Here is a 114,181-nt window from a genome sequence, read left to right as displayed (position 1 = left end):
TCTACTTACTTACGAAGGTAAGGTCGCCATGGTCAAAGTTGATAAGAAAACAGAGGCCCTTCGTTACGAAAAAGCGCGTGAAGAAAAAGAAGTTTCTAGAGAAAAGGGACAAGGACCTAAGTTAGAATCAAAAAAGCAGTATAAAAAAGAACTATTAGAAGATTCTCCTGAACACTTGGAAAAAGCTCTTTCGACAGAGAAAGTTGTAGAAGTGCAAAAGGGACAATTCTCTGGTGTTTCTCAAACTCTTACAAGGGCCAGTGAGCCTGTTAAGATTTCTCCCGTTCAATTCACTGTTCTCTATAAGAACACTGGACTTAGAGAAAAGGGTGAACTTAAAGCTAAGGTCGTCTCACTTAGTGAGAAGGATAAGTCTAAGACAATTGCTCAAGCGGATCAGACAGCTCCTCCTGAGGGTTATTATGATGAGCAATCGGGTAAGTATGCTCCAAAGTCTGGTGGACTTCTCGATTTAAGTTCTGGTCTTTATATTCCTCCAGCAAAAGATGCTCCTTTCGATCCTAAAAACAAAGTTTACGTTCCAACAAAAGAAGGGCGAATTGATGTTGTCACTGGAGAGTATGTCGCTCCAAAGGGTCTTAAGCTCGATCCTGTAGCAGGCTTTCTTCCTATGGTTGAAGGTGATGATAAACTTCTTGCGATGTCTGAAGGCTTAAACGAGTCTAGTGCCATGGAGCTTTGGAAGCCAAAGAAAAATGAAGAAGAACTCCATATGCTCTCTCTCTTATCTCTTAGAGAGGCCATTTCTCATCAAGCAATAAAACTGACATACTTTGGATTTGAATACGAATTGACAAATTCAGGTAGTTCTAATTCTTCAAATTTTCAAAATAGAGAAGGTGGTCAAAAAGGAATGTTCTTAGACTACTATCATAAGTCTGATGGAACATGGCAATTAACAAATGAATTAGGATTTAGAAAAGTCGATATTAATAAAGATCAATCAGGGTTTTCACAAGATTCAAGAACGCTTGTTACTATGGGAATTGGTCTTCGTCGCTATCTCACTTCGAGATACCTTGTGGTTTCAAAGCTTTCTTTGGAACAAGAATTCTTCTACTCTGTTGATGATTCCCAAGGCTTTGATGAAAATAAATATAAGCGTATCACTCTTTTTAAGTGGCGAAATTATATCACTGGAGAAATTGTTAAGTGGAATCGATTTGCCTTAACAGGTCTTGCTGGTCTTCTTCTTATTCCTGAAAAAGAATCGGGAGACTTTACGACAGATATGACTTTCGGTCTTAATTTAGAGTTTGGAATTCGCTACTGGTCTAGTCGTATGAGTCACTTTGATTTCAATATCGCAAGTGAGAATTATGAGCAAGATATTGAGTCTGATAATTTAAACTCTACTCAAAAACATGCGACAAACGGACTTAAGCTATCTTATACAAGATTATTTTAGATTAGAGAGAGAGGAGTTCGCCATCGAGCTCTTCTATATCTCTTTGGTCAATATTGACTTGTTCTTCAAGAGGTGTGATTCCTTGAGCTGACTTCAGCTCATCGACGAAGTTTTCAATTTCAGGGTGAAGCTTGTCTTCTCGTTTTGAAGTCTTAGGTAAATTATCCCAAATGAGAGTTTGCATTTGCAGCCAACAACTCATTCCATCATAGAGCTTACAAGTTTTTTCAATACTCTTTTTAAGAAGTTCATTCTCGTTGGCCACCATATTCATATGACCGATCATAAGTTCAATTTCAAACGGAGCTTTAAGTTCGTAGAGATTATTAAGTATAAGAATTTGATCATTGGCCTGTTCAAATTTTTTCGCCTTAATTTTAAAGGCCGTATCAAGTGCGAATTTCTTTCTTTGATCAAGGGTAGGGTTGATCGATTTTTTCAAAAGCCTGATTCCCTCTTCCCATTGTCCAAGAAGCCAAGCAAGAGGGATTGCTCTTTCTAGGGCGTTTTTAGAGTTTTTCTTTGTTTGAAGGGCCAGCTGAAAGTGACCAAAGGCCAGCTCGTATTTCTTTTCTTCTAAATTGATATTTCCCTTAATATTTTCAGCGTTCGGTCCATTGAGATCTTCAATAAATTGCATGGCCTTTTCTTTATTCCCCATTCGATAGTACATGAGACCAATAAGCTCTCGTAGCTCTTCTGATTCATAGAGATAGGCAGGAAATGTGTGAATGAAACTCTCTACATAGTTTTCTCTGTTGATGAAAAGTCCTGTTTTAAGCCATATTCTAACGTACTCTTTAGTTGAGAGAATCCATTGAAAATCACTAAGAGCATTCCCTTTAAGAAGTCTCTCTCTATCAAAGTGTAAAGAGTAAATTGTCTCAAGCCAAAAGTGATCATTGTTTGTGTATTTAAATGTCGAATTTTGGCAAAGAATAATATCTTTTTCAAGATTCTTACTCGGTCCCTTTGGTATTTGAGCGATAATTTTTAACATACAAACTTCTTTGTAATATTTAGGATCATCGAAATCGTAATGAGACAAAATCTTTAGGGCCTTGTTGTAGTCATTTTCTATAAAGTAGGTGAGTGCTTGAAACCTTAGAACAATGGGACGAAGTTTTGTTCTTTTAATATCAATTTTACTTAAAAGATAGTGCGCCTTTTTAGTATCTCCACGAAGCAACATCTCTTTAGCGGCACTGATAATTTTGATGATTTTCTCTCGTTTTTGCACATCTCCTTTTCTTATAAACTCCTCGATTTCGTGATTGGCAAGAAGGGACCAGTCGGTCTCTACTTCTTTTAAATTTCTATGGGAAATTGACTCATTTGCAAGAGAAATGTCTATAAGGGAAAAGATGAATAGGAGAGTTAAAAAAAATGTCTTCACTCTAATAATTTCGGAATCTTTTCCGATAACTTAAGTAGATTTCAAGGATGAATCATGATTAAAAAGATCGGCTATTTGTGCCTTTTCCTATTCAGTATCAATGTAAACGCGCTCGTTCCCCTAGAGAGTTTAATTCTTGGTGACTTTAGTCAAAAATATGATCTCGCTGTTTCTGATCCTCTCCACTACATTTATAATTTCGCCTCTTATGCTAGCAACGAAGAAGAATTTAACAAAGATAAAGAACACTTGGTTGTCTATCGTGGATTCTATGAAGAAGGTCAAAACTTAGTTAATTTCTGTGAGAAAAAAACGGAGCCCGTTATTTATTCTGCTCCTTTTGATCGCGATCAGGTTAAGAGAACACTTGTTTCTACCGCCCAGTATATAGGCCTTGATATTACCGTTCGTGCGCTAGCAAAATACGGACAGTTTTTTGAGTTTAGTGAACAAGAATATGAGAATTTAACAAATCATCTCGTTGGTAATTATTGTTCAGAAAACCTTTCTGTTATCAGTAAGAGACAGCTTCGAAAAGTGATGTTCAAGCATTTTAAAGATGATTCTGGCGCTCTTGCTCTTCCAACAGTTAAGGGAAATAGGTACTTCGCTCAAAAAGTCGAAGGGCTTCAAACGGAAGATAAAAAGAGAAGAAGAGAACTCTACTATACAGTTAATCTTTTTAAATCATTTTGCTCATGGAGTGGAGATGCTGATGATTTAGGAATTATGGTTCATCTAATTCAAAACCCTCTGTTCTACAGTTTTGTAGAAAGACAGTTAACCGGAAAAAAACTCACATACGACAAACTTAACTCGCGCGTTAAATTAGAGCGCTCGGAGGATACTGTTCAAGTTGGTTGTCAGAATTTAATTTGTCGCAAAAAAACTTTCGAACAATTTAATATTCAGTTTCCAAAGTCAGTAGGTCATTCGTCTATAAAAAACGATTTAAATGGGCTTTACTGTGAAGACTTCTCTAAAATGGATTTTAATTTCAAAATTAAGGATCAACGTTTAAAGAAATTCATAGATTCAACAAGTTTTGATGAAAAAAATCTTATGATTTCCCACTTAATTGCCTTACTTACAGGAGTTCCCGATTTCTTTTTGTGGCAAAGGGATTTCAAAGATCTTGAAACGCTCTCGCGTTTAAGTCTCGAACAATTCTGGACGAGATGGGCCCAAAGCTTCACGGATAAATTAGGAAAAGATATTTACTATGAAGAAGCTCTCACTATGGAGCTTGTTGATCGAAATTTATATTATCATCCAAGTCGCCCTGATTTTAAGATTGTTTTCGATGTTAACTTAGGAGAGTTTGATAGAGTAAATCAAATTGCCGGAAAAGTGAAAAGTTCATTTGAAATAAAGTTAACGTTGAAGTTCTTAAAGTGGGCGAGAAAAGTTTGGCAAAATTATGATCCTCGTGAACCTCAGGTAAAAGAAGAACTCGATAAACAATTTCTTGTTCGAATTGCTCCGCTAGTTCAAAAGATACAAAAGAAATTTGTTTTTGCTCCTTGGTCACAAGGATTAGAAAAGATAATTCTAAAAGAGATCCTCTATCAAATTTCTCATTATAGTGGAGACTATTTTAGTCGGACTCACTCTGGAATCATTACCATTCCAATTGAGATTAATTTTGCTCCTTTCGCTCTTGGGTACATGCGTTATCAACAACTTACTCAAAAGGCCGTTGAAAAAGAAGAGCGTGAAGAAAAAATCAGACAATCTAAAAAGAGAAAGTGAGTATTGGAAAGCTCATACCTCCATGTTATGATGCCTGCGCATGAGTACTGGAAAAAAAGATGATGTTCTTGTAGAAGTCCTTCCAAAAGAAGACCTCGAGGATCTCGTACAATCAAAACATTCAAAAGGGCCCGAGGATGATGTTATAGACATTAGCTCAATTGATGATGCTCTTTCTTTAGATGAGCAACTTAATAAAGTAGAAGAGATTCTCGCTGAATCCAATCTTCCGGCCCTCTATGAAAAGGGTGATCTCCAAGAGGTCAATAAGCCTGGAGATCCTCTAAGACAATATATTCAAGAAATTAGTCGTTATGAGCTTCTTTCACTGGATCAAGAGAAGGCCTTGACAAAGGCCCTCAGTGAAACAGGTGATATCGAAATAGCTAAGAAACTTGTAACAGCAAACCTTCGATTAGTTGTGAAAATAGCGATGGAGTATCGCAGCGCTTATCAAAATGTCATGGACCTTATTCAGGAAGGTAATATCGGCCTTATGAAGGCCGTTTCCAAGTACAACCCTGAAAAGGGTGCTAAGCTCTCATACTACGCTTCATGGTGGATTCGCTCTTATATTTTAAAATTTATTTTAGATAATTTTCGCCTCGTAAAAATTGGTACGACCAATGAGCAAAAGAAACTCTTTTACAATCTTATGAGAGAAAAAGAGCGCTTGCAGAATATGGGAATTAAACCCGATACCAAAACGCTCTCACAAAATCTTGGCGTTTCTGAAAAGGCCGTCGCGCTTATGGATCAAAGACTTGATAGTGGCCATGCAGGTGAAATTAGTTTAGATAAGCCGCTTGGTGATCAAGATGATAGGGCAACTCTAAGTGATATGATTGACGATGGAAGTGATGATTTCGTTGAAAAACTTGCACACTCTGAAAGTGTTGAAATTCTTCAGGATAATTTGAAGAATTTTATTGAGGGCCTTAAGCCAAGAGATAGAGAAATCTTTAAAAAACGGCTACTTAGCGAGGTTCCTCCCTCCCTTCAAAGCATTGCTGATGACTATGGGGTCTCGAGAGAGCGCATTAGGCAAATTGAAGAGCGACTTCTCAAGAATTTAAGGGTTTACATGAGTGACCATTTAGGTTAAAAACACTCATTGATATTATTCGTCTTACTCTCGGTTTTGATGTTTCTCTAGCATGAATACTGGGAATAAGATCTGTAAGACTAAGGAGATTAGAGATGCTTACAAAAGAACAAAACGCAGCAATCGTTAAAGAATTTGGAACTGAATTTGGTAAAGGTGAAAAAGACAGCGGTTGTGCAGCAGTTCAGGTTGCGATTCTTACAACAAGAATCAACGGTCTTAAAGACCACTTTGGAAAACACATCCATGACTACCACTCAAACAGAGGTCTACTTAAGATGATTGGTAGAAGAAAGAAGCTTCTTAAGTATGTACAGGCTAACTCAGAAGACCAGTACAAAAACTTAATTAAAAAGCTCGGTCTAAGAAAGTAATTACAAAAAAAGGGGAGCCTAAGGGTTCCCCTTTTTATTTAAACTTATTAGAATAGAAGAGAGATAAAAAGGAATAGGGGAATTTGAAGGATATTTGAAAATTAAGGACGAACTTCTTCATTTTGAAATATCTTCCAAATTCTAATCCAAAAAATCTCAAACTATATTCAGAAACTATATTTAACACTAGGGCATAGGGCCCTAATGTAATGGAGTGCATTTATGATGAATAGCAATAAAAAAGTGTTTACGTTTAACTACGGTGGCAAAGAAGTCACTATTGAGACAGGTCGCCTTGCTAAGCAAGCTGACGGTTCTGTTCTTGTATCATGCGAAGGAACTCAAGTTCTTGTTACAGCATGTTCAGCTAGCGAAATGAAAGATGGGCAAGATTTCTTCCCACTACTTGTAGAATATACTGAAAAATTCTATGCCGCAGGGAAATTCCTTGGTGGTTACTTAAAAAGAGAAGGTCGTCCTTCTACTCAGGAAACGCTTAATGCTCGTCTAATCGATAGACCATTAAGACCACTTTTTCCTGAAGGATATATGTATGACACAGTTATTTCATGTACAGTTATGTCATATGATCCAAAAGGTGACCCAGAAGTTCTAGCTGGACTTGGTGCTTCAGCAGCTCTTTCAATCTCTGATATTCCATTCCAAGGACCAATTGCAACTTGTAAAGTTGGTCGTATTAATGGTGAATTGGTTCTTAACCCTTCTCTTGAGCAGTGGGAAGAGTCTGATCTTGAAATCGCAGTAGCTGGTTCAAGTGATGCAATTCTTATGGTTGAAGGTGAAGCTAATATCGTACCTGAAAAAGAAGTTCTTGAAGCAATCTTCTATGGTCATGATCAAATCAAAGGTTTTGTTGAATTCCTTAAAGGTATTCAAGATGAGTGTGGAAAAGAAAAGCGTGAGTTCATCTCTGCTGCTCCAAACACAACTCTTTTAGAAAAAGTAAAAGCAGACTTCTCTGCAGATGCTAGAGCAGCTATTGAAACTGTTGATAAGATGGAAAGACAAAAAGCTGTTAAGGCAATTGAAGCTAACGTTAAAGCTGCAATGGCCGAAACTCCAGAGGCCTTTGGTTTAACAGCTGATAGCTCTTTTGGAAAAGAAGCTTACAAAGGTGTTGATGAGCTCATGTATGAAATGATGAGAGCTGATATCCTTGATGAAGAAAAAAGAATTGGTGGTAGAAAGCTTGATCAAGTAAGACAAATTGAAACAGAAACAAATATTCTTAAAGCACCACACGGTTCAGCTCTTTTTACAAGAGGTGAAACTCAGGTTCTTTCTACTGTTACTATCGGTGGAGCAACTGGGGACCAAATGGTTGATAGAATTGTTGGTCTAAACTACGACAAATTCTACCTTCACTATAACTTCCCTCCATACTCTGTTGGTGAAGCTCGTGGTGTAAGAGGTGTTGGTCGTCGTGAACAAGGTCACGGTAACCTTGCTCAAAGAGCTCTTAAATCAGTTATCCCAAGCGCTGAAGAATTTGCTTATACAACACGTGTTGTTTGTGAAGTTCTAGAGTCAAACGGATCAAGTTCTATGGGTTCTGTATGTTCAGGTTCTATGGCCCTTATGGATGCTGGTGTTCCAATTAAAGCTCCTGTATCTGGGATTGCTATGGGTCTCGTAACAGATGGTGAAAGATTTAAAATCCTAACAGATATTCTTGGAGATGAAGATCACCTTGGTGATATGGACTTCAAAGTTGCAGGTACTGCTACTGGTATTACTGCAATTCAAATGGATATTAAAATCAAAGGTCTTACTCGTGAGATCGTTGAAAAAGCTATTGCACAAGCTTGTGAAGGTCGTCTGCACATCCTTGGTGAAATGGCCAAGACTGTTACTGAGCAAAGAATGGAGCTTAAAGACGGTGTTCCAAGAATTGAAACATTCAAAATTAAGCCAGACAAAATTGGTGCTCTTATTGGTCCAGGTGGAAAGAACATTAAAAAGCTTCAAGAAGACTTCGAAGTTAATATGGAAATTGAAGAAGATGGAACTGTTAAAGTTCTTGGTACAGATAAAGACAAAATCTTTGCTTGTATCGAACTAGCTTCTCTTCAAATCAATGGTCCAGCAATTGGTTCTGACTACGAAGCGAAAGTTGTAACAATTAAAGATTACGGTGCATTCGTTGACATCGCTGATGGTGTTTCTGGACTTGTTCACGTTTCTGAAATTGCTGAAGAGAGAGTTAAGGATGTTAATGACTACCTAACTGAAGGTCAGATGGTCAAAGTACGTGTTGTTGAAGTTGATAAGATGGGACGTATGAAACTTTCTTGTAAGGCGGTTGAGCCTGTTGCAATGAAGCCTGAAGCGAAAGCTAAGGCCGAGGCAGCTAAAAAAGAAGCGAAGCCAAAAGAAGAAAAGAAAGTAGAGAAGAAAGAAAAAGTAGAAGAATAAAAAAAGCGGGCCTTCGGGCCCGTTTTTCCTTGTGTTGAGGTTGTTGTGACAAATAGGGTAAATCTCCAAGTTAAAAAATTACCACATTACGATAATAATTATCCTCTTCCTTCTTATGAGACAGAAGGGGCAGCGGGAGCTGACCTTCGTGCTCAACTTGGAATTGGAGAGAGTCTTGTCATTAAGCCTGGTGCAAGAGTGCTTGTTCCAACAGGTCTTAGTTTCGAGATTCCTGTAGGATATGAAGTTCAAGTTCGACCAAGATCTGGACTTTCTTTTAAAACATCACTTCTCGTCGTTAATAGTCCTGGGACGATTGACTGCGATTATAGAGGTGAGGTGAAGATCATCTTAGGAAACTTTGGTGACCAAGATGAAGTGATTGAGCATGGAGATCGCGTTGCTCAAATGGTAATCGCTCCAGTTACTCAAGCAGTTCTTATTGAGAGTGAAGCTCTCTCTGAAACGGCCCGTGGTGAGGGTGGTTTTGGTTCAACAGGTAAACAATAGAGGTTTAAATGGATTTAGTTGTATCTTACGATAAGGCCACTGATAAATTCAATGCTTGGGACCTAGCTAAGGCCCAAATTACACCTGAATATGTAGAAAAATTTAAGGTAAAGGCCGAAATCGCCTATGATAGAGATGGCGCTAAGATGGAGGCCACTGGTAAAGGTTTTACACTCTCTCTTGTCTTTGATGAGAATGAATGTAAGGTAGCGATTAAGCTCTCAATGTTTCTTAAGCCCCTTAAGGGAAAGGTTCTTGAGGCCGTTGAGAACAAGCTCAAAAAGACGATTTAAGGATAATAAAAATGCATAAGGTGACTATCAGACCTACAGGTCAAGTTTTAGAAGTTGATGGAGAGACAAATCTTCTCGATGCACTAAAGGCCCACGGTCATTTTGTTAAATCTTCTTGTGGTGGCCACGCAAGTTGCTCTGACTGTATCGTAAAAATCATTGATGGAGATGACAATATTAACACTCCACCATTTGAAGAAGTACAGCTTATGGGTAACGTCTATCACATCACAAAAGAAAGACTTTCATGCCAGACTTATGTTCAAGGTCAAGTGACAATTGATATTTCTGAGCATGACAAATCAGCAGTTGAAAAAAGATTGCAAAATAAATCGAGTGGCTTTTTAAAAAATAAGGCCCCGGTTTCGACAAGAGTTCGTAAGAAAGAAGATGTCGATAAGATTATGACTGAGAGACAGGCCATTCGTGATGAGCGTCGCAAACGCGATAACGAGTGGGAAGGTCACTGGAAAAAAGACAAAGATGAACAAGGAGAAAGTGCTCCTCGTATCAAGCGTCTTGGTGGTGGTAAGAAGCCTAAGCTTTTTAGAACAGATCATCTTGAGAATCTAGATGAGCAACTTCAAAAAGAGCGTGAAGAGCGCGAGGCCCACCGTGAGAAAAAAGAATTTAGGGAAAAAAGAGAGAAGAGCTTTCGTCACAAAGGTCCAAATAGAGATCCAAGTGATAAGAAAGCAGGATTTCCAAAACCTAAAAAAGACTTTAGAAAATCGAGAAAAAAATAAGGCCTTCATATGAAGGCCTTTTTTTTAATATTTCTTTAATACATCTGAAATTTTTTGAAGGTCTATTTTTCTTTGACCTTTGTCGATAACAATTTTCTTATCATCGTCTAGAATTGCCCAAAGTTGAAAGTAACCTTTATTTTGAAAACCTCTAAGGTTTGGATCACCTGTCATCTTTGCGACGTTAGGAGTGTCCATAAAGTGCTCTACGTAGAGCTCGTCCGTATTCTTCAAGGTCTTTTTAAATTTGATCTTGAGTAGTCCATAGAACAGTCTATGCTCTAGTATGATTTCCTTTCCTTGCTTATAAATAAATTTCTCATAAAAGAAAAAGCAAGTAAGGATAAAAGGCACCAAAATAATTGTCACCCTAACTGTGTAGGAGAGTGCTATATTGATTTGATCCCCAGTTGCAGCAAGCCTTGTGAGAGGATCGCTGACGGCCAGGTACATCGCACCAATGACTGTCAAGATTGCAGCGAGGTAACCCCAAAAAATAAGAGGAAGACCATAGGTTTTTAGTACAATCTGTTTTGCACCATTTTTCTCTTTAATTTCAACTCTATCTATCTCTTCTTCAGAGACAGGAAATATAAACATTAAGCCCATGCACAATATTTACTCTATTAGCCGTATTGTGGCAATAGATGGGCGAATTCATTGAATAAATTAATATAAGGAAAGTTAAGATAAATGATTCTTATTTCTAATGAGAGGGAGTATGACAGTAAACTCGGCGTATTCATTCTCTTTACTTGTAATTTCTATATGGCCTTCGTGAACTTTGTTAATAATATCGAAACTCAGCGAAAGACCTAGACCAGTTCCTTCTCCAGCTGCTTTGGTCGTAAAAAATGGGGTAAAAACTTTGGCCTGATCCTCTTTTTTAATACCCAGTCCATTGTCACGTACAATTAAATAGAGGCTATGATCTCTTTTAAAAACGCGAACGAGAAGTTCAGGGTTATATTCAAGCCCCAGTATGTCTTTTTTCTTTTTCATACTGTAAAGAGCATTGGTGAAAAGGTTTAGAAATACAGTCGCTATATCAACCTTACTAATAGAAATGAGTGGAAGTTCTGCTTCGAACTCTCGATGAATGATGGCCTGAAATCCATCGTATTTTGACTTAATTGCTTGAGATGCGAAGTTGATATTTTCTTCGATAACTTCAACAATATTTTCGTCTTTAAAGCTTAACTTACTCTCGCGTGAGTGCTCTAGCATACTGGTGATGATGGATTCAGCTCTTTTTCCATGTGTAAAAGTCTCTAAGCACATGGCCTTTATTTCTGAAATTTCTTCAAGAAGTTCCTTCTTCTTTTCCTGTTCAATATTTGATTGATCAATCATCTCTTTTAGATCGATAAGTCCAAAACGTGAGGCCTCAGAAAAGTTGATAATGAAGTTGAGTGGGTTATTCAGTTCGTGGGCAATACCTGAAGTTAGAGACCCTAAGGAGGCGAGTTTCTCTTGGGCGATGAGTTTGTCTTGCATAGTATTGATCTCATCGATTTTCTCTTGAAGAATAAACGTTTTATTTTGGAGTTCTTTAGTTCTCTTGTGGACCAGTTCCTCAAGATGCTCTTTGTAGTCTTGTAGTTTATATTCGGCCTTATCCCTCATAGCGATATAGTTTTTAAGATTTATCCGCATATTATTAATGGCCTTAATTAAGTCATCAATTTCATCTTCTCCACTATCTATTTTTTCAACTTCAATTGGACGATCTAAACTTCCTGGAGAGAGTTTTCCGGCGTAATCAGCGATACGCTCAATTTTTTTCGTAATGACAACGTTAATGATGATCAAAATACAAAGAGAGACGATGAATGTTTTTACTGATTGGGTCATAAGAATGATGAGAACTCGATCCCATAAACGCTGATAAATCTTATTCAAATTCACTTTTGCTACGAGGTTTCCTAATGTTATTTCCTCGTTGAGCTCTCTATAGGTTAGGGGGATTGTTCTCGATACAGTATTTTTCAAATCTTTGGTACCGGTTTCATAGAATGAATACCTCTTTCCATCTCTTATTTCAAAAACACCAATATATTCAATGTCAGGAAGTTTCTTCATTCCAGTCGCTTGGATAACAAGTTGTTTCTTATCGAGATGCCAAAGCGAATTTGCCAGTGACTTTGTGTAGATGGATTCAATCTGATCGAGTGTTCGATTGACTGTAGATATATCTTTTTTGTAGTCAATATATAGCTGAAAGGCCGTTCCTAAGAAACTGAAGAACGTACTACAAATGAGAATGTAGCGAAGAAGCTTGTATTGGAGCTTCGTTCTATTTGGCCGTTGCGCATCTGACACTAGATTTTCCTTAAACACTTCCGTCTTTTTAGATATTTTCACTCTTATCGTCATAGTTTCAAACAAAAGTTATCTTTAATTATAGAATAGTAAATTGACCAAAATCTAATCATTTATTGTTCTAAATGTGATTAAAAAAAAGACAAAAAAAAGGCCCCTCAATAGAGGGGCCTTATTTAAAGAATGACTTTGTTGATTATTTAATCGCTTCTCTAATTTTCGCAGATAGGTAGTCCATAAGCCATACAATAGCTGCGATAACGATAACAAGAAGACCAACTTCATTCCACTTGGCAAGACCTTGGTACTGCATAAGCATTGTACCAATACCACCACCACCAACGAGACCAATAACTGTCGCCATACGAACGTTAATATCCCAACGGTAGATTGTGAATGATAGGTAAGGAAGAATAATCTGAGGAACAACACCGTACCAAATTACCTGTACTGGGTGAGCTCCTGTTGCTGTAATTGCTTCGATTGGTCCGTTTGAAATGTTCTCAATTTGCTCCGAGTATAGCTTAGAAAGTGAAGCTACAGAGTGAAGACAAAGAGCGAGCATACCAGAGAATGGTCCAATCCCAACCCATACTGAGAAGATAATTGCCCATACGAGTGGTTCAATTGATCTTGAAATGTTCAGTAGGAATCTTACAAAAGAATAAACGGCCATTGTCAGTCTTGAACCATTCATGAGGTTTCTTGCAGCGAAGAAAGCTAGAATAAAGGCAACTGGAATAGCGAAAGCCGTCGCAATGAAGGCCATGTAAATTGTCTCAACAGCTGCCATAACCGCTTCAGAAATAATTCCAAAGTTAGGGTTTAAAAGAGCTGTAAAGATTCTCTTTGCTCCAATAAGACCTGAAGTCGAAAGGAATTCAGAGATTGAAACTTGAGAAACAAAAAGTCCTGAAACAAATGTTAGAATAAGGATGAAGACCCCAAAAAGAGAAGCAGGCTCTCTCATAATCGGCTTATTCTCATCTCTTTTCATAAGTCCTAGACAAGCTCTACCAGCAGACATTTTCGTCATAAAGAGAGCGAGAGAAACAACGACACCAGCTCCAAGAGCGATTAGTGGTTGATTCCAACTGAACTCTGGGAATCTCTCCCCAAGAATAATTTTTTCGTAAACAATCTTCCAAGAGGCCAAGATCGTGTATGACCAAAGAAAGACATCAATAAACAATGCCCAAAAGTAAGCTTTCACTGTTTTGAAAGTCAGACCTGGGTCTTGATTTAAAGTAGGTGTATTATTTGTACTCATATCCATTTTCTCACTTTTCCTTAGTCAATTGTCACTTCTACAGCTTCTTCACCGTAGATTGTTTTAAACCAGTTTTCATCAATATCTAGAGGTTTCCCTTCATAGATAAGCTTTCCTTGTTTAAGTGCAATTACACGGCTAGCGTATTGGCGTACAAGTGAAAGGAAGTGAAGGTTACAGATAACAGTAACACCTAGTTCTTCGTTTACTTTTTTGAGGTATTGCATAACTGAGTGTGACGTTGCAGGGTCAAGAGACGCTACAGGCTCATCAGCAAGAAGAACTTTTGGGTTTTGCATAAGTGCTCTAGCGATAGCAACACGTTGTTGCTGACCACCTGAAAGGTTGTCTGCGCGAACATTTTCTTTCCCTTCGAGTCCAACGATTTTGATGTACTCTTGAGCTTTCTTCTTGTCTTCTTCAGCATAGACTCCAAAAATTGAATTCCAGATTCCCGTTCTTCCTAGAGTTCCTGAGAGAACGTTCGTTAGAACTGTTCTTCTTGGAATAAGGTTGAAGTGTTGGAAAATCATCCCAATTTTAGATCTTACAGATCTTAGAGTTTTTCCTTTAACGTGAGTGACATCCTCTCCTTCAAAGAGGATTTTTCCTGAAGTTGGCTCGTGAAGTCTGTTAAGACATCTAAGCATTGTAGACTTTCCAGATCCAGATAGACCAATAACAACTAGGAATTCACCTTTTTGAACTTCAAAGCTTACATCCTGAAGGGCGTGACATCCGTTAGGATAAACTTTGTTCAAACTTTCAATCTTAAACATTATACTCTCTTTGTTTATTTTTTAAGCAAGTCTGCTGTTTTTAAATTAAGTGCCTTAATCATTCCACGAAGTCCATCGTATTCTTGATCATTTGTATCAACGAGACCTTCAACACTGTAGATGTTAGTGAAGATGTCTTTTCCTTCTTTAGTTGCGATGAACTTCTTTACCGCAGCGATGAATTTCGTTGTAACTTCTTTATCAAGACCTTTTCTAAATACGAATGGGTCGTTTGGAATTTTTTCAGTTGTTGTAATAATTTTTACTTTGTCTTCAACATCTGGGAATTGAGTTTTTACACGAGCTCTCGCATCTCTAATTTCACCAGTTTCAGAAGCTGCTGAGTAGTATGTCGCTCCAGCATCAACTTGTTTTTGATAGATCATTGTTACAACGTTGTCGTGCTTAATAGCGAAAGTTTGGTTACCAAGCTTTACTTCGTTGTCCTTAAGGATTTTAAGAGGAAACATGTATCCAGAAGTTGACGATGGGTCAGTGAAAGCGAATTTCTTTCCCTCTAGGTCGGCAACACTGTTGATTCCACTATCAACGTGAGCAATGATTTGACCTTGGTAGTAGTCGTGTCCGTAACGTAGAACTTTAAGTTTTGCTTCAGCTCCATATTTTTCGTTGGCCATGAGGTAACCAAAAGAGTTCATAACAGCAATGTCAGCTCTCTCTGAACCAAAGGCCTCTACAACGGCAATGTAGTTTGTTGGGATACCTGATTTGAAAAAGTAACCAGTTTCTTTTTCAAGGAACATGAGAAACTCAGTTGAGTTCGATGCAATTGTGTCGGCATCAACAGATGGTGTGAAGTAAAGTTTAATTGGGTTGCCCTGGCTTCCTAGCTTCTCATCTTTTTGACAGCTAACTCCAAGAGTTGCAAGCGTTGCTATAAGCAATGCTGCCTTGATCGTTCTTAACATGCGTGACTCCCTTATAAATTTAGCAAGTTATGTAAATTTTTAAATTGCCCCTAGATATCATGAATTTCTTAATTTTTTTAGTCAGGATTTGCACAAAGTTTCATTTTTTTTTGTAAAATTGTCCTTTTTTTAGGGGCAACGACATTTTTACACGGTGCAAATAAAAATTATTCCTACTTAGTTTGACAGCTTATTGAATGAATCCAACTGCCCCAACCGGCAGACTTAATTTGGACTTTTTTCATGCAGTCACCATATTCATCTTGAAATTCATCACAGCGCCAAGGTCCTTTTTCAAGTGGGTCCTTATTACTAAAGGCATAAATGAAAAAATCTCTATCAACTGTTTTACCAACGATGTGTCTTTGTTTCTTTGGAATATTGATATTGCGAATTGTTTTAATCGCACTCTCTCCTAGGGGCTCGTAGGCCATGTGAACAGAGACAGGGAAGTCGCAATTATTTTCTAAAATAATCTGATCAAACTCCGGAGAGTTTGTCGGAGAGAGATTGTAGTGGTCGATGGTAAACTCATCGGCCATATCGTTTAGCCAGTTATTGATCGTTTTGATGTGGTGATTTCTAAAAAGGATTCCACCATTGAATTTATCTCCTGCATAGAGACTCATTCCAATAATCTTTTTTCCCTTTTGAATCGGAGCGCCACTCATACCTTTGACGACATCACAATGGAATCGAAGATCTGTCATATTCACAACACTCATAGGACAACTTGTTCTTGCGAGTTCGTGCTTGTGCTCATCATTTTGTGAAAGATTGTAACCAAAGAGGCTTCCGTTAAATGATTTCTTTGTAAGGCGGCTATCATTGATACTTAGCCATCCGGTTTTTATACCAATATCTTCTTTAAGATAGATCACGGCGAAGTCGAGGTCTTGAATTTTCTTTTTGGCGTAGAGTCCAAGCATGTGAACTTTTACCCAGTCTATAGTGTGAAAAGGATGGTATTGGCGATCGAGTCCTGGAGTAAAGGCCAGGTCATCAATCCACTCATTTTTTTCAACATCAAAAACACAGTGAGCTGCTGTTAAAACTTGTGATGGGCCAATGAGGACACCGCTACATTGACTACCTACGCGACCAATGGCCCTAACTGGATAGTAAGAAGTTTTAGTGACTCTTTTGAGTGGGAACTTATCAAAGATTCCTTGTCCCATAGGATTCGTTAAAAGATATTTAATTGGTTCATATTGACCATAATCTTTTGCAGTGAGGAGGTTTTTCTTTTTTTCGACAGCGAGAGCTGGAGATGATGTTATCCCAAAGATGAAAAGAAGAAAAATTATCCAAGACCCATGATTCATAGAAAACTCTTATTTTTTAAAAACTTATGGCCCTTATTTATATAAAAAGAGACGAGTCTGCAAATATCTTCTGATAAAAAAAGACAAGTATCTGAAAAGTCGAAGGTGTGCTGTGGAAAATGGGGCATAATAAGGCCATGGCCCTTAATATAATTCCATTTTATCCAAGGCCGCATCCTACAAACGTCAGTTTTGAAAAGCGCTTGGAGTTTAAGCCCGATAGTGAAGGCATGGACCCTCAGAAAGAGGAGCGGGAGAAGAGTTATATCTTTGATCAGGCCTTGGCCCACGATCATATAATGGTTCGGCTTAAAGCACTTGAGCGAGAGAGGAAAAAAGACCTTAATTGCTTGTATTGAATTTCCAAGTAAAATGGAGATATGTTGAAGAAATATATTTTAGTTAGTTTTCTCGTTATTTCAAGAGTTTATGGTCTAGAACTCTATAAGCAAACCGACAATACGGGCATGGGTAAGGTGGAGAGATTATCTCACATCGAATCTTATTTGCAGGGTCAGTCCAAGCATTTGAGAGATAATGTTGAAAAAAAAATAAAGAACTTGGAGCAGGGCTTCGACAAGTATTTGAAAACTAAAAAAGAAGGTCTGACTAAAGAAGATAAACTCTTCATCGAAAAGAAGCTTTTGGCCTTGAAAGAAGAAGTCTTATCCAAGGCCCTTGTTCAAAGAGAGAAGAAAGACGAAGAGTTTAAAAATGAAATTAAAGCAATGCTCGAAACTCAAAAAAAAGAGCAATTAAAACTAAATGAAGTTGTATTGCAAAGGCTACTCGCCATAGAAAAAATGAACTCGGCCATGGGCGAGCAACAGAAGAAGTAGGAGTCGGATTGGAATTTATCAGAAACGTTCTTATTTTATCTCTCAACACTGATTGGGCCTTTGATTTGCGTGAAAGTCTTGTCAGAGTGAGTAAGGTTCGTGCTGATGTTGCAGGGATTCGCTCTGTTGCTACAAAGTATTTATCTGAGAAAAATTATACGGCCATTATTATTGAAGATTCATTTGGTGAGAAAAATATCAATACACTCTTTCGTGCTCTTCTCACATCGAATATTAAAAAACCTGAATTCGTCTTTTTAAGTTTTGTCGATTTTGATCTTGTGAGAAAAATTAATATCCCTGATGAACTTAAAAGTGAGTTTCTCATGTACTCTCACCCTATGGTGATCGAGGACTTTTCAAGCATTGTAAAAAAGAAACTTGTTCCGATGGAATTAGAGGGCAATAAACGCTCTTTTGATCGAGAGTTTGTTGAGATTCTTATGAAGTCATGTCGTAAGACATTCGAAAAACTAGATGCCTTTGGTGTTCTTAGAGTGCAAAGACCAAGGCTAATTAAAAAGGGTGAAGAGCTAGAAATTGCCATTCGTGGAAAAGTAATTATTAAGTCCCAATTTTTTAATGGTTCTCTTCTTTTAAGTTTTCCAGAGGAAACTTATTTGAATCTCTATGAAAAAGTTGTAGGAACTTTTTACGAAAAAATTAATGCACAAAATGAGGACTTTGCAGGAGAGATGGCCAATATGGTTTATGGGCAGACCAAGAAGACTCTCGAACAAGTTGGTGTTCACTTAGACATGGCCATTCCTGTGACCGATAAAACGGCACAACTTCCAAGTGGACATCCGATCTTTGTTATTCCTGTTGAAACTGATCTGGGCTCATTCTATGTTAAACTTGCTCTTAATTATTTTTAATTTGTCCAAGAAGTTTAGCATGTGGGTAGATGATATCTAAAAGATCAATACGGATATTCATCGGCCAGCTAATAAAAGAGTGAAAAAACAAATCCGGAAGTTTTTTTTCTAGTTCATAAATTTCTCTAAGAGTTTCATTTTTAAAGTCATTTGCCAGTACAGATATTTTCATCTTCAAAATTTTCTCAAGACGAAAAATAAAGAGACGACAATGGTCGGCCAGGTAATCAGGAAGTTCCTGTTCAAGTGATTTGAATTCAACAAGAAGTTCTTTTCTAATTTTTGTGTGCTTGTCGTGGATAAACTGCAAAACATTGAAATAAAAAGTAGATACTTTCCCAAGAGGAGAGTCTTTAAAGTCACTAATGGCCATTTGAAGGTTGTGATAGGCACCATGTGTGTCTTTTAAATCAAAGGCCACTTGAGCTTGCATGAGAGCGCCGTAGGCCCTCTTAAAATTTTTATCATACTTTGGCGCAGCCTGTTTTTTTATGCTGATATGGGGCTTTAAAGAGAAGAGGTCTTTTAAAAAGTGAACTTCTCCTTCATATACTTTTGGAGCTGAGCCTGCAATATAGTAACTTTCATCTTTATGAGTATTAAAACTGGAAACACCCACTGAACTTGGTGTTAGAGGATCGAGATAGATCTCTTTTTTATTTTTATGATAAAGAGGTGTGGCCACCATCTTTATAAATTCGTAATCTGTTTTCTTCTTTTTCTTAGTATAAACTTCAATTTTATCGCTTGCAGCCCGTGTTCTTATTTCATTGTAAAAGTCAATTCCAAGGGGAAGGTGAATACTCTTTTGTTCAATATCTGTTCGCAAGTCGTTATTGATATAGAGTGTTTGACCAGGCTTTTTTTGATGAATTTTTGAACGAGTTTCATTGCCGAGAATATCAAGTTCTAAAACGCGAAAATCAGCTGTGGCAATATTAATATTCCAACTCGTGATTGTTGGATGTTTTTTAGAATAGCTGATGATATCTTCAATGCTCTCACATTTTCTTAGAATTTCATAAACGTAGTGAAAAATAGATGTCCCTTCTTTGCAAAAGGTATCTGAAAATTTTTGATGGATGGCCAAGCATAGTCCATCTTCTCTTTTTGTTGTCAAAGAGGGATAGGGAAGTCCCGCTGTAGTGAAGGAGCTAAACTTAGGCATATCTTTCATCTGGTAGCGAACAAGTCTTTCATAACGGTCATAGGTTCCTTGAAGTGGAAAATCGAGCACTCTCGCGTGTGTGATTGATTGATCGTCATTGAAGTGAAAAAAACTTGAACAGCCTAAGAGATTTGTAGGAATGCTTGGAATCCACTTACTCATAAAACACATCAGTTCTGGAATGAGCATGCAAAAAGCGATTTCTTTTTTATTTCTACTTAGCCCGTCACTGTAAGCGCTTATATAGCGATCAAAGATATTGCCATTGGCAAAAACTTGATCGGAGAGCTCTCGAGCAACCGAGTGAATTAGTCGATTTGCTTGAGGTGAGGGGGTTGAAAGAACTCCTTGTAAATGAGAGATGATCGTTTTTGCCTCTTCTTTGTCGCGAAGTCCTAATTGGTAAAAACACTCGAGGGGATCGCCGATGAGATCTATAACGGGAAAGCTCTGTTTTCCTTTCATTTTCTTCCTATTTGCGGGAGTTTAAGTATGGATAATATCATAAACGGTGATCTTTCATCTAGCAATCAGATGATCAATATCGCCCTTCTCTTACTTGCGGCCATGAGAATTTGGCTTGAGATTATGGGTTTTGATTTCAATTCTCTTCCAATGACAAAAGGTCTTGCGCGAATGCAGGGAAAGAGTGATCTCAATTCATTTCATCGAATGGGACTCGTTTTCAGCATTGGCTATATCGTTTTGTTTGCTCCGAGTGTCTTTTTCTAAGAGGCTTTTTTCACTGAGCCCTTCGTAGAGTTCAATGGTATGCTTGTAGGGGAGAAATTCATCGGGAACGATCAATTCCTCTTCACTTGCTTTTTTTCTAATATAGATTTTCACTTTGACAGCTCTATGTTGCCTCTGAGCAATAAGAGATTGGAGCTGATAGATCTTATTAAGAAGTTGAGACTCTTGCTTCTTAGTTAATTGAAAGGCATCGAGACTCTTCAGTATACTCCACATTTTTCTTGGCTCTGTTCTTCCTTCAAGTATTCGTGCTAGTCCCAGATAGATTAACGGATCAGATTCAAAATTATCACCCATTAGGACAATCTCATCTGGAATACTTGTCATATGAAGAATATCGAGAAGATGATTCAGTTTATAGAGGCCTTGAATCTTTAAATCTTTGGTTGTTAAATCATCTTCAAAGAGAGAGAAGATTTTACGATAATCTTTGAGAAAAATTCCAGCCGTATAAACTTTATTTTGGTAGAGCCAGTCTCTCATGGCATCCTCGTAAAAATGGGGCGAAGCCGAGAGAATGAATGGATGAAATCCTTTTTGAGTATAATTTTGTAAAATTTCAATGCTCTTTGGGATCTTTGGAAAACTCTCAATAGGGCTTGTCAAAGAGCGGTAGAGTTCTTTTGTCGTCGAGTAGCGCGTATCGACAAGAGTCTTGTCAAAATCGCAAATAACAAGTTTTTTAGGGCCCTCTACATTGATAGGGATAAAACTTCCAAGATGGTATTCAAGTCCTGGTGTTTTTCTTGTCTCATATATCTGAAGAACGTGTACTTTTTTACGCTGTTCTGTTGAAAGAGGAATTTTGAAATAAAAGTTTCCATAGGAGTCTGACTCATAGCTTTTAACGTAAACTTCGTTCTGATTTTCATCCAAGCACACGATCTTCATGGTAAAATCATAGGCATTGAGTAGCTTATAGGCCTGAATAGGAAAGCGTGGTTTGATAAGATCAACTTCCACTTTATCCATAAGAAGTGTCTCGCGCATCGTTACTGATGCTTTTAACGCGATCGTGTCGTCTGTTTTAATGGCCAAAAAATGAACGAGATGTGGTCTTTTCATTGAGTAACTCTTGGAACATAATACTAGATATTCAAAATCAAATCTTATCAGATTTCTTTTGATTCGTGCAAATTAAACAATAGAACAAGGAAACTCTATGATAACTCTCGCAAACATGCCAAGCATTCAAATCGAATTTCTTGGTGAGGTGCCCCTCTATATTGGCCTTGGAATAGAAATTGTAACGGCCCTCATTCTTGGTGCTGCAATTGGCTATGACCGCGAGAAGAAAATGAAGTCTGCTGGTATCAAAACAAATATCATGATTTGTATCGGTGCTGCACTGTATACGGCCATCTCAATGCTCAATCAGCAACATGCTGGAGGTATGGCCGATCCAAACCGTGTTGGGGCACAAATTGTTAGTGGTATTGGTTTTCTTGGTGCTGGAGCGATCATTCAAGGAAGAGGAAATGTCATTGGTCTAACGACTGCGGCCACTATCTGGGTTGTCGCGGCCATCGGAATGACTGTTGGCTCTGGATACCCTCTTATTGCAGGAATTTTCACTCTCACAACTCTTATTGTCTTAAAACTTCTTAATCCTCTTTATAATCTTGTAGAAAGTAAAAAAGAGTACAAGTCTTATCACTTAGAGATCCTCTCTCGCGGTCGAGTGAAATCGACGACAAAGAAAATCATCCTTACTTATGTCGATGATATTTTCAAAGTTAGTGAAGAAGTTCTTGATGTTAATCAAGATACTCGCCTTCTCAATTTCTATTTCAAGTTGCACCCGCGCCGCATGCAGGAGCTAACTAAAGAAATTGGTACAGTGATTCGTGTTGAGAAAGTAAAATTTCACGTCAACGAAGATATGCTTGAAGAGGAAGAATAAGTTTATTAGCGCTTTGCTATGAGAAAGCTTAAAACGCCGTCTTCATACTTTCTTTGAACACTTCTTGGGTCGATTAAGTCTTTAACGTTGAGCGTTTTAGACATCACTTCTGAGCGTCTGGACTTATTCACTGTACCATCTTGATCGATCGCCGTATCTTTAAATCTTCTTGTGAGTGTGAGTGTTAAATTTCTATCTTCAGCAGTTAAAGAAACAGTTTCTTGTTCATAGGAAGGAACTTCAAGTTGGACTTTGTATCCATTTTCCATTGGCTCAATTGTTGGGTTCAATTTCGTGACATTATAAAAGTCATCTTCTGATTTCATTGAGACGTCTTCTTTGAATTTACCGTATTTTTCGGTTAATCCTTTTACTTCACTACTAAGTCTTTCTTTGACTCTTGAAAGTATTGACTGATGGGCCTCTTCCATATTGGCAAATTTCTCTTTAAAAGAAATGTCTTTCTGTTTAAGAATCTCTCTGTGGTGTTGGTCGAGATACTGAAGTTCTTTTTGGTAAGACTGCTTTCTTTGATTAACTTCAATTTGATTTTTAGCTTCGACGTAGTGAACTTTATCGTTGTGATCTTGTTTTTGTATCAGCAGGCGATCCCTAAATTCTTTTTCATTGTGTCTTCTTTGCAGATTATACGATCTTTGTTGTTCGTGAAGAGTCTTATTTGTATCGCGAGCAAATTCATCTGATCTGGACTTGGCCTTTAGGCTTATATCTTTAATTTGTTCGTCGGATTTTAACTGGAGACGATCGACTTCAAGATCTGTCTGTTGAATAATTTCATCGGACTTATCTTTAGCATTTGAATAGAGGTTTTGAAATTTATCCTCATTCACGAGGTTCATATCTTCAATTTGAAGTTGGCTTATTTTTGATAAATTATCTTTTTCAGTTTGAAGTTTTGTTGCACTCTCTTTGAGAGAGTCACGAATACTTGCTAGCCTTTCTTCTTTTTGATCAATGGCCTTGGCGATATCTACTTTTTGCATTTCTTTTTGTTCGTAGATCATTTGATCATTGGCAAGCTTTTGCGTTTTTAATTTCTGATTATAGTGAGTATTTAATTTGTTAATTTCACGCTCTTTGGCCTTAACGAGGTCTTCTTGCGACTTTGTGAGTTTTTTTAGGTATTGTTTGGCCGTTTGTTCCTGCGTTACTTTCATTTATTGTCCTTGGAGTGCGACTTCTTCTTTAAAAGGGTCGATATTCTCTAAGGGGGCTTTGCAAAGTGCAGAGCTATTACCAGTATAGCCTTTACAAGTCCACGAGCGTAGTAAGTCTATTCTAATAGAATCACTTCCCCCATGATAGCTTAAGTAGCTAACTGGATCTAAAGTAGAGGTGACAAGGTAGTTACCTTGTTTAGAGTAACGCTCCATTTTACTTTTAACTTGATATTGGTAGACTCTATATTCTGCACTTGCCGATAAACACAGAGTGAAGAGACTAATGAAGCATAGGTGTTTCATCGAGAATCTTTCCTTCTACGAGTTTAATAAGAGTTTTCATGACAAGTTCTCTATCAGTTTCTTTCATTGTGAAAAGAACCGTCTTCTGTCTTTCAATCGTTCTATGTTGAGTCAATCTTTTTAAAAGACCTGCAGCACGTTCTTGATCTTTTTGTGACATAGGAGAATTGTTTTTAGAGAGACCCAACATCCAACTTTCATCAAAAAGAGGGTAGAAGCCCATCTTTCCGAATTCGATAAGTTTTTTGATTGATTCTTGTCTCGATGCTTGGAAAATATTCAACTGTTTCTCCTTTTTATAGTCCTCCATTATTTTATTAAACTTAAGGATTATTCATGAGAGGGAAAGACTTTCCATTTTCGAGATTTCAAGCGATTAGAATCTTTGTAAGTATTTTTTATAATCGGGCTTATTTGACTAAAGCCCTCAGGAATTGGTTAGATTTGATAAATAACCCAATCTTTGTGTATGATATTTATGCCTCTAGAGAGGGGAATTTACGTTATCGTCAAGGAAGATGAAAAATGAAAAGAACAGACCTTATTCTCTTATCAACTTTAACATTAGCTCTACTTTCTCCAGCGCAAGCACTGGTCGATTATACTGAGACGACACCAAGTCAGCCACGCGTGAAGAGAAATTCGCCGGCACCAGCAAGACGTATTGCACCGAAGGTAAATACGAGCACTCAGGCTCAAAGTTCAAGCTCCAATGGCGCTAGCTTAGGCCTTTTTAATATACAATCAATGTATCATTCAATGAAGGTTGAAGGTGAATCTGGGCAATCTGATATTCAAAAAATGAAACTTCATGCTCTTTTCCAGACTCATTATAATTTATTCGTCGATGCCGATTACGACTTTTATCAATCTAGTGATGAAGAAATTGGCACGAGTGGTGATTGGCAAGCAGGTCGTGGTAAGGCCTTACTTGGTTTCAATTGGCTACAGTTTGGAAGTGTGGCCGATCTGGCGACAATTGATCTTATTGGTGGAATTAGAAGTAGCTCTTCTAGTGATCTGGCCAGCTCTAGGCTTGATAAAATTGTTGGAGTAGAGACTACAAAGAGATTTTATCAATTTGCTGTTGGTTTTGGTTATGAATTGTGGCTCACAGGTACTCCTGATAGTGAAGAAGAGATGAAAATTGGAAATGTCTCACTTTTAAAAGCTTCTCTTGGTTGGGTTGTCTCACGAGATATTCGCTTTTCTTTAGAGGGCGCAACTGTTTCTATTTCTAAGGCGAGTGACTCAGATGAGGGTTTAAAACTTGATGAAGATATTAAGTACAGTTATGTCTCTCCTATGTTAAGCTTGGGGCTGTCGCCATTTGTAAATGTCAATATGGGGGCGACTTTTAGAACAAGAAGGGCCAAAGATGTGCAGAGACTTGTTCCTGCTAAATTATGGGAGCTTCCTGGTTTATATGGGAACACGCTCTTTGCAGGAATTGAATTTAGTATTTAATTATGGTTAAAAGATTAGATAGTCCTATATATCATTGTCATAATTGTAAAAAGATTATGAGTGACGTTACTGAGCTTCTCTTTGTTGAAGAGAATTCTTCGAGATCATTTTGTAGTGAAGAATGTATCGATCAATACTTTTCCCCAATGGCCAAGTATTATCAAGAAATTCTTTATAAGCTTCGTGATGATCTAGGGATAGATGAAGAATATTTAAGTGTTCATTGTGACAATGTTCAACTTTTAAATGAGACGTGCTCTCGCCCTAATGAGATGTGGCATCTTGAAAATAAAATTGGCGATGAAGTCTTTGTTCTAATCAATGAATGTGATGGCTTTCATCATATTGTTTTTTGTACTCTCTTTAATAGGGCCGTCTCTTATATCTTTTTACAGACAGCTACAAGCAATCCTTTTATCTTGGAACAATTTAGGATTGGAGAGTCTGTTGACGATATTGACTCTTTCTTTTCTACAGATGAAATAAGTGAATTAGAAGAGATGGGAATCAACGATGATGTCCTAGTCGAACTTGAAAGAAAGAAATCGACCTATCTAGCAGAGCTTATGGTTGATCAGCTTCCAAGTGATATTCAAATGGAAAGTTTCCACTTATATGAACCTTTTTTCGAGCAGTGCCTTGAAGACCCTGATGAAATTTACCAATTTAAAGATCAAGAAGGGGATGAGGTATATTCACATATTAAGGCCTGTGAAAATAATGGACAGAGTTTTTTCTATATTATCGTCTTTATGACATTTAGTGAGAATGAAATTGTTCAGGCCTTGCCAATCATATCTGTGCCTACTTTGGATGGTTCGATCGTTGAAAAATATCGCCAAGGCACAAGACTTATGGGTAGCCCAGTAAATTAAAATAAAAAAAGGCCTCTTAAGTAAGAGGCCTTTTTTTAAAATCTTTTGTAAGAGTATTCGCCTTTGGATTTAAAGGCGCTACAGTATGAACTGTTGTTGTAGAGCTCAAGAAATTTAGAGCAGTACATATAGGCATCAGGGGCAAGTACCCACTGATAAAAAGGCTTACCATAGAAATAGGCCTTATCTTTCATCATCATAACTGCATTTATCGCAAGTCCTGAGTATCTACCGTTATCTCTATCTTTATGGAGAGTTACTTTATAAATTTTTGACGACTGCTCTGGGACAAAACATCTAGGGTTACCAATGTAGAATGATTTCCCACCATTTTCATAGGCCGGAAAGAAACAAACCTGAGACTCAGTAATCGCCGTTTTAAATTGAATATATAGGTTGGTTGATTTCAGGCAAATATTATAGCTTCCTAAATGAGATGAGGACTCAGAGTAATTTGTTGTCGCGTCAGTTGACCAATTACAATCTTTAATCTCATCTGGGATAGTACTAGTTGAGTCATCAGTTGTGTCACCCGTATCAGTTTTCGTATCGGTTCTATCACTGGCATCATCCGTAGATGAATTCGTGCTATTTGTAGAACTATTTGTAATGGCCCCTGAATAGAAGGAGCGATTATTTTTGGGTTGCTCACATGAGTAGAGCAGAAATGATAGAAGTAATGGAAAAACTAATTTTTTCATTAAGAACCCTTTTAAAGCGAGAACTATTCACAGTTCTTCTCGGATGATTATAGTCTTTTTTTTAGTTTTTTTCTCATGTTTAGCTCTAAGTTACCGAAAAGATGAATATGAAGGTCATTTTTTTTCTACTTGCATCCACATTAGTTATTGTTTCATTTGTCGTATTTTTGACATTTGCTCCTTACCATTTTTATTTCACGACTGTGAACGAAGGTTTAGTCTCGGAATACTTAACAATGAAGGGACAAGATAAGCTTAGGCTTAAGCCAGAAGATGAATTCCTTAGCACGGAAAAATTAGTCTATAAAGAGAATGAAAATCAATGGAGAAACTTTCACTTTGGTGATTTAAATGTTCCCTTTCCTCTTAGTCACCCCATGTTTCTTTTAATTCCTCATATCGACTTTAATGGTGCATACAATGAACTTGGTGCAAAGTATTTAACGAGAAAAGAAAAGGACATCGCAAATTTTTTAATCCTAAAGAGTGAGGCCTTAGAGCTTTCTATGAATCGTCACCGTATTTTTGATCTTCCTTATTTTAAGGCTATGATTCAAAAGAAAACTCAAGACGATATATGGCGTGATCTTTTTACTCTCAATGTGACTCTACCAGATAAAGGTAATAAGAGTTATATAGAGTATGCTAAAGTGCTCTATGAAATTGATTATCGAACACTTGTTTATAATCTCTATATACTTAAATTGCGCGAGAGATATTTCCCCGTCAATATGATGAAGTTTTCACTTTTTAAAAAGGGAGATATAGGTGTTGTTCGTTTAGAATCACAAAAAGAAGGTCGCCTCATTGAACTTTTTCTCATTCCTCATAAAGGGCGTATATATCGCATGAAATTTGAGTATGAGCAGTATGATGTTTTGGCCGAAACCATTCGTGCTCGTATTTTAGATGGGCTTAAGTATACAAAGAGCTCTGAGGATACGACCAATGCCATTTATGCTCAATACAAGAAATTAGAATACAGAGAGAGAATTGATCAAAAGGGAATGGTTTATCTTTACGCTGCTTGGTCTCACGTGCCAGAAAAAAGAGAATTTTTAAAAGAGATGATTCGCTTTTTAGAAAGAGGGCAAGGTAATCAGGTCTACTTGAAGGCCCTTTATGATTATGCCTATCGGCTCTATGGAACAAATTTCTCGCTTAGTGACAGTGAGAGAGTTGAGACAAATGAGCAAAAACTAGAGCGTCTTATTAATGAAGAGAAAAATGCTGAATATGAAAAGGCAAAAAATGAGCGTGTGGATATCCAAGACGGAGAGTTTGAAAGTAATGAAGATAAGATAGATTACTTTTTGAAAAAGGCCAAATCTTCTGGAAAAAATAGTGATGAATCTGATGATATCTTGAGATCGCCCTAGTTAAGCTTTATTTGATGGAGGCGAGCTGACACCAGAAAGCTCATTCTTTCTTACAATCGAGTTTCTAAGCAGAGAAAATGTGCCCCCAACTACCATTGACGTTTTTTAAGTTCTAAACTTAGTCTGTTATCTTCTAGGAGGGAGAGATATGGGCAAGTTTAAAAAAGTTTTCTCAATTGTTCTTTTTTCGACATTACTTGTCTCTTGCGAGGAAGTCGAAACCTGTAGTGATAGTTTTCTCGCTGATAAAGAAAATCTCGAAGAACAGTTTATTCAATTACATAAATCCGATTCAACAAAAGAACAAAGTGAATTGTTCTTTGTTTCTTTAAGTGAATTTCTAAAAAAGCATGAAGATAAATTATGTGAACACGATGGTGAAGAGTTAAATGTTCACGCTAAAATTAAAGACTTCATCGCTTCTCAAAAAACACAGGAAAAAGAAATTCTCTATACTCCTGAAGTTGTCTATGGCCAAGATAATCGAATTGACGTTGATCTACATCCCAATCAAAAGCTTAGAGAGTACGATCGAAGTGTGGCAACTCAGATAGAGAAAAAATACATCGATGCCAACTTCTTTATTGATGCACCTACGATCAAGGAGTCTTGGAATCTTTGTCCAAGCGAGAGATTTCTTGCTCAGATGAATCCTGGAAACTGTACAGGATTTTTAGTGGAAGAGGATTTAATTGCCACGGCCGGACACTGTATGACAAGTCTTGAGACTTGTGAAGATTTTTACTGGGCCTTTGATTTTAAAGATTCCACAACACAATTTGATTCTTCGCAAATCTATCGCTGTAAAGAGATAGAAAAACAGGTGCTCGATCACTCAACGATGCTAGATTATGCTCTTGTTCGTCTCGATCGTCCCGTTGTTGATAGAAAACCCCTGCGAGTAAGAACTAGTGGTCGCGTTTCAAGTGGAACTCCTCTTGCCGTTATAGGCAATCCAACTGGTCTTCCTTTAAAAATCGCCGATGGTGCACAGGTGCGTGATGGAAATAATGATATTTATTTTAAGGCCAATCTTGATACATTTGGAGGAAATTCCGGTTCACCTGTTATCAATACAGATACCGGAATTGTAGAGGGAATCCTCGTTCGCGGTGAAACTGATTATCGCTACGTGAATAAAGATGGACTCTTTTGTCGTGAAGTCTATACCTGTGCAGATGATGGATGTGATGGGGAAGAGGTAACGCGCATCACTCAAGTTGATGGCATCACACAAGATGAGCTTCTTAGCTATGAAGATTTCATATCAAAGTTATTTAAAAATCCTAGTGACCGTGAGGAGTTAAGTTTTGTCTTTGGTATGGACGTTGTTAAGCAAGGTGATTATGCCGTATCCTCTGTTGATTTTCTTTCAATCTGTCTTGTTCATATCTATAAGCAAGGACTAGAAAAAGAGTGGATTGATCAAAGAGAAGGCAAGTGTGATGATACTTTGAAAGTTGAAATATACAATCTATTTAACGAACTCTCATACTAGATCAGTATGAGAGTTCGAAAGAATTATTTTTTAAGTGATTCGACTTCATTAAGGGTTACAAAGCTGTAGCCCATTTCTTTTAATTTCGGTAACAGAATTTTCAACATTTTCGCTGTTGATACGTGAATATCGTGTAAAAGAACGATTCCACCTTTTTTTCTTTTGATTTCGTTTAAGTACCCTTGCGCGCATTCGGATGGAGAGAGCTTATAAGGAGAAACCCAGCAGGCCCAATCAGCTGCTTGAGTAATTTCATTTCCTTTTACATTCATTGATCCACCAACGTCCCACATGACGGGTCCAACATATTTTGAGAGCTCATCTTGTTTGTTTAAATAACTTGAAAGGGATTTATGCCATGAGTTTTCAGGAGCTCTAAAAAAGAGACGATCCGAGCTTCTATAGTATGGAGCTAGGATATCGTGCGCCTTAGAAATTTGATTCTTTGCCGTTTTCTTACGCGACCAAAAAGAGACTTTTCCGAGGGCCTGATGAGAGTATGTATGATTGGCCAGTAGGTGACCATCATCATAAATCTCTTTCATCACGTCACTATTTTCCTTAGCAAGGCTTCCTAGAACGAAGAATGTTGCAGGAACTTCATACTCTTTTAATGTCTCAAGAATATCTCTTGTGGATGTTCTATTTGGACCATCATCAAAAGTAAGAGCTAAAACTTTTTTTCCAACTAAGCTTGAGCGCTCAATTGGGAAGCGTGACAGTGATTTTTGTACAGCTTGTGCCTGTAGAGCAAAGGCCGACATCATTATAAATAAAGTGAAATTTTTCATTAAATTGTGCCCCCGTAGATTTTTTTGGACTATCGCAAATCTCTGAAATTGGGTCAATTTGACGAGTAAATTCTTCAATAAATTGACCGAATTTTCATAATATTTTGACGAAAGTTGTTTAAAATTAAGGCATCCTACCCAAAAGGAGGTACTTATGAGTCTTGTTACAAAGAAGTGTACACCTTGTAGTGGAGGGGTCCCCCCTCTTGAAAAAGATGAAATTGAGGTTCTTATGAAAGAGCTCTCTCCTCGCTGGAGACTTACTCATGGCGCAAAGAGGCTCCTTAGAAAAGAGAGCTTCGATGACTTTTTAAAACCGATGGAGTTTGCCAATGAAATAGGGAAAATGGCCGAAGAGCAGTGGCATCATCCTGAGTTGCATGTTGGCCATGGGCATCTTGATATTGAAGTATGGACACATAAAATAAACGGACTAGTAGAAAGTGATTTTATATTCGCTTCAAAAGTCGATCGTATACTGGAGGGTTAAGTGAGAAGTTTCTTTGTTTTTATTTTGTGCTTTGTAAGTTTATCAACTTTAGCACAGGATCAAGATAAAGCTGGGTTAAGTACTCAGGAACAAATGAGAGAGGCCATGAAAAGGGCCTTGGAAGAGAATAAAAGAATCATGGATAAGATGATGAACTCTGATTTTTTTCAGTCCATGGATTCTTTTAAGGATCAGTTTTTTAAAGACTTTAATAATAGAGATTCTTTTTTTAAAGGGGATACTGATTTTTTTAAAGGAATCGAATTTGAGAGCAATCTTTCTAAAAAGTGGGTTGATAAAGAAGAGGAGAGAGTCCTTGTGATTGAGATTGGTGAAGGAGACCGCCCAATTGATATAAAGATTGAAAATGGTCAGATCCAATTAAAAGGAGAGGTGCTTAAGAAAGAGGAATCCCAAAGTGAAAATGGCATGCGCACGAGGCAGTATACATATCAATTTAATGAAAGTTTCCCTATTCCAAAGGGGCTTTCACATAAAAAGGTAAAGTTTGAAAAGAAAGGTAAAGAGCTTTGGATTCGTTTTGCTAGACTTGAAAAAGTAAGCATTGAAAAAGATAAGAAGAAGCGAAAACCACTTGATAAAGACTTTGGACTCAGTATCTAAAAGAGCTGCAATTAAGCAGCTCTTTTAATTTTCGAACTTACAATTTCTATTTTTTCTAAAAGTTTTTTAGCATTAAAAGGTTTTGCTAGAGTGTACTGAATGTTAAAGTCAGCTGCGACTTGAACATTTTCAGGAGTAAACTGTCCTGACATCATGATGATTTCGGGTGTTCTCGTTGTTTCAGTTCTAATGTGCTTAACGAGTTCAAGCCCATCGAATTTGGGCATATTAATATCAAGTATAATGATATCGTAATGATTTGCCTGTAGTTTGTTCTTTGCTTCGATACCATTATTAGCAACGACAACTTTTCGAAAGAGACCCGTATCCTGTAAAAGAGCAACGAGAGAATCTGTAATCATCTTTTCATCATCAACAATCATAATATTCATTTTGTCTTCCTATTCCATTTTTACAATTCATCGTGTAAATGATTTGTAAAATAGCTCATGATATCGCGGATACTTATGATCCCGATTGGTTTTTTATCAAGATTCACAACAGGAAGGTGGCGAAACCCCTCTCGGCTCATTAGAGAGAGTGCAACAATAAGAGATTCATTAGCAGCTACCGTTTTTGGATTGGCAGTCATGTAGTTACTAACCTGATCTGAGAGATCAACTCCTTTCCCCATCACCTTCATCAATAAATCTCTTTCGGTAATTATTCCAAGAAGATTAACTTTTTCATCAATAACTAGAGCAGATCCAATTTTAAATTCTTGCATCATTTTTATGGCCTTCTCTAAACTGTCGCTTCCTTGAATATATTTAGGATCACTCATACCCATTTCTTGGATTGTGTGATCGAGTAGATCTAACAGTTGGTTCATACTAACTCCTTAAAATTTGGTCACTATCAATAACTATTTTATCTTAAATCAATCTTGTTCTATCTCAATTTTATCGAAATTAATTAAGCATTAATTCACTGCTTACAACTACTTGATTTGCATTAATTAAAGTTTATACTTGATTGTATCGATAAAGTATTTGGAGGTCTTATGAATCATAAGATGATGTCAAAATTTGCTACCATTACCTGCTGCTGCCTACTAAGTCTTTCTTCATTCTCACTGAAGCAGACGCGATTTAAGGGCAAAATGAATACTGTTCCCCAAAGGGAAGTTTCAATCATTGTGACCGATGAGGGATTTTATCCCAATAAGTTCATGGCCTATGCTGGTGAGCGCATCGACTTTTTTGTCACTTCAACCACAGAGAGACCCAGTTGTTTTATGGTTAAGAACAAAGAGCTCTTTATGGCGGCTAAGAAAGGAAAAATCAGTGAGGGAAGTGTCTTTTTTACTCAGCCTGGACTCTATCACTTCTATTGTCCTTCCATGAAAAATATTAACGGTACAATCACTGTTATCGAACATCCCGATGTCATTGAAAAGAGGAAAGCACGTGATCTGGCCTCTGAAAAAAAGGTTAAGGTATGGATTCCAGAAGACGAATAGTAGATAGGTAAGGAGAGTTCATGTCTGGTGTATTTCAAGATGCTATTCGCTCCCTCTTGTCGCCAATATCTGATCTATTGGATGATGAAGGGGTTTCAGAGGTTATGATTAACGGGCCTCATGAAATTTTTGTAGAAAAAAAAGGTTTGGTTTTTAAAGTAGAAAATCAATTTTCAAGTGAAGATGCCTTAGTCTCTGCAATGAGGGCCATCGCTCAATCTGTTCATCGTGTGATCGATGAAGAAAACCCACGACTTGATGCTAGACTTCCAGATGGATCAAGAATTCACGTTGTTCTACCACCAATGGCAAAAAACGGAACAACTGTAGCTATCCGTAAATTCTCAAAAGAAAAACTTACTCTTAAAGACCTCATCAACTTTGGCTCACTCTCTGATGCTGGAGCAAGGTTTTTAGACATGTGTGTTTATCTTGGAAAAAACGTTTTGGTTTCTGGGGGAACTGGGTCTGGAAAAACCACGATGCTCAACGTTCTTGGTGGGCGTATTCCAAAAACTCAAAGACTTATTATTATCGAAGATGCGGCCGAGCTTCAAGTGAAGGCCGAGCACGTTGTAAATTTTGAAACAAGAAAAGCAGAACCAAATAGTGGATTAACTGAAGTCACCATTCGTGATCTTGTTATTTCTGCCATGAGGCTTCGCCCTGATAGGATTATCGTTGGTGAGGTTCGTGGAGATGAGGCCCTAGACCTCGTTCAGGTAATGAACACTGGACACGACGGTTCAATGGGAACGGTACACGCCAATACTCCATTAGATGCATGCACGCGTTTAGAGACGCTCTGTCTTATGGGTGATACCAAGATTCCACCAGATGCTGTAAAGAAAATGATTGGCTCAGCAATGCAAATTATTGTTCAGTGTAGCCGCTATCATGATGGGGGAAGAAGAACATCCCATATCTCTGAAGTTCTTGGTGTTGATAGCAAAGGCAATTATATTACCCGCGATATCTTTCGCTGGATGCAAACGGGAAAAGATCCTGAGACTGGAAAGTATTTAGGGGAGATGGTTCCTTGTAATTATGTACCAAGCTTCTTTGAAGATATTGTCGTTAATAAACTACCTTTTCCAAAAAGTATGTTTATCGCCCCTGATTGGGTAAATGAGATTAAGAAGAAAGCTGCCTAGAGCTAGACATATTGACGAAGTCGACTAAATGTCGACTTCAATTCCATCGTCACCAATTTCAAATGTAAAGACATCTTTTCCAAGCTCTTCCGTTTTGTCGCAGATATCTTGGATATCTCCCACCTCAATTTCTGGATCTAGATCGTAGTCTAGAGAAACACAAGTAACGATTGTAATGGCCATTTTGTAATCGGCTTCACCCTTAAATTGATCGAGATTGAACTTAATGAGATATTTTCCAGAGAATTTATCAATATCAAAATCAACTAACATATTTTCCGTGCCTTTTTAAAAGATATTTTTATTGAGTATAGCTCTAAATGTGTGAAAAAGGGAAGATGCTTTCTAGAAAAAAAGTGTCGTTTCTGGGGAGAAAAATAGGGCCTAAACCTTGATAACCAAAGACCTTTTAGTATATGGTCGAAGAATCAATTTATAGATAAGGGATAGTTATGGATATCAATCAGCGCGTCGAGAACTTAATCAGTGATTTTTCTAAATTTGATGATTGGGAAGATCGCTATAAATATATTATTGGTCTTGGTAAAGAGCTCGCTCCTATGGATGAAGAGCTTAAAAACGAAGCAAATAAAGTTAAAGGTTGCCAATCGCAAGTTTGGCTTTTCGCAGAATTAAATGAGGGAAAAATTACTTTCTCGGCCGACAGTGATGCGGCCATTGTAAAGGGGATTGTTTCAATTCTCGTTCAAGTGTACTCGAATTCAACACCTGAAGAAGTGCTACAAACAAAGCCTGATTTTCTCGATACGATTGGACTTCGCCAGCACCTTTCTATGAGTCGTGCCAATGGACTCTCGAGCATGGTTAAACAAATTTCTATGTATGCTTTGGCCTTTCAAACAAAAATTAAAATGGGGATGGCGTAATGATGTATCGTCCAAGAAGAAATCGTAAGAGTGAAGCGATTCGTTCACTGGTAAGAGAAAACCTTGTTACACCTAATGATCTCATTGCCCCTTTATTTATTATGGAAGGCTCTAATCAACGTCTAGAAATTGAGTCAATGCCTGGTTATGCAAGGCTCACAAGAGATCTCATTGTTAAAGAGGCCAAGGCCCTCTATGAGCTGGGGATTCCATGTGTTTCTCTTTTTCCAGCTATTGATGAGCGTAAAAAAGATAGTATGGCCAGTGAGGCCATGAATCCAGATGGTCTTCTGCAGATGACTATTCGTGATATTAAGAATGCTCTTCCGGATATGCTTGTTATGACAGATGTGGCCATGGATCCATACTCAAGTGATGGACACGATGGAATTGTTTGTCCTCAAACGGGAATTATTAAAAACGATGAAACTCTAGAGATCCTTGCCAATATGAGTATCAATCAAGCTCAGGCCGGTTCTGATATTGTTGGTCCAAGTGATATGATGGATGGTCGAGTGGCCTATATTCGTGATGCACTAGATGACAATGGTCATAGCGATGTTGCGATTATGAGTTATACAGCTAAGTATGCTTCAAGTTTTTATGGACCTTTTCGTGATGCACTTGATAGTGCACCTAAGGCCGGAGATAAGAAGACTTATCAAATGGATTTTTCAAATTCTCGTGAGGCCATTAGAGAAACTGCTCTTGATGAATCTGAGGGGGCGGACATTCTTATGGTCAAGCCTGGGATTAGTTATTTAGATATCATCAAAGAAATGTCTCAGACAACGACTCTTCCAATTGCTGCTTATAATGTTTCAGGTGAGTACTCAATGGTTAAGGCCGCCAGTGAAAGAGGTTGGCTAGATGGTGAAGCGATCATGGTTGAAATGCTTACAAGCTTTAAGCGCGCCGGTTGTGACATGATTCTCACATACTTTGCTAAAGAAATGGCAACCCTTATTCAAAAACAATAAATAAGAATACTGGCCAGAAATGGCCAGTTCTTACATCTTCTCTCATTCTCTGTAAAAAATTCACATCTAACTTAATGAAGCGTTTCAGTTTAGGTAAATAAAACTGTCTTAGTAATATTTAAGTTGGTAAAAACATGCTTAGAATTCAGCAACTCATTTTTCTCTGTCTCTGTTTTGTCTTTGGAGCTCAAAGTAGCTTTGCCTTTGTAACAAAATCAGATTTATTGAAAGATGCAGTCGATGATATTTTGAAAGTTATGCCCGAATCCATGCAAAGGACGATCTCAAAAAGCTCTCTTCGCATCGAACTTAGCACGCTCAACCAACGTGCACTAAATACTCCTTGTGATAATCTTCCTTATAATTATGGGTACTATGAAGGAAATACGATTTTAATCGATCGTGCTCTTTTTGAAAGCTCTATAGAGGAAAGTGAGGATAGTGAAGACTTTTCTTGTAAACACAAAACTTTTGAAAAGACTTTAAAGGCCACTCTTATTCACGAGCTCTTTCATTACTATGATTTAAGAAAGGCCAAGAGTGTTCGTTTAGAGAATAATCCAACTCTTCTTTCTCTTGGTTTTTGGAATAAGAAGGGAAAAAAGAACTTCAATCACTTTGCTAAGCGCTCTATGGATCGCTACGAATATGAAAATAGAAGAGAGTTCGCAGCTGTGAATTTTGAGTACTTTATCCTGGATTCCTCATATAAGTGTCGAAGGCCTAATCTCTATCGCTTTTTTCGTGACCACTTCAATTTTAATCCATCAAATGTTTCCTGTGAAAAATCTGTTTATCAAGTTTCAATGACCGATACTCGATCTAATGAAATCGTCGAAATCGACAAGTCAAAAGTTCGAGAGATTCACTACCTCTTTGCAAGTGAGGGAAGTGCTATTTATAGCCGCTTTGGACATGCGATGTTTAAAATTCTTCTATGTGATCCCTCTGTTGATCTCGATACTTGTAGAAGAAGAGGAAAGAGTGTTGTTCTTGGATTCCTTGCCGAAAACGTTAATGTAAAACTAAATCTCTATAAAGGAATTTTTGGAAAGTACCAATCGAGACTTCTCGTTAGTGACCTTGTTAGCATGAAGATGCAATATAATAGGGAAGAGTTTAGAAATTTAGAAAGTTACCCTCTCCAATTTAACAAAGTGCAACGCGACCGTTTCATTGATCACTTTGTTCGTATTTATTGGGAATATGCAGGGAAGTATTACTTCTTCACTAATAATTGTGCAGATGAAGCCTTTCGGCTTCTTCAAGTTGCCTTCAACTATAAGTGGATGTATGAGAAAAATGTTTTAAGTCCAAAATCAATTCTCAAGTATTTAAAAAAGAAAAATCTTGTTGATTCAAGTGTTTTAGAAGATAGAAGTTATGCAAGAAAGCATGGTCTTTTTTATCCAAGCTTTCTTGAACCACTCTCTAAAAGCTACAAGTATGTTTATAATCGCTATCCACGTTACTTCAAAGTTAAAAAGACAAGACGAACTGGTGGAGAGAAGTCACGAGAGATGACTTATTATGATCGTTTGAAAACTGTCGACGAATACTTAGAGCTCTCATTAGAGCAGAGAAAAGAAGTTCTCTCTAATCTTATAGAGGCAAATCCTTCGAGAAAAGTTCTTCTTAGTATGCTTCCCGTTGAAATGCAGGCCCACCACTTAGAGTCCAATAGGATTTTAGAAGAAATTCAAAAAGAAACCTCAATCAATTTATTGGATGAGTCTTCAGCTGATATTTTTCAGGAAATCGTTCGTCTTAAAAATATTATCCTCTTTGAAACAGGTGTGGGGCAAAGTGGTTATGGAATCCTTCAAAGTAATGATTCTGATGAGCAATTATCTGATGATCAAGTTCCGGAAGTTGTTCTCGAGGCCGAGGCTCGATTAGTTGAATTAAATGAAACAATGAAAGATATTTTTACAGATTTATTTGAAGAAAGATATACGAGATTAGAGGAATCTAAATCTTTAAGCGCAACTATTAAAGAGGCACTAACAAGTGCACATTAATCAAAGGGAGAGTTTTATGAAAAAGTTAGTTTTAGCAGCAATCGTTTTAGTAACATGTGTTGATGCAATGGCAAGAACTTGTCGTACAAGAGTAAATCGTTACGGTGAAACTGTAAGAGTTTGTCGTGGATCTGATCGTGGTGGACAATACGATGATGGTTTCTTTGATGGTCTTATTGCTTCAACTGCGATTCTTCTAACATCTGATATTCTTAACAACGGATATAAGAAAGATTACGTCGATAGTGAAATTGCAATGGCACTAGCTATGGAAGGACAGGGAATGGATGCTGATCTATCTCCAGAACTTCAAGAATTTGTTGAGCAAACAAGAGAATTAAATCCTGAGCAGGAGCTTAGTGATTTTGATATCCTTGAAGCTTACCTACTTTTCAATGAGTAATTAAGACATAAAAAAAGGCCACTGTTAAAGTGGCCTTTTGTTTTGATTGTTTTTATTGTCATCAATTCTAATTGGGACATACTTCTTTTTTAGTCTTCGCTGTTGCCCTAGACTTGCTAAGCCTGCTAAAGCCGCTAAGAGTGCTAGTAGCACATAAGGAGCGTCGAATACTTGAATCATAGGGCACCTCCACCATATTTCCCACTTTCATTATAACCCTTTTCGACAAAATTAACCAATGAGCTTAGTTATAATTGACAAGAAGTTTACATAGATTCGGGGTGTTATATTCATTTTTCTCTCTTTTTTTTATTTATTTCTTCTTTTTGCCGATAGGTTCACCATATAACGATAAAAGAGTAAGTTTTTCTAGCTCCTGCTTTGCGCCTTTTTAGGGCGGTTAAAATACTGTTAGAATGTCTCTTTTCAACTTGTTAGCTTAAGGATGACTCTATGAGTTTTTGCCAAATCTTAACGGCCAAGCAAAAGGCCTTAGAAATCAATCTCGATCACCACATATATGGGAACCTCGCTGAAATCGGTGCCGGGCAAGAGGTTGCTCGCCATTTTTTTCAGGCGGGAGCAGCTGCGGGAACGATTGCAAAGACGATCTCTGCCTATGATATGGTTGTGAGTGACTCAATTTATGGCAAAGAAAAGAGTGGTCGCTATGTTTGTGAGGATCGACTGGTGCGTATGCTCGATCGTGAGTATGATCAGATCATTAATCGACTTGGAGAAGTTCGTGATGAGAGTACACAGTTTTTTGCTTTTGCTAATACTGTTGCAGCTAAATCTTTTAGCGGAAAGGGCGAGTGTCACGGTTGGCTAGGTGTTCGCTTTCAGCATAAAGCGAAGGCCGATTTCTCAGAAGTTATTCTACACGTTCGTATGCGTGACCAAGAAAATATTCAACAACAAGAGGCCCTTGGGATCATCGGTGTCAATCTTATCTATGCTTGTTTTCGTCATATCGACAATTCTAAGGCCTTTATTTCATCTTTAATGGATGGACTAAGTACGAGAAGAATTCGTATTGATATGATTCGAGTGAGAGGAGATGCTTTTAAAGGAATCGATTCGAGACTTCTCGCATTAGAGTTAGTTAAAAAGAAATTCTGCAAGGCCATCATGTTCGATGAGCAAGGCCGTGTTCTTCAAGCAACAGATGAAATTTATAAAAAGAATCTCTGTGTTCTAAGAGGTTCGTTCAGGCCGCCTACACACGTTAATATGGACATGCTCCGCAGCGGTCTTGAGAAGTTTGAAAAATCTCTTGATAAACAAGAGCGTGATAAAGTTCTCGTTCTTCCTGAGATCAGTATGTCTAAATTAATTGAGCGTGGGGAAGTCGACAATGATGACTTTCTTGCTCGAGTTGATCTTCTCTCTGCACTTGGTAAAAAAGTTCTTATTACAAGTTTTGATAACTACTTTGCCCTCAATGAATATCTTTCTAAGTACAGTCGCAAGAAAATAGCTTTTGTAACAGGTATTTTTAATGTTGAAGAGATCCTTGATCTCAAACGTTATGAAGATAGCCCGACAGGTATTTTAGGAGCTCTTGGGGCACTTTTTGGCCATACGACAAGGCTTTATATATATCCGGTTATGGATGATGATAAAAATGAGATTAGAAAATTAGATTCAGTTAAATATGATTCTAAGTTGCAAGGTATCGTTGATTATCTATTGGCCAATAAATTTATCGAGGATATCAAGGATTACAACCCTGAGTATTCGGCGATTTGGTCACGTCGTGTTCTTTCTATGATTGAGCAAGGGGATACGGCTTGGGAGAAAATGGTGCCAGAAACTGTTGTAAAAACTGTTAAAGAGATGAATCTCTTTGGATACAAGAAATAGGACATCTTTTCTTTCCCCCTATTTTTAGAATGTTATCGAATTATTCTTTAGCTTTCTCCTTTAGATAAAATTAAAAAAATACAATTTCCTCAGTTCATTATAATAGTAGTGAACTGAGGAGTATCTATGGCGAAAGTCTTTCTTTTGTTCGCCCTTTTCTTTTTCCATGTATCGAGCTTCTGTGAGGAGAACTCTGTCAGGCTTATTACTGGCGAATATTCTCCTTTTACGAGTGCTCATCTAAGTGAGAACGGACTCCTAACTAAGGTTGTTATTGAATCTTTTGAAGCGAAAGGGGTTGAGGTTAAAAAGGTCAACTTTGCTCCTTGGAAAAGAGCAAGTTATGAAACAGAACAGGCCATGTTTGATGCAACTTTTCCCTATGCTAAAAACCGCTCGAGAGAAGAGCGTTTTTTTTATTCCGATATACTACACAAAGGTAAGTTGCACTTTATTACTGTGAAGGAAATGGAGAAGGATTTTCAAAAAGAGAAAAATTGGAAAGGTAAAGTAATCTGTCATCCTCTCGGTTGGAATATTGAACAAGTACAAGAAGAAGTTGAGAAGTACCAGCTCTTATTGACGAGAACCTCAGATGTTGAAACGTGCTTTAGGCTTTTGGCCGCAAAGAGGGTTGATCTTATCAATCTTAATATTACATTTGCAAAATATATTATTCGAAATCTCTATGGTGATTTGGATAAATTTTCTTTTTTAAAGGATAAAGTTAAAGATGATTTCGTTTACTTAATGGTTTCAAAGAAAAATCCGCGAGCAAAACTGATTATCGATCAATTTAACGAAGGTCTTAAAAAGTTAAAAAGAAATGGCCGCTATCGGGCCATTCTCAATGAATCTCAAAGTCCACGTTGATAATTCTTATTCTGGCCACTTTGTTCATGAGTCGAAGTTAATTGGTTCACGCTCAGTTGATGGGCCTTTTCTTTAGCTAGTCTTTCCATTTCTTCTATTGAGTACACGCGCTCTTCATTTGACTTTTGTTCGTTAAACAAATGAACTGTTTGCGTTGGAAAGGCAAAATTAACTCCAAGCTCTTTTGCCAGTCGAACAATATCAAGCAAGAGACGGTGTCTCTCTTGAAGTTCTGCTGACCAGTCTGGTACTTGCCAGAAAACATAGAGAAGTACATCGAGGCTACTTGCGTTCATATCGTTGAAATAAACGTGAAAATAATCTTTTCTTGTCCACTTGTGGGCCAGTATCAATTCTCTAATTCCTTGACAAAAACTTTCTATTTTCTCTACAGGAGTCGAGTACTCAAGTGAAATTTTCGTACTGTAGCGGCGATAGGTTCTCTTTCCATAATTGTCGATATGGACATTCGTTAGTGTTCCGTTAGGAAGAGAGATCAAAGAGTCGTAGAAAGTTCGAATGCGGGTTGAACGAAGTCCAACTTCTTCTACTGTTCCCTCTACATTGCCATTAATCACAACCCAATCGCCAATACTAAAAGGTCTATCAATAAGGACTGTGAATGATCCAAAGAGGTTTGAGATCGTATCTTTAGCGGCTAAGGCGAAGGCAATCCCTCCGATTCCCATCCCCGCTAGGATTGATTTCATATCAATTGTTAGACTATTTCCTATGAAGATGATTCCAAAGCCTAGAACAAAAAACTTAGCCGTTTTTCTTATGAGGGGGACAAGAATGTCATCAAACTTATTTTCACTCTCTCTTGCTTTTTTCTCTAGATAAAAACAAATAACATCGACGATATTGTGAACGGTAATGACTGCTCCCAATGTAAAGGCGACAATACCAATTCTTAAAAAGATACTCAGTATTTGATCTTCAAGCTCGAGCGGGCGAACAAGTATGCTCCATAGGCCAGAGAAGGCCATGAGTCCTATTGGAGCTGTTAAGCGGTTTTGCTTTTTTGCTGAAAAGGCAACGCCACGGGACTTTAAAAAAAGAACAACTCGATTAGCGATAAATAGCCTTGTTAACTTGTCTGTTAAAAGACACAAAAAGAGAATTACGCCAAGTGCAATCCATTGGCCATTGAGAAGGAGGAAATTTTTGTTTGATGTCCAGACCGGCATACTCTTCTTAAACTTTGTTTTAAAATCGTTAAGTTCTACAACATCTTTTGCCGTATTTTTTCCACTAAGAGCTTTTTCATAGTAATCAATCGATGAGAGCGTTTCAGGTGAAAATCTCCACTTTTCATCTTCTTCTTTATTAAGAGTAATCGTCACTTGGTAATCTTCATCTCCAAGTGTGACATTTCTTTTCCTATAAACCCACTGGGCGGCCGGCCATTCATTTGGGATTGTTTTAACGTCAACATACTCAATTTTATCGATGGTTTGAATAAGCTTTTTCGCTTTTGTTTCTAAAGTGGTCTTTTTTGTTTGAGGATCGAGCCCCTTTTTAGAAAGGGCCTTGATTGCCAGATTAATCGCTTCTTTGTCGCCCGTCTTGTAGCCTTTCATCGTCTTTAGAAAAAAGTTCATACTACTGCGGGGTGATTCTAACGTTGCCTTCGGATAGTCACTTGCTAGGGTATCTTTAGTAATAAGAGCAAAGAAAATGATATTAAAAATGAGCATAGCGATCTTCATAAAAGTCCTTAAAAATCGGGGTTTTTTAAATTTTAATGAAGATCATTTGAAAAGTAAAAAAAGCTTTTTTATTTTCTAGTCTTGACATTAGTTTTTTCGAACACATCTTAATAATAGAAATCACTTTTGATAGGGAGGATTTATGAATAAATTTGACTCAATCGTTGCAGGTGCGCTCGATTTAGCGCAAGCAGAGGTACTCAAGAGAAAGAACTCTGAACTATGGCCAGAGCATTTACTCTTTGGGTTAATTTCACACCCTTCTTCGTATCTCTCACGTGTCTTTAAAAAATATAAAAAGGATATCACTTTAGAACTTGATAAAATTCCAAGCGTTACCAATCAAATGGCGCTTGATCAGGTAAGAGCGAGCGCTCGCTTTTCTGAGTGGTTAACTTATGCTTCAAGTCATGCGATTCAATCTCAGCGAGATGAGATTAGCGAAAAAGATTTAGTTAAATTCTTACCTCAAGTTTTTAAAAACCTAGATCTCGACTACGCATTACTCTCTCTTGATTCTGATGAAGAAGAACATGAGGTCCCAAGCTTCCTTGTGAACTTAAACGAACTTGCTATGCAAGGAAAGCTAGATCCCGTTATCGGTCGAACAAAAGAGATTCGTGCTGTTATGGAAATTTTAGGGAGACGTTCGAAGAATAACCCCGTACTGGTTGGTCCTGCTGGGGTCGGGAAAACGGCCATTGTTGAAGGTCTTGCAGAGGCGATTGTCAAAGGAAATGTCCCCGATGTTTTAGAGGGCAAAGTTGTTTACACTCTCGATATGGGTTCTTTAATGGCGGGCACAAAGTTTCGTGGAGAGTTTGAAGAACGCCTTCAAAACCTTTTGAAATTTCTAAAAGCAAAGGCACAAGAGAGCATCCTCTTTATCGATGAAATGCATCAGCTTGTTGGTGCAGGTAAAACTGATGGTGCGATGGATGCTGCTAACTTGCTAAAACCGGCCCTTGCACGCGGTGAACTCAATTGTATTGGGGCGACAACTTATGATGAATATCAAAAATTTATTTTAGGTGATTCTGCTCTCGATCGTCGCTTTCGCCCTGTTCCTGTTAATGAACCGTCAAAAGAGGACTCTATTGAAATACTTATGGGTTTGAAGGAGAAACTAGAGATTCATCATGGGATTAAAATAGGTGAAGATGCTATCTATAATGCAGTTGTTTTATCTGACCAATATATCACAGATAAAAACTTACCTGATAAGGCCATTGATTTGGTTGATGAGGCCGCTTCGGCACTCAAACTATCGGCCGAGGCCATGCCTTCAAAATTAGTTGAACTCCAATCAGAGATTCGTCAGAAAAAAATCTATGCCCAAGTTGGCAAGCTTAAAGAAAGTGAATTGAAAGATATCGAAGTTCTCGAAGCTGATTTTAATAGCGAAAAAGAGAAATGGGAAAAAGAGGTCTATGCCCTGAAGCGTGTTAGTGATGTTAAGAATCAACTTGATAAATACCGTTTCGAATTAGAGCAGGCCGAAAGGAAAGGAGAGTTTGATAAGGCCGGAGAATTGAAGTATAGCGTGATACCCGAGCTCGAAAAAGAATTGAATGAGTGCTCTCACGATTGGGTTTTAAATAAAGTTAATATCGCTCAAGTTATTTCAAGACAGCAGGGAATTCCTGTAGAAAAAATTCTTAAATCGAAACAGGAAAATATCCTTCGTCTTGGAGAGTTTTTGACTGAGCGTGTTTTTGGACAGGATGAGGCCTTAAACGAAATCCATGAGACCCTTATATCTGCTCACGCTGGATTAACTGATCCTACGCGACCACTCGGCTCTTTCTTACTTAAAGGTCCAAGCGGAGTGGGGAAAACAGAAACGGCCAAGGCGCTCACTCAATTTCTCTTTGATAGCGAAGCGAATCTTCTGCGATTTGACTTATCGGAGTATTCACAAAAGCATGATGTCGCAAAGCTCATTGGTGCTCCTGCCGGTTATATTGGGCACGATGACGGAGGTATTTTAACAGAAGCAGTGAGAAGAAAACCGTATTCAGTTATTCTCTTTGATGAAATTGAAAAGGCACATTTCGACTTTTCTGATATTTTGTTGCAAATTCTTGATGACGGTCGCTTAACAGATAACAAAGGAAGAACAATTGACTTTAAAAATACTATTATTCTTCTGACGACAAACTCTAAGAATATTGAGCACGATTTTAAACCTGAAGTCCTCGGTCGTCTTGATGCTGTTTTAGACTATCATGAATTGGACGAGTCGATCATGGAATCTCTTGTTCTAAAACAAGTTAAACTTCTTAATGAGAGGCTTTCTAGCAAAGAGGTTTCGATTGAATTAGATGAATGCTCTTTAAAAGAAATTGCACTAAAGGGGCACGATCCTCGATTTGGAGCAAGACCACTTCAAAGTGTATTTAATAAGCTTGTCACAAGACCTCTTTCTAAGCTTATTTTAAAAGATGAGTTAAAAAGTGGGAAGTACACTCTTTCTTGGTCTAAAAAAGATCAGTCCATTTCTATCCGTTAACCTGTCATAGAAGGCCCCCTTAAAGGGGGCACTCTTTTAATTCTGATAGCTTATCTAAATGAATTTCCTATAATCTTTACAAAAAGTGTCGTTAAATTATTTGAATTCTTTATATTCTCATGAAAAGACTAAAAAGGATGATTTTCATGAAAATACAAAAGCTTCTCGTCATTTACTCGCTTCTTATGTGTTCATTGGTTGATGCAAGAACGCTTATCAAGGCCGAAGAAACAAAGTATCGCTACATTGTGACTCAGAGGCTTGAGAATGGTTTATATGAGTTTTCTGAGTGTGCTGGTGAATATCTAGAGGAGTTAAGTTGTTCTAGACTTCCAGGAATCAATAGGGCCTATTCAGCTCGAGAGATTAAGTCTCTTGCTGATATGAATGAAAGACAGGCCTACTATGCTGCTGGTGCTGATGTTGCCATTGTTGCCGCCTCTCTCTATTTTGGTATGATTCTCGCCGCGAAGGCCACGGCCGCATACTATGTTGCAGCTGGGGCAAGTCTTGATGGGGGAGTTGCTGCTATTGGTGGAGTTCTTGGAGGAACAAGCTCTGGTGGAGCTGTTTCTAGTGTTGTAACAATAAGTGTTGATGCTCTTGATCCTTTTGTTCATCGCGATGTTTCTATTGCTCTAGAAGAGGTGATTGGCATTGCAAGTGATTCAAATTTAGAAGATGTCGAAGCAAAAGAATATGGTGAAGATGTGATCGTTGAAATAGAAGATATTAATTACGATCAACTTAAAAATAAAATCATTTCTCAATTAGAAGATTTAGATTAAAAAAAGCTCCTTTTAAAGGAGCTTTTTTTATTCCTGAGTTTCTATTTGGAGACCATAGTGATCAGAAAGATTTTGTGGTTTGTCATCGATAAAAATTAATTCATCAAAAACTCTTCTTTTCTCTCTTATCATAACATTTCTCGTTAAAATATGATCAATGGCAATTGGTGAAGCTGTCGGTGACAAGAGACTGTTGTCTGGGCAAAAGGTACATCCAACAGGTGATTCGTAAAATGGATTGAAAAAATCACTTTCTAGAATTTGGTTACATGAATTTACCATGGCATCTTCTAGAGGAATTGTTGGGTTTGAAAAACCACAATTGAGATCACCTAAAATATAAGTGGGTCTTGATTCTTTTAAAAGTTCTTTATCATTGAGCAGGATAGATAACTGTTCTTTATTTTCTTCTTCCCAATTTTTGAAGTCCCCTGTGTAAGGAGCTTCCCCTTCAAGATTTGCCGTCAAGTGAGTACATAAAACAGCATGTTCTTTTTGATCTTTTTCAATCGTTACTTTAAGGGCCCTTCTTCTATTGAGAGTAGCGATTTTAGAAAAATCGACGACTTCTTTTTTAATGATTGGATACTTTGAAAAAACCATGAGTCCATCAGAACCTCCATAGGCAAAGAGACCTTGGGCCCAGAGTGGGTTTAAAAGGGTAAAGATTGCTTTTACAGGAGATTGTCCCACTTTTGCCATAAGGGCGTTGGCACAATCTTTATTATCTTTTTTCAATTTAATAAGTGAGTGCTGACATTTATTCATTAAGCAGCTTGTAGACTCATCGCTTGGAAGATTAGAGCAATTTTTTAGAAGACAGGTAACAAATTTATCTTTTCCAAAAAGGTTATTCACCTTACAGCTTGGAGCTCTTTGAGTTTTTGTATTTTTTATTTTTGTAAAAAACCAGTGCGGGTAAGTTTCTTTTAATACATCGTGAAAGAGGTAACGATCATTTTTTTCCCAGACCTCTTGCAGACACAGTACATCAGAGTCATGTTGCTTGAGAGAATTTAAAATAGGGTTAATTCTTTTACTCGCTAGCGGAACATAGCCATGGGCAAGGCCTGTGTTGTAAGTTGTTAATTTTAGAGCATATGAGCTTTCAAATAGTATCAGAGTAAAAAAGCACAATAAAGTCTTCATCATATCGATCCCCTTTTATGCTATTCCTACTTAATCTATTGTCATGAGTAAAGACGATTTCTTTATTTTTTAGAGTACAACCCTTGCTAAGTATCTAAAAAGTATTAAAATAAAATTATGAGTGATCAAATTGTTCTACATTCAGGAGAGTATCTCGTTCGTCATAAAGAAGAGTCTTCCACCATGTTTTATCTCAAAGAAGGGGTTCTTGGCGTCTTCGATACTAGAAGTGGTGCTCAAAGTGCAAAAGAAGTGCAAATTGGCACGATTTATTCAGGTGAACTTGTAGGGGAGATGAGCTTTCTCGATCAATTGCCTCGCTCGGCCTCAGTGAAGGCCATTAATGATTGCGTTTTACAAGTTATTCCAAGAGAGCGTTTTCAAAGAATCTTCGATGCACAACCAAAGTGGTATCGTATTTTGATCGTCACTTTACTAGAGCGTTTAAGGGCCACAAATAAGCGCATTCGTATTTAAAGCTCTATTCCAAAGTGATCAAAAATTTCTTGTTTCGTTTTTTCTGTGAGAGGATTTCCATCAAGACTTAAGTGATTTATTTTTTCTAAATAGTAGAAGCTCTCAGGTAAATTTTCAATTAAGTTACAATCTAAATTAAGTCGTTGAAGATTTTTCAATTTCTCTATCTTCGAATCTACTTTGCTGATTCGGTTCCCGTTGAGATCGAGAACTTTTAAATCTCGCATTTCATAAATATCAGAAGGGATTCTTTCTAAATTGGCCTTGGGCATGATGATCGTCTCTAGCGAGTACTTGAAATTTATTTTTTCAATTTTTGAGTTGATAATTTTCAAGTATTTTAAATTGTAGAAAAGACTTATTTCACTTGGGGGGATCCGCAGATCCTTGACATTAATTGTCAGTGCACTAATTGATACGGGATTGATTTGCTCTTTAAGAAATGAGAAATCTACGTGTTGATGATTACGGGCAATGACTTCAATATGAGTGATCGAGTCAAGTTGATTTGTCTCGATCACTGGCCTTTGGTTTTTCTTTAATCTTATAGTCAAAGTCTTCATTTAAGGTAGAAGAACTGAGTAAGCAGATTTTTGATATCTCTTCGATACGATATTAAAAAGAGAAGGCCCCGCTTTTGGGTGAGCAACATTCTTATAATTATATCCATTTGATCCGTAACTTCCTGCTCCATTCGCTCCGTAGCTACCATAACTACCGTAACCATTTGAACCTGCTTGAGTTGTTCCAACTAAGTTCCCTTGCATATCATAAATACTCGTTGAGCCATCCTCGTTCGTTTTAGCTTTATAATCGACACCGTCCTTTTTAAAGAAGCTAAATTCACTTCCTGTGTCGTCAAAGTCTGTTTTATCATAACTAGAAAAATCGAGATTAATTCCTTTTTTTCTATTCTGGTATTGCTCATCTACTTTTTTATTGAGTGCGCTCTTTTGTGAAGAAGAGAGAGAAATAGCACTTGGTATATTTGAGCTGGCCGATGATGAGGCCGAGTTTGCTGATGAACCTGAGTCTGAAGCTGTTCCATTTAATGATGCATGAGAACTCGATCCAGAACTATTTCCATTGCTAGCGCTATTTGAACCATTAGAGTCAAACGACTTAGAAAGATCTCCGTTTGCATTTCTACGACGATTGAGATCGCCAAACTGATTCTTATTTGCTTGAGAATTAGAAGTAGATGAACTGCCACTTGTTTTGTCTTGTGATGAATCACTGAGTTTTTTCGATGTATTTCTACTTCTTATGGCGCTCTTTTTTGTCTGTTGTATATCAACAGCGCCTGCTGTATTCGCTCCCATAGAGTTTGATTTAATGAGTGCCTTGTTCTTGTTGGCCGTCGTGTTATCAAGTTCGATCGTTGGAGCTTTAAAATTCAGTCCTTTCAACGTCGTTGCTTTTTGACAAGCACCACTTGCACATTCCATGGTTTTAACAGTTTTAGCTTTGCTCGTATCTTCTTCAAGTCCTTGATCTCCAAGCTTCAAATGGCTTCTTGTTCGAGCGAGAAGTTGAGCGTACTGATTGGCATAGATTGTCGACATGGCAATCGTATCATCCATATAATCAAGGTTTGTATTGAGAAGGTTCATAATTTGTTGCATGTAGACGATTCTCGTTTCTGGAGCAGGAAAACCAGTGTCTGTGACGATCTTTTTACCACTACTTTCATTGTAACTCGATGATGTCCACTGGTATGTGGTCTCACTCTCTTTTTTCATTGGAATGAGATTCATCTTTTTTGGAACTGTCGGTCTGTAGTCGATCATCTTAGAGGCATTGAATGTTTGTAGTCTCCAAGCACCAAGCTTTTTTGTTAAGTAGACATCATATGATCTGGCCTGAGAGTTGAGCCCAACATCATTTTTCATATTATCTAAGCGATCATAGAAAGAACCACCATAAGATCTTCTTTTGGTTGCCCCTTTATCTAATCTCTTTTCATAAGTGGCCTTATCAATAATTTGTTTTTTTCCACTTAGAGGAGGTGCCATATCTGTCAATTCCCAAACAGTATTTTTATCGTAAATAAAAGGGATCTCGTCGGTAATGTCCATTAGAGAATATCCATCACTTGGTCCCATTGGATCTCTACCTTTTCCTTCAAAGTCTATGACTGTAATCGCCTCAGTTGATTCTCCTGGGTAGTTACAAGCAAGGTGACCGTGCATTTTTGATTCTCTTAACTTCTTTTCCCACTTTGCAACATCTTTATCTGCCTTTTTCTTATCCTTTCTATGCCACAGAAGAATCGCTACCGCTGCAGCGTAAGCACTTGGACAACTCCAACTCGCACAAGTTGCAAGCATGGCAACAACGGCTATGTAAATGAGAATTGAGTTCTTAGCTTTATTTTGCCAGGCCTTTGCTCTTGCAAGTTGAGCAGTAGCGGCCGCGACACGAGAGACCTTGGTTGAATACTCCATCATCGCCGCATTATAGGCATCAGTAAACATAGTCTTTACTTCTTCTCTGTGTACTTTTTTAAGTTTTGCATTTGTTACAAGATTATTTTGTAAATTGGCCGCTCTTTCAATGGCCTTGATTTGTTCATCTTTATCATCATCAGGATTCGGGTCATTAATGAGCATTCCATCGCGACCTGCAAATGTCTGACAATTTGGTTTAATTGTTGAGAGGTCTTTACCAATGAATTGTGGATACTTTTGGCCACCATTGGCCTGATCAGCTTTAATGTCCTCAATGCCTGTACAAGAGAGGTAGCAGCCTGCTGTCATTTTTGTAAACTCAGTTCTCTCATTAATCATTGCTGCCATGTAGTTTGCAGATGCTGCTTTAAAGAGTGGGTATGACTTTACTTTGACATCACTGATATCTTGGCAACGAAGTTGGCTAACTGCTGAGCTTGATGTTGCTAAGAGATCAATATCATTTTCAATTCTCATGATATTGGCCGGGTCTTGATCAGATGTTTCGGCCAGTTGTGTTTTTAGTGAGTCCCAAATTCTAAAGTCGGCGTTATTAGACATTTGAAGGTTTTGTAAGTTTTCACGTGACTTTCTCTTAGCAAGTTCTAGTCTCTGCATGGCATCCTCTAATGCCTTTGTATTTTCTTGTTCTTTCGCTGCTATTTCATCATTCAATAACTCATAGGTCTGTTCAGCGGTTTTCCCTTGAGCATTGGCCTTAGATACTGCTTGGTCTGCATTGGCCGTCATTCTTCTACCATCATTCATAATAATTTTTCTAATTGCATTTTGTAGAAATTTAATTCTGTTGATGGTCAGCTGTAAGTCTAGCTTGGAGTCGGTGACTTCTTGCTTTCTTTTTGCATAGACTTCATTGTTACATTTATAAGATTGTCTTTTTCCATCGTCGTCATAGCAATTTTCAAGGGCCTTTTCGGCCTTATCAATCCTTGCGTGCTTAGCTGGCATAAGTTGTTCAAGCTTGTACATTTCACGTCTCATCTCATCGCGCTTAGCAAGAATTGTTTCTTGATTTCCTGCTAATGGACCAATCCCACCTGTCAGAGCGCCCATTGTTCCACTTTGCTGATCGAGTTTTTGTCTAAGTGATTCAATTGTTTCAAAATGACCTGAGTCTCGGGAGTAACTTTGATTGGTGAGACGCTTTTCAAAGACCTCAGCATCTTGCTTTATTTTTTCATTGTGAACGCTTACTGCTTCACAACCACTTGTCGCTACCAGTTGTTCTGTTTCAGAGGCGAGGGCCTCTTTTTCTGCTTCACTGAGGGCGTTGAACTGTTCGAGAGCTGTCATGTTTGGATTATTGGTTGTAATGACTCTCAACTTGTCGAGACCAACATTTTCTCTTTCAACGTTTTCAACAAAATTTTCTTTTGCTCTTTCGATCCTCTCAGCATTTTTTTTGGCGTTGTGTTCAATTGCCCAAATGAAATTTGGTGATGACCAAAGTAATGCATGAGTGAGAATTAGTTTTGTCCATATCTTTTTTGTTTTCATAAATTGCCTCAAGCGATAATCCAACATCTCTTAACTCTATTTTTCACTAAAGAAGAGTTAGGGCCTAGGTGTTCTTATAAAGAATATTGAAAATTGTGTAATATCTTGTACTTACTTGTCGGTTTTTACTGCTAATTTATTAAGTTTCAGCGGCAATATATTTTGGCGATGATTGAAAAACATAAAAAAACTCTAAGTCTTGGATTTTAGAACCGATAGGAGAGAAAATTGGAATGATTGAAGGATTTTTTTTGCTCTTTAGAGCATTGAGATTATCCTAAGGCTAGATTCTAGGAGCAAATATGAGATCTTTTATAATAGGTATTTTTATAACATTATTTATAAGTGTTTCTGCTCATGCTGCCGTTTTGGATATTATGAGCTGTCAGGAAGATATTCAAAAATATTGCGTGGATAATAAAAAATCTGATTGCGACTTTTCAACTATTAAAAGAGAGTTGCTCAGTAAGAATGTTATTAGTCGCGCTTGTTATAATGAGTTGGTTAAACAAGAAGAAATTATTAGAAAAAGTGCTGTGGCAGATTGCTTAAAGATTATTGAAGCCGTTGGCTGTAATAAGCATCTTCAAAGAGATAAACTCACTCAGCTTTCAGCAATTAGCACTAAAAAGTTAGAGGCCTTTATAGAAAAGGCCGAAAGAGATTATAAAATTTGCCTTATTAAAAAGAAGTCGACACTTCCAAGAAAATGTCAGGAAAGTCTCGACCTAGAACTTTAAAGATAGCTTACAAATTTATTGGATTCATCTACAAGAATACACTTGGGCTCGATGGGATCATTTGAAAATTGGAATCCAATAATGATTACTTCTTCACCCTTTTTTATCAGGTGAGCAGCTGCACCATTAATGCAGATCATTCCTGTGCCTCTTTCTCCCGAGATGACATAAGTTTCAAGACGAGCACCACTTGTATTGCTGACAATCAGAACTTTTTGTCCCGCCCAAAGATCACACTTATCTAGAAGGTCTTGATCGATTGTAACGCTGCCAATGTAGCTTAAGTCAGCTTGCGTGACAGTGGCCTTATGAATTTTAGACTGTAGTAATTCTCTCATGAGGCCGATTATGCACTTTTTTTGAGGCTTGGCAATAACACTTATCTTTCTTCTACAGGTCCAGGGATTCCAAGAAAGTAGAGAATAGATGTCATTGGCCCATGAGACATGTGTTGAGAGGCCTTTTTCTTAACGACTTCTTTTGCGTGAAAGGCAATTCCAAGGCCTGCGGCCGCTAACATGGGAAGATCGTTGGCCCCATCGCCAATTGCGACGACTTGTTCCATATTGATGCCCTCTTGTTGGGCAATTAATTTTGTTAACATGGCCTTTTGCTCGGCATTGACAATTGTTCCTTCGATTTCACCTGTTAATTTGCCATCAACAATTTTTAATTCGTTAGCAAAGGCGTAGTCGAGTCCAAGTTTTTCTTTTAAGGCGTTAGCAAAATAGCTAAACCCACCAGAGATGACGGCCACTTTGTAGCCAAGTGACTTGATCGTTTTTATAAAATCTTCCACTCCAGGAGTTAGAGGGAGTTCATGAAGGATTTCTTCCATTTTTTTCACTTCTAGTCCTTGAAGTTTAGAGACGCGCTCCCTTAGGGCCTCGTTAAAATCGATCTCTCCGTTCATGGCCTTTTCTGTAACGAGCGAAACTTCTTCTCCTACTCCGTAGACTTTAGCCATTTCATCAATGACTTCAGCCTGGATGAGAGTTGAATCCATATCAAAAACGATCAGTCGTTTTGCTCTTCTAAAAATATTGTCTTTTAAAAAGGCGACATCAACTCGATGATCATTGGAACACTCAATAAGTGACCCCTTCACATTGTTAATATCGACATTTGTTGGAACAGTCGTCAAAATTTCAACCGAGCAAAAATCATCGGGTGAAACTCGGTCAATGCGATGAATGTTAATGTTGTTGCTCGCTAAAATTAAAGAGACATCTTTCATAAAGCCCGATGTGATAACATCTTTTGCAACACAGTTAAGAATAAATTTCTCTCCGTGCTCATGGTATGTGATTTGATTATCTTCAAGAATTTTATAGGTGAGATTGAGATTGAGCTTATGGCAAAGAAAGAGAAGTTCTTTAATGACGTGATCATCTTTATCGTTGTCTTGAAGGTTTAAAACAAAGCTTAAAGAGAGCAGCCCATAGGTAACTGATTGACCCATATCGATAATGGGAACTTCAGACTTTGAGACGATGCTCATTAATTTATTAGTAATCCCAGGATGGTCGGCACCTGAAACAGTAAATAAGATATTCTTCCCTGAATTTATCGCCATGTCTTATTCCTTTATTTGAAGGTCATCTTCATTAAGAGATGGTCCCTCATTTTTGATTCTTTTTTTCTCTTTTCTGTGGGCCTTAAACTTCTTTAGAAGGCCTGTTGAATATTCAAGAGCTGAGTAGAGTGAAAATATTGAAGCGAGAACGATAAGCGTAGTTCCAATAAGAGGCATAGGGATGCCAAAAGGATAGTCATAGGCCATGAGAAAGGGAATGGCCAACATTTGAGTTGCCGTTTTCCACTTACCAAATTTTCCAACGGGAACATTGAATCCACGCTCTTTGGCAAGGAGCCTAAGACTTGTAATATACATCTCTCTTAATACTAATATGACGACAATGATGGGATGTACTCTTCCAAGGGCATCGAGTAGAATTAAGCTTGAAACCACTAGAAATTTGTCAGCAATGGGATCGAGAAAAGAACCAAAGACAGTCACAATTCCTCTTTTTCTTGCAATATAGCCGTCAAAGAAATCAGTAATTGAAGCACCGACAAAAGTCCAGGCCGCAATGTAACCGAAGAGATTGTGATATTTTTCAATCCACTCGCCTTTGAGAGAGCAAAGAAATAATGCTCCAATAACGACGGGCACGAGTAAGATTCTAAATATTGTTAATCGATTGGGGAGATTATCAATTTCCCACTCTTGTTCTTGATTGATTTGAGCTTCAGTCATGAAAATCCTTTATTCAAACTCAACTATTGTACCATATTCTCGCAAAAAAGATTGCCTCTTGTGAAGAGTTATTCTCGCACAGTGGTGCCTTTTTCCGACTTATAATTGATCTGTGATCGGTTTATTCTAAATTGAGTTCAATGTTAAAAGGAAAAAATATGCAAAGACATCTCAACCTAATTAAAAACGAAATTGAAGAGACTGAAAAAAGGGTGTTCCCACGCTTTCCCTTCAGTTTTTTAACATTTAAGAGCGACCGAGCAGATCAGTCGGATTTTGTTTTTGAGGTTGTTGATATTTCTTTTACGGGTATGCAGTTGCGCTTAAAGTTTGGAACTCATGAATATGAGACAAATGACACGATCTCTGGTGTGATTCACTGGAAGAGTGCCTCTCTAAATATGAAAGGAAGTGTGAAGTGGATAAGTGAATCACGTTTAGGTGTACATTTCGATGAGCAAAGTGATTTTGAAAAAGAAATTCATAATTTTCTTTCAATCGATAATGTTATTTCTTGCATGAGACCTCTGCATGCTCAGGCCTCAGTTGTTGACCTTCCAAGTAATTTAAGGTTTTGGTTAAGAGCAGATGGTCCTTTCGAAGTTTTTGTTTGGTCACATAGTGATAATGAACTTTCAAAGTTTCAAATTATCACTATGGAGCACTTCATTGAATGGGAAGATGGCAAAGGACTTAAGTCAGGGAGAGTGCTTTCAAAAAGAGATTTGGACACTCCTCTTATGAGTGAGGATGAATTTGTCTTCTCGATTGATCAGGGTTTTGATCTGGAAAAACTTAGTTTCGCTAAGCGCATTGTGGAAAGTGTTCCCACCGAGTATCTAACGCCTGAAGTTAAAGACTTTTTACTGTTAAAATTAGGGGCCAATTAGGCCTCTTTTTTTTGTTTGGCCCTTCCCACTTTGCTGTTCGATCTCTATACTTTGTTAAGTACTTCAAATAAAAGAAATAAATATTAAGGAGCAGGTTTTATGAACCGCAATTTAGCATTGGAATTTGTAAGAGTAACAGAAATGGCCGCAATCGCATCAGCACGTCTTATGGGGCGTGGGGATGAGAAAGCTGCAGACCAAGCAGCCGTTGATGCCATGAGAGCGATGCTCGATTCTGTTGAGTGTAACGCAACTGTCGTTATTGGAGAAGGTGAGAGAGACGAAGCCCCAATGCTCTACATTGGTGAGAAAGTTGGTTCCGGAAACGGGCCAGAGCTTGAAATCGCACTTGATCCTCTCGAGGGAACAACTGTTTGTGCAACTGGTGGTTACAATTCAATTTCTGTTATGGCCATTGCTGAAAAGGGTGGTCTATTAAACGCTCCAGATACATACATGCAAAAGATTGCTTGTGGTCCAGAGGGAAAAGGCGTTATCGATATTCGCGACTCTGCCGCTGAGAACCTTAAGCGTCTTGCTGAAGCTAAGAAATGTCGTGTTCAAGATTTAACGGCCGTTATTCTTGATCGCCCTCGTCACGCTGAACTTATCCAAGAAGTTCGTGAGGCCGGTGCTCGTATTCAACTCATTGGTGATGGTGATGTTTCTGCAGCGATTGCAACTTGTAATCCTAACTCAGGTGTCGATATCCTTTTTGGAACAGGTGGTGCTCCAGAGGGTGTTATCGCAGCAGCAGCTCTTCGTTGTACCGGTGGTGATTTTCAAGGGATTCTTCGTCCAAGAAATGATGAAGAAATCGTACGCGCGAAGGCCATGGGTGTTGAAGATATTAATAAGATTTTTTCAATTGAAGAACTTGCAAGTGGACCAGTTATGTTCTGTGCGACAGGTGTAACAGAAGGAAACTTTTTAAAGGGTGTACAATTTAAGCCATGGGGTGCCATTACTCACTCAATGGTTATGAGATCACAGTCTGGAACAATTCGTCACATTTCAGCTGAGCACCACTTTGATACAAAGCCACGTTATTAATTAAGGAAGACATAATGGCAAAAGCACAAAGAAGTGAAACATTTGATGTCGCAATCGACAAAATTTACAATGTCATCGTTGATTACGCCTCTTATCCTGAGTTTGTTGAAGGGGTGAGTTCGGTTGAAGTTTTAGAGCAAAATGATCAAGGGGCAAGAGTGAAGTACTCTTTAAACCTCATTAAGAAGTTTAGCTATATTCTTACTCTTAAGCACGATAAACCAAACCGTGTTAGCTGGGACTTTGAATCAGGTGATCTTTTTAAAGTGAACTCAGGTTCGTGGGAACTTAAAGATAATGGCAACTCAACAACAGATGTAACTTATTCTCTAGAAGTTGATGTAAAAGGATTTGTTCCAAAAGCAATTATCAATAAGCTGACTGAAAGCTCACTTCCGGCCATGATGAAATCATACTGTCAAAGAGCTAAGGGACAATAGGGAGTACCTTATGAGTTCTGAGCAAGATAAAAAAGAAAGCGGACTTTCCGATGTTATAAAAAAAGTTGTCTCCATAGGTGTGGGGGCAGCTTTTATGACAGAGGAATCGGTTAAGAATATCCTTCACGATCTCCCACTTCCAAAGGACATTGTCACAGGCCTTTCTGCCAATGCTAAACAGGCCAAAGAAGAATTCATTGTCTCTATGAGAGATGAAGTTTCAAAACATTTAGCAAAAGTGGATCCTAAAAAGCTCATTGAAGAAGTTCTTGAAAACTATGATGTTGAAGTTGAAGCAAAGTTTCGCTTCAAGAAAAAGGAAGATCAAGAGTAGTTATCATGAGCAGAAGAGTTGAAATCGGATCTAATCTTGAGATCGTCAATCGCCGTATTGAAAATACTAAGTCCATGGGAAAAGACGTTTGTCTTGTTGCTGTCACAAAGTATTCTAAGTTTCATGATATCCAGCTGGCCTATGATGCCGGTCATAGAGACTTTGGTGAAAATCGAGTCAGCGATCTTCTTGAAAAGGCGGAGATGGCCGAAAAAGAAGGACTGCACGATATCAATTGGCACTTCATTGGTAACCTTCAAAGCAATAAAGTAAAAAAATTATTTGGTCTCTTATCTTTGCGCTACATTCATAGTGTGGACTCAAAAAAACTTCTCGAGACACTACATCAAAGAAAAGATGATATCGTCTCTTCGAATGTCTCTTATTTTCTTCAAGTAAATACATCTGCAGAAGAAGAGAAAAGCGGCCTTCAAACCTACGATGAACTTGCTGATGCCGTTAATTACGCTCTTAAGTTTGATGGTGGGACGCCTCTTAAACTCGCTGGGCTCATGACTATGGGAAAGATTCGAACAGATGATTTTCGAGATGATGCTAGCAAGTGTTTTAAAAAGTTAGTCTATTATAAAAAGCTTCTTGAAAGAGACTTTCCTATCAAGCTCAAGCTTTCAATGGGAATGAGCAATGACTTTGATCTTGCCCTAAAAGAAGGGGCCGATTTTATTCGCGTTGGCTCTAAAATCTTTAAGTCCAACAATAATTCTTAGTTATTAATATCTAACTTTTCCTCTCTTTAGATAATTTATAGCAAAAAAATCGATAGTTGACTCGTAATGTATTGATTATACTAATATAGCGCTATGTTAAAGTTCTGTTAATACGTTTGGAAACGTTTGACTTCAATTTTGAGTCGTCCTATAAAACCATCAGAAATAAATTCTTGAAGGGGAATCATAAAATGAGTGAAACAGTAAGAAAGGTACCAGAGTTAAGCCTTTTAAGTTATGTAAATGGATCTGAAAGCGACAGAAAAGAATTTGTCGACAAGCTTTTTATTGGACTTAAGGATTACGGTTTCATCGTTTTAACTGATCACACTGTTGACCAAAAAAAAGTTGATCATGCTTATGAACTCTTAAAGAAGTTCTATGCTCAACCTGTAGAAGTTAAAATGAATTACTGTGGAGATAATGGTGGGCAAAGAGGTTATACTCCTTTTAAAACTGAGCACGCAAAAGATAATGAGAATCCTGATCTCAAAGAATTTTGGCACGTTGGTCGCGAACTAAGTGCGACAAGCCAGTATAAGGGTGTTTATCCTGAAAACGTTTGGCCAGATAGTGAAGTTCCAGGTTTCAAAGATGCTTTCATGTCTTTGTATTCGGCCATGGATGAAACGGCCAATCATCTTCTAGAGGCCATTGGCATGGCACTTGATTTACCAAAAGATTTTTTTGCTGAGATGGTTTCTGATGGGAACTCCATCCTAAGAGCAATCCATTATCCGCCTACTGTTGGTGAAGATACAAAAAGTTCTATTAGAGCAGCAGCTCACGAAGATATAAATTTGATTACAATGTTAGTTGGTGCAACGGACAGTGGTCTTGAGTTACTTGATAGAGATGGAACATGGCTTCCTGTTCAATCAGCTCCTGGCCAAATCGTTGTTGATACGGGAGATATGATGTCTCGTATCACTAATGATGTTCTTCCTGCGACAACACATAGGGTAGTAAACCCTAAGGATGACAATAGTGAGCGTTATTCAATGCCTTATTTTGTGCACCCTCACTCAAATGCTCTTCTTAGCTGTATTGCTTCATGCATAGGAGAAGGAGCGAAGTATCCAGATATTACAGCTGGTGACTTCCTGATCCAAAGGCTAAAAGAAATCGGTCTCTACAAGTAAGAGACCTTAGAATTTGAGTCCAACGGAGAGCTTGGCGGCCAAGATATTTGTTTGCTGAGCTTCTCCATCCGAAAACTCTTCTTTAGCAGAGAGAGACTCTAAGCTCGCCTCAAAAAGAAGATCCGTCTCTTTAATAAAGTCAATTTCAGCGCCTAAGCGAACACTTGGTAAAATGTAGGCGAGTCCGGTTTTTGTTTGTTCATTGACGGCCGTACTACTTTGTCCAAAACCTAAACTCAGTCCTGCGTAATATGATGTGGTCGCATCATTTCTGTGACTAAAGTGGTAGAGAACATCGAAGAGGACAAATGTTCGAACTGTAGAGATGGCGAGATCTGCAGTTTCTTTTTTCAGTGTCTCACTGTCATAGCGAAGACCAAGGCCTAGCTCTATTTGTGGCCAAAATGATTTAGAATAAATTCCCTCAATCTGTACTCCTGAGCGAGTGGCCTGTTCGTCTTCAACTTCACTTGTTGATTCTTTTAAACCTTGGATGAAGTTCGATTTAAGTGTCACAAAAGTTAGGCCACTTTGTCTTAGCAGAGATGACTTGATCTTGTTTCTCTTCTCTATCATTTGAACAATAGGGATTTCTGTCCAAATACGTTCGACTGATTTTGATAAAGTCACAAATTGATTTCTCTTAAAAGGGATCAGGGCATCTTCTTCAGTGATAGTCCACTGTGAGTAATCGCGGTTAACTGTAATTGCTCTAGCGAGAATCGTGACGTTCTTTGTTGAAAAGAGTGAAACTTGTCCAGGTAAAATTCCATCAGATTTTCCAAGTTGAATGACAAATGACTTTTTAGATTCACTAATCGTTTTGATGATAATGAGATTATCATTTGGATCGTAATCCTTATCAAGAAGGTCTTGGCCGAAGGTGAAACTTGATAAAAATAGGATAATTATAAGAGCAAATAATTTAGTCATATACTCATTTTAACTAAAAGGGCCGCCTCTCCCAAGGTGGCATATGTGTCCAGTCGCAAAGTTTTCTAGGCAAGGCGAGGATTGAAAAATTGTTAATAGAACGAGGGCATATGGGTTAAGTTGCCGATAATATTGATTTTGTTAAGACTTTTAATAGAGACGCTCTAATGATGGCACAATGAAAGGGGTAGTTGAGTGAAACTCTTTGAAATAAAAGGGAATTGTTTCTAAGGCCATGGAAAAAATATTCGATAAGTTTAGTGGAAAATTATCGGTTGGGTTTATGAAAATTGGGATTTTATTCATTATTTCTTTAGCTCTTTTCAGTTCTTGTACTCCAGAGAAGGGAAAAACAAAAGTCAGTTGTGACTTTGGTGAGGCCTTTGATAAGGTTTCTCAAAAATGTGTTAGTACGCGATCTGCTCCTGCCACGACAATTGATAATATCACTTTAGAAGAAGATTCAGCTCCAGTTATTCACACGCTTCAATACAATGATCCAAATGGTGATAAGGCAGAGTACTGTCGAGTCGAAGAGTCTAGTGCTCAAATTGAAGTCGTGGCCCCTGTTGTCTTTGATGATCTCTACTCTCAGGCAAAGACGCTTTATAATTATGCGGATGTTGTTCAAGATAAAGTAGAAGCTCTTATTGCTCCTTCAACTGGTTCTGTTGATGTTCTTATTGCGCAAGTTGAAACGGCCTTTGAAGATCTAAAAGTTTCCACTCTCAACAGTGAGATTGACTCTCATCTTAAAACGATTTTAAATCGTGCGACTCAGATTGCTAATGTTGCCAAACAATACACTGTCACAAGTTCTTATGGGGATTCTCTTGAGAGTTTAGTGAATGACTTTGCCAGTGTTTCACGTGATATCGAAAATAGATGTCAATGTGTTGGGGGAGTCTGCCAGATTGCCGTTAAGCCAGTCAAGAATGCTTTTGGAGAATTTGGAATTACTTATGTCATCGTAGATCCAATCGATGGAGAGTCAACTTCATCGCAAATATCAATTAATGTTCAAAGAAAAAATGATATCCCTGTTGCAACAAATGTTAATGTTGCTTCATTTACGGAGCATACAACATCCCTTGCTAGAGATTATTCTCTCTATTTTTCAAATGCTCTCGATGATATTGATGGAAGTATCGTTTCCATTGATATTGAACAACCTGCACTTGGAAGTGTTTCTGGTTGCCAGGTTATTTTTGGAACAGATCTCTCTTGTACATACAGATCTGTTGATGGAATATCTAATGGTGTTTCGGGCGGTGTGGCCTCGAATAACTTAGGAAATATTCGTTTTGAGGCCATCGCTTATGGTTCAAGTGGTGATTCAATTCAGATTAATTTTCTTGAAAAAACAAATATTGATTTCAAAGAAGAAATTGAAATTAGTGTAAGTGCACAGACGATCAATGTTAAATTTTGGCCTAATGCTAAAACTGCGACAGAAATTAGTGATGCGATTAATGCCGACTTTTATGCTGGAAAGCTTGTTCAAGCAGCTCCTCTGGCCTCTCAGGGGTCAGTTATTCAAGTGCCTAATCAATCTGTAGTCTTAAACTCTTCAGTTGATGCATATACAAGCTTTCGTTACAGAGTTCTTGATAATGATGGAAGTTTTTCAGAATACGCAGTTGCAAATATCAATATCGTTGCTAACGATGATGCTCCTGTTTTAAATACAAGTGGCGTTACTTTCTCATCGACTCCAAGTCATTTTACAAGCTTTACTCTCAATGTTCCTTTTACTGATGAAGAAGGTGATGCACTTAATACAACGTGTAGCATTTCTAGTAATACGAGTTTTCATGAGGAGTCAGCCTGTACTTGTTCTAATGTAACAAATCTTTGTAGTATTGATCTTAAACCGAAGTATTCGTTGTCTGGAAATTTAAGTTTAACACTGGGAATTGCTCAAAATTCAAATCCTGCTTTAACTGATTCAGAATCTATTACCATCAATGTCGCAAGTGCTCCAACTCTTGCTCCATACCCTGTTAATCACACTGCAAGTGGAACTGAGAGTTCAACAGCACTTGTGACAACTTCTGATTACATTAGCGTTAGTACGGGAGCATTTATCGATAGTGATGTTGATCCTGTATATACTTATACAATTGATAGCGCTCCAACTTGGGGAACTCTTTCAGGATGTTCTCTTCAAAGTTCAGGTGCCACAAGATCTCTAAATTGTACTTATATTCCATCTAATGGAAATATCTTCGGAACATCAACTGCCGGAGTTTCAAGATTTAATCTTGGAACGGGGGCGAGCTGTTTAGAAGTAACGGCACTTGTTGGCGGAACTTGGTCTAATGCCATTACGATTCAAACAATTGATCAAGTTGATATGAGTTCCAGTGAGATTTTTGCTACTGTTGATGGCTACGATATTCAACTTTATATCGACTCTGGAAATACAAATTGTCAGCAAATTGCAGATGCAATCAATGCTAACCCAAGGGCCGCTGGAATCATTTCTGTAACATCACCAAGTCCCTCAACTCTCGTCTCAGCTATGGGTTCTAGTGAAGCGATGACGGCCAATGTTCAAGTGATACCAGTTAATGGTGTTGATTCATTCACGTATTCTATCTCTGATGGCTCTCTTAGTTCTCACTCTGCAACGGTTATGCTTGATATAAGTGCTGTTAACGATGCCCCTGTTCTTTGTCAGTATTCTAGTTTTAATGAAGCGCCAGAGTGTAACAACCTCAACGGTTGTATCGGTACAGGATCTCCTGTCGGTTCAATAACTCCAAAGACCGTAGGGATTCGCTATTACGAGCAACAAACGGCCACTTGCTATGTTTCAACAGGAACAAGTTCTAATAATGACTGGCAAGTTGCTACTGATGATGGGATTGAAACAATCACATTAACTCAGCGTGAAGTTGCGACAATAAAGAGAATTCGCATCGATGAAGGGGGAGGAACTCTCGGTGGAATCGATGAAGATTCTGAATCTTTACAAATCGTTTCTCTAACGAGTTCGGATACAAACCTTATTCCTGCAGATGCTTTCAATGTTAGAATTTATCATGGAACTAATGAAGTTCTCTCTTCGGGAGCTTATTCGAATAATAATATAGAAGCAGTGACAACTAATAGTAGTGATAGTGAAGATATAAAAATTGTTATCACACCTGTCTCTTCTCTTGTTGGTGAAAGTGATCTCGTTCTCACATTAAGTGATGGAACAAATACAGTTGATCTTAGCTTTAAGGTTGTCGTTAACGATGTCTCTGCAACTCACGGGAACTGGGAAAATGTAAAGGCCCATGGCCCGCTTGTAAACCGCGTAGGAATTGTTAGTAATCAAAACTATTCATGTTCTTACAGTAAAAATTCATGTAACGGTGGAGGCGAGTGTCAGGGAACTCTTGATCCAAGTGTCGTTTCCAATGCTATTGCAGCCGATGGACAAAATGCTATTTATTATAAGAGTGATACTAATGAGTGTTACGTTAGTAATAGTCAAACGACAGGTGATTGGACGAAAGTAGAAACTTATTGTCAGGCATCCGCTTCTGTTTATGCTTCGGGGTGTACCGGAGAATCATGTATTGGAAATGGATCTCCGATTGGATCAATTACTCCACAGATGGTCGATACTCAGTATTGGGATCGTACAAATAATATTTGCTACCAGGCCACAGGTACAACGAATAATGACTGGAAAAGCTACACGGCCACTGGAAATGTTTTCTTAGATTGGAGTGCTTTCAGTGTAAATGGTGGATCTATTGTTGGTTACAATGTTTATAGAAAAGCTCCTTTTGAAGAGTATGATTTTGAAACGCCAATAAATAAAAGTACAATTAGTGCAATACAGACTTATTACTATGACAATGAATCAAATTCACATATTGCGCCTACTCCTAATACTGTTTATCAATATCAAGTTAAGCCAATAGTGCTTGAAAATGGTACTTCAAATCAATTTGTTGCTCCTACTACAGAGATCTTTCAAAACTTAAGAGTTCTCGTTCCAGGAGATAATAAGTCTTTGGTTCATAGATGGATGGCCAATAAAACTCAATGTGAAAAAATGCTCTTAAGCCCTGATAGTTCAAATCACTATCGTTGTGCATACGAGGGGTTTGGTGGTACTCATAATGTACCTGGTTCCAATTACTATGATCTTGGAAGTGATCTGATTGTCGATCGTTTTGAAGCGGGATGTCCTTTTTCAAAATCTCCTGCTTGTACATTTTCTCCTGATGGAACTTGTCTTGGAATTAATGTTCCAAGTGCATCTGATAGTGCTGTCGATGGAACAATCTTTTATGCTAGAGAATCGGGGAAGTGTTTAATTAGAAATGCTGGTGCATGGAACGAATTTGATGGAACACAAAACCTTGCTGATTATAACAGAATGGAATTACCTCCGCTTGTACATACTGCTCAGAGACAGGCCGATATGTTTTGTAGAACTCAAAGCGTTTCTAATATTGTTGGGAATTGTAGTTTCTCTATTAAGTCTTGTATTGCAGCAGCGAATCCAAACACAAGAGAAAACTGTATCGGACAAGCAAATCCAAATGGTCTCTACACGGCAAACGCTGGGGACTTCTATTACGATGAATCTGCCAAAACTTGTTATGGTACGGCCGACGGATCGACATGGGTAAGTTTAAACTCGAACATGGCCGGTTCAAGTAGAGCGAAACTTCCTTCAAGAAAAGAGCAAATTTCTTATTCTGAATGGTATTTGACTTCAAGTTCTACTGAATCTGGAACTAATGATCTTCTCGACTCGACGGCAACGAGCTATGAGTCAGGATTAGGGCTTGATGTTCAGGCCAAGTGTAACACTTCAAGTGCTGATGGACTTGGTGACTTTTTTACTGATTCAGATTCTCCAAATAGTAATGCTCTCTTTACAATTACGGCGACAAAGAGCTCTTCTGTACGCTCTATTATGACAGGGAGTGATTATACAAATACATGTGTTTCTAAATTTGGTCTTCAAGATACGATTGGTAACGTATCAGAGTGGACGGCCGAGCGCTTTATCTGTGCAAATGGAGCTTATACTTGTACACCAATTCTCGACTCTGCTAACTCGGTTTACGAACTTAATTCAACGACAAACGATTTAACTTATGCTGATGGAAGCGATAGTGTTGTGAATTATAATTTCGATGGCGATGTAGGACCTTGTGATGACAATGGTTCTGGCTGTGGAGCTAACCTTGAAAACTGGCTCTTTAGAGGTCTAAATTTCAATGCGTCTCGCTTTTCTGTTGCGATGGGACTTCCAATTGATGGTTCAATTCCAACAACGTTCGCAACATCTGAGGCCCTTAGCTCTTTCGTTCAAATTGGAACATCTTCTGGGATCACGCTTTCTCAATTACATGAAGACAGTATCAATGTGAATATGAATGAAATAAGCGCTACAACAAATAGTTCTCGTTGTGGAGGTCTTGCTAGTGGTGGTAGTTATCTCGATGGAAATGGTGCTGGAACATATCACTTTTCTTTAAAACCATGTGAAGATGATGCTGATACCACTGGGCGCTTTGCCGATGTTGGTTTTCGCTGTGTCATCCCTGCTGGTGGTTATCTTGACTAAGATTTAATATTTCAAAGAGAATTTCTTGTGATAAGATCCCTTCATGCTTGGAGGGATTTTTTATGGGTCTATTTTTTAAAAACCGAGAAACAAATGAAGCCAATTCCGATCTTGACCAAAAGAAGATGGGGAAGGTTATCTCTTTTTTAAATCAAAAGGGTGGTGTTGGGAAAACAACGCTTGCTTTCAATACGGCCTATGCACTAAAAGAGCAGGGAAAGAGAGTTCTTTGTCTGGATCTCGATCCACAGGCCAATCTCAGCCATCTTTTTGGAATAGATGAACTCCAAGGATATTCACTATATAACCTCCTTTTAAATTCTGTGCGCGAACTTAGAGGACTACACAGCTCTTGCCTTGTAAGTGATCTACTTACAGAAAAAGATGGAATTGATATTCTTCCGGCAAGTGGGGATCTCTCAGGTTTTGAATTAACGGTGGCCGCCATCTCTTCGCCTAGACAGCTTATTTTAAAAAGGTTTATCGAAAAGAATGCTCTAAATACTCTTTATGATTATATTATCATCGATTGCCCTCCAACTCTTGGTTTGCTTGTCATTAACTCTCTCTGTGCAAGTGATGGAGTGATTGTACCTTTTAGACCAGATGATTTTTCGAGAAAGGGTCTTCTCGCTTTAAATGATGTGCTTGAAAATATTGAGGATATGGGTGTCGTAGAAGTTCCTAAGATTATTGCTCACGTGCCAAATCTTGTGGATGCGAGAAGAAAGCAAGAGGAGATGGATCTCTCGACCATTGTTTCTGGATTGGAGGAAAATCTGGTCATGGAGCCGATTTACAATAGAGCGCAACTTGTGAAGGCCCTTGGGCAGAGAAAGTCAATCTATAGCTTTCAGTCAAAAGAATTTAGGCCTCTTCAAGAAAGTTTCGATAAATTAGCAAATGTCATTGAGGAGTGGGCAAGATGAAAAACCCTTTATATGTTGTAACAAATAACGGAAAAGATGTGGAACAAGTTGCCAACTTTTTCGAAGTTATCGTTAAGAAGCTTGGACTTGGGCCTATTATTGATATCTTTAATGAACTTTTGAAGAGTCTTTTTGAGCAAGTGAATAGCTATGCCATGCTCCTAGTGATTCAAGAGTTTATCGATAATCTTGTGGCCAAAATTACGAAGCTCTTTCCTTCTCTGGCCTAGAGTTTGTAGCTAATTCCAATAGACATTTTTATGCCACTAAGTCCTGTTAACTCAAGCTCACCTTCATCTGAGTCAAAGGCATCGAGTTCCTTTACGCTATAGCTGTACATGGCAGTATGAGCAAAGGCCCCCCATTTTGATGCGGGAAAAAGTCTAGCTGTCGCACCGATTGAGCCTCCAAAGAGAACCCCTCGATTGAAACTTGCATCACTATTAGGATCTTTAAATTGAATATCTCCACTCAGGTTGATTGTTCCATTAATTTCAAGAGAAATGAAGTTCGTAAAAAAGATATTTCTTCCAAGAATTCCATCAATGGTAAGAGTCTTCATGCTGAGCTCTTCTTGCTTAACTTGCATGAATGTGACTCCAAGTCCAAAGCCCCATTTTGCTTCAGGCGCACGGTGATCGATTGAAAGAGAGTAGCTTGTTGCCGAGGATGCCGTTTCATTGTAGGAGTTGGAAACCTCTTCCCACTGAGATCCTAGTCCAACGCTTCCAAGAGAAAGGGAAACAAAGTTATTCTCAGAGAGTTTATCAATATCCGTTTTAAAGAGTTCATCGACATCGTGCTCTCTAATCTTTCTGTGTCCTGTCTCATTGACATCACTTATTTCATCTCCAACTTTGACATCTTTAGCCTTGATATAGGCAATTCTTCCGGCCACTGAAACGGGGTAAATCTCTGCATTTCTAAGAGAGCTAGAGCCCACTTTGATTTTTTTTCCATAGCTAACAAACCCTATTGGGCTAGTCATCTCGATATCGGCATAGATGATGGCCTTGCTCGATACGACTGTCGCCAGTTTGGCAGCGAAAACATGAAAGGAAACAAGCGCTAAGATAAGCGATAAACATAATTTTTTCATATGATTATTATAAAAAATAATCAATTATTTTACTAGGTTAGGCATTTTCTTATCAGTGGTGAAATCAGTGTAAAAATATCATAGAGAACTTGAGTTAAATCTGACTCCGCCGTATGCTTGGCCTATCTACAAATTAAGTTATAGAGGCCTATATGAAATTTCCAGGTAAGAGAAAAACTAAACATTACTTTCCCGTCGAAACTGAAGGACGTATGCCATTTGAAGTCGATTTCTCAAAGAAAGAGAACGTCTATATCGTTGGTATTGACCAACTTCTCGTTGATATTGAAGTAGAAGTGGATGATGAATTTCTTGAAAAATATTCTATTCCAAAAGGAGAGTCTGTCGTTTTGGATAGCGATATTGTTGAAGAGATCTATTGGAAGATGAAAAAAGAAGATCGAATTATTGGTGAGTATGCTGGTGGAGCCGTTGGTAATACACTTCATAATTATTGTGTTTTAACTGATGATCGCTCTGTTGCTCTTGGAACAATTTGCGAGAATATCCGAGTTGGAGACTATGCTTTTAAGTATATTTGTTCAACTTCTTCAAAAGTCGACTTTAACTATCTCCAACCTTGTCAGGGTCACATGGGAAGGGCCATGTGTTTTTTAACTCCAGATAAAGAAAGAACCTTTGCCATTGGTAAGGGGATCATGAATGAGCTTAAAGAAGAATTTATTCCAGAGGAAGTTGTCGCTAGATCAAGTGCCCTTTTAGTAACGGCCTTTTTACTTAGAGACAAAGAGTCGCCAATGTATCAATCGACTCTCAAGGCCTGTAAAATTGCTAAGGAAAATAATGTACCTGTCGTCTTCGCCCTTGGTACGAGCTTTCTCATCGAGGGAAGAAAGGAAGAATTTCTCGATTTTATCAATGAATATGCAACCATTGTTGCAATGAACGAGCAAGAGGCCCACGCTCTTACGGGAATTGACGACCCACTTTTATCTTGTGAAAAGGTTCTCGAATATACGGATATGATCCTCTTAACCGTAGGTAAAAGAGGCCTCTATATCGCTTCTTATGTCGATGAAAAAAATGCTCGTGAAACAAAAGATATGATTCATACTAAATCTATTGCTGAATATAATTTGCATGAGTATTCAAGAGCGCAGAAAAAGTCTGATTGTGAAAAACCAATTAAAATCTATACCCATATTAACCCATATATGGGTGGTCCTGGCGAGATCTTAAATACAAATGGAGCAGGAGATGCTGCCTTGTCTGCACTTCTACACGATGTCGCTGCTAATGTTTATCATCAGATGGTTCTTCCAAATTCACCGAAGCATAAGTCAAATTATTTAACTTATTCTTCCATTCACCAAATTTGTAAGTACGCCAACCGTGCTAGTTATGAAGTTTTAAAGCAAAATTCGCCAAGACTCTCTCAAGGCCTTCCTCAAAAAGAAGAAAGCCTCGAGGAATCGTATTGGGAGTTATAATTCTTTTTTTAGGAGACTAAGACTCTCTTTGTAAGGGCGCTCTTTAGTTGTTAAGGAGCGTCCAATCACCAGATAATCACAACCTCTGCTTAAAGCGTCCTTAGCACAAAGCACGCGCCTTTGATCACCAATCTTATTGGCCTTTAAATCATCTCTTAATCTAATCCCTGGGCTAATGACTTGAAGATTAAATCTCTCTTTAACCAGAGTGGCCTCAACGGCCGAGCAAACAATACCCTCGAGTTTACAATCCTCGGCAATTTTAAAAAGTCTTATAAATGAGTCTTCAATATCCTCTTTTTCTGTATTCCAGATTTCTAAAAAGTCCTGTTCATCTAAGCTTGTTAGGTAACTGACTCCAAGTAATTTTGTCCGTGGAAGGGAGATGTCTTTTTGTTTCTTGGCCTCTCTAAGCATATTCTTTCCACCTTGTAGATGAACTGTTAGAAACTCTATTGGGAGACCTTCAAGCGAGCGTATGGCCCCTTTCACTGTATTGGGAATATCGTGAAGTTTTAAATCGAGAAAAAGACTTACATCATATCGATTCTTAATTTCAATGAGTAATTCTCGGCCATATTTATAATAGGCCTCCATTCCAATCTTAACAAAATTGATCTCACCCTTTATCTCATCGAGATAAGTAAATATTTGCTCTTTACTCATACCATCAAGGGCAACGATGATTCGATTCATCATTTAGCCTCCCTAATAACTTCTTGTAAACTCACTGGAGCAAGCTCTTTATCACTCGAGCCAACGATCGACTCAATGACGGCAATGATATTTTCTGGTCTTGTAAAGCAAGGAACACCATATTGGATTGCCGAATTTCGAATGAATTCGCCATCAGATTTTGACTGTCCTTGATTTTCAGGAGTATTAAAGACCATTTTCAAGCGATCACTCTTTAAAACCTCTCCCATCTGAACACCTTCAAGTTGGCCAATCTTGCAAACTCTCTTACATGATAGGCCTTGTTTTTTTATGTACTCCCACGTTCCTGGTGTGGCAATGAATTCATAGCCTAGCATCTTAAGCATTTTCAAGTAGGGAAGAACCTGCACTTTATTCTTGTCAGCAAGAGAAAAGAGGATCTCTCCTGGCTCATGAATGCCAGGGTAATTTCCAAGATAAGATTTTAAGATGGCGTGATCTTTATCGGAATCAATTCCTAGAGTTTCACCAGTTGATCTCATTTTAGGTCCTAGAATGATATTGTCTTGAACGAAGCGATCAAAAGGAAATGTTGATTGTTTGACGCAGAAGTATTTGGCCTTCTCTCGATCATAATTATCAATTTCCTTTCCAAGAAGGGCATCAGTTGCTAGGGCCGCAAGGTTCTTATTGGCCGCTTTTGAAAGAAAAGGAATTGTTCTTGAACCGCGTGGATTGGCCTCGATACAATAGATCTCTTCACCTTTAACAGCATATTGAAAATTAATAGGTCCTATGACATCGAGTTCGTTAGCTAGGGCAATAGAGATTTCTTTCATTTTTTTATACATCTTTGATGTAAGTTGCACTGGAGGTGAGATCATTCCTGAATCTCCCGAGTGAACTCCTGCATGTTCAATGTGTTCACACACAGTAAAAATAGTATGGCCTTTGTGATCTCTAATGAGATCAACGTCGTACTCCAGTGCTCCATCCAGATAGGTTTCTACTTGAAAGAGAGTGGAAGAGTGGTGAAGTTGTTCTTTTAGCGTTTCTGGTAAATTCTCGATCTCGCTATGCTGGTGAAAGATATACATACTCTCTCCACCGATGACATAGCTTGGTCTAATGATGATAGGAAGCCCAATCTCGATCATGGCGTTGACAACTTTTTTATGGCCAGCGACTTCTTTAGATTTGGTATGCGAAAGAGGAACTTTCTTTGTAATCTCGTAAAAGCGTTTTCTATCTTCTGTTAAATCGAGAAGATCAAGGCTTGGTCCATAGAAGTTAATGTCAAAGATTTCTTTTCGAAATTCCGCTTCTAAATGTTCTCTGATATTAATTCCTGTTTGACCAGAAAAAGAACTGATCACTCCCATGGGCTTTTCGTTGAAGAGAATGTCAAAGAGATCCTCACTAAAAAGCGGGGAGAGATAAAGTCTATCTGAGCTGTCATAATCTGTGCTAACTGTTTCTGGATTTGAGTTAATCATAATTGCTTTAATGCTATTTTCTCTAAGGTGCGTGCAACTTTTTACACAGGAATAATCAAATTCAATTCCCTGCCCAATTCGATTTGGCCCCGATCCGAAAATGGCGACACTCTTGTCGCTCTTAGATAAGGAGATGGCCTCATTTTCAACTTGATAAGTGGAGTAGAAATACGGCGTTTTAGCGGCAAATTCTCCAGAGCAAGTATCAACGGCCTTATAAACGGGAACTATATTGTGCTTGTAGCGAAAAGAGAGAATGTCACTAAGTCCCTTGTCGCACTTTAGGGCAATATGTTTATCAGAAAAACCAAGCTCTTTTAAAGAGCGAATTTTATCAACTGTAATGGCCTTGTCTTGTTCAATTTCATTTTCCTTGGATGTTAGAATTTCCATTTGATCAACAAACCAAGCAGTCATATTGGAGAGTTCACAAATTCTTTCTTTATCCATTCCTATTCTAAGCGCCTCCATTACTGTGAGAAGGGAGAGCTCGTTTGCTGTTTGTAGCCTCTTTTCAAGATAAGCTTCATCAATAACTGTCGGAGATGATTTCAGATTTGATAGTTGAGGAATTTCAAGACCTAATTCAGTTGATCTTAAGGCCTTCATATAGGCCTCGTTAAAACTTGAGCCTAAGGCCAAGACTTCTCCAACAGATCTCATTTGAGGACCGAGTGTTTTAGAACTTGTCGGAAATTTATTAAAAGGAAAAATGGGAATTTTAACGGCGACATAATCAAGTGTTGGTTCAAAGGCCACGGGAGAGTTTCTTGTGATATCGTTTAAAATTTCTTTAAGTGTGTATCCAACGGCAAGTTGTGCTGAGATCTTTGCAATGGGATAACCCGTGGCCTTTGAGGCAAGTGCTGATGATCTAGAGACTCTAGGGTTCATTTCGATGACAATAATATCATCTTCATCAAGAGGGTTTATGGCAAATTGTACATTGGCCCCCCCTGCAACGACATTCATATGTTTTGCGATGGTAAGAGACATTGTTCTTAGTTTTTGATAGCAGTAATCACTAATCGTTTGGGCCGGAGCAACGGTTATAGAGTCACCTGTGTGAATTCCACAGGGGTCCACATTTTCAATGGAGCAGATAACAAGTCCATTTTTTTCTCTATCAACCATGACTTCAAGTTCAACTTCTTTCCATCCTAAAAGAGATTTTTCCATGGTGATTGGATACTTGATATCACCATCTAAAACTTCTTCAAGTTCTGATATTTCATGAACAAGGGCCGCACCTTTTCCTCCAAGGGCGAAGTCTCTTCTAATAATGAGTGGAAAGCCCACTTTTGATTTTGAAAGACTAAGGGCCTCTTGTCTTGATTTTGCTCTAAAGCGTTTTCCTGTCGCATAGCCTAGACCGTCGAGCTCTTTTGCAAAGAGCTCACGGTCTTCTGTCTTTTCAATTGTATCGACATTGGCCCCTAAAAGCGTGACGTTTCTCTCTTTTAAAAGTCCTTCTTTTTCAAGCTCAACACACAAGTTGAGTGCCGTTTGTCCACCCATTGTTGAGAGGAGGGCATCGACATTTTCTTTTTCTATAATCTTTATGATCGTCTCTTTTGTAATTGGCTCAATATAAGTTGCATCGGCCATATTCGGGTCGGTCATAATGGTGGCCGGATTTGAATTGAGAAGAACTACACTTAGCCCGATTTCTTTGAGACTTTTTAGCGCCTGAGTACCTGAGTAATCAAATTCACTCGCTTGACCAATCTTAATTGGACCGGAACCTATGAGAAGAATCTTTTTAATTTCTCCATGGTAGGTTTTCTTTTCTTCAAGATCTTTTAGTGGGTGTAAAAGATCTTCAGGGAGTTTTTCTTTAGCTCCATTTTCAAGATAATCTTTAATTTCACTAAAAAACTTTGCCCCATCGAGAGGTCCTGGATTGGCCTCTGGATGATATTGAACAGATTTAACTAGGTGGTCATCACTTGAGAGCGCTTCAACTGATTTATCAAATAAACTTCTAGCACTTATATGAAGAGTTGTTCCAAGTGGATTAGAATTTTTTATATCCAGGAGGGATTTCTCGTCACTGGCATAACCATGGTTTTGAGATGTAATAAGAATCTCCCCATTTGTATGATCAAGCACAGGATGATTTGCGCCCCTTTGTCCAAAAGGGAGTTTAATGGTTTTCGCGCCTAGAGCAAGAGTGAGAAGTTGGTGACCAAGACAAATTCCTCGAATAGGTATTTTTGATTCCAACAGCTCTTTAACGACTTCTATTTGATCGTAATACTCTTTAGGATCCCCTGGTCCATTAGATAGAAAAATCAATCTTGGATTGTGAGAGAGAACTTCTTTTGAACTTGAATTATAGGGAAGTTGAATGAGTGGAAGCCCTATTTGCTTTAAATGTTCGATTATGCCATTTTTTACTCCATAGTCTATAAGAGCAATTGGCCTTTCTCCTTCAATGATTGTCTTTTTTTCCTTTATGCTGACTTTATTTAATTGGTTACACTCAAGCATGCGATCGATGAATTCATTTTCGCTAGGTGCTTGTTCGCTCAAAGTGAGTATTGCTCTTTGATCCTCACTCACTGTTGAAATGTAGCGAACAAGACTTCTCGTATCGAGCCCTGAAAAGAGTGGGACATCGCATTTTAAAAGAAAGTCGTTGGCAGAAAAGTTACGAGCAATTAACGCTTTAGCATGAATAGACTGAGATTGTTCCCATTGTTTGTTAGAAGGGTATTGTCCAATATGGGCATTGGTATAAATAATAAATTGACCTAGAAAGCTTGGGTCTGTGGCCGTTTCTTGATAACCACTCATTCCTGTTGTGAAGGCCGCTTCAGCGAAAATTCCATTTTTGATTCTTGGATCATCGGACTCAATATTGAGCCAACCCTGAAACTTAGTTCCATCTTTAAAGTGTAAAAAGGCACGCGTGTTTTTAAGACTTTTTTGAAAATCCAATTCGTTCATAGAATGTCCTGCTGTAAGTTAAGTTTGAATATGGGGAAAAATAAAGGGAAAGAGTCTATTGAATGAAGACAAGTATACAATGAGTGATAAATTTTAGTTGGTCGATAAATTCGTAAATTTGCCAACGTTCTTATCTCCGTTTTGTAGAATGGACTGAATAATGGCCATTCTCATAAAAATTGAGTGCTTCACTTGCTCATAACCTTTATAAGAAGAAGTTCTCATAAGCTCATGAGTAAGTTCGATACCGATATTACATGGGCCAGGGTGGTAAATACTCTGATTTGTCCCGGCCTCTTTCAATGCCTGTGAATTTAGTCCGTAGTCTTTATTATAAGAGATTAATAAGTTTTGATGTGCGGCTTTATCACCTGTCGTGTGACGTTCAAGCTGTGCTCTTAAGAGGTAAACAATATCGCACTCTTTTAGGTACTCACTCGATTTTTCAAAATGTTTTAAACCATGCTTCTTTGCGCATTGATCAGCAAACTCTTTTGGCCCTGCAAGTGAAACTTCAACGCCATAGAGAGGAAGGAGCTTTATAAGAGAATTCGCTACTCGCGAGTGATTAGAATCGCCTACAATACACACGCGCTTCCCATTTAGATCGCCTTCGATTTCTTGCATTGTGAAGAGGTCTAAAAGGGCCTGGGTAGGGTGTTCGTTAGTTCCGTCGCCGCCGTTGATAATCCTTAGGGGAGGGGCGGCCTTCAGTCTTTCTAAGTGGTTGTTTTCATTACTTCTTATAATACAAAGATCAACTCCCTGACACTTGAGTGTTAAGAGAGTCTCCTCGAGATTTTCGCCTTTACTAAAGCTTGAGGACTTGACGTCAAAATCAAAGAAGTAACCGCCCAGATGTTCCGAGGCCATTTGAAATGAGTGCTTTGTCCTGGTTGAATTTTCGAGAAAGAGAGTGCAGATGGTAGGTTTAGCCTTGGTGAAGTCTGTAGTGTGGCTCACGCGATTTTTGAATTTGTGGGCCAGAAGCAATAAGGCATCGATCTGTCCTTTGTCCAGATCACTTACGCTCTCAAAAATGGAAGGGAAGTTTAACATACTCGTCCTTTCCAACTTCACTTAATTGTGTAAAAGTAAACCTGATAATTATCGTAAATCAATAAAATCTTTTAGCCAAACACTTTTTTTAAAATCATGAGAACTTACAATTCAACAGACACAACATCCCAAAAAGAGGCACTACTCAATGAAATTAAGGGTAATTTATTTGAGTATTTAGTGGCCGCCTATCTTTCGAGGCTTAAGGGATGTGAGAAGGCCTTTATCACTTCTTTTGGAGGAGAGATAAAGAAGCAATTTAGTGAGTACGAAACATGGCTTCGACTCAATGACTCTGAATTATTGAAGGCCTTACCTGCCCTTTGTGAAAAGACGGCCCTGTCCCTTTCAAAGCGTGTGGGTGAAGGTGTCGATAATATACTGGTAATGGGAAAGAGTGCAGGAGGCAGTCATGATGATCGCTTTGGAGAAGCTGATCTTCTTGTTATAAAAAAAGAGCAAGTCATCCCTATTAGTTTAAAGCTATGTAAAGGTGGCGCTTATGTTAATACTAAGTCCGCAGGACTTAAAAGTTTTATCAGCAAATACTTTTCTCGCTTTGATGAGGCCAAAGAATTTCAAAAAGAATTCACAGACTCTGTCGATGAATGTTTTTTGCAAATGGGTCATGAACTCTATGAAATGAATGAACTTGATTTTAAAGGTCGTTTCGATAGTTCATGGACAGAAGCGGGATTCAGCGAGCTTCCTGGTCAACTTGATAAGACCATGCAATCGGTTGTTTTAAACTCCTATTACAAAATCAATCAAAAGCTCTATGAGTTAACGCAGAAATTACAGGCCATCGATCAAGAGAAATTTGCAAGTAGCCTTTGGCCTTTGATGGGACTTGCCGATCCCAATATCATTCAGGCCACATGTTTTCACTCTCAAAAACAAAGAGAGGGAAATCTTAGTCGTTATCACTTTCACAGTGTGCACGTTTACGATTTTGATCACCTGGCAAGCTCTCTTAAGGGTCTTGAGTTGAAGCCACTTAAAGAGAATATTAGCTCTTTTGAAATCTCTCTTGGAGACACTTTGCTACAAATTAGAATTAAGCCAATGAATAAATTCACAACGGCCTCCTATAAAGTGAATTGTTCAATCAAAGGATAAACAAATACATGCTCTCTCTATTATTAAATTGTGACCCTCTCTTTGAACAACAGTTAAAGTCTTTTGGATTTGAATCAATTAAAGTCATTCAAAATTTAGAAGATTTAACAGAATCAGATTTTCCCTGCGTTCTTTTTAGGGATTTATCATTTCTAGACTTTGATCCAAGTGTTTTAAAAAAGTGTGACAGAGCAAGTTGTCTCATTGAATTAACTGAATCTGGCCCTTACACACTTAGTGAGTCAAATGAGCTCGTAGCAAGAGATAAGTCTGTGGATGGTTTCGAATTTATCGGCGCCTTTGTCTTTACTGATCTTTGTGAGATTTCATTTTTAGAAACACCTTCGAAATTTAATCCAATCACTAGTGGTCGCCAAGGGAAGTTTGTTTCTAAAAGTGATTACAGAAGTTGTTTATTTCTTGATCGCGATGGCATTTTAAACCACGATGGAAGTTATCTCTATGAGTTCGAGGCCATGTCATTCTACGATGAGATCATCCCTCTTTTAAAATATATTCAAGATCAAAACTATTTTCTGTGCGTTGTGACCAATCAATCGGGCGTAGCGCGAGGTTATTATTCTAGTGAGGATGTCGATACTCTTCATAAGAAGATGAAACAATACTTTTATGATAGAGGAGTGGAGATTGAGAGTTGGCTACAGTCTCCTTATCACGAAACAAAAGGGCAAGGTGCCTATAGACGAAAAAGTCATCTGCGTAAGCCCTATCCAGGTATGGTTTCAAAGGCCTTTCAACAAATGCCGATTCTTTCTACAGGTAATTTGATGATTGGAGATAAGGTTAGTGATGATCTTTTAGCATTTCACGGAAATGTTTTTCACATGATAAGACAATACGATTTATCAACAGCAAAAAACGAGTGCTTCGATAATTACGATTTGTTGCAAAAGAGACTTGAATTATTGTTTCAAACTCTGCACAATGTTTAAAAAGAACTATTTTTGTCAAGTTAGTTTTTTAATGGAGTAAAAAATGAGGCTTGCTTTTTTCATCGTATGTTTATTTTTTCTTACAGTGGCCATTCAGGCCTATTCCAGAGATCTCTCACTTAAAGAGAGAGCTGCTCTGATGCATTTTGATAAAAACGAAAAAGTTATGGATGAGTTGATTCGTCAAATTGATTCACCAGAATTATCTATTCCCGATTATCTTTCCTATCAGGTTAATAAGAACTCATGTCTTCCTGTTAAAAAACTGAGAGAGCATGTACTCGCTGGCGATGAGGATTACAAGGATCAAACTCTCAATATTTCTCGTCTAAATAGTGTCTGTACACAAGGAATTGTAGGACTTACGAGCCTCTATTTTAAGTATAAGTAGCTAAAAATACTTTAAATATTGCAATCTCTCTCCCTATCTCATTTCATTTTGATATAATGAGAGCGCTTTGTTACTTAGGGAGGAGTTGTGACAAAAAAAGTACTCCTATTCACTTTGATCTTAATTGTTCTTATTGCACTACCTGTGTTTTATCTCAATGGGATCATTCCAAAAAAAGAAATCCAACTTTTAAAAAGCGGCTATGTACAAAAAACCTTTGATAAGTCAGATAAAAAGAAAGTCACTTACCAAGTGACGAGTAAAAAACCTCGCGACTGGGTAGAGCTTAAAAAGATCTCTGTCTATGCAAAAAAGGCAATTCTTTTAAGTGAGGATTGGGCCTTCTATGAACACGATGGGCTCGATTACAATCAATTGCAAGAGGCCATTGAAGAGGGGATTGCTGGCAAGCGAGTCCGTGGGGCATCCACGATTTCACAACAAGTTGTTAAAAACGTTTTTCTCACTCCAAAAAAGACCTTGTGGCGCAAGTTAAAAGAAAGCGTCATCACTCTTTACATGGAACGAGAATTATCTAAAGATAAAATCTTTGAAGTTTATCTCAACATTGCTCAATGGGGCGATGGGGTTTATGGTTTAAGAAGTGCTTCTTCATATTACTTTAATAAACATCCTAGTAAGCTTAATCCTAAAGAGAGTGCTTTTTTGGCGATGCTCTTACCAAGCCCCGTTCGTTATGGAGAGTCTTTTAGACAGAGAAAATTAACTGATTTTGGTAAAAAGACCGTTTCAAGCGTTATAGAAAAAATGCGCCTAGCAAAAGTCTTAAGCGCAAAGGAAGCTGAGTATTGGCTCTCGCGCGATCTATTTAGAAAGTCTCTAAAGGCCATTCCTTCGAAGAAGTTCAAATACTCTAAGAGAAAGCTTCTCTCCGATGGAAATGAGCTTGATGCCTATTACGCTCAAGATCCTGATGCCGTGGTGAAAGAGAATATTGAATACGATGATGATTCTCTCGATGAGGCATTTGAAATTAAAGATCAAGAGTTCTCTTTAGATTAACATTAACTGGCCAAGCCGTTTTGCTCCTTATAAATTATCCTGTAGGGAGTTTCTATGACGACAAAGACTAAAATTAGAATTTTCATGGCCGATACTTTTGATCCTTGGTTTAACCTCGCAACAGAGGATTGGCTTTTTCGCGATATGAATCCCGTTGTCCCAACACTTTTTCTTTGGCGCAATGAAAATACGGTTGTCATTGGGCGCTTTCAAAATCCATGGACAGAGTGCAATGTCGAAAAAATGGAAGAGGATGGCATAAAACTCGCTCGAAGACAGTCTGGCGGTGGTGCCGTTTTCCATGATCTTGGAAATACTAATTTCACATTTTTAAATGCTAAAGAACATTATGATAAAAATACCAATAACTCCATAATCATCGATGCTCTAAGCAAATTTGGCATTAAGTGTGAGGCCTCTGGTCGTAACGATATGGTTGTTCTCACTGATGAGGGTGAAAAGAAGATATCAGGTAGTGCTTTTAAAGAAACAAAAGATAGGGCCTTCCACCACGGAACGCTTCTTATTGATGCCGATCTAACTAAATTATCAAAATACCTTAATCCTAATAAGAAAAAACTTGAATCCAAAGGAATTAAATCCGTTCGCGCACGTGTGACAAACTTGGTTCAAGAAAATGAAATGATGAATCACGACGAACTCTGCCAGGCGATTATTGAAAGTTTTCAATCTAAATATGGAGCAAAGGCTGAAGTAGAGCACCTAAGCTATGAGACGTTAAAAGAGATTCCTGAGTTGCAGGAGCGCTATGAAAAGCTTAAAGATTGGAATTGGCGCTTTGGTGAGACCCCTAAATTTTCTCATTTTATGGAAGAGAGATTTAGCTGGGGAACGATGGAAGTTCACTTGGATTCGCACAAGGGAATGATCAAGCAAGTTAAGATCTACTCCGATTCACTCCATCCAGAGATGATTGAACTTCTTCAGCAGCAGCTTTGTGATATTGCCTATGATCCTAAGGCCGTCGCTAAAGCAGTTGGACTTGTTATGGAAGAATTACCAATGATTAGTGATTATCTCTTAGAGTTTTCAGACTGGCTTTCTTTACAAGTTAAATAAAGTTCTTGTCGATAAAGGGGGCCAAGACTACACTCTATAGGTGTTAAAAAAATTTGAATCCCCCTTGAAATTACCTCATTATAAGCTTTGGACAAATTTTGTTCGAAAGAGATGGCCATGGTATTTGGCCGGAGCTCTTTCGGTTCTTTTGACAAATATTTGTCAGGTCTTTTTTACCCGCGCTATGGGTTGGCTTTTAGACCTCTTCACAAAAAATACCTTTCCCATCTCTTATGATGGAACAAAGCATGATAAATTCATGGCCCTTTTCTTTGTTCTTTTGGCCTCGAGATTAATTCTTACCTTAGGAAGAATGCTGTGGCGTCTCACTTTGGCCAGACAGACTCACCATGCTGCCGGGTTTTTAAAAGAAAAAGTTTGGAAAAGTGCCAGATATTTCCCACGTCATGAACTAAAGACGATCTACACCAAGGGAAAACTTATGAATGCTGCAAACTCCGATGTTTCAGTATCGCGCTTTCTTTTTGGTTTCACTCTTGTTGGGATGATGGATGTAATCTTTCTTGGCATTATTACGATTGCAACGATGTTAACGATCAGTTGGAAATTTACGATTCTCTGTCTTTTGGTGATGAGTTTTCTTCCATGGTCAGTTAAGAAACTTTCGACGTTGCAAGTAAATCGCTACACGAAGGCGCAAGAGAGTCTCGATGATTTTAACGAGCTTGTAAGTCAATCAGTTGGGAGTATCCGTTTACAAAAGCTCAGTGAGCTTGGAAGGTTTTGGACTGAGTTCTTAGTTCAAGGGGCCTCTCACTATCGTAAAACTTGGATCTTGGCCGTTAAGACTAATCTTCTTTATATGCCTCTCATTGGACTAAGCACAATTCTCGTTTACGTGGTTCTCTTTAGCTATGGTGTTTACCAGGTTTTTGAAGGGCAAATGAGTGTCGGGGATTTTGTGGCCATTAACGGTCTGGCCTTTATTCTCCAAGATCCTCTTATTGAGCTTGGCTATATCATTGCCGAGTGGAGAAAGGGGATGGCCAGTCTTTCGCGCTTAAATAATATTTATGACGCCCCTAAAGAAAGTTTTCTTTATAAAGAGGCCCATCATGTAGAAAAGCATAATGTTGTTTTTGATATCGTTGATCTCTCTTTCACTTTTCCCGATGGAAAAGAAGAAGTTATCTCGCATTTAAATTTTAAAGTTCACGCAAAAGAGCGCATGGGAATCAAAGGTCCTATTGGAAGTGGAAAAAGTATACTTCTAGATATCTTAAGTGGTTTAGAAAGAAATTATACAGGTAAAGTCTTTTTTAAAGGAAAAGAATTTCACCACTATTCCCACCAATCACTTCGCGATGTGATTGCCCATGTTCACCAAAGACCATTTCTTTTTGCCGATACCATTCGAGCAAACGTTAGTCTGGATCGAGATATGAGTGATGAAGAAATTTGGTCATACCTAAAAATAGCTGGACTCGATGAAGATGTTAAGCGCTTTGAGAAAGGTCTTTTAACTCCACTCGGTGAATGGGGAGTTAATCTCTCTGGTGGGCAAAAGCAACGCTTGTCCCTTGCGCGCGCTCTAGCAAGAAAACCGAGAATTCTTCTTTTAGATGATTGTTTAAGCGCCGTTGATACTGTGACAGAGGAGAAGATCCTTAAGCGTATTGATGAATTTTTAAGTGAGACAACTGTTATTTGGGTTGCTCATAGAGATTCAACGTTGAAGTATTGCGATCATATTTTGGAGCTTAAGTCCTATGAGTAATAATCAATATCTCGCACTCGATGATCAAGACGAGAGAAATGAAAATAAGAAAAAGATGAGTGATTGGCGCTCTTTAGTGTATCTCTTAAAATTTGCAAAGGGCAATTATCTCTTTTTAATCTTGGCCCTCGTAATTCTTATCTCGTTTAGCGTTCTCTCTCTCTTATCTAGTCGTCTTACGGGGGAGCTCGTAGATAAAGGTCTTTTGGAACTCGATGCTAAAAAGGCCACAAGTCTTGCTATCTCGGTTGTTCTTTTAGAGATTTTTGCTCTTATTTCAAATTACTATGGACGCCTTATCCTTTCGACAAGAGCAAGTTTAGTTATATTAAATATTAGAAAAAAACTCTTTACCCATCTTCAATCTCTGCCTTTGAGTTTTTTTGATCGCTGGCCACAGGGGCGAGTGATTACAAGGATGACTCATGATGTGGAAGGACTCGAGGAGTTTTTTACAAGTTCTCTTGGAAGACTTGTCTCATCAACGTTTATGGCGATTATGGCCATGGTGGCGATGTTTACAACGGATGTGACTCTTTCATTCTATCTAGTTGCTTCAGTACTTCCGGCCCTCGTTTTTGTCTATTTAACTCGAACAAAAGTTAAAAATATCAACCGTAAGATGTCACGTCTTTCAAGCGACATTAATTCAAAGCTCACTGAGTACATCGATGGACTTGCTGTGATTAGAAGTTTTGGTCTTGAAGGCTGGTCGATGAATAAATATCAAGGGACAATTAATCAACATATAAAGGCCTCTCTTGAAGCTAACTTTCTGCACTCTTGGTCTAGGCCTCTTTTGTCGCTTCTATGTTCTGCACCTCTTCTGGTTCTTGCTTATATGGGAGGATCAAGAGTGCTGGAGGGAACTTTAAGTGTAGGTCTCTTTGTGGCATTTATTCGTTATTGTGAACGCTTTTTCTTTCCTATTATGAATCTCTTTCGTGAGATTCACGTTATCTTTCAGGCCTTCACAAGTGCTGAGAGAGTTGCTAATTTTCTTGAGTTTGATACAGAGGAAACTGTTTTTAAAAGAAATGATATTCTTTTAAAAGACAATTTGATTGAAGGTCATATTGAATTTAAAAATGTATCAATGAGCTATGAAGCTGAAAAGTGGGTCTTAAAGGATATTACCTTTGATATTGCTAAGGGAAAATGTGTTGGTCTCGTTGGAACAACTGGTTGTGGAAAAACGACGACAATTTCTCTTTTATCTAGACTCTATGAATTTCAAAAGGGCGCTATTTTCATTGATGGCCACGACCTTAGAAGTTTTGATCGCTCGAAACTTCGCTCGCAAATTGGTGTCGTCTCTCAAGATGCCATAATATTTCAAGGGACATTAAGGCAGAATTTGAGTCTTGATCCTGCAAAGACAGACGAGCAAATTCTAAGGCTTGCTAAGCAAACGGGTCTTCATAAGGTAATGAGCGAGTCTTCGTTAACGCTGGATTCCCTTTTACTTGATGGTGGGGCCAATTTAAGTGTTGGTCAGAAACAGTTAATCTGTCTTTGTCGTATTTTTCTCACTGATCCGGCCATACTGATTCTCGATGAGGCCACGGCCAATATCGATCCAACTATGGAGAAAATCATTCACTCAGCACTTTTAAAGCTTATGAAAGATCGCACAACATTGATGATTGCACACCGTTTGGAGACAATAGAAAATTGTGATGAACTGCTTGTGTTTGAAAAAGGTGAGATCATTGAAAAGGGCCCACCGGCCAAGCTTATAGAGGAGAAGGGATATTTCTATAAGCTTAAGCTAGCAGGCCAAAAACGAGAAGAGTCGTAAGATTACTTCTCGACAAAACTTAAATAAACTAACGTCTGATTGAGAAGCATGTAGGCAATCTCACCAAATGTAATTGGACCTTTAATATTTCCTGTTTTCTTTCCCTCTAAATTCGCATAGAGGTAGTTAAGGATACAGTTACAGCTAAAGGCCGGAACAATATTTTTTTCATCTAAGTAGGCCTGAAACTCTTTTTCATAATCGGCCACAGAATTAGCGATTTTGTATTCAATACCTTCAAATACTGGTGCATAAAGAGCTACTTTTTTATTTTCTTCATCGAGGGCCTGAAAAGAAACATTGACCATGGCCCCAGAGAAATTGGCCACAAGAGGAGATTCAATATTGATTTCTTTTTCTTTAATATAGTCAAAGAAATTTCTCTTTTCTCCATTAACGAGGCACTCATCCACTTCAAATCCAACTTTCTCAAATTGAATGACATCGCCCTTAGACTGTTCAAAGAGGTTGATAATATCTACTTGAGCAAAGTATTTCTCCTCAAGATCAAGGTGCATAACAAGAGCTTCGTTTTCGTATGATTTGAGATCTACTCCGCTAATCACTTTTGGTGTTTTCTTCCCTAGTTCAGCGAGATCAACACCTGAAATCCACCCAACAAGGGGTCTATCAAATATACCTTCATAACTAATACAGTTATTGGCAAACTCTTGGTGTACTTCACTGGCCGCTGGAATAATGATGAAGCTTGCGCCATTTTCAGGATACTCTTTTGGAATTGAGCTAAGTTCTTCTTTGGAGTAGGCCTTTATTTTATTGAGGGCCGAAAACTCTGGAAGGACAGTAACTTGAAGAACTTCCTTACTCATGATCCCGCCGTCATCACCCATAAAATAGGGGATAGTTCCCGCTATCCAATTACCCTTTGGAAGTTTTGCAATGAGTTCTTCTTCAGCTGCGATGAGTAGTGATTTTCCTTGTTCAATTAATTCTTTGGTTTCTTCAATCGATAATAAACTTTTCATTTTTTTCTCCCTTCTCATTAACCTTTAATAAGTTCTAAATCTGGACCTGCAATATTGGCATTCTTTTCAAAAAACTCTCGAGCAACCTTTGTTGCTTCGGCCAGAGCGCCATCACCATCCATTCGATACATCTGCCTAACTCTCGTTACCATCATCTTGGTGGCAAGTGTGTTAAAGCTAAATTCGTCTGTTCCTGCTATCAACTTCTTCCAGCAAGGATCACTTTGTGAAGGTATCATCCTACGTACTCCTGTATAAATATCGTTTTTGGAGCTGTGATTATCGAACAACTTAGAATCTAGGGAAGAGTTAATTTAAAAAATTAAGATTTTTAAAATAAGCGGTTAAAAGTTGGTCAAAAAATTAACCAGTGTTTTATTTATTTACGAGAATTGGGAATAGAAAAACTGTGTCTAATTTGTGCTATTCAATAAAAAGATGTGAATTTACTAAGGGGCTAAAAAGAAAGGCCGCTTAATGATAAACGGCCATTTAAATCGTTATTTTTTTGATAGAGCAGAGAGTAAAGCTTGATAATCAACATACTGTTTGTGATAGGTATCAAGCACGTTTTCATTAGTAAGCTCATGACCATCTTGAAAAAGAGTATCGGAAAAGCTTGTGCGTGCATGTTTTGTTAGATCTTCTTCAATTCCATTTTCAATGAGAGTCGCTTTATAGATTCCCGAAAAAAGATCTCTGGCAAAAACAACTACGTTCTTGTCTTCGTGTTTCGTTGTCATTAAATTGAAGATGTATTCTACATTAGAACTTTTCATCGTCATTGTTTCATTTTCTAAATGATACTTTAATGTCGCTGAATGATCTTCCTCAATGTCAAGTTCATCTGTGAATGTCGTTCTTCTCATTTTGAACACATCTTTTTCACATTCATAATAAAATGCGTCTGTATTGTCATCGTCTTTATCAATGAAAGCAAGATAGACACGATGCTTTTCATTGTGCATTTTTACCAATCTATCTTTAGCATCTTCGCAGTTTTCTGGATCGTAACCAAAACCAAAAGCTCCATCGCCATTAGGATTACATTCTTTAAGAACCATAACCGCTTGGTCTTCTAGATTCACTTCTGCTCTTTTATTATTTTCGGTGCATAGTTTATCAATAGCTTTATTTTCACCAGCTGCAAAAGCTGAACACGATGTAATCAAAGCTAATGAGAGTGCAATTTTTTTCATAAGGATTTCCTTCTTTATGATTATTGTACGTTTGAACAAGTCGCAGCAACTCTTTGTCCATCAAAATATAAAGCTTCATAATTTCTTTTCTTGTGAAAAAGATTATACATCTCAAATGATTCTGGAGTATATCCAACGACGTAGTCACTTCTACATTCTAGGGCCTCTATATCATCAGCACTTTTAACAACTTGATAAAGCATTGGAACTCCAAAGTCTCTGAGAACTTCTTCTCCTCTTGCTTTATTTAGCCACGGATGATTTTCAGATGTAACTGTATTGTGCCCATAAAGCTCACTACCATGAGTACAAAATGAAGTAAGGCTATTGCTCGCAAAAGCATCCTTTACTCTTTCATCTTGAGTCACAACTCTGTAGAAGCTATTTGTAGTGCCTCTATTAATTTCTAGTCCATTGTCTAGTATTTGTTTTTTAAATGTTGGTCCTGGTGCGAGATCATTTCTGATAAAGTTTGGATTATCGAGTTTAATATAATAAGTTTTCTTTCCCTTAATTAAACCATCGACTTCTTTACCTTCATAAGAGTCAACTACTTGGATTCTTTTTTCCATTGACTCCATTGTTAATTTTCCAAAAAATGTGCTTTTTCCTTCTTGCATAAGGCACGTATCAATTGGTGCTGATCCATTGCTTGCAAAAGATGTAATTGACATTGTAAGTAAAACTATAGCGCTTAAATTTTTCATTAATTCTCTCCTCGTTGGTGATCGAAAGTTTTTCTATATCTTTTATCTTGTGAGCTTCGCATAAAATAAGATTCTTTTGTTTAGAGTTGAAAAAAAGATAAAGTCTAGGAAGTGATTTTTTTCATTAGAATTTTGGACTTTTAAGCAGTCGATGTGAGCTTTTAGAAATTCTTAAAAAATTCTATAAAATAGAATATTCTCTTTTGTGAAACACATTGCATCGCAAATGAGTAGTGATACTTCACTAGATAGAAAAAAGTGAACGTGAAAATAAAAAAAGGCCGGTAGTATATTGCCGGCCTTTTTGCCTTCTTCTTATTTTAAGATTAATTATTTTATTGCAATTGAACAAAGGGTCTTTGTCGTCTCTCCACCGCTTAAAAACTTTGTACAACTCATTTTTTCTCCGGAAACGTTTAATTCAGAGTCTGTCTTTCTTTCTTCGTTATTCTGATTAATCAATGACTCATAAATCATGCTCGCAGAATCTCCTCTTACAATTATTTGTCGAGCATTTCCAGTGTCTTCATCGAAAACAACAAGATCATTAGACTCCATATAATTTACTTTCGCAAAAGAAGACATTGAAGTTAAAAGTGTTAATCCAATCAATAGTTTTTTCATAATTATTTCCTTTGAGGCATGCTCTCTTCGTAATTGTTTTTGCATTTTTACTTATAAATCTAATATGTCTTTATCTTCGTATCTTCAGATTTTGCCTGTTTTATTGAACTTTTTGTTTAATTTCGAAATAAATATAAGGGGTGTTTAAATAATGTGCACTCTAAGAGTGGCTTAAAAAATACAAAAGCCGCTCACAAATTGCCGGCCTTGATAAGCAATATATTGATTGAGAACTAGAGTTTTTTGATCTCGCTTAGAAACCAATATAGGAGGTGTAAAAAACTAGTATTCCTCGTGTGTCCACTCAATCATACCAACACCCTCACTAAAGTTTGGGCTAATTTGATGAAAGTTTGTATTAATATTCATATGACTAAAAGCAGCCGCGGGAGAATCACTCTCGATGTAACAACCATATAGGCGTGTCGTATATTTAAGTTTATTTGAGCTTTGTTCTATTTCGTCTGATTCAGTCGTTACGATCGTACAATTTAAATTATAGTCTTGCCCATCTTCGGGATTGTTGACTCTTAAATTCAAGTTATAAAGGTCATAATCTGCACCATGAGAGATAACATTATCAACTAGACGTGGATCTCCACCTCTTCCTTTAAAGGGAATGTAAGATGTAATGTTTTTTTCAGTAGGCCTTTCCTTAAGTGTAATCATTAAGCTTCTCGAATTCTCAGATAGTGCCATTAAAATGGACTCAACTGACTCTGCTATTACAGTTTTTGGCATAGAATGAGCAAGAGCTTATTGAGAGAAACTAGTGATTAAAAATAAACCTAATAATGTTTTTTTCATTTTCATTTCCTTTTTTAAACTTAATAGTTTTTAATCGTTCGACAATCCCATCCTCTCAGTTTGCTATTTATTTTGTTTAGTTTTGAAATCAATATAGAGGGTGTAAAAAAGTGTACACTCTATGAATGAGTAGTCTCTTATAAAGCTAGAACGTGTCCAGTCCGCTTGAGTTTCTTAGTTCTTGTTTTGAAATGCACTTCATTTGGTAGTGTTTATTTTTATGCCTTTTTCACAGCGTCAAGTTAAAGGGGAAGGGAAGTAGAGTAGGTGAATTAGATTATTTCAAAGTTATTTAAGTCGCACAGACGCTTCGTTTGAGTAGAAAAGATTAACCTTTTTAAAAAGGCCAGTCACTCAAAGAATTGCATGAGTGTTCTTGAATACAAAAAAGACCTGTTTTTTGAACAGGTCTTATGTTTTTTATTTCTGTGCTCTGTCGAGCAGTCATCGAATTTTAAACTAGGGTTTAATGTAAAGAGACATTTGTTCTAGTTATAGTCCCTGAATTAGTAATGTTATGTGAGAAGATATAACCCGTCATTGTTACTTCTGTTCCTTTGTACAAAACTTTATAATAAATATTTTTTCCATTATTAACTTTTAATGAGTACGACTCCAAAATTGTTACCTCAGATCCATAAGTTAATGAACCATAAGCTTCTGGCATTTCGTACTTACCTGAAAATACAGAAGCGATGTTATACTCCGGCAAAGAAGAATAAATCGAAATCTTTTGAACCGCAACTGTTCCTTCTCTAAGACTTACATCTGCAAAAATATTGAAAGATAAAATTAAAGTTACCCAGATTATAACTTGTTTCATAATAGTTCCTTTGTTCTTTAACCTAATGGTTTTATTTCAAACCTCGTTTATATTTTCTTGTCTTTTTATTCTTCTCGCCGAAAAAGACATAATTACCGACCAACTTTTTATTCATTAAGTCGCAACTTTCTCGACTAAACTGATTTTTTCATTCATAAAGTCTGAACTTTATTGAACAGACTGAGTTCATTGTTTTTTGTAGTTTTGATCATTACTTATTTAGCTAAATTCTAAACAATTAGTTATTTACATTTTCCGTATTGACCTACAAGCTCATTAATTTCATCTTGAATTCTTATAGTCATTGAATTAATAGCTATTGATAAGTCAGAAGGATTTGCAGCTACTTTTTCATCAATATGTGTCGTTAAGTCAATTGTTTCCGAATAAAGCCTTCCTGAATCTCCAACTAAGACTATATCCTGGGCACATTTAAGTTCCTTAACATTCAATCCTCCAAGGAACATACCTTCTGTTGCGATAACATCAGAGCAAACAAGTGAACTAGTTGATGAAACACATTTATAGTTTTCAATATTCGCAAATGATGACATAGAAGCTAAAAGAGTAAGCCCTACTAATAATTTTTTCATGTGTATTCTCCTGTTCGTTTAAATAATGGTTTTTAATCTTTGTCTGTATACATTCTCTCAGGTTTAATAATTATTTTGTTTAGCTTTGTAAGGATTATAGAAGGTGTTAGAAAAGTAGCACTTTGAGAGCAGGTTAAAACGATGGCCGACAGTATTTTATGTCAGTGATTTTTATAGAGGAAAAGTTATAACTTACCGTTTTTAAAGAAAGCGTTTTGATTGCTTTTGAAAAAATCTCATAGCATGATTCAATAAAGAGAGCTTACTTATTAAAGGTCCTTAGAACGTTAAGCAAAAGTTTACGTTAAATTTAGTCCATAAAATTTTCTAATGGATAACTCTTTTATGACCGATAAAAATACTATGAATTATCGTTTGTCTGTTTCACTATTGCTGTTAATGTCTTTCTCTTTTATTAAAAGTTCTCTTGCTGCTGTCATGATCGTAGGCGGTGATAAGGCCGTCAGTGTTATGAGAGATGGCAAAGAGTTTTATCTTAATAAAGGTGATGTCGTTGACATTAAAAACCAAGAGAGCTGGAAGAGAAATATTGTTATTTTAGAAACCAGTGCTCCTGATGTCGAAATCGGTCCTGCCGTCATTGGAGATCAGACCTATCAAGTTTTAAGAAATGATGGTCATTTAAAAGCTGTTAAAGAGCCTAGAACATATCGTGTAACGAAAGCAATTCGAGTCATTGGACCCGATGATAAAACTTATGTTCTAAGTGCTGGAGATACTTTTAGTGTTGGAATGAAAAATGGTTGGAAAAGATCTATAAGAATTAATAGCCCTTCAAATGGTTTTAACGATGCTAATGGTTTCATCGGGGATGCGACTTATAGTAATTATTTACAAGATGATATTGTTCTTCCTATCTATGAAGAAATTGAAACAAAGGCCCATAAAGAAATTAAGAATTATGATGATCTCGATGCTTTTATTAAATCCTATGTAGAAAAAAATAATAATGAAGATTTAAATGATGAGGAAATTTTTGAAATGGCCGAAGAAGACGCGAGGCCAGAACAAAAAGATTCTTGTCCTGCAAATAATAAGACAATTAAGCTTGATCACACTATAAGTATTTTACCTATGGCCGGAAAAGTTGATGCTGTACCTAAAGACAGTATCGTAAAAGTTATCAAAACAGAAAAGGGTGCTTGTTATTTTAAGATCTTAAAACTTCCTAATGGTTCTACCTTATCTCTTTCTGATTTTCCTCAATTTGCTGGATCGTATCCTATAAATTTTAAAGAGGGAACTTATCATGAAGTTGATGAACCAAGTCAAGTTGTAGGCCTTGAGAAAGGTTCGACTTTTAAGCTTTCTAATGGCGTTAAATTAACGGCCATTGGTAGAAGAACAGGTAAGTCTTATCCCTTTGATGCAAACGATGAAATTTCAATTGTGGGCCGTCACAAAAATGGTTCCTATATTGTTAAAAGAAATGGTGAGCCTTATGAGTACCGAGTTTCAGCGAGTGCACTTGATGAGTATAATGAATTAGGTCTTGTCAATTTTGATCTTGAAAAAACGGCAGCAACAATTATTGAAGACGATGGCTTTCACGAAGCGACAAAAGTCGTTGATCGAGAAGTCGAGTGTGGTGGAGATCAGGAGAGTGACGATAATCCTCTCGATGAGAGATGGGAAAGTTGTCGTGAGCGTACTGTTACTTCTAAATCAGGAAAAAAGATTAAGCCAAATAACTACTTAGAAGAAGTTCTTGGTCTTAGTGATGTGAAATCTGATTTGGCCCTCGATGATAATGAAACGAGAAATATGGCCATTTGTATTGGTCAGAGTATGAGACATGGAACTTCTAGAAATACAAATCCTAGTTGTTCTAAAGATGCTAAAGGTCGTCATATTAAGGACTCTGTAAGAACTTCGAAGAAAAATAGTAGTGGGAAGCATATTGGCTGGAGACTTAAAGATCCAGTTCCAAGAGCATGTGCTTCAAAAAATCTTGCCACAGGGCTTGCTAAAAGTTATTTGAGTGCGGCCAAGTGCCTGGGGCTTGATCCAAAAGAGTTTTTCCCTGTTTTAAATCACGAGTCACACTTTCAGCCAAATGCCGTTAGTCCAAGCTACGCTCTTGGAGTAGGTCAGATCGTTGCAAATAATTACACCGCTTTTTATTCTCGTTTAAATCAGGCAAAAGACTATATAGAAGGCAATCATAATCTTTATAAAAAAATGCAACAGTATCGTGGCCCGGCCGGTTATGAGAAATTTGAAAGTCTAAATAGTAAAAGGCCTGTTAATCGTTATACGGCCTATTTCCTTACAGATATTGCTGATAAAGTTAAGGGGAATGATCCTAATTGCTCTGGTTTAAAAGATCTTTATAATAACCCTGTCCCTATTCCACGCGATGTAGCTAAGAGTGCAAGAAAAGCTGTTAACTATCTTCGAAAGCGAGAGAATGAGAGGCTTTGTAAGCCGAGAAATCCACAAGAGGGATTTTTTATTTCGATGATTTATTATCAAAAAAATAAAAAGTATTTTACAAATTTTGTAAGAGGTCTAAGTGATGCTCAACCAAAGGCAATGAGTGAAGATCAAATCAATACTTTTGCAACTATCTTTGCGAGATGGTCATATAATGGTGGTCTTGCTGGAATTCAAAAAGTCCTCTCTAAGTTTGTAGGGGATTTAAAAAGCGGCCGTGTTAAAGAGTTAACAAGTAATGGCTCAGAAAAATCTAATACGATCAAGGCGCGCTATCTTTCAGATCTTTCTGCGAGTGATTTAAAAAGATATTTCTCTCATTATGTTAAATACAATTATCCAAGTCGCTCTTCGGCCAGAAAGAATGAAGTTGCTAAGTATGTTCCAGGTGTAGGTGGAACTGGTGGAATAGATGGTGATTTAAAGCAAACAGAAAAACAAGGAACAGGTACATGCGGTCAATCATATTAATTTTATCCTTTGTTTTTTGTCATCAATCCTACTCACTTGAAAAAGAAAATTTCAAAGTGAAGGTACTTGATTTTTTTCAATCCGTAACAAAGACAAAAGACTTTAAAAGTGCACATAAAGAGGCGATGAATTTTTATTCAAAAATTAACTCGTATAAAGAAAGTAGTGATAAGAGCTTTGATAGAGAGACCTTTAAGCTCGCACTTGGAATGACGTTAGAAGATGAACTCTATGATACAAATAGCTGTCTAGCAAAGAAAATGTCACATTTTAGTGAGTTTGGAGTGAGACACACGGAGAATCATTCCTATAAAGATCTTCCGCCCATGGTTCGCGAAAGCTATATAGTCCTAATGCATTTATGTCGATTAAAAGATAAAGAGAAATAAAAAAGGCCCAGATAAGGGCCTTTTTTTATTTAATTTTTAAACCAGCAAGGGCAGCAAATGCCTTGTTTTTTAGAGGTGCATTTGAATCTTCAAATGACTTCTTTGCTTGTCTATTTGGCCTAGGCCTAGAACCTGTAGGGGCCTGGTGCGCTCGCGCATCTTGACCTGTTTTAAGTGTAAGACCAACTCTCTTTCTATCTAGATCGACAGAGAGAACCATGGCCTTTACTTCTTGGCCAACTTTTAGAACCTCTAGTGGATTTTCTACGAATGTATCAGAGATTTGCGAGACGTGAACAAGTCCATTTTCTTTTACTCCAATATCAACGAAGGCACCAAATTGAGTAATATTTGTAACGATTCCTGGATACCATTCACCTTCTTTTAGATCATTTATCGACGAGATATCTTTTCTAAATTCAGTTGTTTTAAACTCTGTTCTCGGGTCTTGCGACGGGGCCTTAAGTGACTTAACAATATCGGCGAAAGTAAAATCACCAATTTCATTTTTAAAGGCACTATCTTTTTCTAATTTTGCAATAATCTCTTTATCGGCAACGAGATCTTTTAGAGTTGTCCCATTTTCACTACACCACTTCTCAAGAGTTGGGTATTGCTCTGGGTGAATAAAAGTCCCATCAAGTGGATTTTTTCCATTGTAAATTCTAAGGAACCCTGCGGCCTGCTCATAAACTTTATTTGTTAGTCGAGTTACTTTTAAAAGTTCATCACGAGTTTGAAATTGACCGTTTTTGTCGCGGTGTTTGACTACATTCTTCGCAACACTTGGTCCAATACCTGAGATGAACGACAGAAGTGGAGCTGAAGCTGTGTTGATATCAACACCAACAAAGTTTACACAGCTTTCAACAACGCCATTAAGTGATTTCTTAAGTCGTGTTTGGTTAACATCGTGTTGGTATTGTCCAACACCAATTGACTTTGGATCAATCTTAACAAGTTCTGCTAGTGGGTCTTGGAATCTTCTTGCAATAGAGATGGCCCCTCTTACAGTGGCATCTTTATCTGGGAATTCTTCCTTTGCAATCGCTGAAGCTGAGTAAATTGAAGCTCCGGCCTCTGAGATCATTGTGGCCTTACACTTTCCATCTTTCACTTCTGGGACAAGAGACTCAACTAGTTGTAGTGTTTCTCTGCCGTATGTACCGTTACCAACAGCAATATATTCAACGTTAAATTGGGCGATGATTGCACTGATTATTTGCGCTGATTCTTTTGTATTATTCTGTGGTGGGAAAGGGTAGACAACAGTGTCGACGAGGAACTTTCCTGTATTATCAACAACAGCTACTTTTACACCTGTTCTAACTCCTGGATCAAGACCGATAACGGCCTTAGGACCAAGGTATGGTTGAAGAAGAAGGTTTTTAAGATTCACACCAAATACTTCAATGGCCGATTCATCTGAAAGCTTTTTCAATTCACTTTTAATTTCAAGATCAAGTGATGGGTGGATGTAATTTTTAATGGCCTTTTCCGCACAGTTTTTAATGACGTGAACAAGTGATAGACCTGGTTCAGAAAAGTATTTCTTCTCTAGGAGGCCAAGACAGGCTTCTTCTGAGTAGTTCACATCTACTTTAAGAACTTTTTGAGTCATCCCACGTCTCATGGCGAGAAATCTGTGAGCGGCCCTTTTGTCTTTTAGTTCAGAAACCTTTTGCTCAAATTCAAAATAGTCTTTGTACTTGTCAAAGTCTTTAACTTCTTCAGCATTCTTTTTCTTTTCAGACTTTAAAGTCGCACTATCCCAGTAGTCTTTACGAAGTTGCTCTTTAATTTCAGTATCGTGAGCAAACATTTCGATAATAATATCGCAAGCACCTTTGATGGCATCTTCAAATGTTTTAATCTTCTTCTCTGGATTAAGAAATTTAACAGCTTCGGCCGCGAGCTCTTCCATGCCTTTTTTCGTTGTAAGAATCATTTTGGCAAATGGCTCAAGACCAGCGTCTTTAGCGATTTGTCCCTTAGTCTTTTTCTTCGATTTAAAAGGGGCGTAGAGGTCTTCTAGTTGGTTAATTGTTTGAGCGTCTTTGATTTGTTTTTCAAGCTCAGGAGTCATCATTTCCATTTTAGTGATCGTCTCTAAAATGTAAGCGCGTCTCTTTTCTCTTTCGAGATACATATCGTAGGCTTCTTGTATGGCACGAATTTGTTCTTCGTCCAGACCGCCTGTTTTTTCCTTACGGTAACGAGTGATAAAGGGCACTGTACAATCTTCTTCATAAAGCATTGTCAGTACGGCAATGGCCTGGTCAGCTTTGATTCCAGTTTCTGTCGCAGCAAATACAACTGCGTTTGATTCGATGGCCATAGAAAAATTCTCCTTAGCAAATGATTCGATCTATAGCGTCTTCAATGACTTTTATTAGGTATACTTGATTAATATTATCGCATACTATAATGAACTAATAAGGTTAATGAGCTGGAGTACCTTTGGCAATGGGTGATACGTTAAAAAAGTCTAACAACGTGGAAAAATTTGATATAATTCTTGTAGGTTACGGGATTGCTGCCCGGTGTCTTCTAAGAGAGTTCGCTAAATCTGATTACTTTTCTAAAAAGAAAATACTTGTTGTTTATAATGATGATGTTTTTCCACCATGTAGTCTCAATACAACAAGTATTGTATGCAGAAGTGGCGTGCAAAAGGGAATCTCTGATCTAGGTGATTTCATTTTCGACTCTTATGAAGAGGCCATTTCTTTTTATGAATCTCATCCTGAGTGTCATGAGCAAGGCCTTCAACATTCATTAACAGATCAAAGTCCTAAGGGGCGTGAGGATTTTATTCGCCGCTTTGGCCATTGTGATTCTTTAAATACCCTTGGAGACCTCTCTTTGTCTGAGAGTTTTGAAGGCGTTAGTTTTAAGGCCTATTTTATTGATCCTTCAAAGTGCTTAAGTGCACTTGAGCAGGCTTATATAGAAAAACTTGATGTAACGATTAAGAAGCTCACATGCCGTGAGGTCTTAAAAAAAGAGGGCCATCTCCAGTTAGATTGCGGTTGTGAATCGTTTGTTACAAATAAAGTTATCATTGCTAGTGGAGCCTATTCAAAGTTCTTTCAGAATAACTTAAAACAAGAATCTCTAACGAAATCAAAATTTGTTTCTGGCAGCTATATTGTCTTTGATGATTGTGACTTTGGTAATAAGAGTTTTGTTCTTGCTAATCGTCACTATAATCTCATATATCGCCGCCGTAGCAGACAAATTATGATTGGTGGTTCGACTGTAAAAGAAGACCTTCTCTGTGCTAGCGTTAGTGAGTTGAAAAGTCAGTATAATTTTTTTCGTGATCTTTTAAAAGGTGACCTTGTTCTTCCTGCTTTTGAATCGGGCACGATTAAAACAGGTCTTCGTCATAAGGGGCAAAAAAGAAGGCCCTTTTTCGGTGAATTGGAAAAAGGGCCTTTTGGTAATATTTATTCAATGACAGGTCTCTATAAGAACGGCTTTACTTTTCCATTCTTAGGAGCAAAAGCTATTTCCAAATTGATCCAGGAATAGCTGAATCATACATTAGTGGAACATTGATATCATTTGAATAAATGCTATCAAAGTACTTCATTGGATCTTCAAATTTATCTTTTTTAACAAGAAAGATCTTCTTTGTTTCATCTGTCATAATTTTCATCCACTTTGTGTAATTGGCCTCTCCGCGGATAACTTTGTGAAGCATATTTTCTCTAATATCCCACTTGTCTCTTAAAGGATGGACATGCTGTCCTTCCTCTCCAATGAAATACCAGTTCTCAGAAATTTCTTTATCTTCATCTTTGTTAGCACAAAGGTGGATTCGCTCTTTTTCTGTTGTTGAAACAACTTTTCTTAGAGCGCGAGTATTTGAATCAAACCAAGATGGAGAGTATTCTTCTTTGTCGTATTCTTTTACTTGTACGAGTAAACACGATTTTGTTCTCGCCTTAAATCTTAGGCTTAACTTATCAACATTTAGGTTTTTGTTTCTGTTTACACACCCTCTATTGCTGCTTCCCGTAGATTCGTCTGTACCCCACATCATAGAGTAATCCAGCTTCATTCCGCCACCAATCGAGAGCGCATCAAGTGGGAGTGGTATTTTCATTCCAATCCCAAGATCCGTTCCAATTCTTTTGGATGTCGAAAATCTTGTTGAATTATTGTAGTTCATACAAAAGCCTGTATTAACATTTAATCGATCAGTTTCAGAGAAGCCATACCCGCCAACGTTTTTTTCAGCTTTTCCAGTAATCGCAATAATATGTTCAAAACTTTTGAAGTTAAAAAACTTATCAGGGTCTATTGTACAGTCTCTAAATTGCGATTTCATTTCAGTGAGAGCTCTACCGCGAAGAGACTTGAGATTCTCAATGTAGTAAATCTGGCAGAAATTTCTCTTTTGCTCTCTTGTTGCAAGTCCACTTGTTAGGTCTTTAAAATCTTTCTCAGATAGTTTAATACCTCTATGTTGCCAGATCTTATTGAACATTTTTAGTTCAAGTGAGTCCAGATCATCATAATTTTCGGTTTTATTATGTAAGGCGTAGAATACTTCCAATGGTGAAGCTTTCCAATTAGATTTCAGATTATTGTTTTTAAGTGTCTGTTTAAAATTTTTAAATTTTCCATAGAGCTTTTCAGAAAGAAAATTCGTTTTAAACTCTTCACCAATCCCAACTGATGTCTGAAGAACTGTACCAAAATGTCTTGCCGCTGCATCAAAAAGTCCCGCGGCCATAACTGGCTTAAGGTCACTATATTCAGAATCTCTTGTAGGAGAGAGCATGATAACACCATAAGTTCTATGAACAGCTCGTGAGAGATTGTGAAAACTAAGTGGTAGATCTATTCTTTGCTTAATAACCCCATCAACAATCTCAACTTCTTTTTCGTCTCCTGAAAGAACTTGCCAGTCATCGATGTTCTCTTCTGTAATATCTAGATGATTTTCTTTAGGTGAAAGCAAAATAAAATTCAGCTTAAAGCGTCCCGAATAGATTTGACTATAGTGTCTTTCATTTGAAAAGTTGTGACCATAGTCAATTACTGGATGAAGTCGGATAAGAAAAGATTTTGTCATTTCCATATCGAGGTATTTATTTACATTGAAGCCATCGTCTTTATTTCCCATATACACATAACGTACGTCATTGAAGTGGAGTTTTGGGGCTCGTTGGATTGGGTTTTCCGGACAAGCTCCTGACCTTGTATCGTGTCCAAAAATTCCATTTGGTTGCCACGGAGAAAGACAAATTTCTCTTTCAGATGTCACTCCCATAAAAGATGGGTTAACGGCTTTAAATGAAAGATTGTAAGGAATGTATCTTGGAACAGAGTATCTCTCATAAGATGAATCAAAAGTTAAATCCACACAACCGAAGTTATCGGTTTTTTGTGGAATCGTCATCTCTTCACCAGTTTCTAAATTTGTTAGGGTTGCTTCAACTTCTTCACCTTGAAGACGATCGGCACTGGCCCCAACACGAAGACATGTTTTGATGTTGGCCTTGAAACCAACAACTGGAATCGATCCGTACTGAGGAGTCGTATAACTCTTAAAATAGGCATTGATTTGCGCGATATCGATAATCTGAGAGGCGTCCATTTTTCTCATGATAGTAGATGTTCTATTGATTGAGTGATCAAGGCGAACAAGCTTATCTTCAAGAGGGTCAATTCCAAAGTTGATCTCTCTTGAAAGGTTTGTATCGGCAATTGAAATTTTTCTTGTGTATTCAATAAGACCACGAGAGCGAGTGTAGTCCATTTCAGTGAATTCTTCCCAAGTTACGCACCCTTCAACATCAGTGCTTTTAAGTGACTTTGGAAAACTCTTTCCTTCAAGGATAACATCTTTAAATTGGATTTTCTTACCAAGAGCTTTTTCTTTGAAGCAGGCTTTCATTGTATAAGATTTTGCTGTGATGGTGTGCAGAGATGTTTCTGATTCTCTGATTTTTTGAATTGATTCAATTCTTAAGCTCGTCATTTGGACAAGATTTGAAATTGTTTTAACTGATTCTTCTTTGTTTTCATCGACGCTTGCAGAACATCCATAAAGAGCACCTGCAGTTAAAAGAAACCCTAGAAGTTTAGAAAATTTCATATCCCTTCCTTAATTCAAGTTGAATGATTTGGTTATTGTCTTGATAAAAGTTTTGTTCAAGTGGTTTGCTATTTTGATAGAAAAGACGAAGTTCAAAATCTGAACTAATATTTAATGCTGTTAATTCTAAAGAGTCTGATGTTGTGTTTGGAGTTTGGGCCATGTTGAGATAAAGGGCCGGAGCTGTGTCGGATTGGATATTGAGTTTGTTGTAGGTAACTTTATAAGTCCAATCTCCCGATGTATATTTGGTTGAACCAATCAGGGCAGATCCTCTATTTTTTGAATCCGGTGCTCCTTGGTTAATCACGTAACTCACGCCAGCACCAACTGATAGGTTGTGATTTAATGAAGCCGAAGCTTCTAACTTGTAATCCCAACCGACATAGTTGTAATCGAATTCTGAGTTTGTTTTTGTATAACCAGAAACTGTGTTTCCATGAAATTGTGAATTATAGGCCACATCATTGCTGAGATTATCGTAAGCAAAGTGTCCAACGATTACTTTTAATCCAATATAATCATTGATTGTTTCAAGCGAGATGGATTCACGCATAAAAAGAGGTGATCCTTCATCTAGATTGCCAAGGCCCTCTTTTGACGATTCTGATCTTGCTCTTGTTTGAGTGGCATTCATTGTGACTTTTAGATCAAAGAGATTAAATGAAAGAGTTTCTTTTGCTCCTAAGAATGCTTTTCTTCCTACTACAATGAGATTTTCTTGTTCTCTTTGATTGATGGCCCCTGCCTTCAGAGATAAGAGATCTTGGTAGTTGTAGTGGATGTAGGCATTTTTAAGTGAAGTTCCATTTCTCTCTGTCAGGCGATTGTTGTCGTAAACACTACTTGTGCTTCCACTAGAGAAGTAAAGACTTCCATCAAAAATGACTTCAGTATTTTGAAAGATTGAACCCTTGGCACTTAGTCCCAATGAAGAATTTAAAACGCTTGATTTGTTTAAATCTCCACTCTGTTCAGTTCCAATCATCTTGAAGTTTACTTTGGCCGAGTCAATTACCTTATTAAAGTTATTGGGTGAACCAAGTTTTCCAGTGAGCGTTTGAGCATTGGCCCCTGAAATAAACGTAAGCAGCATAAGAAAAGTCAGTTGGTGTCTTTTCACAAAATTCCCTTTAGAAGAATCTAATGTTGTCTATTAGCTACGCTTTATAGCAGGGAATGGCTAAGTTCCGTACAGACCTAGTAATATTTACAGGCCATTTCCCTGATTTAATTGAAAGATTGGGGTAATTGACACAGTGAGAAGGGATTTTTTTCAAGCTTTTCTAGAACTTCAAGAAGTTCACAAGGCATAGGGCATGAAATATTTATAGAGGTTTGTTCATCGATTTCAAGGCTCAATTGATGACAGTGAAGAAAAATGCGATCGAGTCCGTAGTGTTCTTTAAAGAAGGTATTAAGATTGCCTCTTCCATGCTTAACATCGCCTAATAAGTTGTGATTTCTTCTGGCAAAGTGGCGACGAATCTGATGTTTTCTTCCCGTTAAAATCTCTACTTCAACGAGAGTCGTTTCACCATAAGGGCGAATGGGTTCAAAATTTGTAATGGCCTTTTTAAAAAAGCCCCCTTTTTCTTTTAGGGCAAAATCATAAGTTCCACTAACTGGAAGGATGCCTTTAACAAGGGCCGTATACACTTTCTTCGTACTTTCAGCGTGCCATACATCTTGGGCCAATTTGACGTAGCGGCCTTTTTTAGCAAAAAGAACAGGGCCAGAAACTGGACCATCAAGGCGGTGAATCGGGTAGACGAGTTGGTCAATTTTATCTCTCGTAAGGGCCATAAGACTTTGTTTTGTCTTTGGCACGCCACGGCCACGATAGGGGTGAACAACAAGGTGAGCAGGTTTATTAACGACGATAAAGCGCTCGTCTTCAAAAAGAATTTCAATGTCTTCAGGGCTAAAATTTTCCATAAGCGCTTATGCCATAATTTGACAGATTTTGCGAGATTTCATCAAATATTTTTCTGGACGAAACTTTAGGCCATTTATAGAATTTATCGACTCTGTGGCACATTTCTTTATTTGCTATAGAGTAAAGGGAATTCTAAACAAGGGAATTATAATGAAAAATCTTTTTCTGCTATTCAATGTCATCTTCGCTTTCAATATAAGCGCGAAGACATTAATTATCTCAGATATTGATGATACGCTTAAGCAGACCTATGTCGTTGGAAATAAACTCGGAGGCCTTCGTGTTACAAATCAATATGCTGGTCTTAGTAAAGTTTATAATGCTCTTGCCTGCTATGACTTAGATCAAGAGACTTATGAATTTTGTATTCAAAATCAAGGTATGATGCACTCTCGTGATGTTCAGTTAAACTATGTTACAGGGGCACCTGGAAAACTACGTCTACTGGGGCGAGAGTTTTTGCAGGAGAGTGGCTTTCCTGTAGGTGTAGTAAGAGGGCGTGAGAGTACTCGTGAGTCTACACATGACTTTAAACTTAGAACCATTAAAAAACTCTTAAAACTTCTTCCTGAATACGATTATATTGTCATGATAGGCGATAATGGTGAGCACGATCCAAAAGTTTATCATGAAATAGAAAAGCTCTTTCCTAATAAGAAAGTCCATTCGTTTATCCATATGGTTTACAATACAGGGATATTTGAAAAAGATCGTGGTGTGAATCCTTATGAAGGACAGAAAGTTTATCTCACTTCGGCCGACCTTGCTCTTTCTCTTTATGAGCTAGGGCTTGTTAATGAGGGTGTTGTATTAGAGGCCTCAAAAACAGTTTCGAAATATGCCCTTTCAAGAGATGAAGATATTTATGAAAAGGTTCTTCCAGAGTGGACTCGCTGTAAGGCATTTTTCAAGCATTATAAAACACCGGCCGTGGCCATGAGTGTGCAGACGACAAATGCTTTTAACCTTGCAATGAATACGGTTAGAAGTCTCTGCCAGAGAATCAAAGATTAATTGCAAAATACAAAGACGATGGCATTACATGGCCGTCGTCTTTTGATCCTTTTTCTTTTTCAAAATTTCATTTAATCCATCAACTAATTTTTGAATACCAGGTTTCACCTCTGGTCGAATGTCTTGGGATCTCTTTTCTAGTGCCTTTAAAAAATCAAATGGCATACTTCGTTGAAGAATATTGACAAGCCACTTTGGAATCGCACCTTTTGGATCAACGAGTATAATCAATTGAACCCAAGTGCGGTCTTCTTGAAGCGGACGAAAGGCCATCGTACCATAATCAATTGTCGCTCTCACTCTGTCAGGGCGTGCGGGCATAGATGGGAAGTCAACTGAATGAGTCTCAACGATAAGGTAGGCCTCCTCTTTATCAAGGTAAAGCTTATTGGTTAAAACCATGTCGCGATCTTTGACAGGCCATGGAAGATCGTTGTCATTATATGTAATGGCCTCAACGTCAGAGACATCGAGTAGAGTGGATTTCTCTTTTAATTTTGGCGTCCACTCTGTGGACTTTTCAACTTCTCTAAGATTAGAAAGAATCGGTCTAAGAGGGGCCTTGAGAACCCCTTCAGCTTTAAACACAACGAGATCTCTGTTTTTTGGTTTATGCTCAGAGACGGTGATGCCTTCTTTTTCATAGATTAAAGTCCAATCACTATCGAGAAATGGCTTGTCTTTGTAGCTTTGAGCTTGCGTAGAGTAGATATTAAGGACGAGAAAAGCCGTCCCAACTAAAAGTTTTAATTGGTTTTTCATAATATATGCCTAATTGGTCAGTTGCCTTATCCTACCAAGAGAGAGGCCTTGAAAAAAGCGAAAAAAATCCTTCCCACTCTTGTCATGTCGTTTTTAAGCGATAAATCGAATTTAGTGATAAGTTCTCGCAATCGTTGAAGAAAAAGTAAAAAAACTTGAAAAACTTTGTTGACAGACATCGCAGAGGTCTTTATTATCCCATTCACACTAGTCAAACAATGACACTTCAAGATGGCTCGGTAGCTCAGTTGGTGAGAGCGCCGGATTCATAACCCGGAGGTCGGCAGTTCAACTCTGCCCCGAGCTACCATTATCGAAGTTTTTAATACTTCTTAAGTATATAAAAATATTGGCAAAACAGAGGCTCCTAGCGGAGCCTTTGTTGTTTCTAACTTGCGTGCAACTTGTGTGCAGTTTTTGAGCTTGTGTGCAGAACTTGTGTGCACTATCCGATAGCTCTTTTGAATCGTTCTCTATCAAAATCAATGACAACATTCTCAACTTGGTGGGCCTTTAATCTGCTGTAATGTTCGAATGCTTTTGCTCCAATTCCAGCAACACGTCTTACTTGCTCAGAAGTAAAACCTTTAGCTATGAGGTCTGTAGCTCTTGCGTGCTTAGTAGATGTATAAAAAGGAAGGTCAGGGTATCCAGCGGCTTTTCTCGCTCTTATCCATGCGTTGTTGAATGTTGAGTAAGGGTAGTAGCTTCCTTCTTTTGTTCCTGTGAAATAGAAATCTTCAGACGATGGAGGTCTTGCAACCAAATCTAGAGCCATATCTAATTCGTTTACTATTGGCAGAACATGAATCTCTCTCTGCTTCTTCTTACTGTCGGACTTCCTACCTTCTTCACAAATTCCATCAGAATCATGTCTTTGAATCTTCAGAGTCCTAGACTTTCTATCTATGTCGCATGGTTTGATTGTCAGAACATCGGAAGGCCTTAAGAGGTAGACCATACAGATAATGGATACTGCTTTAGCTCTAGGATCATCAAGGTGCTCAATAACCTTCCAGGTACAGTCAATATCTGGAATTGTTGTTTCATCTCTATAAGAGCTTGAAGGCTTCTTTGGAAGTGGAGGAATCGTAAAGACTATTTCCATTTCATGTTTAGCAAACTTTAAAAGTTGAGTCAGTTCTTCGTGTACTCTCCTTCTATTTGATTTAACTTTTGAGAAGAGTTCTTTAATGTTTTTCTTACTCAATTGTTGAATATCTAGATGGCCATAAATAGGGACGATATGTTTTTTCATAATCGTCTTTTTATCTCGGAGAGTTCTCTTTGAGATTTTATCGTCAGGATCTTCTCTTCTTGCTTCATTGAATTTGATGTACTCAGCTGCAATGTTGGAGATGAGAAACTTTGCCCTGTTTTTGGTTGATGTGTACTTCTCTGGCTTAAATGATCCTAGATCGATTTCTTTTTCAATCTGCTTCAACATGTAGACCGCTGTTCCAGGATCGCTTATTCGTTCTCCTGTGTCTGTGAATCTAATGTCTTCTGTTCGAGATCTCCCTGACTTCTTTGAAGCGTCTGGGAAGTAAGAAGTAAGTCTAAATTTATTAGGATGCCCACCACACTTACAATAGGGGATTGTAAAACCTGATAATTTGACTTTGCTCTCGAAACTAGAAGACCCACACTCTGTGCAACGTGCACGAGTGTCCGGATAGACTTTTCCGTCCATTTGGAACTCCTTGTTCTTTAAAAATATTGGCGAACCGGAGTGTAGGTTGTTTTTTTGCATATAACAATCCCTTGCGTTGAGACTCAGCGCAGTAAGTGATTAAAAAATGTCGGACATTATTTATTTTTCTATTTCTATAAAACCTTTACTTAGGCCTTTAATTGGAAATTATTTATTTCTTCTTTGTTCTCTTTAGCGATCTATCCCCGTACTTAATTGTTCCAAAGACCCAGATTTCATACCAGTAGCCCATATAGAAACGAAACCCTCTCATAAAGTCTTGAATTGGAGTTGATAATTGATAGACTTTCCTTGCATTACTTTTTGGAACCATAATGCTTATTGCCGATTTGCCATCGGGGTAGATTATCTGAAATGATTTATTTACCTCTAGGCAGGACCAGTTCGTAGGATTAGTTCCATTGTTCACATAAACTATCTTCCCTTCATGCTTTAAAAAGTTTCCAATATTGATAGTGAAGCACCATTTTAAAGAATCTTTTAAAACCAAAAAGAATACATAAACTCCTCTTGGAGACAGCTTGATTTTTTTTAAGTACATCCAGTTGTAGGCAATCGCTTTTCTCATTTATAGTCCTTTTTCTTATTTCAAGGTTTTGGGGCTTCTGTTTCTAAACAAGCCATTGAGGATGATAGTTTTCGCTCTCTGTGCATCAATTTTTCCCGGAAACTGATTTGGTCTAGCATTGTTTGTCTCTAATGAGACAGGGTAAAAGATCTCGTCAACAAAAGGGTTATTTAAAAAATTATCCGTTAACATGATTCTCAGTCCTCTACCGAGAGTGTTGAATAAACCATAGCTTTTCCAATTGCATTTAATGATTCCCCCCCCTCTTTCGACCTCAATTCCTGAATCACACTTATATGGAGACTTGCTCACGGCTTTGCAGAATGGGCATCTAAATCCCTGGGATATATCTATTTTCTTCAAAAGGTCGTTTATATCACGTGCTTTAAAGACACCTTCTAGATCTGGGAAATTCGCTTTATGATAGTAGTTTGGATACCAAAAGGTTCTTTTTGATTCTAATGCTTCAAATACTAACATTGGATCAAGAGCGAGAAATTTTCCATATGATTCACAAATAGATGCTATTTCCTCGATCCAAGAATCTCTTTCTGAATCCGTTATATCTTCTACAGTTATCATTTCGTTTTTTTTCAATAGTGATCCCATTTTTTTTCCTTTGATTTTTAAGCAAGTGCATTTGTCATTGAAGCAAACAACACAACTCATAGTTTTTCCTTTAGTTTTAAATTCTCTTCGTATAATTGCTTAACCATATAGCAAAGTAGGTATGCACTGAATGGAGAGGTAGAATGATTTTCAATTTCATAAACTACTTTTCTAAAGTGCTTATCCTCAAACTTTTCAGGGTATTCTTTTCTACCTCTAATAATTCTCCCGACTGATGCAAAGCTAACACCTGTCTCTTTTTCAATTTGTCTGTAGCTTAATCCTTTTTCTCTTAGTTTTAGGATTAAGAGCTCTTTGCTTTCTTTGTATCTCATGTTTTCTGTTGTGCATGTCATTGGGCCACCTTCTCTTTGGAAAGGAATTGCTCCAGCTGCTCTTTTATAGAGACAATGTTTTTGAGTGTTCTTCTTAATTTTTGATTTGAGATTTTATGAAGATCTATCTTGTTAATTGTTTTGCTTGCGAAGAGTGTAGATTCATAGATCCTTTCAAATTTAGATATCGTGTCAAAAGGGTCATTTGTAATCTCATTATAAATTTTTTGAATCCTTTCTTTTGAAACATCTTTTCTTGAGTTGCTTTTGCTCTTTTGTGTGTTGTTATTACTTTTTTCTGTAGCTAATTCACTCTTTAGAAGACGTGAGACTTTATTGGCCTTACTCCATTCTTCTTGTGTTGGTGTTCTGAGATCGATTTTTAGACAAATATCTCTGTATGCATGAACCCACTCGGAGAGTGTTTTTCTGTTCATCCCAATATCGTTAGAGAACTCTGTCAGAGTGTAATAACCCTCTGACCTTCCTCCATGTCTTATTTGACATACGGCCATTGCCATTTCTGCAATTTTGTATTGGTATGAATCTATTTGACTCAAGAGCTCTTTTGCTCCCTTAACATACTCTTGATACGTGATACTCATGCCAAAGTCCTTTCTTCTTATATTCATTAAGTTTATTTCTTAGAGTTCGAATTGATATTCCAAGCTCTTTAGTTGCTTTAGTTCTATTCCCTCTTGTCTTGATAAGAGCTGTACTAATTGCTTCATATTCAAGATCAAACAAAAGACTATTCGTTGGGGCCATTCTTATTACTGTGACTCTTGAAGAGGGGAGAAGTTGATAAGTGCTTTCTTTTCGTATCCTCTCTTTTTCTTCTTTCTTTTGCTTCATAACTTGCTGAAACTTTCGTATCTCAGTGATTCTAATTTCTACATCTTCAATTAAATCTTGAATTTCGTTTTTTTCTTCTCTAAAGAAAGAGCTCTTAAGAAGTGTTTTTAAGCTTTTTATCAGCTCAATGAGTCTTTCGATGTTTAATGTCTTTCTATTGCTATTGAAGTACATCCTTGCTTCAATATAATTTCTAACTTCCATATTTTCTTGCCTTCTTTAAAATTTGATTTAAAACTTGTGAAATCCTTGATGGTGTAATTGAAAAAACGTGGGCCATTTCAGCTTCTGTAAATCCAAATTGAAATCTTAAAATAAAAAGAGCTCTTTCTGTCCCGATTAAGCTACTTATGAACTTATTCGTTTCTATGGAAGAAAGTGGGAATTCAATTGATTGCTGATCGAAATATTCGAGAACAATGCTTTCCTGGCGTCGTTCCCCATTTCTTCCAAGCTTTTTTCTCAAATAATCTATTGCAAACTGATCAAGAGTTTGAGATTTGGCCCTTCCATCTAAAATTGTTAGTCTGTATTCTTGAAAGAAATCATCAAATGAACCTGGTACATTAAATCTTAGATAAACGAACTTCATTCGATGTTCTAAGTTTGATTCAAGTAAATATTGATGAGTATTTCGTTCTTTCATTTTTTAATTATTCATGTTCCTGTATTCCCAAAATTTCTTTGTAGTTTTTAGGAAATTGCTTTTTTACGTTTTCTTCCACAATGCTATTAATCGTTTTTAGGCAAAATGGAGTTTCACTATCCAAATTTGAATAAAATTCATTAATAATCATTTGAAATACTTGTTCTCTTTTTATTAATTCGTCTGCTTCCACTTTTTCCCCTTTATCGAGTCTTTGTTATTTTTGTGATTCTATAAATGCTTGTGCCATTTTTAGTATTACCAACCAGTTTTGCATGCGTTCCATCTGTCCAAGTGTAAGTTAGTGGTAAGAAACCCATGTCGATTATTTTCGTAATGCTATAAATGTTTTGTGCAAAATCACCCCAATGTAAAAAGACTGTTAACCAGTTCACTTTCCCTTGTTGACTCATGCACATTTTCCTCGATCGATGTCACTGTAATCAATTCCGTTTTCTGTGAGTCTTTTTCTGAGATTGTTAATATAGTTCCTTGAGCGTGGACCTATTATCGTAACTTCTTCAGGTGCGAGAATCTGAAGTTTTGCTCGGTCTCTTCTTACTCTTATAAGTTTTCCATCTAGATGAAATTCAACTTCTTTTCCATTTGGAACTGAGACTGACAATCCACCCTTGATTCTTTCTTTGTTCGTTTGTTCTGTGTTCATGCGATGTCCTTCGTTGATTTTTCCTGGTGTTTTTTTATTCCAATTTTTATTGCTTCTTTTGGTTGGAAATTTGCATCTCTAAGATCTATTAGGGCCGGCTTTTCAAATAGAGAAAGAGAGATCCCTAAGTCCTTGCATGATTCAGGAGTAAGATTGAATACATGTTCACAATATGAGCTCATGTAATCTTTTAGAAACGATTGTGACTTATCTCCAAGCTTGTTCTTGAGCATGTTGCGAATCTTCTGAAGATCCATTTCTTCTTTTTTCCATTGTGACAATCTTGTAACTTCATTTTGATATTCTGGTGTCTTATCTTTTGGCACGAAGTTGATTGCAATAGATTTGAATTCAGCGATGCTAGGGAAGTGAGATCCTGCATTTACTTTGATTGAATCACATGCTTTTTTGATTACACTCGGTGAAAAATCTTGAGAAAGAATATTTGCATAATTGCATATTGTTTTTTCTGCTACAGCTTTCGTATAGTGCAAAGAAAGATCTCTTAGAGCATCTGTTGCGAAGCCCAGTATTTTATCATTCATACTGCGTTCCTTTGCTCATATTCTTGATCTAAACGGTTGTAATATTCTTCATCAGTTTCATTTTCTGCACGGCCAATTTGAATAACTCGTGATTCTTCACTGTGAGCAATTGAATATTTTCCATTGAGTATATCGCTGATATTTTCTAGCTTTAATATCCATGGAAATGAAAACCATGAACCAGAAAAACGTCTATCATGAAATAGTTTAGAGTTTTCAGCTTGCTTGAAAAGATTTTCCCAGTCTGAAATGCTAGTCAGTTTTCCAGCTGCCTCTTTGAAAAGTTCGATATCTCTCGGAGAAATCATTATGCATGGTTTGTTTAGTTTTGATTCAGATCCAATCGTCTCATTCCAAAGCTTGATAACAGCATCTAGCTTTAACCCTGAGTCAGATTGAAACTTCCCTTTCTCCAATTCCAAAAGAGCTTTTGTGAGAGAATTTTTCTTTTCATTTTTTTCATTCTTTTCTTTCTTATCATTCTTGTTTGTGCTCGTTTGATGCTCGTCTGTTGCTCGTCCGATGTCCGTCTGTTGTTCTGTCGCTGTATCGAGTGTTGTATCACTCTGCTTTTCAGTACTCTGATATTCTGAATAATTTAAGATAGTTATAACAGTTGTGCGTGTGTCCGTTTCTACTTCTATCTGATGTCTCATTTTTAGAGTTTTCAAAAAACGCTGCACTTTCCCACGAGACCATCCCCAAGTCTCAGAAAGAGTCTTTGCAGAACGAGCTTGTTGACCCCTCTCTAAAATATAGAGGTGGTTTTTTAAGACAAATTCATTCGGCTTAAAGTTCGCATTAATTACCAGGTCAATCCACGCTTGCCCTTTTGAGAAAGGTTTTTCCGTCCAAATCCAATTGTCACGAATCGCCCTATGAATTTTTACCCATCCTTGTGATGACATTTTGTTCCCTTTTAAATGTACGAATCCCTTCCCCTTAAAAAAGGGGAGGACAGCTAGTTGTTGTTGGTAAAAATTTATCTAATTAGCTATGTGCTATTTTGTGTTCATATTGTTCTTCAAAGTCTGCAACTGTTGCGGCCTTTAGTTCACCTGGCTCAATATCCAAGAAGGTGCATACTCCAACATGGTGCTTTATTGGAAGCGCACAAATCCCTCTCTCTACATTTGAAATAAATTGCCCATTCTTGTATCCAAGTGTTGTTGATAATTGACTCTGGCTTATTTCATTGAGCTCTCTTTTTGATTTAATTAATTGAGCAACGTATTTGTGTTGATATTTTTCTTTAATTTGCATTTTTAACTCCTATTTCATCCCCATTAGCATGATCTTGTTCAGCATTAAAATTGAAGTAAAGAACTTCTCCGTAGCAAGGCACGGGTTCTTTTGTTGTTTTTCTTCTAGTTCGTTCACTCTTTTTTGAAGTCTTATGACTAACTCTTTTCGTGGTATCGTTTTTGGATTCATCTCTTTCTCTTTTTACTCCAGGTGAATTAAACCGCTCATCATCCTTAAGACCACCAACTTCTGTTGCAAGTTTAACCAGGTCAATTAACCTGTCTCGCTCTGAGTGAAGAAATGAAATCACCTCTTCAAGCTTTTCAACACGTTCGTGTAATCGATTTATCTCTCTGTTCTCATCAGTGATTTTTTTCACAACAAGCTTTGATTCGAAGGCCTTTGCCAATCGAATCAAATGCTCATTGTTGGGAACGAGTGAACAATCAATTATTTTTTTAATGTCAGTTAGTTTTAGACCAGACTTTTTAGCAAGGATCTCTTTAGACCAGCTTTGCGATTTAAGGCCTTCCAAGATCCATGCTGAAATTTGTTCTGGGTGAACTAAATCCATTAAAATCCTTTTAAAATTCTGTAGCGCATAAAATATTTACAAATACGTCCAATTTAAGTTTCAAAATATTCTATTTACCCATACATTCCGCCTAAGTTAATAACCTGAACAAGGAGGTACTTCTTGAACGGCATGTTGACTTACCCAATCTTAAGTCCTAGCTAGGCTACTAACCAAAGCGGTCTGCATCTTTTGGGTTTTTGAGGGAATAAATAGAGGTTAATGCAATTGCAGGTTCTACTGTCTTGTCGATGTGTTAGTAGCACTGATTCAAGCTGTAGAGACAGGTTACTTTAATACCTCTAGAAGTTTAAGCTGCGGAACTGGAAATGGTTTTAGGTCTTCAATCATTGGAATCAATTCGAATGAAAGAAGGTAACCCATTACCAGGACCTTTCGACTTTAAGAAACTTCCCCTCTTTTAAATTTTAGTTACACGAATGCCTTAAAAGAAAAACTTCTTCTATTGCTGAAATTCGTGTCATTAATTTTTTATCCAAACTTTGTTTTTATATTTGCTTCATAAAGATTTGCTTAAATGGCTTTATGAAAGTTTTACAAGTAGTAAATGCAAAATATGTTCTTCAATTATTAAGTAAGCTAGGCAGCTTCCCCCTGAGTTGTAGAAAGTGGGAAAAGCTGGTCCTCGCTAACTTTAAAATAGAGACAAATAAGTTTCCTAGTCTGCTTTCCAGGAACATGGCCTCCATGCAAAATTCTAGTAATCGTGGAAGGAGCGAGTCCTGTGCCAATCGCCAAATAGGACTCTCCGTACTCGCGCTTCCCAACCAATTCTTTAAAAAGTGCTACGTTTGTAGCTCTACTGTTTCGTGTACTCATGAAATTAACATACAAGCAGAATGTATATTGAGCAATAGGTTAATACATTTAAATTGTATTTTACAATGTTTTTAATGGGTTAAACTTACATTATGAATGTAAAAAAGACATTTTCACGAAATTTAAAAGCCCTCAGGAAGGGGAAATTTACGCAAGCCTCTCTCGCAGAAGCTTGTGATGTCTCGCATTCTACTATTAGAAGTTATGAAAATTGCGTTAGCTTTCCTTCTGCTGAAATTTTAGAAAGTCTATCGAGCATTCTTGAAGTACCTGTTGCAAAACTGCTTGACTCAGACGACTTTAGGGAAAAAAGGAATGAAGCTGTTCATGCGAGCAACAGTATCTCTTCAGTTGATATCCAAGAACTCATTTTGCCGAACTATTTGCGTGAACTATCTAATGCTCTTGAAGTTGAGCAGAGAATTGCTGAGCTTGTTGATCTTGCCCTGAGAGATCCTCACGCAATTGATCCTGATGATGAAGATGAAATGTTCTCTTACTTAACTAGAAATGAGACTTTAAATAATAGGGCCAGAATCATCGCCCTTGAAAATATGTACACTAAGGCCGGTAAATTCTTTGTTCGTGCACACTGGGCCAGAGACGATGATCCTGTGAATGTTTCAAAAGAAGTTAAAGCTAAGAGCAAAGCTTCTGGTGACTAGTACAGACCGTACCTAAGAAAGTAATCATCTTGTGAAAAGATGGCTTCGTAGCAGTGAAGCTAAATCCAATCTCCTTTATTTTTACATCTGAAATTCCCATTGCTGTAAATAAAACCATTTCGCAATCTGGTTTTCCGTTGTGCTCAATTGCATCTAATAGATCTGAGTTTTCAAATTTGTAATCTGTAATTATCAGATCAGGCCTTTTGTTTTTTGAGTAGAGTAGGGCCTTCTTTAAGCAATCGAACTCTTTGATGTTAACTTTGAATCGTTCTTCAATTTCTTCCCTCATGAGTTTTCTAATAAACGCTTCATCATCAACTAGTAAAATGGTTTTCATCTTCCTTCTTCTCCTTCAACGCAATATTCAACTGTGAATAAATCTTATCAGTTGCCGAATAGAACTTAAGAAAAACTTTCGTATGCACAATTCCTCTGAGAGAGGAATTTGTCTATTTTTTAAACGTAAAATCATAAATTAATGAACGATAATGACTTTTTTATTTTGCTCGGGACCGAATTAAAAAAGCTTCGCAGTAAAAATAATTTCACTTTAAAACAAGTTTCAGATTACTCTGGAATTTCAATCAGCTATCTTTCCGCAATAGAACTTGGAGAGAAACAAGTCTCTTTGTCATATTTAAGAACTCTATGTGAATTTTATGAAGTAGAGCTTTGGAAATTGATCAAAAAAGTGACAATTTAATTTTCTACGGAATGTAGAAATTATTTTGTTGATTAATTAAGTTTCCTTGATCTTCTTGGGCTAAAATAGTTCTCAATGAAGTACTGCCCAACTCAAACTGCCATTCGATTGAGGCATCTTAGAGAAAAAAGAAGAATCACAATTAAAGAAGCTGCGTATGATCTCCAAGTCTCAATCAAGACCTTACACAAGTACGAGACTCGTGGAGCTTCTGGACGTGAGTTTCTGGCCTTTGTAGGTCGAGCTATTTCATACTATGAAACAAGCTCTGACTTTGTACTATACGGAATTCTATCCACATTAAGATAAATTGACTCAATCACTCTGTTTCACTCTCCGAATATAGAAAAACAACAAGGGAGTGAATATGTCAGTTACGAAGAGAATTGAAGAGGCCATTAAAAGTGGTGAAGTGATCAAGATAAAATATCACGGTGGTAGTAACAAAGGTGCAGTAAGAGAGCTCATACCACGCAAGATTGTTGATGACCGTCTTTTTAGAGCCGTTTGTAATCAGACTAAAAAAGTAAAGACATTCTTATTTGAAAATGTCGAATTTGTAGAGCTTGAAGAAGCTGTAGATTACGATGACTTTAAATATGATTATGCTCAATTAAACCGAGTCGAAAAAAGAGAATTTGAAATTATTCAGCAAATAAAATTAATGCAAAATGAGCAGGGCCGTGATGAAAAAGAAGTCGCAGTTTTAGAAGAGCTCATGGATGCTCTATGGGCTAGCTAGAGCAGAAAAATACAAAGATGTATAAATTCAATGTGTAATTAGTCACCAAAAGTAAATTTAAAAATTTCCAATTATACAAATTAAGGTTGTTGTTATGTTAAATAAGGTGAGTGAAACGGTTCATGAATTCAAAAGTCTCGGGAAAGAGGTTGCAGGAGCTGTAAACTATAGACTTAAAGCTCCTTTGTTAGGGAGTTATGTCATTATTTTCTTTTCTTTCCATTACACGATAAGTTTGGCGCTTATTTCCAGTCAGTCTTCTATACAGAAGATTGAAACCATAAATAGTTATGTCAATACATTCGGAGGAGTAAAAACCGTATTGTTTCCTTTGTTACTAGCAGCTATGTGGGCGCTAGTGGCTTCTCTAGGAGAGGTTGTATTTAGAATGCTAGAGAATTTTAAAGAAGGAGCTCTCTCTTTGATTGATAGGTTAATGGCGCCTATTGATAGTGACCAAAAAATGGCTTCACGTATGAAAAGAATTATTCGAAACAATGGACTTGCAAAGGAAAAGACTCATGAACATATAAATAGAATTATTAGTCTTAATTTAACCGAGAGTCGAATGAGTAAATTACTAGAGAATTTTGATAGGCACAGTAATAAGTTGAGATATTATGCCCCTGAGGATGTCGGTATTGAACTCTATGGAGAGATTACAGATCAAATTTATGAACTTGATTCAGATTTAAAAACTGTAAAGAAAGAATTGTCTGAACTATTGTTGTTCCTGACCGTTAAGCAAGAAGAAAGTGAATCATTGTTTAAGCCAAAAAAGTTGACTTAGAATAAATTATGGATGGATGTTGAGGTGAATAGCTCAATTTCGCTCTTTTGAAACATGTTCTCGCTGGAGTTATTATGAAGATCAAAATAATTGATATGGCTAGTTTAGTCGATAGAAAGTTAGCACCTTCTACAATAAACAGTTCAACCAAGGTTACTCTGAGTCTTTATA

Annotated in this window: 115 protein-coding genes, 1 tRNA gene and 1 pseudogene (2 of these 117 cut by a window edge); 59 read left to right on the top strand and 58 right to left on the bottom strand. The window is 37.6% G+C overall.

The features are described from left to right. A protein-coding gene (locus tag HBN50_RS08460) for a FecR family protein (protein WP_273869240.1) crosses the window boundary here: on the top strand, positions 1-1,429 show its 3' portion. It extends 446 nt beyond the left edge of the window; only the last 1,429 of its 1,875 coding nucleotides appear in the window; the start codon falls outside the window, past its left edge; the stop codon is at positions 1,427-1,429. Between the two features lies 1 nt (position 1,430). On the opposite strand, the gene HBN50_RS08455 is transcribed toward HBN50_RS08460, so the two are convergent. Then, positions 1,431-2,825, bottom strand: coding sequence for a hypothetical protein (locus HBN50_RS08455; RefSeq protein WP_273869239.1), 1,395 nt, complete (start codon positions 2,823-2,825; stop codon positions 1,431-1,433). A 54-nt stretch (positions 2,826-2,879) separates the two neighbouring features. Here HBN50_RS08455 and HBN50_RS08450 point away from each other — a divergent pair, with 54 nt between their 5' ends. The 7 genes from HBN50_RS08450 (at position 2,880) to HBN50_RS08420 (ending at position 10,041) form a co-directional block, all read left to right on the top strand. Then, positions 2,880-4,577 carry a hypothetical protein gene (locus HBN50_RS08450; protein ID WP_273869238.1) on the top strand — a complete coding sequence of 566 codons (1,698 nt, stop codon included), beginning with the start codon at positions 2,880-2,882 and terminating at the stop codon, positions 4,575-4,577. Between the two features lie 40 nt (positions 4,578-4,617). Then, the gene (locus tag HBN50_RS08445; protein WP_273869236.1) at positions 4,618-5,682 is read left to right on the top strand and encodes an RNA polymerase factor sigma-32; all 1,065 of its coding nucleotides are present in this window, start codon (positions 4,618-4,620) and stop codon (positions 5,680-5,682) included. A gap of 95 nt (positions 5,683-5,777) precedes the next feature. Next, entirely contained in the window at positions 5,778-6,056 is a 279-nt protein-coding gene (rpsO, locus tag HBN50_RS08440; protein ID WP_273869234.1) for a 30S ribosomal protein S15, read from the top strand. Between the two features lie 222 nt (positions 6,057-6,278). Next, the gene (gene pnp / locus HBN50_RS08435; protein WP_273869233.1) at positions 6,279-8,492 is read left to right on the top strand and encodes a polyribonucleotide nucleotidyltransferase; all 2,214 of its coding nucleotides are present in this window, start codon (positions 6,279-6,281) and stop codon (positions 8,490-8,492) included. Between the two features lie 45 nt (positions 8,493-8,537). Then, a complete protein-coding gene (gene dut / locus HBN50_RS08430; RefSeq protein ID WP_273869231.1) occupies positions 8,538-9,002 on the top strand; it encodes a dUTP diphosphatase in 465 nt (154 codons plus the stop codon). An 8-nt stretch (positions 9,003-9,010) separates the two neighbouring features. After that, positions 9,011-9,295 (top strand): polyhydroxyalkanoic acid system family protein, encoded by a 285-nt coding sequence (locus HBN50_RS08425; protein WP_273869230.1) that lies wholly within the window; start codon positions 9,011-9,013, stop codon positions 9,293-9,295. 11 nt (positions 9,296-9,306) lie between these two features. After that, complete coding sequence (locus HBN50_RS08420) at positions 9,307-10,041, top strand: 2Fe-2S iron-sulfur cluster binding domain-containing protein (protein ID WP_273869229.1); 735 nt, start codon at positions 9,307-9,309, stop codon at positions 10,039-10,041. Positions 10,042-10,065: 24 nt separating this feature from the next. Here the strand turns inward: HBN50_RS08420 and HBN50_RS08415 are convergent, their stop codons facing one another. The 6 genes from HBN50_RS08415 to HBN50_RS08390 all read right to left on the bottom strand — a co-directional run bounded on the left by HBN50_RS08415 (position 10,066) and on the right by HBN50_RS08390 (position 16,666). Continuing rightward, on the bottom strand, positions 10,066-10,650 hold the full coding sequence (locus HBN50_RS08415; RefSeq protein ID WP_273869228.1) for a hypothetical protein: 585 nt from the start codon (positions 10,648-10,650) through the stop codon (positions 10,066-10,068). Positions 10,651-10,725: 75 nt separating this feature from the next. Then, entirely contained in the window at positions 10,726-12,363 is a 1,638-nt protein-coding gene (locus tag HBN50_RS08410) for an ATP-binding protein (RefSeq protein ID WP_273869227.1), read from the bottom strand. A 196-nt stretch (positions 12,364-12,559) separates the two neighbouring features. Beyond that, positions 12,560-13,633, bottom strand: coding sequence for a phosphonate ABC transporter, permease protein PhnE (gene phnE, locus HBN50_RS08405; protein WP_273869225.1), 1,074 nt, complete (start codon positions 13,631-13,633; stop codon positions 12,560-12,562). Between the two features lie 20 nt (positions 13,634-13,653). After that, positions 13,654-14,412: a phosphonate ABC transporter ATP-binding protein gene (gene phnC / locus HBN50_RS08400; RefSeq protein ID WP_273869224.1), complete on the bottom strand. Its 759-nt coding sequence runs from the start codon at positions 14,410-14,412 to the stop codon at positions 13,654-13,656. A 14-nt stretch (positions 14,413-14,426) separates the two neighbouring features. Beyond that, positions 14,427-15,341 (bottom strand): phosphate/phosphite/phosphonate ABC transporter substrate-binding protein, encoded by a 915-nt coding sequence (locus HBN50_RS08395; RefSeq protein ID WP_273869223.1) that lies wholly within the window; start codon positions 15,339-15,341, stop codon positions 14,427-14,429. Positions 15,342-15,514: 173 nt separating this feature from the next. Beyond that, positions 15,515-16,666, bottom strand: coding sequence for a trypsin-like serine peptidase (locus HBN50_RS08390; RefSeq protein WP_273869222.1), 1,152 nt, complete (start codon positions 16,664-16,666; stop codon positions 15,515-15,517). A 137-nt stretch (positions 16,667-16,803) separates the two neighbouring features. Here HBN50_RS08390 and HBN50_RS08385 point away from each other — a divergent pair, with 137 nt between their 5' ends. From HBN50_RS08385 to HBN50_RS08375, 3 genes are read left to right on the top strand one after another with little or no spacing between them, the layout of a single operon-like run. Beyond that, positions 16,804-17,025, top strand: coding sequence for a hypothetical protein (locus tag HBN50_RS08385; protein ID WP_273869221.1), 222 nt, complete (start codon positions 16,804-16,806; stop codon positions 17,023-17,025). Positions 17,026-17,046: 21 nt separating this feature from the next. Next, positions 17,047-17,505 carry a hypothetical protein gene (locus HBN50_RS08380; protein WP_273869220.1) on the top strand — a complete coding sequence of 153 codons (459 nt, stop codon included), beginning with the start codon at positions 17,047-17,049 and terminating at the stop codon, positions 17,503-17,505. Positions 17,506-17,513: 8 nt separating this feature from the next. Then, entirely contained in the window at positions 17,514-18,383 is an 870-nt protein-coding gene (locus tag HBN50_RS08375; protein ID WP_273869219.1) for a chemotaxis protein CheX, read from the top strand. On the opposite strand, the gene HBN50_RS08370 is transcribed toward HBN50_RS08375, so the two are convergent. Beyond that, positions 18,370-20,016, bottom strand: coding sequence for a hypothetical protein (locus HBN50_RS08370; RefSeq protein ID WP_273869218.1), 1,647 nt, complete (start codon positions 20,014-20,016; stop codon positions 18,370-18,372). The two genes, HBN50_RS08375 and HBN50_RS08370, sit on opposite strands and share 14 nt — an antisense overlap. A 27-nt stretch (positions 20,017-20,043) precedes the next feature. Between HBN50_RS08370 and HBN50_RS08365 the strand changes: the two genes are divergently transcribed. Further along, on the top strand, positions 20,044-20,283 hold the full coding sequence (locus HBN50_RS08365) for a hypothetical protein (RefSeq protein ID WP_273869217.1): 240 nt from the start codon (positions 20,044-20,046) through the stop codon (positions 20,281-20,283). Here the strand turns inward: HBN50_RS08365 and HBN50_RS08360 are convergent. After that, positions 20,212-21,369: a phosphatase domain-containing protein gene (locus tag HBN50_RS08360; protein WP_273869216.1), complete on the bottom strand. Its 1,158-nt coding sequence runs from the start codon at positions 21,367-21,369 to the stop codon at positions 20,212-20,214. The two genes, HBN50_RS08365 and HBN50_RS08360, sit on opposite strands and share 72 nt — an antisense overlap. Before the next feature lie 97 nt (positions 21,370-21,466). Between HBN50_RS08360 and HBN50_RS08355 the strand changes: the two genes are divergently transcribed. Further along, entirely contained in the window at positions 21,467-22,207 is a 741-nt protein-coding gene (locus HBN50_RS08355; protein ID WP_273869214.1) for an MgtC/SapB family protein, read from the top strand. 5 nt (positions 22,208-22,212) lie between these two features. Here HBN50_RS08355 and HBN50_RS08350 read toward each other — a convergent pair whose 3' ends face one another. From HBN50_RS08350 to HBN50_RS08340, 3 genes are read right to left on the bottom strand one after another with little or no spacing between them, the layout of a single operon-like run. After that, complete coding sequence (locus HBN50_RS08350) at positions 22,213-23,385, bottom strand: Hsp20 family protein (RefSeq protein ID WP_273869213.1); 1,173 nt, start codon at positions 23,383-23,385, stop codon at positions 22,213-22,215. Further along, positions 23,386-23,691: a hypothetical protein gene (locus HBN50_RS08345; RefSeq protein WP_273869211.1), complete on the bottom strand. Its 306-nt coding sequence runs from the start codon at positions 23,689-23,691 to the stop codon at positions 23,386-23,388. It lies immediately after the preceding gene. Further along, entirely contained in the window at positions 23,669-23,974 is a 306-nt protein-coding gene (locus HBN50_RS08340; protein WP_273869210.1) for a hypothetical protein, read from the bottom strand. Before HBN50_RS08340 ends, HBN50_RS08345 begins: the two co-directional genes overlap by 23 nt. Before the next feature lie 242 nt (positions 23,975-24,216). Between HBN50_RS08340 and HBN50_RS08335 the strand changes: the two genes are divergently transcribed. Together HBN50_RS08335 and HBN50_RS08330 are read left to right on the top strand one after the other, a co-directional pair. Next, entirely contained in the window at positions 24,217-25,158 is a 942-nt protein-coding gene (locus tag HBN50_RS08335; protein ID WP_273869209.1) for a hypothetical protein, read from the top strand. Between the two features lie 2 nt (positions 25,159-25,160). After that, entirely contained in the window at positions 25,161-26,033 is an 873-nt protein-coding gene (locus HBN50_RS08330) for a hypothetical protein (RefSeq protein ID WP_273869208.1), read from the top strand. 35 nt (positions 26,034-26,068) lie between these two features. Here HBN50_RS08330 and HBN50_RS08325 read toward each other — a convergent pair whose 3' ends face one another. Continuing rightward, on the bottom strand, positions 26,069-26,734 hold the full coding sequence (locus HBN50_RS08325) for a hypothetical protein (protein ID WP_273869207.1): 666 nt from the start codon (positions 26,732-26,734) through the stop codon (positions 26,069-26,071). Positions 26,735-26,841: 107 nt separating this feature from the next. On the opposite strand from HBN50_RS08325, the gene HBN50_RS08320 reads away from it, so the two are divergent. Together HBN50_RS08320 and HBN50_RS08315 are read left to right on the top strand one after the other, a co-directional pair. Next, on the top strand, positions 26,842-28,113 hold the full coding sequence (locus tag HBN50_RS08320) for a hypothetical protein (RefSeq protein WP_273869206.1): 1,272 nt from the start codon (positions 26,842-26,844) through the stop codon (positions 28,111-28,113). A 148-nt stretch (positions 28,114-28,261) separates the two neighbouring features. Then, positions 28,262-29,611: a trypsin-like serine peptidase gene (locus HBN50_RS08315; RefSeq protein ID WP_273869205.1), complete on the top strand. Its 1,350-nt coding sequence runs from the start codon at positions 28,262-28,264 to the stop codon at positions 29,609-29,611. 23 nt (positions 29,612-29,634) lie between these two features. Here HBN50_RS08315 and HBN50_RS08310 read toward each other — a convergent pair whose 3' ends face one another. Continuing rightward, positions 29,635-30,402, bottom strand: a complete 768-nt coding sequence (locus HBN50_RS08310) for a polysaccharide deacetylase family protein (RefSeq protein ID WP_273869204.1) — start codon at positions 30,400-30,402, stop codon at positions 29,635-29,637. Between the two features lie 154 nt (positions 30,403-30,556). Between HBN50_RS08310 and HBN50_RS08305 the strand changes: the two genes are divergently transcribed. Continuing rightward, entirely contained in the window at positions 30,557-30,892 is a 336-nt protein-coding gene (locus tag HBN50_RS08305; RefSeq protein ID WP_273869202.1) for a 4a-hydroxytetrahydrobiopterin dehydratase, read from the top strand. Further along, positions 30,893-31,516 carry a hypothetical protein gene (locus HBN50_RS08300; protein WP_273869201.1) on the top strand — a complete coding sequence of 208 codons (624 nt, stop codon included), beginning with the start codon at positions 30,893-30,895 and terminating at the stop codon, positions 31,514-31,516. It abuts the gene before it with no gap. Between the two features lie 11 nt (positions 31,517-31,527). On the opposite strand, the gene HBN50_RS08295 is transcribed toward HBN50_RS08300, so the two are convergent. Both HBN50_RS08295 and HBN50_RS08290 read right to left on the bottom strand, forming a co-directional pair. Further along, positions 31,528-31,908, bottom strand: coding sequence for a response regulator (locus tag HBN50_RS08295; RefSeq protein WP_273869200.1), 381 nt, complete (start codon positions 31,906-31,908; stop codon positions 31,528-31,530). 20 nt (positions 31,909-31,928) lie between these two features. Then, positions 31,929-32,348, bottom strand: coding sequence for a CBS domain-containing protein (locus tag HBN50_RS08290; RefSeq protein WP_273869197.1), 420 nt, complete (start codon positions 32,346-32,348; stop codon positions 31,929-31,931). A gap of 171 nt (positions 32,349-32,519) precedes the next feature. On the opposite strand from HBN50_RS08290, the gene HBN50_RS08285 reads away from it, so the two are divergent. Together HBN50_RS08285 and HBN50_RS08280 are read left to right on the top strand one after the other, a co-directional pair. Beyond that, on the top strand, positions 32,520-32,978 hold the full coding sequence (locus HBN50_RS08285) for a cupredoxin domain-containing protein (protein WP_273869196.1): 459 nt from the start codon (positions 32,520-32,522) through the stop codon (positions 32,976-32,978). Positions 32,979-32,998: 20 nt separating this feature from the next. After that, the gene (locus tag HBN50_RS08280; RefSeq protein ID WP_273869194.1) at positions 32,999-34,132 is read left to right on the top strand and encodes a CpaF family protein; all 1,134 of its coding nucleotides are present in this window, start codon (positions 32,999-33,001) and stop codon (positions 34,130-34,132) included. A 24-nt stretch (positions 34,133-34,156) separates the two neighbouring features. Here the strand turns inward: HBN50_RS08280 and HBN50_RS08275 are convergent, their stop codons facing one another. Further along, positions 34,157-34,405 carry a hypothetical protein gene (locus HBN50_RS08275; RefSeq protein WP_273869193.1) on the bottom strand — a complete coding sequence of 83 codons (249 nt, stop codon included), beginning with the start codon at positions 34,403-34,405 and terminating at the stop codon, positions 34,157-34,159. Between the two features lie 179 nt (positions 34,406-34,584). Between HBN50_RS08275 and HBN50_RS08270 the strand changes: the two genes are divergently transcribed. From HBN50_RS08270 to HBN50_RS08255, 4 genes are all read left to right on the top strand, one after another. Further along, positions 34,585-35,019 carry a SufE family protein gene (locus HBN50_RS08270; RefSeq protein ID WP_273869191.1) on the top strand — a complete coding sequence of 145 codons (435 nt, stop codon included), beginning with the start codon at positions 34,585-34,587 and terminating at the stop codon, positions 35,017-35,019. Beyond that, positions 35,019-35,999 (top strand): porphobilinogen synthase, encoded by a 981-nt coding sequence (gene hemB, locus HBN50_RS08265; RefSeq protein ID WP_273869190.1) that lies wholly within the window; start codon positions 35,019-35,021, stop codon positions 35,997-35,999. Before HBN50_RS08270 ends, hemB begins: the two co-directional genes overlap by 1 nt. Before the next feature lie 134 nt (positions 36,000-36,133). Continuing rightward, positions 36,134-38,020 carry a DUF7844 domain-containing protein gene (locus HBN50_RS08260; RefSeq protein WP_273869189.1) on the top strand — a complete coding sequence of 629 codons (1,887 nt, stop codon included), beginning with the start codon at positions 36,134-36,136 and terminating at the stop codon, positions 38,018-38,020. A gap of 16 nt (positions 38,021-38,036) precedes the next feature. Then, positions 38,037-38,423, top strand: coding sequence for a hypothetical protein (locus tag HBN50_RS08255; RefSeq protein WP_273869188.1), 387 nt, complete (start codon positions 38,037-38,039; stop codon positions 38,421-38,423). 24 nt (positions 38,424-38,447) lie between these two features. On the opposite strand, the gene HBN50_RS08250 is transcribed toward HBN50_RS08255, so the two are convergent. Continuing rightward, positions 38,448-38,603, bottom strand: a complete 156-nt coding sequence (locus HBN50_RS08250; RefSeq protein WP_273869187.1) for a hypothetical protein — start codon at positions 38,601-38,603, stop codon at positions 38,448-38,450. Between the two features lie 273 nt (positions 38,604-38,876). Here HBN50_RS08250 and HBN50_RS08245 point away from each other — a divergent pair, with 273 nt between their 5' ends. Next, on the top strand, positions 38,877-40,289 hold the full coding sequence (locus HBN50_RS08245) for a hypothetical protein (RefSeq protein ID WP_273869186.1): 1,413 nt from the start codon (positions 38,877-38,879) through the stop codon (positions 40,287-40,289). A gap of 126 nt (positions 40,290-40,415) precedes the next feature. After that, the gene (locus HBN50_RS08240) at positions 40,416-41,162 is read left to right on the top strand and encodes a substrate-binding periplasmic protein (protein WP_273869185.1); all 747 of its coding nucleotides are present in this window, start codon (positions 40,416-40,418) and stop codon (positions 41,160-41,162) included. Here the strand turns inward: HBN50_RS08240 and HBN50_RS08235 are convergent. Then, on the bottom strand, positions 41,147-42,874 hold the full coding sequence (locus HBN50_RS08235; RefSeq protein WP_273869184.1) for a mechanosensitive ion channel family protein: 1,728 nt from the start codon (positions 42,872-42,874) through the stop codon (positions 41,147-41,149). The two genes, HBN50_RS08240 and HBN50_RS08235, sit on opposite strands and share 16 nt — an antisense overlap. Before the next feature lie 142 nt (positions 42,875-43,016). On the opposite strand from HBN50_RS08235, the gene HBN50_RS08230 reads away from it, so the two are divergent. Together HBN50_RS08230 and HBN50_RS08225 are read left to right on the top strand one after the other, a co-directional pair. Then, the gene (locus HBN50_RS08230) at positions 43,017-45,386 is read left to right on the top strand and encodes an ATP-dependent Clp protease ATP-binding subunit (RefSeq protein ID WP_273869183.1); all 2,370 of its coding nucleotides are present in this window, start codon (positions 43,017-43,019) and stop codon (positions 45,384-45,386) included. 146 nt (positions 45,387-45,532) lie between these two features. Further along, complete coding sequence (locus HBN50_RS08225; protein ID WP_273869182.1) at positions 45,533-46,174, top strand: hypothetical protein; 642 nt, start codon at positions 45,533-45,535, stop codon at positions 46,172-46,174. 27 nt (positions 46,175-46,201) lie between these two features. Here HBN50_RS08225 and HBN50_RS08220 read toward each other — a convergent pair whose 3' ends face one another. Further along, positions 46,202-47,326 carry an endonuclease/exonuclease/phosphatase family protein gene (locus HBN50_RS08220; RefSeq protein WP_273869179.1) on the bottom strand — a complete coding sequence of 375 codons (1,125 nt, stop codon included), beginning with the start codon at positions 47,324-47,326 and terminating at the stop codon, positions 46,202-46,204. A 114-nt stretch (positions 47,327-47,440) separates the two neighbouring features. On the opposite strand from HBN50_RS08220, the gene HBN50_RS08215 reads away from it, so the two are divergent. Beyond that, positions 47,441-47,800, top strand: a complete 360-nt coding sequence (locus tag HBN50_RS08215; RefSeq protein ID WP_273869178.1) for a Crp/Fnr family transcriptional regulator — start codon at positions 47,441-47,443, stop codon at positions 47,798-47,800. Here the strand turns inward: HBN50_RS08215 and HBN50_RS08210 are convergent. Then, positions 47,797-48,354, bottom strand: a complete 558-nt coding sequence (locus HBN50_RS08210; RefSeq protein WP_273869177.1) for a leucine-rich repeat domain-containing protein — start codon at positions 48,352-48,354, stop codon at positions 47,797-47,799. The two genes, HBN50_RS08215 and HBN50_RS08210, sit on opposite strands and share 4 nt — an antisense overlap. Before the next feature lie 9 nt (positions 48,355-48,363). Beyond that, positions 48,364-51,768 carry a hypothetical protein gene (locus HBN50_RS08205; RefSeq protein ID WP_273869176.1) on the bottom strand — a complete coding sequence of 1,135 codons (3,405 nt, stop codon included), beginning with the start codon at positions 51,766-51,768 and terminating at the stop codon, positions 48,364-48,366. Positions 51,769-52,070: 302 nt separating this feature from the next. Between HBN50_RS08205 and HBN50_RS08200 the strand changes: the two genes are divergently transcribed. Next, positions 52,071-52,508, top strand: coding sequence for a hypothetical protein (locus HBN50_RS08200; protein ID WP_273869175.1), 438 nt, complete (start codon positions 52,071-52,073; stop codon positions 52,506-52,508). Here HBN50_RS08200 and panD read toward each other — a convergent pair. The 3 genes from panD to pgsA are packed head-to-tail and all read right to left on the bottom strand — an operon-like array spanning position 52,505 to position 54,768. After that, a complete protein-coding gene (gene panD / locus HBN50_RS08195; RefSeq protein WP_273869174.1) occupies positions 52,505-52,846 on the bottom strand; it encodes an aspartate 1-decarboxylase in 342 nt (113 codons plus the stop codon). The two genes, HBN50_RS08200 and panD, sit on opposite strands and share 4 nt — an antisense overlap. 41 nt (positions 52,847-52,887) lie before the next feature. After that, on the bottom strand, positions 52,888-54,084 hold the full coding sequence (gene serB, locus HBN50_RS08190) for a phosphoserine phosphatase SerB (protein ID WP_273869173.1): 1,197 nt from the start codon (positions 54,082-54,084) through the stop codon (positions 52,888-52,890). Between the two features lie 3 nt (positions 54,085-54,087). Further along, entirely contained in the window at positions 54,088-54,768 is a 681-nt protein-coding gene (gene pgsA, locus HBN50_RS08185; RefSeq protein WP_273869172.1) for a CDP-diacylglycerol--glycerol-3-phosphate 3-phosphatidyltransferase, read from the bottom strand. A 158-nt stretch (positions 54,769-54,926) separates the two neighbouring features. On the opposite strand from pgsA, the gene HBN50_RS08180 reads away from it, so the two are divergent. The 6 genes from HBN50_RS08180 (at position 54,927) to HBN50_RS08155 (ending at position 59,355) form a co-directional block, all read left to right on the top strand. Continuing rightward, positions 54,927-55,658, top strand: coding sequence for a PilZ domain-containing protein (locus HBN50_RS08180; protein ID WP_273869171.1), 732 nt, complete (start codon positions 54,927-54,929; stop codon positions 55,656-55,658). Between the two features lie 99 nt (positions 55,659-55,757). Beyond that, complete coding sequence (glpX, locus tag HBN50_RS08175; RefSeq protein WP_273869170.1) at positions 55,758-56,711, top strand: class II fructose-bisphosphatase; 954 nt, start codon at positions 55,758-55,760, stop codon at positions 56,709-56,711. Positions 56,712-56,725: 14 nt separating this feature from the next. Then, on the top strand, positions 56,726-57,151 hold the full coding sequence (locus HBN50_RS08170; protein WP_273869169.1) for a type II toxin-antitoxin system RatA family toxin: 426 nt from the start codon (positions 56,726-56,728) through the stop codon (positions 57,149-57,151). Positions 57,152-57,161: 10 nt separating this feature from the next. After that, on the top strand, positions 57,162-57,485 hold the full coding sequence (locus HBN50_RS08165) for a hypothetical protein (protein ID WP_273869168.1): 324 nt from the start codon (positions 57,162-57,164) through the stop codon (positions 57,483-57,485). 5 nt (positions 57,486-57,490) lie between these two features. Beyond that, positions 57,491-58,213, top strand: a complete 723-nt coding sequence (locus tag HBN50_RS08160; protein ID WP_273869167.1) for a YggS family pyridoxal phosphate-dependent enzyme — start codon at positions 57,491-57,493, stop codon at positions 58,211-58,213. Between the two features lie 191 nt (positions 58,214-58,404). Continuing rightward, a complete protein-coding gene (locus HBN50_RS08155) occupies positions 58,405-59,355 on the top strand; it encodes an isopenicillin N synthase family dioxygenase (RefSeq protein WP_273869166.1) in 951 nt (316 codons plus the stop codon). 6 nt (positions 59,356-59,361) lie between these two features. Here HBN50_RS08155 and HBN50_RS08150 read toward each other — a convergent pair whose 3' ends face one another. Further along, entirely contained in the window at positions 59,362-60,288 is a 927-nt protein-coding gene (locus HBN50_RS08150) for a hypothetical protein (RefSeq protein ID WP_273869164.1), read from the bottom strand. A gap of 235 nt (positions 60,289-60,523) precedes the next feature. On the opposite strand from HBN50_RS08150, the gene HBN50_RS08145 reads away from it, so the two are divergent. The 3 genes from HBN50_RS08145 (at position 60,524) to HBN50_RS08135 (ending at position 67,034) form a co-directional block, all read left to right on the top strand. Next, positions 60,524-65,875: a hypothetical protein gene (locus HBN50_RS08145; protein WP_273869162.1), complete on the top strand. Its 5,352-nt coding sequence runs from the start codon at positions 60,524-60,526 to the stop codon at positions 65,873-65,875. A gap of 62 nt (positions 65,876-65,937) precedes the next feature. Beyond that, entirely contained in the window at positions 65,938-66,804 is an 867-nt protein-coding gene (locus HBN50_RS08140) for a ParA family protein (protein WP_273869161.1), read from the top strand. Then, positions 66,801-67,034 (top strand): hypothetical protein, encoded by a 234-nt coding sequence (locus tag HBN50_RS08135; protein ID WP_273869160.1) that lies wholly within the window; start codon positions 66,801-66,803, stop codon positions 67,032-67,034. Before HBN50_RS08140 ends, HBN50_RS08135 begins: the two co-directional genes overlap by 4 nt. Here the strand turns inward: HBN50_RS08135 and HBN50_RS08130 are convergent. Beyond that, positions 67,031-67,903: a hypothetical protein gene (locus HBN50_RS08130; protein WP_273869159.1), complete on the bottom strand. Its 873-nt coding sequence runs from the start codon at positions 67,901-67,903 to the stop codon at positions 67,031-67,033. The genes HBN50_RS08135 and HBN50_RS08130 overlap by 4 nt on opposite strands. A 152-nt stretch (positions 67,904-68,055) precedes the next feature. Between HBN50_RS08130 and HBN50_RS08125 the strand changes: the two genes are divergently transcribed. Next, a complete protein-coding gene (locus tag HBN50_RS08125; RefSeq protein ID WP_273869158.1) occupies positions 68,056-69,354 on the top strand; it encodes an inosine/guanosine kinase in 1,299 nt (432 codons plus the stop codon). On the opposite strand, the gene pyrF is transcribed toward HBN50_RS08125, so the two are convergent. From pyrF to HBN50_RS08110, 3 genes are all read right to left on the bottom strand, one after another. Continuing rightward, complete coding sequence (gene pyrF, locus HBN50_RS08120) at positions 69,349-70,053, bottom strand: orotidine-5'-phosphate decarboxylase (RefSeq protein ID WP_273869157.1); 705 nt, start codon at positions 70,051-70,053, stop codon at positions 69,349-69,351. The two genes, HBN50_RS08125 and pyrF, sit on opposite strands and share 6 nt — an antisense overlap. Further along, positions 70,050-74,459: a carbamoyl-phosphate synthase large subunit gene (carB, locus tag HBN50_RS08115; RefSeq protein ID WP_273869155.1), complete on the bottom strand. Its 4,410-nt coding sequence runs from the start codon at positions 74,457-74,459 to the stop codon at positions 70,050-70,052. Before carB ends, pyrF begins: the two co-directional genes overlap by 4 nt. Positions 74,460-74,552: 93 nt before the next feature. After that, positions 74,553-75,518 carry an aspartate carbamoyltransferase catalytic subunit gene (locus HBN50_RS08110; protein WP_273869154.1) on the bottom strand — a complete coding sequence of 322 codons (966 nt, stop codon included), beginning with the start codon at positions 75,516-75,518 and terminating at the stop codon, positions 74,553-74,555. A gap of 96 nt (positions 75,519-75,614) precedes the next feature. Between HBN50_RS08110 and HBN50_RS08105 the strand changes: the two genes are divergently transcribed. The 7 genes from HBN50_RS08105 (at position 75,615) to HBN50_RS08075 (ending at position 83,623) form a co-directional block, all read left to right on the top strand. Continuing rightward, the gene (locus HBN50_RS08105; RefSeq protein WP_273869153.1) at positions 75,615-76,637 is read left to right on the top strand and encodes a hypothetical protein; all 1,023 of its coding nucleotides are present in this window, start codon (positions 75,615-75,617) and stop codon (positions 76,635-76,637) included. An 8-nt stretch (positions 76,638-76,645) separates the two neighbouring features. After that, on the top strand, positions 76,646-77,590 hold the full coding sequence (locus HBN50_RS08100) for an HAD-IIIA family hydrolase (protein ID WP_273869151.1): 945 nt from the start codon (positions 76,646-76,648) through the stop codon (positions 77,588-77,590). Positions 77,591-77,633: 43 nt separating this feature from the next. Next, positions 77,634-77,981 carry a hypothetical protein gene (locus HBN50_RS08095; protein WP_273869149.1) on the top strand — a complete coding sequence of 116 codons (348 nt, stop codon included), beginning with the start codon at positions 77,634-77,636 and terminating at the stop codon, positions 77,979-77,981. 87 nt (positions 77,982-78,068) lie between these two features. Beyond that, positions 78,069-79,004 carry a transglycosylase domain-containing protein gene (locus HBN50_RS08090; RefSeq protein WP_273869148.1) on the top strand — a complete coding sequence of 312 codons (936 nt, stop codon included), beginning with the start codon at positions 78,069-78,071 and terminating at the stop codon, positions 79,002-79,004. 54 nt (positions 79,005-79,058) lie between these two features. Further along, a complete protein-coding gene (locus tag HBN50_RS08085) occupies positions 79,059-80,084 on the top strand; it encodes a lipoate--protein ligase (RefSeq protein WP_273869147.1) in 1,026 nt (341 codons plus the stop codon). Between the two features lie 64 nt (positions 80,085-80,148). Then, complete coding sequence (locus tag HBN50_RS08080; protein ID WP_273869146.1) at positions 80,149-81,822, top strand: ABC transporter ATP-binding protein; 1,674 nt, start codon at positions 80,149-80,151, stop codon at positions 81,820-81,822. Beyond that, positions 81,815-83,623, top strand: coding sequence for an ABC transporter ATP-binding protein (locus HBN50_RS08075; RefSeq protein WP_273869145.1), 1,809 nt, complete (start codon positions 81,815-81,817; stop codon positions 83,621-83,623). The genes HBN50_RS08080 and HBN50_RS08075 overlap by 8 nt, the downstream gene beginning before the upstream one ends. Positions 83,624-83,625: 2 nt before the next feature. On the opposite strand, the gene HBN50_RS08070 is transcribed toward HBN50_RS08075, so the two are convergent. The 8 genes from HBN50_RS08070 to HBN50_RS08035 all read right to left on the bottom strand — a co-directional run bounded on the left by HBN50_RS08070 (position 83,626) and on the right by HBN50_RS08035 (position 89,362). Next, positions 83,626-84,609 carry a DUF6976 family protein gene (locus tag HBN50_RS08070; RefSeq protein WP_273869144.1) on the bottom strand — a complete coding sequence of 328 codons (984 nt, stop codon included), beginning with the start codon at positions 84,607-84,609 and terminating at the stop codon, positions 83,626-83,628. A gap of 17 nt (positions 84,610-84,626) precedes the next feature. After that, positions 84,627-84,848 carry a hypothetical protein gene (locus HBN50_RS08065; protein WP_273869142.1) on the bottom strand — a complete coding sequence of 74 codons (222 nt, stop codon included), beginning with the start codon at positions 84,846-84,848 and terminating at the stop codon, positions 84,627-84,629. Between the two features lie 261 nt (positions 84,849-85,109). Beyond that, entirely contained in the window at positions 85,110-85,808 is a 699-nt protein-coding gene (locus tag HBN50_RS08060) for a hypothetical protein (protein ID WP_273869141.1), read from the bottom strand. A gap of 20 nt (positions 85,809-85,828) precedes the next feature. Next, entirely contained in the window at positions 85,829-86,515 is a 687-nt protein-coding gene (locus HBN50_RS08055; protein ID WP_273869140.1) for a hypothetical protein, read from the bottom strand. Positions 86,516-86,845: 330 nt separating this feature from the next. Continuing rightward, positions 86,846-87,139: a hypothetical protein gene (locus HBN50_RS08050; RefSeq protein ID WP_273869138.1), complete on the bottom strand. Its 294-nt coding sequence runs from the start codon at positions 87,137-87,139 to the stop codon at positions 86,846-86,848. Between the two features lie 282 nt (positions 87,140-87,421). Beyond that, a complete protein-coding gene (locus HBN50_RS08045) occupies positions 87,422-87,880 on the bottom strand; it encodes a hypothetical protein (protein WP_273869137.1) in 459 nt (152 codons plus the stop codon). A gap of 532 nt (positions 87,881-88,412) precedes the next feature. After that, positions 88,413-88,769, bottom strand: a complete 357-nt coding sequence (locus tag HBN50_RS08040) for a hypothetical protein (RefSeq protein WP_273869136.1) — start codon at positions 88,767-88,769, stop codon at positions 88,413-88,415. A 242-nt stretch (positions 88,770-89,011) separates the two neighbouring features. Continuing rightward, positions 89,012-89,362, bottom strand: coding sequence for a hypothetical protein (locus HBN50_RS08035; protein WP_273869135.1), 351 nt, complete (start codon positions 89,360-89,362; stop codon positions 89,012-89,014). Positions 89,363-89,692: 330 nt separating this feature from the next. Between HBN50_RS08035 and HBN50_RS08030 the strand changes: the two genes are divergently transcribed. Together HBN50_RS08030 and HBN50_RS08025 are read left to right on the top strand one after the other, a co-directional pair. Then, a complete protein-coding gene (locus tag HBN50_RS08030; RefSeq protein WP_273869133.1) occupies positions 89,693-92,290 on the top strand; it encodes a transglycosylase SLT domain-containing protein in 2,598 nt (865 codons plus the stop codon). A 56-nt stretch (positions 92,291-92,346) separates the two neighbouring features. Next, on the top strand, positions 92,347-92,679 hold the full coding sequence (locus tag HBN50_RS08025; RefSeq protein ID WP_273869132.1) for a hypothetical protein: 333 nt from the start codon (positions 92,347-92,349) through the stop codon (positions 92,677-92,679). A 25-nt stretch (positions 92,680-92,704) separates the two neighbouring features. Here the strand turns inward: HBN50_RS08025 and HBN50_RS08020 are convergent, their stop codons facing one another. After that, entirely contained in the window at positions 92,705-95,017 is a 2,313-nt protein-coding gene (locus HBN50_RS08020) for a Tex family protein (protein ID WP_273869131.1), read from the bottom strand. A gap of 128 nt (positions 95,018-95,145) precedes the next feature. Between HBN50_RS08020 and HBN50_RS08015 the strand changes: the two genes are divergently transcribed. Then, on the top strand, positions 95,146-96,216 hold the full coding sequence (locus tag HBN50_RS08015) for an FAD-dependent oxidoreductase (protein WP_273869130.1): 1,071 nt from the start codon (positions 95,146-95,148) through the stop codon (positions 96,214-96,216). Here the strand turns inward: HBN50_RS08015 and HBN50_RS08010 are convergent. The 3 genes from HBN50_RS08010 to HBN50_RS08000 all read right to left on the bottom strand — a co-directional run bounded on the left by HBN50_RS08010 (position 96,191) and on the right by HBN50_RS08000 (position 100,732). Then, a complete protein-coding gene (locus tag HBN50_RS08010) occupies positions 96,191-98,794 on the bottom strand; it encodes a hypothetical protein (protein ID WP_273869129.1) in 2,604 nt (867 codons plus the stop codon). The two genes, HBN50_RS08015 and HBN50_RS08010, sit on opposite strands and share 26 nt — an antisense overlap. Beyond that, positions 98,781-99,917, bottom strand: a complete 1,137-nt coding sequence (locus HBN50_RS08005; RefSeq protein ID WP_273869128.1) for a hypothetical protein — start codon at positions 99,915-99,917, stop codon at positions 98,781-98,783. Before HBN50_RS08005 ends, HBN50_RS08010 begins: the two co-directional genes overlap by 14 nt. A 107-nt stretch (positions 99,918-100,024) precedes the next feature. Then, on the bottom strand, positions 100,025-100,732 hold the full coding sequence (locus HBN50_RS08000) for a pseudouridine synthase (protein WP_273869127.1): 708 nt from the start codon (positions 100,730-100,732) through the stop codon (positions 100,025-100,027). 151 nt (positions 100,733-100,883) lie between these two features. Between HBN50_RS08000 and HBN50_RS07995 the strand changes: the two genes are divergently transcribed. Then, positions 100,884-101,747 (top strand): phosphatase domain-containing protein, encoded by an 864-nt coding sequence (locus HBN50_RS07995; protein WP_273869126.1) that lies wholly within the window; start codon positions 100,884-100,886, stop codon positions 101,745-101,747. A 24-nt stretch (positions 101,748-101,771) separates the two neighbouring features. Here HBN50_RS07995 and HBN50_RS07990 read toward each other — a convergent pair whose 3' ends face one another. Continuing rightward, positions 101,772-102,509: an START domain-containing protein gene (locus HBN50_RS07990; protein WP_273869124.1), complete on the bottom strand. Its 738-nt coding sequence runs from the start codon at positions 102,507-102,509 to the stop codon at positions 101,772-101,774. Between the two features lie 233 nt (positions 102,510-102,742). Between HBN50_RS07990 and HBN50_RS07985 the strand changes: the two genes are divergently transcribed. Next, a tRNA-Met gene (locus HBN50_RS07985) sits at positions 102,743-102,819 on the top strand. Between the two features lie 135 nt (positions 102,820-102,954). Here HBN50_RS07985 and HBN50_RS07980 read toward each other — a convergent pair. The 14 genes and pseudogenes from HBN50_RS07980 to HBN50_RS07915 form a co-directional block, all read right to left on the bottom strand. Beyond that, the gene (locus tag HBN50_RS07980) at positions 102,955-104,202 is read right to left on the bottom strand and encodes a hypothetical protein (RefSeq protein WP_273869122.1); all 1,248 of its coding nucleotides are present in this window, start codon (positions 104,200-104,202) and stop codon (positions 102,955-102,957) included. A gap of 172 nt (positions 104,203-104,374) precedes the next feature. Further along, on the bottom strand, positions 104,375-104,791 hold the full coding sequence (locus HBN50_RS07975) for a hypothetical protein (protein WP_273869121.1): 417 nt from the start codon (positions 104,789-104,791) through the stop codon (positions 104,375-104,377). Between the two features lie 15 nt (positions 104,792-104,806). After that, positions 104,807-105,400 carry a hypothetical protein gene (locus tag HBN50_RS07970; RefSeq protein ID WP_273869120.1) on the bottom strand — a complete coding sequence of 198 codons (594 nt, stop codon included), beginning with the start codon at positions 105,398-105,400 and terminating at the stop codon, positions 104,807-104,809. 56 nt (positions 105,401-105,456) lie between these two features. Further along, a complete protein-coding gene (locus HBN50_RS07965; RefSeq protein ID WP_273869119.1) occupies positions 105,457-105,756 on the bottom strand; it encodes a Trp family transcriptional regulator in 300 nt (99 codons plus the stop codon). Then, complete coding sequence (locus HBN50_RS07960; protein ID WP_273869118.1) at positions 105,753-106,340, bottom strand: hypothetical protein; 588 nt, start codon at positions 106,338-106,340, stop codon at positions 105,753-105,755. The genes HBN50_RS07965 and HBN50_RS07960 overlap by 4 nt, the downstream gene beginning before the upstream one ends. Further along, positions 106,312-106,482, bottom strand: a pseudogene (locus HBN50_RS17610) (helix-turn-helix domain-containing protein); the annotation flags it as partial. The pseudogene HBN50_RS17610 and the gene HBN50_RS07960, both read right to left, overlap by 29 nt. 301 nt (positions 106,483-106,783) lie before the next feature. Next, the gene (locus HBN50_RS07950) at positions 106,784-107,236 is read right to left on the bottom strand and encodes a hypothetical protein (protein ID WP_273869116.1); all 453 of its coding nucleotides are present in this window, start codon (positions 107,234-107,236) and stop codon (positions 106,784-106,786) included. A 7-nt stretch (positions 107,237-107,243) separates the two neighbouring features. Beyond that, positions 107,244-107,429 (bottom strand): hypothetical protein, encoded by a 186-nt coding sequence (locus tag HBN50_RS07945; protein WP_273869115.1) that lies wholly within the window; start codon positions 107,427-107,429, stop codon positions 107,244-107,246. Positions 107,430-107,645: 216 nt separating this feature from the next. Beyond that, on the bottom strand, positions 107,646-107,903 hold the full coding sequence (locus HBN50_RS07940; RefSeq protein ID WP_273869114.1) for a hypothetical protein: 258 nt from the start codon (positions 107,901-107,903) through the stop codon (positions 107,646-107,648). Continuing rightward, positions 107,900-108,448 carry a hypothetical protein gene (locus HBN50_RS07935; RefSeq protein ID WP_273869113.1) on the bottom strand — a complete coding sequence of 183 codons (549 nt, stop codon included), beginning with the start codon at positions 108,446-108,448 and terminating at the stop codon, positions 107,900-107,902. The genes HBN50_RS07940 and HBN50_RS07935 overlap by 4 nt, the downstream gene beginning before the upstream one ends. Further along, the gene (locus HBN50_RS07930; RefSeq protein WP_273869112.1) at positions 108,445-109,356 is read right to left on the bottom strand and encodes a hypothetical protein; all 912 of its coding nucleotides are present in this window, start codon (positions 109,354-109,356) and stop codon (positions 108,445-108,447) included. Before HBN50_RS07930 ends, HBN50_RS07935 begins: the two co-directional genes overlap by 4 nt. An 82-nt stretch (positions 109,357-109,438) precedes the next feature. After that, positions 109,439-109,711, bottom strand: coding sequence for a helix-turn-helix transcriptional regulator (locus tag HBN50_RS07925; protein WP_273869111.1), 273 nt, complete (start codon positions 109,709-109,711; stop codon positions 109,439-109,441). Continuing rightward, on the bottom strand, positions 109,701-110,267 hold the full coding sequence (locus HBN50_RS07920) for a hypothetical protein (RefSeq protein ID WP_273869110.1): 567 nt from the start codon (positions 110,265-110,267) through the stop codon (positions 109,701-109,703). Before HBN50_RS07920 ends, HBN50_RS07925 begins: the two co-directional genes overlap by 11 nt. A gap of 600 nt (positions 110,268-110,867) precedes the next feature. Further along, the gene (locus tag HBN50_RS07915) at positions 110,868-111,107 is read right to left on the bottom strand and encodes a helix-turn-helix domain-containing protein (protein ID WP_273869109.1); all 240 of its coding nucleotides are present in this window, start codon (positions 111,105-111,107) and stop codon (positions 110,868-110,870) included. A 92-nt stretch (positions 111,108-111,199) separates the two neighbouring features. Here HBN50_RS07915 and HBN50_RS07910 point away from each other — a divergent pair, with 92 nt between their 5' ends. Continuing rightward, positions 111,200-111,772 carry a helix-turn-helix domain-containing protein gene (locus HBN50_RS07910; RefSeq protein WP_273869108.1) on the top strand — a complete coding sequence of 191 codons (573 nt, stop codon included), beginning with the start codon at positions 111,200-111,202 and terminating at the stop codon, positions 111,770-111,772. Here the strand turns inward: HBN50_RS07910 and HBN50_RS07905 are convergent. Beyond that, the gene (locus HBN50_RS07905; protein ID WP_273869106.1) at positions 111,747-112,112 is read right to left on the bottom strand and encodes a response regulator; all 366 of its coding nucleotides are present in this window, start codon (positions 112,110-112,112) and stop codon (positions 111,747-111,749) included. The genes HBN50_RS07910 and HBN50_RS07905 overlap by 26 nt on opposite strands. 141 nt (positions 112,113-112,253) lie before the next feature. On the opposite strand from HBN50_RS07905, the gene HBN50_RS07900 reads away from it, so the two are divergent. The 5 genes from HBN50_RS07900 to HBN50_RS07880 all read left to right on the top strand — a co-directional run. Next, a complete protein-coding gene (locus HBN50_RS07900; RefSeq protein WP_273869105.1) occupies positions 112,254-112,478 on the top strand; it encodes a helix-turn-helix domain-containing protein in 225 nt (74 codons plus the stop codon). Between the two features lie 75 nt (positions 112,479-112,553). Next, positions 112,554-112,787 carry a helix-turn-helix domain-containing protein gene (locus tag HBN50_RS07895; protein WP_273869104.1) on the top strand — a complete coding sequence of 78 codons (234 nt, stop codon included), beginning with the start codon at positions 112,554-112,556 and terminating at the stop codon, positions 112,785-112,787. 58 nt (positions 112,788-112,845) lie between these two features. After that, positions 112,846-113,220, top strand: a complete 375-nt coding sequence (locus HBN50_RS07890) for a hypothetical protein (protein ID WP_273869103.1) — start codon at positions 112,846-112,848, stop codon at positions 113,218-113,220. A 94-nt stretch (positions 113,221-113,314) separates the two neighbouring features. Beyond that, a complete protein-coding gene (locus HBN50_RS07885; RefSeq protein ID WP_273869101.1) occupies positions 113,315-114,010 on the top strand; it encodes a hypothetical protein in 696 nt (231 codons plus the stop codon). A gap of 74 nt (positions 114,011-114,084) precedes the next feature. Continuing rightward, on the top strand, positions 114,085-114,181 hold the 5' portion of the coding sequence (locus tag HBN50_RS07880) for a hypothetical protein (protein WP_273869100.1). The gene runs 725 nt beyond the window's last position; only the first 97 of its 822 coding nucleotides appear in the window; it begins with the start codon at positions 114,085-114,087; its stop codon lies beyond the right edge, outside the window.

The organism is Halobacteriovorax sp. GB3 (assembly GCF_028649655.1).
Lineage (GTDB): Bacteria > Bdellovibrionota > Bacteriovoracia > Bacteriovoracales > Bacteriovoracaceae > BSW11-IV.
The sequence above is the reverse complement of the archived record's forward strand: the minus strand, read 5'-3'. Positions and strand labels throughout refer to the sequence as shown.

What these genes read in the sequence shown, in the direction of transcription:
- HBN50_RS08450 (WP_273869238.1), top strand. Translation starts at nt 2,880, where the DNA reads ATGATTAAAAAGATCGGCTATTTGTGCCTTTTCCTATTCAGTATCAAT.
- HBN50_RS08445 (WP_273869236.1), top strand. Translation starts at nt 4,618, where the DNA reads ATGAGTACTGGAAAAAAAGATGATGTTCTTGTAGAAGTCCTTCCAAAA.
- rpsO (WP_273869234.1), top strand. Translation starts at nt 5,778, where the DNA reads ATGCTTACAAAAGAACAAAACGCAGCAATCGTTAAAGAATTTGGAACT.
- pnp (WP_273869233.1), top strand. Translation starts at nt 6,279, where the DNA reads ATGATGAATAGCAATAAAAAAGTGTTTACGTTTAACTACGGTGGCAAA.
- HBN50_RS08425 (WP_273869230.1), top strand. Translation starts at nt 9,011, where the DNA reads ATGGATTTAGTTGTATCTTACGATAAGGCCACTGATAAATTCAATGCT.
- HBN50_RS08420 (WP_273869229.1), top strand. Translation starts at nt 9,307, where the DNA reads ATGCATAAGGTGACTATCAGACCTACAGGTCAAGTTTTAGAAGTTGAT.
- HBN50_RS08415 (WP_273869228.1), bottom strand. Translation starts at nt 10,650, where the DNA reads ATGGGCTTAATGTTTATATTTCCTGTCTCTGAAGAAGAGATAGATAGA.
- phnE (WP_273869225.1), bottom strand. Translation starts at nt 13,633, where the DNA reads ATGAGTACAAATAATACACCTACTTTAAATCAAGACCCAGGTCTGACT.
- phnC (WP_273869224.1), bottom strand. Translation starts at nt 14,412, where the DNA reads ATGTTTAAGATTGAAAGTTTGAACAAAGTTTATCCTAACGGATGTCAC.
- HBN50_RS08395 (WP_273869223.1), bottom strand. Translation starts at nt 15,341, where the DNA reads ATGTTAAGAACGATCAAGGCAGCATTGCTTATAGCAACGCTTGCAACT.
- HBN50_RS08390 (WP_273869222.1), bottom strand. Translation starts at nt 16,666, where the DNA reads ATGAATCATGGGTCTTGGATAATTTTTCTTCTTTTCATCTTTGGGATA.
- HBN50_RS08385 (WP_273869221.1), top strand. Translation starts at nt 16,804, where the DNA reads ATGGCCCTTAATATAATTCCATTTTATCCAAGGCCGCATCCTACAAAC.
- HBN50_RS08380 (WP_273869220.1), top strand. Translation starts at nt 17,047, where the DNA reads ATGTTGAAGAAATATATTTTAGTTAGTTTTCTCGTTATTTCAAGAGTT.
- HBN50_RS08370 (WP_273869218.1), bottom strand. Translation starts at nt 20,016, where the DNA reads ATGAAAGGAAAACAGAGCTTTCCCGTTATAGATCTCATCGGCGATCCC.
- HBN50_RS08365 (WP_273869217.1), top strand. Translation starts at nt 20,044, where the DNA reads ATGGATAATATCATAAACGGTGATCTTTCATCTAGCAATCAGATGATC.
- HBN50_RS08360 (WP_273869216.1), bottom strand. Translation starts at nt 21,369, where the DNA reads ATGAAAAGACCACATCTCGTTCATTTTTTGGCCATTAAAACAGACGAC.
- HBN50_RS08355 (WP_273869214.1), top strand. Translation starts at nt 21,467, where the DNA reads ATGATAACTCTCGCAAACATGCCAAGCATTCAAATCGAATTTCTTGGT.
- HBN50_RS08350 (WP_273869213.1), bottom strand. Translation starts at nt 23,385, where the DNA reads ATGAAAGTAACGCAGGAACAAACGGCCAAACAATACCTAAAAAAACTC.
- HBN50_RS08345 (WP_273869211.1), bottom strand. Translation starts at nt 23,691, where the DNA reads ATGAAACACCTATGCTTCATTAGTCTCTTCACTCTGTGTTTATCGGCA.
- HBN50_RS08335 (WP_273869209.1), top strand. Translation starts at nt 24,217, where the DNA reads ATGAAAAGAACAGACCTTATTCTCTTATCAACTTTAACATTAGCTCTA.
- HBN50_RS08330 (WP_273869208.1), top strand. Translation starts at nt 25,161, where the DNA reads ATGGTTAAAAGATTAGATAGTCCTATATATCATTGTCATAATTGTAAA.
- HBN50_RS08325 (WP_273869207.1), bottom strand. Translation starts at nt 26,734, where the DNA reads ATGAAAAAATTAGTTTTTCCATTACTTCTATCATTTCTGCTCTACTCA.
- HBN50_RS08320 (WP_273869206.1), top strand. Translation starts at nt 26,842, where the DNA reads ATGAAGGTCATTTTTTTTCTACTTGCATCCACATTAGTTATTGTTTCA.
- HBN50_RS08315 (WP_273869205.1), top strand. Translation starts at nt 28,262, where the DNA reads ATGGGCAAGTTTAAAAAAGTTTTCTCAATTGTTCTTTTTTCGACATTA.
- HBN50_RS08310 (WP_273869204.1), bottom strand. Translation starts at nt 30,402, where the DNA reads ATGAAAAATTTCACTTTATTTATAATGATGTCGGCCTTTGCTCTACAG.
- HBN50_RS08305 (WP_273869202.1), top strand. Translation starts at nt 30,557, where the DNA reads ATGAGTCTTGTTACAAAGAAGTGTACACCTTGTAGTGGAGGGGTCCCC.
- HBN50_RS08295 (WP_273869200.1), bottom strand. Translation starts at nt 31,908, where the DNA reads ATGAATATTATGATTGTTGATGATGAAAAGATGATTACAGATTCTCTC.
- HBN50_RS08290 (WP_273869197.1), bottom strand. Translation starts at nt 32,348, where the DNA reads ATGAACCAACTGTTAGATCTACTCGATCACACAATCCAAGAAATGGGT.
- HBN50_RS08285 (WP_273869196.1), top strand. Translation starts at nt 32,520, where the DNA reads ATGAATCATAAGATGATGTCAAAATTTGCTACCATTACCTGCTGCTGC.
- HBN50_RS08280 (WP_273869194.1), top strand. Translation starts at nt 32,999, where the DNA reads ATGTCTGGTGTATTTCAAGATGCTATTCGCTCCCTCTTGTCGCCAATA.
- HBN50_RS08275 (WP_273869193.1), bottom strand. Translation starts at nt 34,405, where the DNA reads ATGTTAGTTGATTTTGATATTGATAAATTCTCTGGAAAATATCTCATT.
- HBN50_RS08270 (WP_273869191.1), top strand. Translation starts at nt 34,585, where the DNA reads ATGGATATCAATCAGCGCGTCGAGAACTTAATCAGTGATTTTTCTAAA.
- hemB (WP_273869190.1), top strand. Translation starts at nt 35,019, where the DNA reads ATGATGTATCGTCCAAGAAGAAATCGTAAGAGTGAAGCGATTCGTTCA.
- HBN50_RS08260 (WP_273869189.1), top strand. Translation starts at nt 36,134, where the DNA reads ATGCTTAGAATTCAGCAACTCATTTTTCTCTGTCTCTGTTTTGTCTTT.
- HBN50_RS08255 (WP_273869188.1), top strand. Translation starts at nt 38,037, where the DNA reads ATGAAAAAGTTAGTTTTAGCAGCAATCGTTTTAGTAACATGTGTTGAT.
- HBN50_RS08250 (WP_273869187.1), bottom strand. Translation starts at nt 38,603, where the DNA reads ATGATTCAAGTATTCGACGCTCCTTATGTGCTACTAGCACTCTTAGCG.
- HBN50_RS08245 (WP_273869186.1), top strand. Translation starts at nt 38,877, where the DNA reads ATGAGTTTTTGCCAAATCTTAACGGCCAAGCAAAAGGCCTTAGAAATC.
- HBN50_RS08240 (WP_273869185.1), top strand. Translation starts at nt 40,416, where the DNA reads ATGGCGAAAGTCTTTCTTTTGTTCGCCCTTTTCTTTTTCCATGTATCG.
- HBN50_RS08235 (WP_273869184.1), bottom strand. Translation starts at nt 42,874, where the DNA reads ATGAAGATCGCTATGCTCATTTTTAATATCATTTTCTTTGCTCTTATT.
- HBN50_RS08230 (WP_273869183.1), top strand. Translation starts at nt 43,017, where the DNA reads ATGAATAAATTTGACTCAATCGTTGCAGGTGCGCTCGATTTAGCGCAA.
- HBN50_RS08225 (WP_273869182.1), top strand. Translation starts at nt 45,533, where the DNA reads ATGAAAATACAAAAGCTTCTCGTCATTTACTCGCTTCTTATGTGTTCA.
- HBN50_RS08220 (WP_273869179.1), bottom strand. Translation starts at nt 47,326, where the DNA reads ATGATGAAGACTTTATTGTGCTTTTTTACTCTGATACTATTTGAAAGC.
- HBN50_RS08215 (WP_273869178.1), top strand. Translation starts at nt 47,441, where the DNA reads ATGAGTGATCAAATTGTTCTACATTCAGGAGAGTATCTCGTTCGTCAT.
- HBN50_RS08205 (WP_273869176.1), bottom strand. Translation starts at nt 51,768, where the DNA reads ATGAAAACAAAAAAGATATGGACAAAACTAATTCTCACTCATGCATTA.
- HBN50_RS08200 (WP_273869175.1), top strand. Translation starts at nt 52,071, where the DNA reads ATGAGATCTTTTATAATAGGTATTTTTATAACATTATTTATAAGTGTT.
- panD (WP_273869174.1), bottom strand. Translation starts at nt 52,846, where the DNA reads ATGAGAGAATTACTACAGTCTAAAATTCATAAGGCCACTGTCACGCAA.
- serB (WP_273869173.1), bottom strand. Translation starts at nt 54,084, where the DNA reads ATGGCGATAAATTCAGGGAAGAATATCTTATTTACTGTTTCAGGTGCC.
- pgsA (WP_273869172.1), bottom strand. Translation starts at nt 54,768, where the DNA reads ATGACTGAAGCTCAAATCAATCAAGAACAAGAGTGGGAAATTGATAAT.
- HBN50_RS08180 (WP_273869171.1), top strand. Translation starts at nt 54,927, where the DNA reads ATGCAAAGACATCTCAACCTAATTAAAAACGAAATTGAAGAGACTGAA.
- glpX (WP_273869170.1), top strand. Translation starts at nt 55,758, where the DNA reads ATGAACCGCAATTTAGCATTGGAATTTGTAAGAGTAACAGAAATGGCC.
- HBN50_RS08170 (WP_273869169.1), top strand. Translation starts at nt 56,726, where the DNA reads ATGGCAAAAGCACAAAGAAGTGAAACATTTGATGTCGCAATCGACAAA.
- HBN50_RS08165 (WP_273869168.1), top strand. Translation starts at nt 57,162, where the DNA reads ATGAGTTCTGAGCAAGATAAAAAAGAAAGCGGACTTTCCGATGTTATA.
- HBN50_RS08160 (WP_273869167.1), top strand. Translation starts at nt 57,491, where the DNA reads ATGAGCAGAAGAGTTGAAATCGGATCTAATCTTGAGATCGTCAATCGC.
- HBN50_RS08155 (WP_273869166.1), top strand. Translation starts at nt 58,405, where the DNA reads ATGAGTGAAACAGTAAGAAAGGTACCAGAGTTAAGCCTTTTAAGTTAT.
- HBN50_RS08150 (WP_273869164.1), bottom strand. Translation starts at nt 60,288, where the DNA reads ATGACTAAATTATTTGCTCTTATAATTATCCTATTTTTATCAAGTTTC.
- HBN50_RS08145 (WP_273869162.1), top strand. Translation starts at nt 60,524, where the DNA reads ATGGAAAAAATATTCGATAAGTTTAGTGGAAAATTATCGGTTGGGTTT.
- HBN50_RS08140 (WP_273869161.1), top strand. Translation starts at nt 65,938, where the DNA reads ATGGGTCTATTTTTTAAAAACCGAGAAACAAATGAAGCCAATTCCGAT.
- HBN50_RS08135 (WP_273869160.1), top strand. Translation starts at nt 66,801, where the DNA reads ATGAAAAACCCTTTATATGTTGTAACAAATAACGGAAAAGATGTGGAA.
- HBN50_RS08130 (WP_273869159.1), bottom strand. Translation starts at nt 67,903, where the DNA reads ATGAAAAAATTATGTTTATCGCTTATCTTAGCGCTTGTTTCCTTTCAT.
- HBN50_RS08125 (WP_273869158.1), top strand. Translation starts at nt 68,056, where the DNA reads ATGAAATTTCCAGGTAAGAGAAAAACTAAACATTACTTTCCCGTCGAA.
- pyrF (WP_273869157.1), bottom strand. Translation starts at nt 70,053, where the DNA reads ATGATGAATCGAATCATCGTTGCCCTTGATGGTATGAGTAAAGAGCAA.
- carB (WP_273869155.1), bottom strand. Translation starts at nt 74,459, where the DNA reads ATGAACGAATTGGATTTTCAAAAAAGTCTTAAAAACACGCGTGCCTTT.
- HBN50_RS08110 (WP_273869154.1), bottom strand. Translation starts at nt 75,518, where the DNA reads ATGTTAAACTTCCCTTCCATTTTTGAGAGCGTAAGTGATCTGGACAAA.
- HBN50_RS08105 (WP_273869153.1), top strand. Translation starts at nt 75,615, where the DNA reads ATGAGAACTTACAATTCAACAGACACAACATCCCAAAAAGAGGCACTA.
- HBN50_RS08100 (WP_273869151.1), top strand. Translation starts at nt 76,646, where the DNA reads ATGCTCTCTCTATTATTAAATTGTGACCCTCTCTTTGAACAACAGTTA.
- HBN50_RS08095 (WP_273869149.1), top strand. Translation starts at nt 77,634, where the DNA reads ATGAGGCTTGCTTTTTTCATCGTATGTTTATTTTTTCTTACAGTGGCC.
- HBN50_RS08085 (WP_273869147.1), top strand. Translation starts at nt 79,059, where the DNA reads ATGACGACAAAGACTAAAATTAGAATTTTCATGGCCGATACTTTTGAT.
- HBN50_RS08075 (WP_273869145.1), top strand. Translation starts at nt 81,815, where the DNA reads ATGAGTAATAATCAATATCTCGCACTCGATGATCAAGACGAGAGAAAT.
- HBN50_RS08070 (WP_273869144.1), bottom strand. Translation starts at nt 84,609, where the DNA reads ATGAAAAGTTTATTATCGATTGAAGAAACCAAAGAATTAATTGAACAA.
- HBN50_RS08065 (WP_273869142.1), bottom strand. Translation starts at nt 84,848, where the DNA reads ATGATACCTTCACAAAGTGATCCTTGCTGGAAGAAGTTGATAGCAGGA.
- HBN50_RS08060 (WP_273869141.1), bottom strand. Translation starts at nt 85,808, where the DNA reads ATGAAAAAAATTGCACTCTCATTAGCTTTGATTACATCGTGTTCAGCT.
- HBN50_RS08055 (WP_273869140.1), bottom strand. Translation starts at nt 86,515, where the DNA reads ATGAAAAATTTAAGCGCTATAGTTTTACTTACAATGTCAATTACATCT.
- HBN50_RS08050 (WP_273869138.1), bottom strand. Translation starts at nt 87,139, where the DNA reads ATGAAAAAACTATTGATTGGATTAACACTTTTAACTTCAATGTCTTCT.
- HBN50_RS08045 (WP_273869137.1), bottom strand. Translation starts at nt 87,880, where the DNA reads ATGCCAAAAACTGTAATAGCAGAGTCAGTTGAGTCCATTTTAATGGCA.
- HBN50_RS08040 (WP_273869136.1), bottom strand. Translation starts at nt 88,769, where the DNA reads ATGAAACAAGTTATAATCTGGGTAACTTTAATTTTATCTTTCAATATT.
- HBN50_RS08035 (WP_273869135.1), bottom strand. Translation starts at nt 89,362, where the DNA reads ATGAAAAAATTATTAGTAGGGCTTACTCTTTTAGCTTCTATGTCATCA.
- HBN50_RS08030 (WP_273869133.1), top strand. Translation starts at nt 89,693, where the DNA reads ATGGATAACTCTTTTATGACCGATAAAAATACTATGAATTATCGTTTG.
- HBN50_RS08020 (WP_273869131.1), bottom strand. Translation starts at nt 95,017, where the DNA reads ATGGCCATCGAATCAAACGCAGTTGTATTTGCTGCGACAGAAACTGGA.
- HBN50_RS08015 (WP_273869130.1), top strand. Translation starts at nt 95,146, where the DNA reads ATGGGTGATACGTTAAAAAAGTCTAACAACGTGGAAAAATTTGATATA.
- HBN50_RS08010 (WP_273869129.1), bottom strand. Translation starts at nt 98,794, where the DNA reads ATGAAATTTTCTAAACTTCTAGGGTTTCTTTTAACTGCAGGTGCTCTT.
- HBN50_RS08000 (WP_273869127.1), bottom strand. Translation starts at nt 100,732, where the DNA reads ATGGAAAATTTTAGCCCTGAAGACATTGAAATTCTTTTTGAAGACGAG.
- HBN50_RS07995 (WP_273869126.1), top strand. Translation starts at nt 100,884, where the DNA reads ATGAAAAATCTTTTTCTGCTATTCAATGTCATCTTCGCTTTCAATATA.
- HBN50_RS07990 (WP_273869124.1), bottom strand. Translation starts at nt 102,509, where the DNA reads ATGAAAAACCAATTAAAACTTTTAGTTGGGACGGCTTTTCTCGTCCTT.
- HBN50_RS07980 (WP_273869122.1), bottom strand. Translation starts at nt 104,202, where the DNA reads ATGGACGGAAAAGTCTATCCGGACACTCGTGCACGTTGCACAGAGTGT.
- HBN50_RS07975 (WP_273869121.1), bottom strand. Translation starts at nt 104,791, where the DNA reads ATGAGAAAAGCGATTGCCTACAACTGGATGTACTTAAAAAAAATCAAG.
- HBN50_RS07970 (WP_273869120.1), bottom strand. Translation starts at nt 105,400, where the DNA reads ATGGGATCACTATTGAAAAAAAACGAAATGATAACTGTAGAAGATATA.
- HBN50_RS07965 (WP_273869119.1), bottom strand. Translation starts at nt 105,756, where the DNA reads ATGACATGCACAACAGAAAACATGAGATACAAAGAAAGCAAAGAGCTC.
- HBN50_RS07960 (WP_273869118.1), bottom strand. Translation starts at nt 106,340, where the DNA reads ATGAGTATCACGTATCAAGAGTATGTTAAGGGAGCAAAAGAGCTCTTG.
- HBN50_RS07950 (WP_273869116.1), bottom strand. Translation starts at nt 107,236, where the DNA reads ATGAAAGAACGAAATACTCATCAATATTTACTTGAATCAAACTTAGAA.
- HBN50_RS07940 (WP_273869114.1), bottom strand. Translation starts at nt 107,903, where the DNA reads ATGAACACAGAACAAACGAACAAAGAAAGAATCAAGGGTGGATTGTCA.
- HBN50_RS07935 (WP_273869113.1), bottom strand. Translation starts at nt 108,448, where the DNA reads ATGAATGATAAAATACTGGGCTTCGCAACAGATGCTCTAAGAGATCTT.
- HBN50_RS07930 (WP_273869112.1), bottom strand. Translation starts at nt 109,356, where the DNA reads ATGTCATCACAAGGATGGGTAAAAATTCATAGGGCGATTCGTGACAAT.
- HBN50_RS07925 (WP_273869111.1), bottom strand. Translation starts at nt 109,711, where the DNA reads ATGCAAATTAAAGAAAAATATCAACACAAATACGTTGCTCAATTAATT.
- HBN50_RS07920 (WP_273869110.1), bottom strand. Translation starts at nt 110,267, where the DNA reads ATGGATTTAGTTCACCCAGAACAAATTTCAGCATGGATCTTGGAAGGC.
- HBN50_RS07915 (WP_273869109.1), bottom strand. Translation starts at nt 111,107, where the DNA reads ATGAGTACACGAAACAGTAGAGCTACAAACGTAGCACTTTTTAAAGAA.
- HBN50_RS07910 (WP_273869108.1), top strand. Translation starts at nt 111,200, where the DNA reads ATGAATGTAAAAAAGACATTTTCACGAAATTTAAAAGCCCTCAGGAAG.
- HBN50_RS07905 (WP_273869106.1), bottom strand. Translation starts at nt 112,112, where the DNA reads ATGAAAACCATTTTACTAGTTGATGATGAAGCGTTTATTAGAAAACTC.
- HBN50_RS07900 (WP_273869105.1), top strand. Translation starts at nt 112,254, where the DNA reads ATGAACGATAATGACTTTTTTATTTTGCTCGGGACCGAATTAAAAAAG.
- HBN50_RS07895 (WP_273869104.1), top strand. Translation starts at nt 112,554, where the DNA reads ATGAAGTACTGCCCAACTCAAACTGCCATTCGATTGAGGCATCTTAGA.
- HBN50_RS07890 (WP_273869103.1), top strand. Translation starts at nt 112,846, where the DNA reads ATGTCAGTTACGAAGAGAATTGAAGAGGCCATTAAAAGTGGTGAAGTG.
- HBN50_RS07885 (WP_273869101.1), top strand. Translation starts at nt 113,315, where the DNA reads ATGTTAAATAAGGTGAGTGAAACGGTTCATGAATTCAAAAGTCTCGGG.